Annotated in this window: 107 protein-coding genes and 1 tRNA gene (1 of these 108 only partly in view); 46 read left to right on the top strand and 62 right to left on the bottom strand. The window is 70.9% G+C overall.

What is annotated here, in order from left to right; all coding sequences use genetic code 11:
* Window positions 1–608: 608 nt before the first annotated feature.
* Window positions 609–1,646: a tryptophan--tRNA ligase gene (gene trpS / locus ACWCRD_RS03890; protein ID WP_450964377.1), complete on the top strand. Its 1,038-nt coding sequence runs from the start codon at window positions 609–611 to the stop codon at window positions 1,644–1,646.
* Here trpS and ACWCRD_RS03895 read toward each other — a convergent pair.
* Complete coding sequence (locus tag ACWCRD_RS03895) at window positions 1,574–2,602, bottom strand: GlxA family transcriptional regulator (RefSeq protein ID WP_450964378.1); 1,029 nt, start codon at window positions 2,600–2,602, stop codon at window positions 1,574–1,576. The genes trpS and ACWCRD_RS03895 overlap by 73 nt on opposite strands.
* A 75-nt stretch (window positions 2,603–2,677) precedes the next feature.
* On the opposite strand from ACWCRD_RS03895, the gene ACWCRD_RS03900 reads away from it, so the two are divergent.
* Window positions 2,678–3,265 (top strand): cysteine hydrolase family protein, encoded by a 588-nt coding sequence (locus ACWCRD_RS03900; RefSeq protein ID WP_450964379.1) that lies wholly within the window; start codon window positions 2,678–2,680, stop codon window positions 3,263–3,265.
* Window positions 3,266–3,281: 16 nt separating this feature from the next.
* On the opposite strand, the gene proC is transcribed toward ACWCRD_RS03900, so the two are convergent.
* The 3 genes from proC to ACWCRD_RS03915 all read right to left on the bottom strand — a co-directional run bounded on the left by proC (window position 3,282) and on the right by ACWCRD_RS03915 (window position 5,954).
* Window positions 3,282–4,094 (bottom strand): pyrroline-5-carboxylate reductase, encoded by an 813-nt coding sequence (gene proC, locus ACWCRD_RS03905; protein WP_450964380.1) that lies wholly within the window; start codon window positions 4,092–4,094, stop codon window positions 3,282–3,284.
* A 271-nt stretch (window positions 4,095–4,365) separates the two neighbouring features.
* On the bottom strand, window positions 4,366–5,160 hold the full coding sequence (locus tag ACWCRD_RS03910; RefSeq protein WP_450964381.1) for an ABC transporter permease: 795 nt from the start codon (window positions 5,158–5,160) through the stop codon (window positions 4,366–4,368).
* Window positions 5,157–5,954 carry an ABC transporter ATP-binding protein gene (locus ACWCRD_RS03915; protein ID WP_450964382.1) on the bottom strand — a complete coding sequence of 266 codons (798 nt, stop codon included), beginning with the start codon at window positions 5,952–5,954 and terminating at the stop codon, window positions 5,157–5,159. Before ACWCRD_RS03915 ends, ACWCRD_RS03910 begins: the two co-directional genes overlap by 4 nt.
* A 251-nt stretch (window positions 5,955–6,205) precedes the next feature.
* On the opposite strand from ACWCRD_RS03915, the gene ACWCRD_RS03920 reads away from it, so the two are divergent.
* Window positions 6,206–7,639 (top strand): SulP family inorganic anion transporter, encoded by a 1,434-nt coding sequence (locus ACWCRD_RS03920; protein WP_450964383.1) that lies wholly within the window; start codon window positions 6,206–6,208, stop codon window positions 7,637–7,639.
* Here the strand turns inward: ACWCRD_RS03920 and ACWCRD_RS03925 are convergent.
* From ACWCRD_RS03925 to ACWCRD_RS03940, 4 genes are all read right to left on the bottom strand, one after another.
* Window positions 7,603–8,370 carry a class I SAM-dependent methyltransferase gene (locus ACWCRD_RS03925; RefSeq protein ID WP_450964384.1) on the bottom strand — a complete coding sequence of 256 codons (768 nt, stop codon included), beginning with the start codon at window positions 8,368–8,370 and terminating at the stop codon, window positions 7,603–7,605. The genes ACWCRD_RS03920 and ACWCRD_RS03925 overlap by 37 nt on opposite strands.
* A 564-nt stretch (window positions 8,371–8,934) precedes the next feature.
* Complete coding sequence (locus tag ACWCRD_RS03930; RefSeq protein WP_450964385.1) at window positions 8,935–9,438, bottom strand: EamA/RhaT family transporter; 504 nt, start codon at window positions 9,436–9,438, stop codon at window positions 8,935–8,937.
* Between the two features lie 43 nt (window positions 9,439–9,481).
* Window positions 9,482–9,826, bottom strand: coding sequence for an SH3 domain-containing protein (locus ACWCRD_RS03935; RefSeq protein WP_450964386.1), 345 nt, complete (start codon window positions 9,824–9,826; stop codon window positions 9,482–9,484).
* 21 nt (window positions 9,827–9,847) lie between these two features.
* The gene (locus ACWCRD_RS03940; RefSeq protein WP_450964387.1) at window positions 9,848–10,171 is read right to left on the bottom strand and encodes an SH3 domain-containing protein; all 324 of its coding nucleotides are present in this window, start codon (window positions 10,169–10,171) and stop codon (window positions 9,848–9,850) included.
* 180 nt (window positions 10,172–10,351) lie between these two features.
* Between ACWCRD_RS03940 and ACWCRD_RS03945 the strand changes: the two genes are divergently transcribed.
* Complete coding sequence (locus ACWCRD_RS03945) at window positions 10,352–12,478, top strand: serine/threonine-protein kinase (RefSeq protein ID WP_450964388.1); 2,127 nt, start codon at window positions 10,352–10,354, stop codon at window positions 12,476–12,478.
* A gap of 50 nt (window positions 12,479–12,528) precedes the next feature.
* Here the strand turns inward: ACWCRD_RS03945 and ilvD are convergent, their stop codons facing one another.
* From ilvD to ACWCRD_RS03965, 4 genes are all read right to left on the bottom strand, one after another.
* Entirely contained in the window at window positions 12,529–14,382 is a 1,854-nt protein-coding gene (gene ilvD / locus ACWCRD_RS03950) for a dihydroxy-acid dehydratase (protein ID WP_450964389.1), read from the bottom strand.
* Between the two features lie 129 nt (window positions 14,383–14,511).
* Window positions 14,512–15,126, bottom strand: a complete 615-nt coding sequence (locus ACWCRD_RS03955; RefSeq protein ID WP_450964390.1) for a TetR/AcrR family transcriptional regulator — start codon at window positions 15,124–15,126, stop codon at window positions 14,512–14,514.
* A complete protein-coding gene (locus ACWCRD_RS03960) occupies window positions 15,123–15,944 on the bottom strand; it encodes a sugar phosphate isomerase/epimerase family protein (RefSeq protein WP_344406202.1) in 822 nt (273 codons plus the stop codon). Before ACWCRD_RS03960 ends, ACWCRD_RS03955 begins: the two co-directional genes overlap by 4 nt.
* A 147-nt stretch (window positions 15,945–16,091) precedes the next feature.
* Window positions 16,092–17,024: a Ppx/GppA phosphatase family protein gene (locus ACWCRD_RS03965; RefSeq protein ID WP_450964391.1), complete on the bottom strand. Its 933-nt coding sequence runs from the start codon at window positions 17,022–17,024 to the stop codon at window positions 16,092–16,094.
* 71 nt (window positions 17,025–17,095) lie between these two features.
* On the opposite strand from ACWCRD_RS03965, the gene ACWCRD_RS03970 reads away from it, so the two are divergent.
* Window positions 17,096–17,971: a hypothetical protein gene (locus ACWCRD_RS03970; RefSeq protein ID WP_450964392.1), complete on the top strand. Its 876-nt coding sequence runs from the start codon at window positions 17,096–17,098 to the stop codon at window positions 17,969–17,971.
* A 12-nt stretch (window positions 17,972–17,983) separates the two neighbouring features.
* On the opposite strand, the gene ACWCRD_RS03975 is transcribed toward ACWCRD_RS03970, so the two are convergent.
* Complete coding sequence (locus ACWCRD_RS03975; protein WP_450964393.1) at window positions 17,984–19,666, bottom strand: BACON domain-containing protein; 1,683 nt, start codon at window positions 19,664–19,666, stop codon at window positions 17,984–17,986.
* Window positions 19,667–19,897: 231 nt separating this feature from the next.
* Between ACWCRD_RS03975 and radA the strand changes: the two genes are divergently transcribed.
* A complete protein-coding gene (radA, locus tag ACWCRD_RS03980) occupies window positions 19,898–21,307 on the top strand; it encodes a DNA repair protein RadA (protein ID WP_344406207.1) in 1,410 nt (469 codons plus the stop codon).
* An 81-nt stretch (window positions 21,308–21,388) separates the two neighbouring features.
* Entirely contained in the window at window positions 21,389–22,513 is a 1,125-nt protein-coding gene (disA, locus tag ACWCRD_RS03985) for a DNA integrity scanning diadenylate cyclase DisA (protein WP_450964394.1), read from the top strand.
* Between the two features lie 99 nt (window positions 22,514–22,612).
* Here the strand turns inward: disA and ACWCRD_RS03990 are convergent, their stop codons facing one another.
* A complete protein-coding gene (locus ACWCRD_RS03990) occupies window positions 22,613–23,419 on the bottom strand; it encodes a hypothetical protein (protein ID WP_450964395.1) in 807 nt (268 codons plus the stop codon).
* Between the two features lie 150 nt (window positions 23,420–23,569).
* Between ACWCRD_RS03990 and ACWCRD_RS03995 the strand changes: the two genes are divergently transcribed.
* The 5 genes from ACWCRD_RS03995 to cseC all read left to right on the top strand — a co-directional run bounded on the left by ACWCRD_RS03995 (window position 23,570) and on the right by cseC (window position 28,087).
* On the top strand, window positions 23,570–24,526 hold the full coding sequence (locus tag ACWCRD_RS03995; RefSeq protein ID WP_450964396.1) for an A/G-specific adenine glycosylase: 957 nt from the start codon (window positions 23,570–23,572) through the stop codon (window positions 24,524–24,526).
* 261 nt (window positions 24,527–24,787) lie between these two features.
* On the top strand, window positions 24,788–25,327 hold the full coding sequence (locus ACWCRD_RS04000; RefSeq protein ID WP_030942678.1) for a SigE family RNA polymerase sigma factor: 540 nt from the start codon (window positions 24,788–24,790) through the stop codon (window positions 25,325–25,327).
* Window positions 25,315–25,947 (top strand): hypothetical protein, encoded by a 633-nt coding sequence (locus tag ACWCRD_RS04005; protein WP_450964397.1) that lies wholly within the window; start codon window positions 25,315–25,317, stop codon window positions 25,945–25,947. The genes ACWCRD_RS04000 and ACWCRD_RS04005 overlap by 13 nt, the downstream gene beginning before the upstream one ends.
* 77 nt (window positions 25,948–26,024) lie before the next feature.
* Entirely contained in the window at window positions 26,025–26,729 is a 705-nt protein-coding gene (gene cseB, locus ACWCRD_RS04010; RefSeq protein WP_450964398.1) for a two-component system response regulator CseB, read from the top strand.
* A complete protein-coding gene (cseC, locus tag ACWCRD_RS04015) occupies window positions 26,618–28,087 on the top strand; it encodes a two-component system sensor histidine kinase CseC (RefSeq protein ID WP_450964933.1) in 1,470 nt (489 codons plus the stop codon). Before cseB ends, cseC begins: the two co-directional genes overlap by 112 nt.
* 425 nt (window positions 28,088–28,512) lie before the next feature.
* On the opposite strand, the gene ACWCRD_RS04020 is transcribed toward cseC, so the two are convergent.
* On the bottom strand, window positions 28,513–30,090 hold the full coding sequence (locus ACWCRD_RS04020; RefSeq protein WP_450964399.1) for an MDR family MFS transporter: 1,578 nt from the start codon (window positions 30,088–30,090) through the stop codon (window positions 28,513–28,515).
* 125 nt (window positions 30,091–30,215) lie between these two features.
* On the opposite strand from ACWCRD_RS04020, the gene ACWCRD_RS04025 reads away from it, so the two are divergent.
* Window positions 30,216–30,812, top strand: coding sequence for a TetR/AcrR family transcriptional regulator (locus ACWCRD_RS04025; RefSeq protein WP_450964400.1), 597 nt, complete (start codon window positions 30,216–30,218; stop codon window positions 30,810–30,812).
* Between the two features lie 14 nt (window positions 30,813–30,826).
* Here ACWCRD_RS04025 and ACWCRD_RS04030 read toward each other — a convergent pair whose 3' ends face one another.
* The gene (locus ACWCRD_RS04030; protein WP_450964401.1) at window positions 30,827–31,522 is read right to left on the bottom strand and encodes a M23 family metallopeptidase; all 696 of its coding nucleotides are present in this window, start codon (window positions 31,520–31,522) and stop codon (window positions 30,827–30,829) included.
* A 457-nt stretch (window positions 31,523–31,979) separates the two neighbouring features.
* Here ACWCRD_RS04030 and ACWCRD_RS04035 point away from each other — a divergent pair, with 457 nt between their 5' ends.
* Window positions 31,980–32,579: an HAD family acid phosphatase gene (locus ACWCRD_RS04035; protein WP_450964402.1), complete on the top strand. Its 600-nt coding sequence runs from the start codon at window positions 31,980–31,982 to the stop codon at window positions 32,577–32,579.
* 68 nt (window positions 32,580–32,647) lie between these two features.
* Here the strand turns inward: ACWCRD_RS04035 and ACWCRD_RS04040 are convergent, their stop codons facing one another.
* Window positions 32,648–35,173, bottom strand: a complete 2,526-nt coding sequence (locus ACWCRD_RS04040) for an AAA family ATPase (RefSeq protein ID WP_115906674.1) — start codon at window positions 35,171–35,173, stop codon at window positions 32,648–32,650.
* A gap of 430 nt (window positions 35,174–35,603) precedes the next feature.
* Between ACWCRD_RS04040 and ACWCRD_RS04045 the strand changes: the two genes are divergently transcribed.
* On the top strand, window positions 35,604–36,215 hold the full coding sequence (locus tag ACWCRD_RS04045) for an SCO3374 family protein (protein WP_450964403.1): 612 nt from the start codon (window positions 35,604–35,606) through the stop codon (window positions 36,213–36,215).
* A gap of 8 nt (window positions 36,216–36,223) precedes the next feature.
* Here the strand turns inward: ACWCRD_RS04045 and ACWCRD_RS04050 are convergent, their stop codons facing one another.
* The 10 genes from ACWCRD_RS04050 to ACWCRD_RS04095 all read right to left on the bottom strand — a co-directional run bounded on the left by ACWCRD_RS04050 (window position 36,224) and on the right by ACWCRD_RS04095 (window position 44,470).
* A complete protein-coding gene (locus tag ACWCRD_RS04050; protein ID WP_007498879.1) occupies window positions 36,224–36,559 on the bottom strand; it encodes a histone-like nucleoid-structuring protein Lsr2 in 336 nt (111 codons plus the stop codon).
* 285 nt (window positions 36,560–36,844) lie between these two features.
* Window positions 36,845–37,396 (bottom strand): amino-acid N-acetyltransferase, encoded by a 552-nt coding sequence (locus ACWCRD_RS04055; protein ID WP_398955134.1) that lies wholly within the window; start codon window positions 37,394–37,396, stop codon window positions 36,845–36,847.
* A 9-nt stretch (window positions 37,397–37,405) separates the two neighbouring features.
* Entirely contained in the window at window positions 37,406–37,813 is a 408-nt protein-coding gene (locus ACWCRD_RS04060; RefSeq protein WP_450964934.1) for a BlaI/MecI/CopY family transcriptional regulator, read from the bottom strand.
* 180 nt (window positions 37,814–37,993) lie between these two features.
* Entirely contained in the window at window positions 37,994–38,173 is a 180-nt protein-coding gene (locus ACWCRD_RS04065) for a hypothetical protein (protein ID WP_450964404.1), read from the bottom strand.
* Between the two features lie 72 nt (window positions 38,174–38,245).
* A complete protein-coding gene (locus tag ACWCRD_RS04070; RefSeq protein WP_450964935.1) occupies window positions 38,246–38,905 on the bottom strand; it encodes a hypothetical protein in 660 nt (219 codons plus the stop codon).
* Window positions 38,906–39,034: 129 nt separating this feature from the next.
* On the bottom strand, window positions 39,035–39,832 hold the full coding sequence (locus ACWCRD_RS04075) for a type III pantothenate kinase (protein WP_030942637.1): 798 nt from the start codon (window positions 39,830–39,832) through the stop codon (window positions 39,035–39,037).
* Window positions 39,833–39,841: 9 nt separating this feature from the next.
* Entirely contained in the window at window positions 39,842–40,819 is a 978-nt protein-coding gene (nadC, locus tag ACWCRD_RS04080; RefSeq protein ID WP_398955129.1) for a carboxylating nicotinate-nucleotide diphosphorylase, read from the bottom strand.
* A gap of 5 nt (window positions 40,820–40,824) precedes the next feature.
* Entirely contained in the window at window positions 40,825–42,546 is a 1,722-nt protein-coding gene (locus tag ACWCRD_RS04085) for an L-aspartate oxidase (protein ID WP_450964405.1), read from the bottom strand.
* Window positions 42,543–43,544, bottom strand: a complete 1,002-nt coding sequence (panC, locus tag ACWCRD_RS04090; RefSeq protein ID WP_450964406.1) for a pantoate--beta-alanine ligase — start codon at window positions 43,542–43,544, stop codon at window positions 42,543–42,545. The genes ACWCRD_RS04085 and panC overlap by 4 nt, the downstream gene beginning before the upstream one ends.
* Window positions 43,541–44,470 (bottom strand): Rossmann-like and DUF2520 domain-containing protein, encoded by a 930-nt coding sequence (locus ACWCRD_RS04095; RefSeq protein WP_450964407.1) that lies wholly within the window; start codon window positions 44,468–44,470, stop codon window positions 43,541–43,543. The genes panC and ACWCRD_RS04095 overlap by 4 nt, the downstream gene beginning before the upstream one ends.
* 184 nt (window positions 44,471–44,654) lie before the next feature.
* On the opposite strand from ACWCRD_RS04095, the gene ACWCRD_RS04100 reads away from it, so the two are divergent.
* Both ACWCRD_RS04100 and ACWCRD_RS04105 read left to right on the top strand, forming a co-directional pair.
* Complete coding sequence (locus tag ACWCRD_RS04100) at window positions 44,655–45,905, top strand: threonine aldolase family protein (protein WP_450964408.1); 1,251 nt, start codon at window positions 44,655–44,657, stop codon at window positions 45,903–45,905.
* Between the two features lie 224 nt (window positions 45,906–46,129).
* Complete coding sequence (locus tag ACWCRD_RS04105; protein WP_450964409.1) at window positions 46,130–47,233, top strand: DUF5937 family protein; 1,104 nt, start codon at window positions 46,130–46,132, stop codon at window positions 47,231–47,233.
* Window positions 47,234–47,249: 16 nt separating this feature from the next.
* Here the strand turns inward: ACWCRD_RS04105 and ACWCRD_RS04110 are convergent, their stop codons facing one another.
* The gene (locus ACWCRD_RS04110) at window positions 47,250–47,921 is read right to left on the bottom strand and encodes a response regulator (protein WP_115906689.1); all 672 of its coding nucleotides are present in this window, start codon (window positions 47,919–47,921) and stop codon (window positions 47,250–47,252) included.
* Between the two features lie 150 nt (window positions 47,922–48,071).
* Entirely contained in the window at window positions 48,072–49,271 is a 1,200-nt protein-coding gene (locus ACWCRD_RS04115; protein WP_450964410.1) for a sensor histidine kinase, read from the bottom strand.
* Between the two features lie 118 nt (window positions 49,272–49,389).
* On the opposite strand from ACWCRD_RS04115, the gene ACWCRD_RS04120 reads away from it, so the two are divergent.
* Window positions 49,390–50,403, top strand: coding sequence for an SAM-dependent methyltransferase (locus tag ACWCRD_RS04120; RefSeq protein WP_450964411.1), 1,014 nt, complete (start codon window positions 49,390–49,392; stop codon window positions 50,401–50,403).
* Between the two features lie 25 nt (window positions 50,404–50,428).
* On the opposite strand, the gene ACWCRD_RS04125 is transcribed toward ACWCRD_RS04120, so the two are convergent.
* Window positions 50,429–51,580, bottom strand: coding sequence for an NADH-quinone oxidoreductase subunit D (locus ACWCRD_RS04125; RefSeq protein WP_450964412.1), 1,152 nt, complete (start codon window positions 51,578–51,580; stop codon window positions 50,429–50,431).
* Between the two features lie 31 nt (window positions 51,581–51,611).
* Here ACWCRD_RS04125 and ACWCRD_RS04130 point away from each other — a divergent pair, with 31 nt between their 5' ends.
* Both ACWCRD_RS04130 and ACWCRD_RS04135 read left to right on the top strand, forming a co-directional pair.
* Window positions 51,612–52,124 carry a PH domain-containing protein gene (locus tag ACWCRD_RS04130; RefSeq protein ID WP_450964413.1) on the top strand — a complete coding sequence of 171 codons (513 nt, stop codon included), beginning with the start codon at window positions 51,612–51,614 and terminating at the stop codon, window positions 52,122–52,124.
* Window positions 52,121–53,458: a PH domain-containing protein gene (locus tag ACWCRD_RS04135; protein WP_450964414.1), complete on the top strand. Its 1,338-nt coding sequence runs from the start codon at window positions 52,121–52,123 to the stop codon at window positions 53,456–53,458. Before ACWCRD_RS04130 ends, ACWCRD_RS04135 begins: the two co-directional genes overlap by 4 nt.
* Before the next feature lie 272 nt (window positions 53,459–53,730).
* Here the strand turns inward: ACWCRD_RS04135 and ACWCRD_RS04140 are convergent, their stop codons facing one another.
* Window positions 53,731–55,095: a hypothetical protein gene (locus ACWCRD_RS04140; RefSeq protein ID WP_450964415.1), complete on the bottom strand. Its 1,365-nt coding sequence runs from the start codon at window positions 55,093–55,095 to the stop codon at window positions 53,731–53,733.
* A 135-nt stretch (window positions 55,096–55,230) separates the two neighbouring features.
* Window positions 55,231–56,358, bottom strand: coding sequence for an alpha/beta hydrolase (locus ACWCRD_RS04145; RefSeq protein WP_450964416.1), 1,128 nt, complete (start codon window positions 56,356–56,358; stop codon window positions 55,231–55,233).
* A gap of 226 nt (window positions 56,359–56,584) precedes the next feature.
* Between ACWCRD_RS04145 and ACWCRD_RS04150 the strand changes: the two genes are divergently transcribed.
* The 6 genes from ACWCRD_RS04150 to ACWCRD_RS04175 all read left to right on the top strand — a co-directional run bounded on the left by ACWCRD_RS04150 (window position 56,585) and on the right by ACWCRD_RS04175 (window position 61,677).
* Entirely contained in the window at window positions 56,585–58,396 is a 1,812-nt protein-coding gene (locus ACWCRD_RS04150) for a phosphatidylglycerol lysyltransferase domain-containing protein (RefSeq protein ID WP_450964417.1), read from the top strand.
* 129 nt (window positions 58,397–58,525) lie between these two features.
* A complete protein-coding gene (gene folP / locus ACWCRD_RS04155) occupies window positions 58,526–59,404 on the top strand; it encodes a dihydropteroate synthase (protein WP_450964418.1) in 879 nt (292 codons plus the stop codon).
* Entirely contained in the window at window positions 59,401–59,904 is a 504-nt protein-coding gene (locus ACWCRD_RS04160) for a nuclear transport factor 2 family protein (RefSeq protein WP_450964419.1), read from the top strand. The genes folP and ACWCRD_RS04160 overlap by 4 nt, the downstream gene beginning before the upstream one ends.
* Window positions 59,905–60,152: 248 nt before the next feature.
* Window positions 60,153–60,512 carry a dihydroneopterin aldolase gene (gene folB / locus ACWCRD_RS04165; protein ID WP_115906700.1) on the top strand — a complete coding sequence of 120 codons (360 nt, stop codon included), beginning with the start codon at window positions 60,153–60,155 and terminating at the stop codon, window positions 60,510–60,512.
* Window positions 60,509–61,120: a 2-amino-4-hydroxy-6-hydroxymethyldihydropteridine diphosphokinase gene (gene folK / locus ACWCRD_RS04170; protein WP_450964420.1), complete on the top strand. Its 612-nt coding sequence runs from the start codon at window positions 60,509–60,511 to the stop codon at window positions 61,118–61,120. The genes folB and folK overlap by 4 nt, the downstream gene beginning before the upstream one ends.
* Before the next feature lie 68 nt (window positions 61,121–61,188).
* Complete coding sequence (locus ACWCRD_RS04175) at window positions 61,189–61,677, top strand: DUF3180 domain-containing protein (RefSeq protein WP_450964421.1); 489 nt, start codon at window positions 61,189–61,191, stop codon at window positions 61,675–61,677.
* A gap of 140 nt (window positions 61,678–61,817) precedes the next feature.
* Here ACWCRD_RS04175 and folE read toward each other — a convergent pair whose 3' ends face one another.
* From folE to dacB, 6 genes are all read right to left on the bottom strand, one after another.
* Window positions 61,818–62,423: a GTP cyclohydrolase I FolE gene (folE, locus tag ACWCRD_RS04180; RefSeq protein WP_450964422.1), complete on the bottom strand. Its 606-nt coding sequence runs from the start codon at window positions 62,421–62,423 to the stop codon at window positions 61,818–61,820.
* A 142-nt stretch (window positions 62,424–62,565) separates the two neighbouring features.
* Complete coding sequence (gene ftsH, locus ACWCRD_RS04185) at window positions 62,566–64,605, bottom strand: ATP-dependent zinc metalloprotease FtsH (protein WP_450964423.1); 2,040 nt, start codon at window positions 64,603–64,605, stop codon at window positions 62,566–62,568.
* A gap of 206 nt (window positions 64,606–64,811) precedes the next feature.
* Window positions 64,812–65,372: a hypoxanthine phosphoribosyltransferase gene (gene hpt, locus ACWCRD_RS04190; RefSeq protein ID WP_030942590.1), complete on the bottom strand. Its 561-nt coding sequence runs from the start codon at window positions 65,370–65,372 to the stop codon at window positions 64,812–64,814.
* Between the two features lie 53 nt (window positions 65,373–65,425).
* On the bottom strand, window positions 65,426–66,469 hold the full coding sequence (tilS, locus tag ACWCRD_RS04195) for a tRNA lysidine(34) synthetase TilS (protein ID WP_450964424.1): 1,044 nt from the start codon (window positions 66,467–66,469) through the stop codon (window positions 65,426–65,428).
* 193 nt (window positions 66,470–66,662) lie between these two features.
* Window positions 66,663–67,787: a zinc-dependent metalloprotease gene (locus tag ACWCRD_RS04200; protein ID WP_450964425.1), complete on the bottom strand. Its 1,125-nt coding sequence runs from the start codon at window positions 67,785–67,787 to the stop codon at window positions 66,663–66,665.
* Window positions 67,788–67,865: 78 nt separating this feature from the next.
* On the bottom strand, window positions 67,866–69,485 hold the full coding sequence (gene dacB, locus ACWCRD_RS04205; protein WP_450964426.1) for a D-alanyl-D-alanine carboxypeptidase/D-alanyl-D-alanine endopeptidase: 1,620 nt from the start codon (window positions 69,483–69,485) through the stop codon (window positions 67,866–67,868).
* A gap of 79 nt (window positions 69,486–69,564) precedes the next feature.
* Here dacB and ACWCRD_RS04210 point away from each other — a divergent pair, with 79 nt between their 5' ends.
* Window positions 69,565–70,056, top strand: a complete 492-nt coding sequence (locus ACWCRD_RS04210) for an inorganic diphosphatase (RefSeq protein WP_007383738.1) — start codon at window positions 69,565–69,567, stop codon at window positions 70,054–70,056.
* 104 nt (window positions 70,057–70,160) lie between these two features.
* The gene (locus tag ACWCRD_RS04215) at window positions 70,161–71,831 is read left to right on the top strand and encodes a threonine/serine ThrE exporter family protein (protein ID WP_450964427.1); all 1,671 of its coding nucleotides are present in this window, start codon (window positions 70,161–70,163) and stop codon (window positions 71,829–71,831) included.
* A 30-nt stretch (window positions 71,832–71,861) separates the two neighbouring features.
* On the opposite strand, the gene ACWCRD_RS04220 is transcribed toward ACWCRD_RS04215, so the two are convergent.
* Both ACWCRD_RS04220 and ACWCRD_RS04225 read right to left on the bottom strand, forming a co-directional pair.
* Window positions 71,862–72,731, bottom strand: a complete 870-nt coding sequence (locus ACWCRD_RS04220; RefSeq protein WP_450964428.1) for a DedA family protein — start codon at window positions 72,729–72,731, stop codon at window positions 71,862–71,864.
* Between the two features lie 176 nt (window positions 72,732–72,907).
* Window positions 72,908–73,690: a MerR family transcriptional regulator gene (locus ACWCRD_RS04225; RefSeq protein ID WP_450964429.1), complete on the bottom strand. Its 783-nt coding sequence runs from the start codon at window positions 73,688–73,690 to the stop codon at window positions 72,908–72,910.
* A gap of 278 nt (window positions 73,691–73,968) precedes the next feature.
* On the opposite strand from ACWCRD_RS04225, the gene ACWCRD_RS04230 reads away from it, so the two are divergent.
* Window positions 73,969–75,369: a glutamate decarboxylase gene (locus tag ACWCRD_RS04230; RefSeq protein WP_450964430.1), complete on the top strand. Its 1,401-nt coding sequence runs from the start codon at window positions 73,969–73,971 to the stop codon at window positions 75,367–75,369.
* 4 nt (window positions 75,370–75,373) lie between these two features.
* Here ACWCRD_RS04230 and ACWCRD_RS04235 read toward each other — a convergent pair whose 3' ends face one another.
* The 4 genes from ACWCRD_RS04235 to ACWCRD_RS04250 form a co-directional block, all read right to left on the bottom strand.
* Entirely contained in the window at window positions 75,374–76,135 is a 762-nt protein-coding gene (locus ACWCRD_RS04235; protein ID WP_450964431.1) for an ABC transporter permease, read from the bottom strand.
* A complete protein-coding gene (locus tag ACWCRD_RS04240; protein WP_450964432.1) occupies window positions 76,132–77,100 on the bottom strand; it encodes an ATP-binding cassette domain-containing protein in 969 nt (322 codons plus the stop codon). Before ACWCRD_RS04240 ends, ACWCRD_RS04235 begins: the two co-directional genes overlap by 4 nt.
* Window positions 77,101–77,172: 72 nt before the next feature.
* Window positions 77,173–77,814 (bottom strand): PadR family transcriptional regulator, encoded by a 642-nt coding sequence (locus ACWCRD_RS04245; RefSeq protein ID WP_450964433.1) that lies wholly within the window; start codon window positions 77,812–77,814, stop codon window positions 77,173–77,175.
* Between the two features lie 24 nt (window positions 77,815–77,838).
* The gene (locus ACWCRD_RS04250) at window positions 77,839–78,378 is read right to left on the bottom strand and encodes a DinB family protein (protein WP_450964434.1); all 540 of its coding nucleotides are present in this window, start codon (window positions 78,376–78,378) and stop codon (window positions 77,839–77,841) included.
* Between the two features lie 269 nt (window positions 78,379–78,647).
* Between ACWCRD_RS04250 and ACWCRD_RS04255 the strand changes: the two genes are divergently transcribed.
* Window positions 78,648–79,130, top strand: coding sequence for a hypothetical protein (locus tag ACWCRD_RS04255; protein WP_450964435.1), 483 nt, complete (start codon window positions 78,648–78,650; stop codon window positions 79,128–79,130).
* Between the two features lie 42 nt (window positions 79,131–79,172).
* On the opposite strand, the gene ACWCRD_RS04260 is transcribed toward ACWCRD_RS04255, so the two are convergent.
* Window positions 79,173–80,633, bottom strand: a complete 1,461-nt coding sequence (locus ACWCRD_RS04260; RefSeq protein WP_450964436.1) for an aldehyde dehydrogenase family protein — start codon at window positions 80,631–80,633, stop codon at window positions 79,173–79,175.
* 112 nt (window positions 80,634–80,745) lie between these two features.
* Window positions 80,746–81,570 carry a helix-turn-helix domain-containing protein gene (locus ACWCRD_RS04265; RefSeq protein ID WP_450964936.1) on the bottom strand — a complete coding sequence of 275 codons (825 nt, stop codon included), beginning with the start codon at window positions 81,568–81,570 and terminating at the stop codon, window positions 80,746–80,748.
* Window positions 81,571–81,904: 334 nt separating this feature from the next.
* On the opposite strand from ACWCRD_RS04265, the gene ACWCRD_RS04270 reads away from it, so the two are divergent.
* A complete protein-coding gene (locus ACWCRD_RS04270; RefSeq protein ID WP_450964437.1) occupies window positions 81,905–82,420 on the top strand; it encodes an ATP-binding protein in 516 nt (171 codons plus the stop codon).
* A gap of 94 nt (window positions 82,421–82,514) precedes the next feature.
* Here the strand turns inward: ACWCRD_RS04270 and ACWCRD_RS04275 are convergent, their stop codons facing one another.
* The 5 genes from ACWCRD_RS04275 to rpmG form a co-directional block, all read right to left on the bottom strand.
* Window positions 82,515–82,733 (bottom strand): DUF397 domain-containing protein, encoded by a 219-nt coding sequence (locus tag ACWCRD_RS04275; RefSeq protein WP_450964937.1) that lies wholly within the window; start codon window positions 82,731–82,733, stop codon window positions 82,515–82,517.
* A gap of 307 nt (window positions 82,734–83,040) precedes the next feature.
* The gene (gene rpsR / locus ACWCRD_RS04280; RefSeq protein WP_450964438.1) at window positions 83,041–83,274 is read right to left on the bottom strand and encodes a 30S ribosomal protein S18; all 234 of its coding nucleotides are present in this window, start codon (window positions 83,272–83,274) and stop codon (window positions 83,041–83,043) included.
* Window positions 83,275–83,279: 5 nt separating this feature from the next.
* Window positions 83,280–84,407 carry a CobW family GTP-binding protein gene (locus tag ACWCRD_RS04285; RefSeq protein WP_450964439.1) on the bottom strand — a complete coding sequence of 376 codons (1,128 nt, stop codon included), beginning with the start codon at window positions 84,405–84,407 and terminating at the stop codon, window positions 83,280–83,282.
* On the bottom strand, window positions 84,404–84,658 hold the full coding sequence (locus tag ACWCRD_RS04290) for a type B 50S ribosomal protein L31 (protein WP_450964440.1): 255 nt from the start codon (window positions 84,656–84,658) through the stop codon (window positions 84,404–84,406). Before ACWCRD_RS04290 ends, ACWCRD_RS04285 begins: the two co-directional genes overlap by 4 nt.
* A gap of 9 nt (window positions 84,659–84,667) precedes the next feature.
* Window positions 84,668–84,832 (bottom strand): 50S ribosomal protein L33, encoded by a 165-nt coding sequence (gene rpmG, locus ACWCRD_RS04295; protein ID WP_020141033.1) that lies wholly within the window; start codon window positions 84,830–84,832, stop codon window positions 84,668–84,670.
* 74 nt (window positions 84,833–84,906) lie between these two features.
* On the opposite strand from rpmG, the gene rpmB reads away from it, so the two are divergent.
* The 4 genes from rpmB to ACWCRD_RS04315 all read left to right on the top strand — a co-directional run bounded on the left by rpmB (window position 84,907) and on the right by ACWCRD_RS04315 (window position 86,781).
* Entirely contained in the window at window positions 84,907–85,143 is a 237-nt protein-coding gene (gene rpmB / locus ACWCRD_RS04300) for a 50S ribosomal protein L28 (protein WP_450964441.1), read from the top strand.
* Window positions 85,143–85,448, top strand: a complete 306-nt coding sequence (gene rpsN / locus ACWCRD_RS04305) for a 30S ribosomal protein S14 (protein WP_450964442.1) — start codon at window positions 85,143–85,145, stop codon at window positions 85,446–85,448. The genes rpmB and rpsN overlap by 1 nt, the downstream gene beginning before the upstream one ends.
* 173 nt (window positions 85,449–85,621) lie before the next feature.
* The gene (locus ACWCRD_RS04310) at window positions 85,622–86,152 is read left to right on the top strand and encodes a hypothetical protein (protein ID WP_450964443.1); all 531 of its coding nucleotides are present in this window, start codon (window positions 85,622–85,624) and stop codon (window positions 86,150–86,152) included.
* Window positions 86,153–86,256: 104 nt separating this feature from the next.
* Window positions 86,257–86,781, top strand: a complete 525-nt coding sequence (locus tag ACWCRD_RS04315; RefSeq protein WP_450964444.1) for a DUF4232 domain-containing protein — start codon at window positions 86,257–86,259, stop codon at window positions 86,779–86,781.
* Between the two features lie 76 nt (window positions 86,782–86,857).
* Here the strand turns inward: ACWCRD_RS04315 and ACWCRD_RS04320 are convergent, their stop codons facing one another.
* Window positions 86,858–88,015 carry a DUF2786 domain-containing protein gene (locus ACWCRD_RS04320; RefSeq protein WP_450964445.1) on the bottom strand — a complete coding sequence of 386 codons (1,158 nt, stop codon included), beginning with the start codon at window positions 88,013–88,015 and terminating at the stop codon, window positions 86,858–86,860.
* Window positions 88,016–88,049: 34 nt separating this feature from the next.
* Window positions 88,050–88,994 (bottom strand): S41 family peptidase, encoded by a 945-nt coding sequence (locus ACWCRD_RS04325; RefSeq protein ID WP_450964446.1) that lies wholly within the window; start codon window positions 88,992–88,994, stop codon window positions 88,050–88,052.
* Window positions 88,995–89,106: 112 nt separating this feature from the next.
* Between ACWCRD_RS04325 and ACWCRD_RS04330 the strand changes: the two genes are divergently transcribed.
* The 3 genes from ACWCRD_RS04330 (at window position 89,107) to ACWCRD_RS04340 (ending at window position 92,282) form a co-directional block, all read left to right on the top strand.
* On the top strand, window positions 89,107–89,733 hold the full coding sequence (locus ACWCRD_RS04330; protein ID WP_450964447.1) for a LysE family translocator: 627 nt from the start codon (window positions 89,107–89,109) through the stop codon (window positions 89,731–89,733).
* Between the two features lie 74 nt (window positions 89,734–89,807).
* Window positions 89,808–90,542 (top strand): Clp protease N-terminal domain-containing protein, encoded by a 735-nt coding sequence (locus ACWCRD_RS04335; protein ID WP_450964448.1) that lies wholly within the window; start codon window positions 89,808–89,810, stop codon window positions 90,540–90,542.
* A gap of 48 nt (window positions 90,543–90,590) precedes the next feature.
* On the top strand, window positions 90,591–92,282 hold the full coding sequence (locus ACWCRD_RS04340) for a bifunctional 3'-5' exonuclease/DNA polymerase (RefSeq protein ID WP_450964449.1): 1,692 nt from the start codon (window positions 90,591–90,593) through the stop codon (window positions 92,280–92,282).
* A 135-nt stretch (window positions 92,283–92,417) separates the two neighbouring features.
* Here ACWCRD_RS04340 and ACWCRD_RS04345 read toward each other — a convergent pair whose 3' ends face one another.
* The 3 genes from ACWCRD_RS04345 to ACWCRD_RS04355 all read right to left on the bottom strand — a co-directional run bounded on the left by ACWCRD_RS04345 (window position 92,418) and on the right by ACWCRD_RS04355 (window position 97,268).
* The gene (locus ACWCRD_RS04345; RefSeq protein WP_450964450.1) at window positions 92,418–95,447 is read right to left on the bottom strand and encodes a BTAD domain-containing putative transcriptional regulator; all 3,030 of its coding nucleotides are present in this window, start codon (window positions 95,445–95,447) and stop codon (window positions 92,418–92,420) included.
* A 356-nt stretch (window positions 95,448–95,803) separates the two neighbouring features.
* Window positions 95,804–96,706 carry a glycosyltransferase family 2 protein gene (locus tag ACWCRD_RS04350; protein WP_450964451.1) on the bottom strand — a complete coding sequence of 301 codons (903 nt, stop codon included), beginning with the start codon at window positions 96,704–96,706 and terminating at the stop codon, window positions 95,804–95,806.
* 115 nt (window positions 96,707–96,821) lie between these two features.
* On the bottom strand, window positions 96,822–97,268 hold the full coding sequence (locus tag ACWCRD_RS04355) for a DUF3052 domain-containing protein (protein WP_450964452.1): 447 nt from the start codon (window positions 97,266–97,268) through the stop codon (window positions 96,822–96,824).
* A gap of 131 nt (window positions 97,269–97,399) precedes the next feature.
* On the opposite strand from ACWCRD_RS04355, the gene ACWCRD_RS04360 reads away from it, so the two are divergent.
* From ACWCRD_RS04360 to ACWCRD_RS04395, 8 genes are all read left to right on the top strand, one after another.
* On the top strand, window positions 97,400–97,762 hold the full coding sequence (locus ACWCRD_RS04360) for a hypothetical protein (protein WP_450964453.1): 363 nt from the start codon (window positions 97,400–97,402) through the stop codon (window positions 97,760–97,762).
* Between the two features lie 274 nt (window positions 97,763–98,036).
* Window positions 98,037–98,714, top strand: a complete 678-nt coding sequence (locus ACWCRD_RS04365; RefSeq protein ID WP_450964454.1) for a WXG100-like domain-containing protein — start codon at window positions 98,037–98,039, stop codon at window positions 98,712–98,714.
* Window positions 98,715–98,721: 7 nt separating this feature from the next.
* Window positions 98,722–99,006, top strand: a complete 285-nt coding sequence (locus tag ACWCRD_RS04370) for a hypothetical protein (protein ID WP_450964455.1) — start codon at window positions 98,722–98,724, stop codon at window positions 99,004–99,006.
* Window positions 99,003–99,953, top strand: coding sequence for a nucleic acid/nucleotide deaminase domain-containing protein (locus ACWCRD_RS04375; protein ID WP_450964456.1), 951 nt, complete (start codon window positions 99,003–99,005; stop codon window positions 99,951–99,953). Before ACWCRD_RS04370 ends, ACWCRD_RS04375 begins: the two co-directional genes overlap by 4 nt.
* Window positions 99,954–100,018: 65 nt before the next feature.
* A complete protein-coding gene (locus ACWCRD_RS04380; protein WP_450964457.1) occupies window positions 100,019–100,591 on the top strand; it encodes an SUKH-4 family immunity protein in 573 nt (190 codons plus the stop codon).
* A 42-nt stretch (window positions 100,592–100,633) separates the two neighbouring features.
* Window positions 100,634–101,509 carry a nucleic acid/nucleotide deaminase domain-containing protein gene (locus ACWCRD_RS04385; protein WP_450964458.1) on the top strand — a complete coding sequence of 292 codons (876 nt, stop codon included), beginning with the start codon at window positions 100,634–100,636 and terminating at the stop codon, window positions 101,507–101,509.
* Window positions 101,506–103,299: a WD40 repeat domain-containing protein gene (locus tag ACWCRD_RS04390; protein ID WP_450964459.1), complete on the top strand. Its 1,794-nt coding sequence runs from the start codon at window positions 101,506–101,508 to the stop codon at window positions 103,297–103,299. Before ACWCRD_RS04385 ends, ACWCRD_RS04390 begins: the two co-directional genes overlap by 4 nt.
* A gap of 78 nt (window positions 103,300–103,377) precedes the next feature.
* Window positions 103,378–103,641: a hypothetical protein gene (locus ACWCRD_RS04395; protein ID WP_450964460.1), complete on the top strand. Its 264-nt coding sequence runs from the start codon at window positions 103,378–103,380 to the stop codon at window positions 103,639–103,641.
* 168 nt (window positions 103,642–103,809) lie between these two features.
* Here ACWCRD_RS04395 and ACWCRD_RS04400 read toward each other — a convergent pair whose 3' ends face one another.
* The 6 genes from ACWCRD_RS04400 to tmk all read right to left on the bottom strand — a co-directional run.
* On the bottom strand, window positions 103,810–104,232 hold the full coding sequence (locus ACWCRD_RS04400; protein ID WP_450964461.1) for an RHS repeat-associated core domain-containing protein: 423 nt from the start codon (window positions 104,230–104,232) through the stop codon (window positions 103,810–103,812).
* 220 nt (window positions 104,233–104,452) lie between these two features.
* Window positions 104,453–105,259, bottom strand: a complete 807-nt coding sequence (locus ACWCRD_RS04405) for a class I SAM-dependent methyltransferase (RefSeq protein WP_450964462.1) — start codon at window positions 105,257–105,259, stop codon at window positions 104,453–104,455.
* Between the two features lie 375 nt (window positions 105,260–105,634).
* Window positions 105,635–105,711: transfer RNA gene (locus ACWCRD_RS04410), tRNA-Thr, on the bottom strand.
* A gap of 107 nt (window positions 105,712–105,818) precedes the next feature.
* A complete protein-coding gene (locus ACWCRD_RS04415; protein WP_450964463.1) occupies window positions 105,819–107,402 on the bottom strand; it encodes an alpha/beta hydrolase in 1,584 nt (527 codons plus the stop codon).
* Window positions 107,403–107,508: 106 nt separating this feature from the next.
* Complete coding sequence (locus ACWCRD_RS04420) at window positions 107,509–108,714, bottom strand: DNA polymerase III subunit delta' (protein ID WP_450964464.1); 1,206 nt, start codon at window positions 108,712–108,714, stop codon at window positions 107,509–107,511.
* 273 nt (window positions 108,715–108,987) lie between these two features.
* Window positions 108,988–112,038, bottom strand: the 3' portion of a protein-coding gene (tmk, locus tag ACWCRD_RS04425; RefSeq protein WP_450964465.1) for a dTMP kinase. 207 nt of this gene lie beyond the right edge of the window; the window shows 3,051 of its 3,258 coding nt (coding positions 208–3,258); its start codon lies off the right edge, out of view — the gene reads right to left on this strand; the stop codon is at window positions 108,988–108,990.

The following is a 112,038-nucleotide window of genomic DNA, read 5'->3' on the forward strand; positions in this document are numbered from 1 at the left end:
TTCGGTCTTGCGTTTCCGACTCTATCAGACCGTTTCCCGATCCGATTTCCTCGGTGCTTTCCAGGTTCCCGCTTTCGCGTTTCCCTTTCCGGCGGTTCCGACTCTATCAGATCCTTTCGGGCCTGACTCCCAGTCAGAGGGGCTGTCCTCCCGGCCGTTGGGCCGTTCCGACGAGTGAGACTTTAGCGGATTCCCGGCCCCCGAGCTAATCGGGGTCCGCGTCCTTTCGAACGTGGATTCCTCATTTCGCAAATACGCATACCAATAAAGCGACGCCAGACAGATCGACTGGTCGTCGAGTAGCGGTTGGTACTTGCGAAGTGGTTGTCCGGGGACCGACCGCGGTCGGCGCTCACGTCGGACAACTCGGAGAACACTACGTAGCGCGCGGGGGTGTGTCAACTTGCCTCCGGGCGGCACCCAGGAGGCGTACGCTGAGCGACATGACTACGCGTACGTGTACCAAGCAGTGGTGGGCCGCCTGACGGCGGCCGTACTGACGTATGCGTTCAACGGCCGCCGCCTCGGCGGCCGTTCTCGTTTCTCCCTCCAGTGCTCCTGAGGGCCGGCCGCCGGGACGGCGGTCTCGACCAGGAGGTGGAGAAGAGATGACGCGGGTTTTCAGCGGGGTCAAGCCGACCGGGCACCTGACGCTGGGGAACTACCTGGGAGCCATGCGGCAGTGGGCCGCGGTGGACCAGCACCGGGCGGACGCGCTGTTCTGCATCGTCGATCTGCATGCGCTGACCGTGGACCACGATCCGGCGCGGGTGCGCAGGCTCAGTCGGCAGGCGGCGACGCTGTTGCTGGCCACGGGGCTGGATCCGGCGCTGTGCACCGTGTTCGTACAGAGTCATGTCGATGAGCACGCGCGGCTGTCGTACGTCCTCGAGTGTGTGGCGACCGACGGTGAGATGCGGCGGATGATCCAGTACAAGGAGAAGGCTGCGCGTGAGCGCGAGCGGGGTGGGAGTGTGCGGCTGTCCCTGCTGACGTATCCGGTGCTGATGGCGGCGGACATCCTGGTCTACGGGACGGACGAGGTGCCGGTGGGGGACGACCAGGCGCAGCACGTGGAGCTGACGCGGGATCTGGCTGTGCGGTTCAACCAGCGGTACGGGCATACGTTCGTGGTGCCGAAGGCCACGCTCCCGGCGGTGGCGGCGCGGGTCATGAATCTGCAGGAGCCGACGTCGAAGATGGGGAAGTCGGACGACTCCGGGCCGGGGATCGTCTATCTGCTCGACGAGCCGGATGTGGTGCGGAAGAAGATCATGCGGGCCGTGACCGACAGTGGGCGGGAGATCGTGTACGACCGGGAGGAGCGGCCCGGCGTGACGAATCTGCTGGAGATGCTGGCGGCCTGCACGGGTGGGAACCCGGAGGCCTTGAGCGGTGTATATGAGTCGTACGGGTCCTTGAAGAAGGACACCGCAGACGCCGTGGTCGAGCTCCTCAGGCCCGTACAGGAGAGGCACAGGGCGCTGTGCGCTGATCCGGGCTATGTGGAGGGGGTGCTGCGGGATGGTGCGGAGAGAGCGCGGGCGTTGGCCCGGCCGACCGTGGATGCCGCTTATCGCGCGATCGGGTTGCTGCCGGCTGCTTCGGATACCGGGGCCGGTGTGGTGCTGAACGCGGCGCGGTAGGCGCGCGGGCTGGTGGCGAGGCGCGATGCGAAGTGCTGGCGCATCGTGACCTCGCTGCCGAAGCCGGCGCGGCGGGCTACTTCGGGCATGGGCAGGTCGGTGCGTTCGAGGAGTCTCTGCGCTGCGGCGATGCGCTGGTCGAGGAGCCAGCGGAGCGGGGGCGTGCCGGTCTGCGCGGTGAAGTGGCGGGCGAAGCTGCGTGGGGACATGCCTGCGTAGGCGGCCAGGTCGGCGACGGTGAGCGGCTCGTGCAGGCGGCGCAGGGCGTGCTCGCGTACGGCGGCGAGGGTGTCGGCGTCGCGGTCGGCGCGGGGTGTGGGGTGCTCGATGAACTGTGCCTGCGTGCCGGTGCGGAAGGGGGCGGTGACCATCGAGCGGGCGATGGTGGCTGCGGCTTCGGCGCCGTGGGACCGGCGGACGAGGTGGAGGCAGAGGTCGATGCCGGCTGCGGTGCCGGCTGCGGTCCAGAGGTTGTCGTCCTCGATGAACAGGGCATCGGGGACGACGGTGACCCGGGGGTGGTGTGTGCGGAGGAGGCTGACGAGGTTCCAGTGGGTGATGGCGCGGCGGCCGTCGAGGAGGCCGGCCTGGGCGAGGGTGAAGGCGCCGCCGCAGAGGGCCGCGATGGCGGTGCCGCGGGCGTGTGCACGGCGGAGGGCGTCGAGGACGGGGGCGGGCGCGGCTGTGAGGTGGTCGTCGAGGCCGGGGATCACGATCAGGTCGGCGCGGGACAGCCAGCTGAGGGTGCGGTCCGGATGGAGGGACATACCTCCGCGCATGGGAATGGGGGTGGTGGTGGTGGTGTCGGCGGCGACTCGGCGCAGGTCGAAGGCGGGGGCGCCGCGGTCGGTGCGGTCGGTGCCCCAGACCTCGGTGATGACGGAGACGTCGAAGGCGCGGATGCCGGGGAAGGCGACGAGGGCGACGCGATAGGTGTCCGCTGCGGCGTTCTCCATGGCTGGCAGTAAATCATCGATCGCAGGCTTTTCACCTACTGGGGTGATGGTGCTCCCGGCGGCAGGATCGTGGGCATGGAGATCGCAGAGAACGCAGCGCTGGTGGTCGTGGACGTGCAGAAGGGCTTCGACGAGGCCGACTTCTGGGGGCCGCGGAACAACCCGGAGGCCGATGACAACATCGCTTCGCTCATCGACGTGTGGCAGGCGACGGGGCGGCCGGTCGTCTTCGTACGGCATGACTCGCCCAAGCCCCGGTCGCCGCTGCGGCCGGGGTACGAGGGAAACGGGTTCAAGGAGTACGTGGAGCAGCGGCGCGGCAAGGGCGCCGGCGGGGCCGAGCTGTTGATCACGAAGACCGTCAACTCGGCGTTCTATGGGACGCCGGATCTGGGGGCCTGGCTGAAGGCGGAGGGGATTTCGCAGATCGTGGTGGCCGGGATCCAGACCAATATGTGCGTGGAGACGACGGCTCGGATGGGCGGCAATCTGGGCTATGACGTGCTGGTCGCGTATGACGCGACGTACACCTTCGATCTGGAGGGGCCGTTCGGCTGGCGGCGCGGTGCCGACGAGGTTGCGCAGGCGTCGGCGGTGTCGCTGCACGGGGGCGGTTTTGCGCGTGTGGTGGCCACGAAGGAGGTGGTGGACGCGGCGAGGTGACCGCCCCCGGTGGGGGTTAGTCCTTCTTGCCGGAGGCGAGTTCGCGGCTGCGGTCGCGGGCGGCTTCGAGGGCGGCGATGAGGGCGGCTCGGACGCCGTGGTTCTCGAGTTCGCGGATGGCGTTGATGGTCGTGCCCGCGGGGGACGTGACGTTCTCGCGCAGCTTGACCGGGTGTTCGCCGCTGTCGCGGAGCATCGTCGCGGCGCCGATCGCGGACTGGACGATCAGGTCGTGGGCCTTGTCGCGGGGCAGGCCGAGCAGGATGCCAGCGTCCGTCATGGCTTCGACCAGGTAGAAGAAGTATGCCGGGCCGGAGCCGGAGAGGGCGGTGCAGGCGTCCTGCTGGGACTCGGGGACGCGCAGCGTCTTGCCGACGGCGCCGAAGATCTCCTCGGCGTGGGCGAGGTGGTCGGCGGTGGCGTGGCTGCCGGCGGAGATGACGGACATGGCCTCGTCGACGAGGGCGGGGGTGTTCGTCATGACGCGGACGACCGGGGTGCCGGTGGCGAGGCGGTCCTCGATGGAGGCGGTGGTGATGCCGGCGGCTCCGCTGATGACCAGGCGGTCGGCGGGGATGTGGGGGGCGAGTTCGTCGAGGAGGGTGCCCATGTCCTGCGGCTTGACCGTGAGGATCAGGGTGTCGGCGGTCTTGGCGGCTTCCGGGTTGGTTACCGGGGTGACGCCGTAGCGGGTGCGGAGTTCTTCGGCTCGCTCCGGGCGGCGGGCGGTGACCAGGAGGTCGGCGGGGGCCCAGCCGCCGCGGATCATTCCGCTGAGCAGGGCTTCGCCGATCTTGCCGGTGCCGAGGACTGCGACTTTCTGGGTCATGGCTGGGGTGCCCTCCGGGGGTGCGTCGTCCGGGGTACATCGTCGCACCGGGGGTGGGTGGGTGGCTTGGGTGTCCGGTGGGCGGGACGTCGGCGGGTGGGTTCCCGCCGGGTTTCTCGCCCCCGCCGCCCCTGCCCGTCCCGTCCCCAGGGGCGCTGCCCCTTCGACCCCGCCAGGGGGCTCCCCCCTGGACCCCCATCGGCCTGAACGGCCTCGTCCTCAAACGCCGGACGGGCTGAAAGGCGGACCGGCAGCCACGAGGCCGGCTCCGTCACGCTGTCCTGCGCCTCAGGGTTGCGGCGCCGAGGCCCAGTACCAGTAGGGCGCAGCCCGCCACGATCAGGGCGTCGCGGAGGAAGTTGGTGGTCATGTCGGTGTGTTTGAGGACCTCGTTCATGCCGTCCACGGCGTAGGACATGGGCAGGACGTCGGAGATCGCTTTCAGGGCCGGGTGCATGTTGTCGCGCGGGGTGAACAGGCCGCAGAGGAGGAGTTGGGGGAAGATCACGGCCGGCATGAACTGGACCGCCTGGAATTCGGAGGCCGCGAAGGCCGAGACGAAGAGGCCGAGGGCGGTGCCGAGGAGGGCGTCCAGGAGGGCGACCAGGAGGAGCAGCCAGGGGCTGCCCGTGACGTCCAGGCCGAGGAACCAGACCGCGAGGCCCGTGGCCAGGACGGACTGGATGATCGCGAGGCCGCCGAAGGCGAGGGCGTAGCCCGCGATCAGGTCGCCCTTGCCCAGCGGCATGGCGAGGAGGCGTTCGAGGGTGCCCGAGGTGCGTTCGCGCAGGGTGGCGATGGACGTGACCAGGAACATCGTGATGAGGGGGAAGATGCCGAGGAGTGATGCGCCGATGTTGTCGAAGGTGCGCGGGCTGCCGTCGAAGACATAGCGGAGCAGGAAGAGCATCACGCAGGGGATGAGGATCATCATCGCGATGGTGCGCGGGTCGTGGCGGAGCTGGCGCAGGACCCGGGCCGCGGTGGCGGCGGTGCGGGAGGCGTTCAGGGCGCCCGTCGGCGCGGGTGTCGTCGCCGTACCGGTCGTGGTCGTCGTCGTGCTCATCGGGTGGTCTCCTTCTCGCGGGCGGCGGCGGCCGCATCGTCGACCAGGTGCAGGAAGGCCGCCTCGACCGTTTCGGAGCCGGTGCGGGTGCGCAGGGCTTCGGGGGTGTCGTCGGCGAGGATCTCGCCCTCGCGCATCAGCAGGAGGCGGTGGCAGCGCTCGGCCTCGTCCATGACGTGGGAGGAGACGAGGAGGGTGGCGCCGCGGTCGGCGGCGATGGAGTGGAAGAGGGTCCACAGGTCGCGGCGGAGGACCGGGTCCAGGCCGACGGTGGGTTCGTCGAGGACCAGGAGTTCGGGGGTGCCCAGCAGGGCGACCGCCAGGGAGACGCGGTTGCGCTGGCCGCCGGAGAGGTTGCCGGCGAGGGCGTCGGCGTGGGAGGTGAGGTCGACTTCGGTGAGGACGCGGTCGATCTCGTGGCGGCGGTCGGAGGCGGTGCGCCCCGGGGCGAGGATCGCCGTGAAGTAGTCGAGGTTCTGGCGGACCGTCAGGTCGTCGTAGACGGAGGGGGCCTGGGTGACGTATCCGATGCGGGTGCGGAGGGTGGGGTGGCCGGCCGGGCTGCCCAGGACCTCCAGGGTGCCGGTGACCTTGGCCTGGGTGCCGACGATCGAGCGCATGAGGGTCGACTTGCCGCAGCCGGAGGGCCCGAGGAGGCCGGTGATCTGGCCGCGCGGCACGGTGAAGTCGAGGTCGCGCAGGACGGTGCGGGGGCCGCGGGTGACGGTGAGGCCTTCGGCTCGGACGGCGGGAGCAGGGGGATCCACGGTGCCACCTTCGAAGTAATTCATCATGTGATGAATAATGCTCCGGGCCGGCAGCGCCGTCAAGCGATTCCCTCAAGGGGGGCGCGTGCGGCGGCGCAGGCGCGTGGCGGCGCGATCGGAGGGGGAGAGTCCGGTCTGCATGCCTCCGCGTTCACCGGCCGCAAACGCGAACCGGATGCGGAACCAACTCCCGTTCCTGACAATGGATTTCACTTCGCCGTGCCCTCCCCCGGCCCGGCGCCCACGCATCTCCCCTCACCGACGGAGGTGCTGTTGTCATGCGCTGTCGCATACGCAAGGCCGATCTGTTCGCTTCGCTGGTCGTCTTCCTGGTCGCACTGCCGCTGTGTGTGGGCGTGGCCATCGCTTCCGGAGTCCCCGCCGAGCTGGGGCTGGTCACCGGGGTCGTCGGCGGGCTGGTCGCCGGGGCGCTGCCCGGCAGCAGCCTGCAGGTGAGCGGGCCGGCGGCGGGGCTGACGGTGCTCGTCTACGAGGCCGTCGACAGGTACGGCGTCCAGGCGCTCGGCGTGCTGGTGTTGGGGGCCGGGCTGGTGCAGCTGGGGCTCGGGGCGCTGCGGCTCGGGCGGTGGTTCCGGGCCGTGTCCGTGGCCGTGGTGCAGGGGATGCTCGCCGGGATCGGGCTGCTGCTGGTCGCCGGGCAGGTGTATGCGATGGGCGATACGGCCGCGCCGGCGAGCGGGCTCGGGAAGATCGCCGGGCTGGTGTGGCTGCCCGGGCGGGTGGATCCGGGGGCGTTGTCAGTGGCGGGTGCCACTATGGCCGTACTGCTGCTGTGGCCGCGTTGGCGCAGGGGTGCGCGGGTGGTGCCTGCGCCGTTGGTCGCGGTGGCGGTGGTGTCGGCGGTGACCGGGGTGTTCGGCCTGGGTGTGCGGCGGGTCGAGGTGCGGGGGCTCGTCGATGCGGTGCGGGTGCCGGGGGCGGAGGACTTCGGGCGGCTTACGGAAGTGGGGGTGATCGGGACCGTTGTGGCGTTCGCGTTGATCGCGTCGGCGGAGTCGTTGTTCAGCGCGGCGGCGGTGGACCGGCTGCACCGGGGGACGCGGACGGACTTCGACCGGGAGCTGATGGCGCAGGGCGCGGGGAACGCGGTGTGCGGGGTGCTGGGGGCCTTGCCGATGACCGCGGTGATCGTGCGCAGCGCGGCCAACGTTCAGGCGGGGGCGCGGACCAAGGCCTCGCGGGTGCTGCACGGCGGGTGGCTGCTGCTGTTCACGGTGGTGCTGCCCGGGGTGCTCGGGCTGATTCCGGTGGCGGCGCTGGCCGCGCTGCTGGTGCACGCCGGGTGCAGGCTCGTGCCGGTGCGGGAGGCGCGGGTGCTGTGGCGCGAGCACCGCGGGGAGGTCGTCGTGCTGGCGGTGACGGCGGGGGTGATCGTGCTGGGGAATCTGCTGGACGGGGTGTTGGTGGGGCTGACGCTGGCCGTGGCGAAGACGGCGTGGGACATCAGCCATGTGCATGTGGAGACCGAGGACCGGGGCGAGGCGGGGATCGTCGTACGGGTGCTGGGGCATGCGACGTTCCTGCGGCTGCCGAAGCTGCTGGACGCGTTGGAGGCGCTGCCGCACGACCGGGAGGTGCGGCTGGAGTTGGGCGGGCTGCGGCATGTGGACCATGCGTGTGCGGCGGCCCTGGAGGGGTGGGCCGCCGCGCGGGGTCATGAGTTGGTGGCCACGAGCAGGTCGACGACGTAGGCCTCCTCGACCATCCCGCCCGGGAAGGCGGCGAGGAGATGGTCGCGCTCGTCGCCGAGGATGGCCGCCCGGCGTTCCTCGCTCTGCACGAGGAACATCGAATGGCTGCCGATGTTGGCGAGGTGCGTGTCGATGGTGACCGGGCGGCTCCAGCGGACATGACGGCGGGTGAAACGGAGGGCGCCCGTCGGGTCGGCGAGAGCGGTGGGGGCTCCGTTGCCGGTCCTGTCGACCTCGCGCCTGATGCCGAAGTGGCGCTCCAGGCGGCCGGCTTGCGCAGCCTGCCACGGGACGTCGAGGTCGGTGGTGTTCCACCACAGGGCCAGCGCTCCGCCCGGCCGCAGCACACGCAGGGCCTCCGGGACCGAGCGGGCGGGCTCGGTCCAGTGCCAGGCCTGGGCGTAGGTGAGGAGGTCGGCGGAGGCGGTGGCGAGCGGGAGCTCGTTGCCGTTGCCCCGGACGATCGGGAGACCGGGGTGGGCGCGGCGGAACTCGACCGCCATGCCCTCGCCGGGCTCCACGGCGACGACGTCCGCGCCGCGGGCGGCCAGAAGCGCGGTCGCGATGCCCGTACCGGCGCCGATGTCCGCGACGCGTGCGCCCTGGAGGGGCCGGCCGGTCAGGTCCTCGATGGCGTCGAAGAGGGCCGGTGGGTAGGAGGGGCGGTTGGCGGCGTACTGGGCTGCGGCGGCGTTGAAGGAGTGGGCGCGGGTGGGCTGTGAGGCGGTCATGAGGCCATGGTGGCTCGGGTTGGGTGCAGGGGGCAGGGAGTTTTCGGTGAGAGAGCCACCTTCTCCGGCGGGCGGGTCTGTCCTGCGCGCCGAGTTGTGCGGCGCCTGGCTGGGGCCGCGGGCCGGACTGCACCGCGGGGCGGCCGATGCAGCCGTAGCTTCGACGATCCGGCAACCTTGTGCGCGTGCCGAGGACGCTGCTTGTGGCCCTGCGGCGCATGCCGGACCGGACCGGGCGGAGCCCGGCAGCGCCTGGCGAATCGCCCTGGCCGAGCCGAGTCCAGCGCCCCCCGGCTGACGGTTCCCCAGCCGGCCCGAGCTCAGCACCACCCAGCCGACCGCCCCAGGCTTTTCGTCGCAAAATGAGCCGAACTCGGCAGCGCCCGGCCGATCAGCCCCGGCCGAACCGAGCCCGGGAGCTCCCGGCCAACCCGAGGAAGCGGAGTGCCCTCCTAATCAGCCCCCGCCCGAGCAAGCGCGGCAGCCCCCGTCAATCAACCCCCCAGCCAAACGAAGCCCGTCACTCCCCACCGTTTCGACGCCGGCCGATCGGAGGGGCACCGCTCAAGAACGTCGGCGTTTCTTCGACGGGTTGCCCGTGCGGCGGGTGGTGCGGTTCTTGTGTCGGGTGAGGGCTGCCTCGTACTCCTCGCGGTGGAGTTTTTCGCCGGGGGCCTCTGTGAGAGAGCGGAAGAAGTAGGCGAGGAGGGAGCCGACGAAGCCGATGGCCAGGAGGCCGCGGAGGGAGGCCTGGCGGGCGGGATCGGGGCGCTTGCCGAAGCCGTCCCAGGTGTTGCGGAAGGCGAGGGCGCTGCAGATCGCGAACATGGCGACGATGAGGACGGTCACGAAGGCGCCGCTGTCGGCGAGTTGGAGTCCCTGGTAGGCGAGGCGCAGGACCACGCAGGAGGCGGCGGCGGTCATGAGGGAACCGGCGGCCACTCCGATGCGGCGGGAGGTGTAGCCGTTGTCGTGGTTCACCCAGGTGGTGCCGAAGAACCGCAGGGGTTCTGGGCGGGGGCCGCCGGTGGAGCCCGCGGTGCCGTCGGTGCCGGTTTCGTCGCTCACGGGACGATTATGGCTCCGGGGCGGGCGCGGGCTCCCTTCGGGATCAGCCGCAGCGGGAGGCTACGTAGCCGTCGCTGCCGGTGTTGACGTAGGTGTCGGAGACGTATTCGCCGCTGTCGATGTTGTCCCAGATGTTCGACGTGCCGTAGTAGCCGGAGACCGTTGTGCCCGTGGTCTGGCAGAAGATCGGGACCCTCGTGTCCGCGGGCAGGACCCGCACGATGGTGTAGTTCGTGCCGGGCCCGCTGCGAACGTTCAGCCGGACCCCTGGAGCGGTCGGGTAGGTGGGTACGGTCGTCGCGTCCGCCGTGGCTGCCGAACCCACCACCATGAGAAGGGCACCGGCGGCGCCCCCGAAAAGTGCGGATCTACGTCTCCGGGAAGTCATCAGGACCCCTCAGGTTGTGCGTCAGCCGCAGCGCGGTGCCACGTAGCCGTCGCTGCCGGTGAGGACGTAGGCGTCCGAGACGAACTGGCTGTCGTCGATGTTGTCCCAGATGTTCGAGGTGCCGTACGGACCCGACACCGATGTCCCCGGGGTCTGGCAGTAGATCGGGACCTTCGCGCCCTCGGGCAGGATCCGGACGATGCTGTACTGGGTCCCCGGGCCACTGCGGACATTGAGGCGGACGCCCGGTGCCACCGAGTAGTAGCGCACGGAGGCCGTCACGGCGGCGGCCGCTGTGACGGCCTCCTCGTCTCTCGCGGCCTCGTCGATGCGGTCAACAGACATGAAAACCCTCCCCCGTTGTGCCCCATGAAAGCCATGGGGTCCCGTTCATTCCCCTAAAACACGCCATGAAACACAGGTACGTAACTGGCATGCGAACGCTAGCAAGCCGCCTCCGTATCGCACGAGTCATCGACTAGGCTCCGTGCGTCGCGCGCGGACGAACAGTACGGGGGTGGTTCCATGGCGCCGCAGCAGAACACCGGAGCGGGCGCGGAAGCGGAACTTCCCGAGTACGCCGGTCACTATCGCCTCGAGTCGTGTCTGGGTTCGGGCGGCATGGGTGTAGTGCACCTGGCACGGAGCACCTCCGGCATGAAGCTCGCGGTGAAGGTCGTGCATGCCGAGTTCGCCAAGGACCCCGAGTTCAGAGGGCGTTTCCGGCAGGAGGTGGCGGCGGCTCGACGGGTGAGCGGTGCCTTCACGGCGTCCGTCGTCGACGCCGATCCCGAAGCGGAACGGCCGTGGATGGCCACGCTGTTCATTCCGGGACCGACCCTCTCCGACCATGTGAAGCGGAACGGGCCGATGCCCCCCGCACAGCTGCGCCGGCTGATGGCGGGACTGGCCGAGGCACTGCGCGACATCCATCGGGTCGGCGTGGTGCACCGGGACCTGAAACCGAGCAATGTGCTGCTCGCCGAGGACGGTCCCAAGGTCATCGACTTCGGTATTTCTCGGCCAAAGGACAGCGAACTGCGAACCGAGACCGGGAAATTGATCGGTACTCCGCCGTTCATGGCGCCCGAGCAGTTCCGGCGGCCCCGGGAGGTCGGGCCCGCCGCCGACGTCTTCGCGCTCGGGTCCGTGCTGGTGCATGCGGCGACGGGCCGCGGCCCCTTCGACTCCGACAGTCCGTACGTGGTCGCCTACCAGGTCGTGCACGACGAGCCGGACCTGACCGGCGTGGCAGAGGACCTCTCCCCGCTGGTGCTGCGCTGCCTCGCCAAGGAGCCGGAGGACCGGCCCACCCCGGACGAGCTGATGCGTGAACTGCGGTCGGTTGCGGCCTCGTACGACACACAGGCGTTCATACCGGCGCAACGGCGGACGGTCGAGGCCCCGCCGTCTCCGGAACCCCGTGTCGAGGAGCCGGAGTCGGAGCCGCAGCCGCAGCCGCAGCGGCCGGCAAAGGGGCGGCTGCGCAAGAAGGTGCTGATGGCGGCCGGGGCGCTCGTGCTCGTGGCGGGCGGGCTCCTCGCCGCGGTTCAACTGCTCGGTGACACACCCGCCCCCTCGCACGGCACGACGCCCACCGCGTCCCCCGCGCGGTTCCGAACGTGGACGGCGAAGCCCGTGTCCGGGAGCGAGGGGCCTGTCCGGTGTTCGTACGGAGCGGGAAAGCTGCTCTGCGCCCAGCCCGGTCTGGTGTTCGCCCTCGACCCCTCGGACGGCGGTCTGCTGTGGCGGCACCGCACCGACACCGCCCGTTGGATCGCTCCGCCGGTCCTGTCGGGTGGTCTCGTGCAGCTGCCCCTGGCCGACCGGGGCCGGCAACTGGAAGCGCTCGATCCTGCCTCGGGCAAGGCGCGCTGGGAGCGGAAGGTGCCGGCGTACGACTCGGTGCAGCCGGCCGGGAGCATGCTTCTGCTGGTCCGAGCGGACGGCACGGTCACCGGCGTGGACAGCGCGTCCGGCGCCACCAGATGGTCCCGGTCGATACCGGGGCACAAGGCGCTGGCCTTCTCCTCCTTCGCCGGTGATCCGCTGGCGTACCTGGCGAGCGTCTCCGACGACGGTTCGAGCACGCGCGTCACCGCCGTCGATCCCGCTACAGGTGAGGTGCGGTGGGACGCCCGGCTGAAGGGCGCTCTGCAGCCCTGCGGCTCGGCGGGCGGCTCCGTCTTCCTCATGGCCGTCGACAGGGTCTACGGCGATACGCACGCGGTGGTCCGCTACGATCCCCGGTCCAGGTCGGCGCGGAGAACGGCGCTGCCCCTCCCCCTGCAGAGCGCCCGTGCGGGGGTGCGCAAGGACGTGGTCCAGCTGCTGGCCACCGGCGGCTCCCTGGAGGCCGTGGACACGGGCACGGGCCGGCAGCTGTGGACCATCGAGACCTCGGTGAGCCGGGGTTCGGCACCGGTCTCCGACGGCCGTCATGTCTACGTCAGTGCCGCCGACGGACGGCTGCTCGCGGTGGACGGCCACAAGGGGATCCTGGAAGGGCAGACTCCAGCCCGTCTGGGCAGGAACCAGGACCAGGTGATGGACACCATCCCCGCACCCGTCCTCGCTCACGGCCACGTCTACGCCACCGCGCCCGACGGGACCGTCTTCGCCGTGGACGCCCGCGATCCGGCGGCCTGGTAACACGCGAAAGGGGCCGCCCGAAGAGACGGCCCCTCACCGCATGAACAACCTCAGCCCAGCTTCGAGACGTCCCGCACCGCGCCCTTGTCCGCGCTGGTCGCCATTGCCGCGTAGGCCCGCAGGGCCGCCGACACCTTGCGCTCGCGGTTCTTGGGCGCGTACACGCCGCCCAGGGCCTGCTCGCGGCGGGCGAGCTCGGACTCGTCGACCAGGAGCTCGATCGTGCGGTTCGGGATGTCGATGCGGATGCGGTCGCCGTCCTCGACGAGCGCGATCGTGCCGCCGGAGGCCGCCTCGGGCGAGGCGTGGCCGATGGACAGACCCGAGGTGCCGCCGGAGAAGCGGCCGTCGGTGATCAGGGCGCAGGTCTTGCCGAGGCCGCGGCCCTTGAGGAAGGACGTCGGGTAGAGCATCTCCTGCATGCCCGGGCCGCCCTTGGGGCCCTCGTAGCGGATGACCACGACATCCCCGTCGGTCACCTGCTTGTTGAGGATCTTCTCGACGGCCTCCTCCTGCGACTCGCAGACGACCGCCGGGCCCTCGAAGGTCCAGATCGACTCGTCGACGCCGGCCGTCTTGACCACGCAGCCGTCGACGGCGAGGTTGCCCTTGAGGACCGCGAGGCCGCCGTCCTTGGAGTACGCGTGCTCGGCGGAGCGGATGCAGCCCTCCGCCGCGTCCTCGTCCAGCGCCTCCCAGCGCTCGGACTGGGAGAAGGCCTCGGCGGAGCGGACGCAGCCGGGGGCCGCGTGCCACAGTTCCACCGCCTCGGGGGACGGGGAGCCGCCGCGCACGTCCCAGGTCTTCAGCCAGTCCGCCAGGGAGGGGCTGTGGACCGAGTGCACGTTCTCGTTCAGCAGGCCGGCGCGGTGCAGTTCACCCAGCAGGGCGGGGATGCCGCCGGCGCGGTGCACGTCCTCCATGTAGTAGGTGCGGTTCTTCGCGACGTTCGGAGCGACCTTCGCGAGGCACGGCACGCGCCGCGAGACCTCGTTGATCTCCTCCAGGCCGAACGGGACGCCCGCCTCCTGGGCCGCGGCCAGCAGGTGCAGGATCGTGTTCGTCGAGCCTCCCATCGCGATGTCGAGGGCCATCGCGTTCTCGAAGGCGGAGAAGCTCGCGATCGAGCGCGGCAGGACCGCGTCGTCGTCCTGCTCGTAGTAGCGGCGAGTGATGTCCATGACGGTGCGGGCGGCGTCGACGTAGAGCTGCTTGCGGGCCGTGTGGGTGGCCAGCACCGAGCCGTTGCCGGGCAGGGAGAGGCCGATGGCCTCGGTCAGGCAGTTCATCGAGTTGGCGGTGAACATGCCGGAGCAGGAGCCGCAGGTCGGACAGGCGTTCTCCTCGATACGGAGGATGTCCTCGTCCGAGATCTTGTCGTTCACGGCGTCCGAGATCGCGTCGACCAGGTCGAGCGTGCGGACCGTGCCGTCGACGAGGGTGGCGCGGCCGGACTCCATCGGGCCGCCGGAGACGAAGACCGTCGGGATGTTCAGGCGCAGGGCCGCGTTCAGCATGCCCGGTGTGATCTTGTCGCAGTTGGAGATGCAGATCAGGGCGTCGGCGCAGTGCGCCTCGACCATGTACTCCACGCTGTCCGCGATCAGGTCGCGGGAGGGCAGGGAGTACAGCATGCCGCCGTGGCCCATCGCGATGCCGTCGTCCACGGCGATCGTGTTGAACTCGCGCGGGATGCCGCCCGCCTCGGTGATCGCCTCGCTGACGATCCGGCCGACCGGCTGCAGATGGGTGTGGCCCGGCACGAACTCCGTGAAGGAGTTGGCGACCGCGATGATCGGCTTGCGGCCGATGTCCGCGCCGGGTACACCGGAGGCGCGCATAAGGGCGCGGGCGCCCGCCATGTTGCGGCCGTGGGTGACTGTGCGGGACCTCAGCTCGGGCATCGTCGCTCGCTCCTTCGGAGAGTTCTGACTGAGTCGAGCGTACGCCCGTTGCTCCAAGGGATGGACACCGTGTCCGGAATGCGGGACGTGCATCTCGTTCAGAGGGCAGGGACCTCGCATCGGGGGGGGTCAGGGCCCGGTCAGATGCCCCTGCACCACCGGCGCCACCCGCGCGATGATCTGCTCCACGTCCGCCGACGCCAGCGGGTCCACCTTGATCACGTAGCGCAGCATCGCGCACCCCACCAGCTGCGCGGCCGCCAGCTCGGCGCGCAGCTCCGCGTCCGGCCGGTCCACCTGGGCGGCGACGCGGCGCAGCAACTGGGAGGCGACCAGCCGGCGGAAGACGGCGGCGGCGGCCTCGTTGTTGACGGCGGAGCGCACGATCGCCAGCAGCGGCGTACGGGTGGTGGGGTTCTCCCAGATGCCGAAGATGAAGCGGGTGAGCCGCTCGCCGACGCCGTCCGCCGGACCGTCGGCGAGGGCCTCCGGGGCGTTCAGCGCGGGCGCGAAGGCGACCTCGATCGCGGCCTCGAATACCTGCTCCTTGGTGCCGAAGTAGTGGTGCACCAGCGCCGAGTCCACGCCGGCGGCCTTGGCGATACCGCGTACGGACGTCTTCTCGTACCCGCGCTCGGAGAACTCCTCGCGGGCCACGGTCAGGATGCGGTCGCGGGTGTCGGCGGACTCCTTACGGGGGCGCCGGCCACGGCGGCGCGCGGTCGGGTCGGGGGCCTCGGTCACGGTCTGGGCACCCGCACCGCGGAGGCGAGGTGGAGGCGGGTGAAGGCCAGCGCCTCCGCCAGATCGGCCTCGCGTTCGGCGCCGGACATGGCGCGCCTGGTGTTGACCTCAATCACGACGTGGCCGTCGAAACCGGTCAGGGCGAGACGTTCCAGCAGCTCGGCGCAGGGCTGGTTGCCGCGGCCGGGGACGAGGTGCTCGTCCTTGGCCGATCCCCTGCCGTCGGCGAGGTGGACATGGCCGAGGCGGTCTCCCATGCGGTCGACCATGTGCAGCGCGTCGGAGCGGGCCGTGGCGCTGTGACTGAGGTCGATCGTGAAGTGACGGTAGTCCTCCTTCGTCACGTCCCAGTCGGGGGCGTACGCGAGCATCTCGCGGTCGCGGTAGCGCCAGGGGTACATGTTCTCGACGGCGAACCGCACGTCCGTCTCGTTCGCCATGCGCCAGATTCCGGTGACGAAGTCACGGGCGTACTGGCGCTGCCAGCGGAACGGGGGGTGGACGACGACCGTGGTCGCCCCGAGCTTCTCGGCGGCCGCCTGGGCGCGCTGGAGCTTGGTCCACGGGTCGGTGGACCACACCCGCTGCGTGATGAGCAGACAGGGGGCGTGCACGGCGAGGATCGGGATGCGGTGGTAGTCGCTGAGTCTGCGCAGCGCCTCGATGTCCTGGCTGACCGGGTCGGTCCACACCATGACCTCGACGCCGTCGTACCCGAGGCGCGCGGCGATCTCGAAGGCCGTCGCCGTGGACTCCGGGTACACCGAGGCCGTGGACAGCGCGACCTTCGCATCCGGGATGCAGACTGGCTCCGCCATGCCGACAGGTTACGGGGTGCGGTTCCGTTGGGCCGCGCGCCTATTCGCCGTTGTGGGAATCGCCACGGGCGGGTGCGGGTGTGTTGTGGTTGTTCGCGCCCCGCGACGGAGTCGCTGATGTCACAGCCCCGCGCCCTACAGGGGCGCTCACACCGAGCCCATGTGGTCCAGACGACGCAGGATCACGCCTTCCCTCAGCGCCCACGGGCAGATCTCCAGGCTCTCCACCCCGAACAGGTCCATCGCGCCCTCCGCCACCAGGGCGCCCGCCAGTATCTGGCCCGCTCGGCCCTCGCTCACGCCTGGGAGTTCCGCGCGCTGGGCCGCCGACATGCCGGCGAGCTGGGGGACCCAGGCCTCCAGGGACTCGCGTTTCAGGTCGCGCTGGACGTAGAGGCCCTCCGTGGAGCGGGCCGCGCCCGCGATGCGAGCGAGCTGCTTGAAGGTCTTGGAGGTGGCCACGACGTGGTCCGGGGCGCCGAAGCGGGCGAACTCGCCGACCGTGCGGGCGATCTGGGCCCTCACGTGGCGGCGCAGGGCCCTTACGGACTCCGGATCCGGCGGGTCGCCGGGGAGCCAGGCGGCGGTGAGGCGGCCGGCGCCCAGCGGGAGGGAGACGGCCGCGTCGGGCTCCTCGTCGATGCCGTAGGCGATCTCCAGGGAGCCGCCGCCGATGTCGAGGACGAGCAGCTTGCCCGCGGACCAGCCGAACCAGCGGCGGGCGGCGAGGAAGGTGAGCCGGGCCTCCTCCGCGCCGGTGAGGACCTGCAGCTCGACGCCGGTCTCGGCCTGCACGCGCGCGAGGACGTCGTCGGCGTTGCTGGCCTCGCGCACGGCGGAGGTCGCGAAGGGGAGCACGTCCTCGACGCCCTTGTCCTCGGCGGCCTGCAGGCACTCGTGGACGACGGCGATCAGTTTGTCGACCCCTTCGGGGCCGATCGCTCCGCTCTCGTCGAGCAGTTGGGCAAGGCGCAGCTCCGCCTTGTGCGAGTGCGCGGGCAGCGGGCGCGCGCCCGGGTGCGCATCCACCACCAGCAGATGCACCGTGTTCGATCCCACGTCGAGGACACCGAGTCTCATGTACGGAACGCTACTGCCACCTGGGCGGTCCTCCGTATGGGATGGCGCTTCGAGACCCGTACGCTGGTCCTGTGCCAAAGACGAAAAGGGCGAAGGACGACAAGGCTGCCAAGGCAGCCAAGGCTGCCGAGTCCGCCAAGGGTTCTTCGCAGGTGAAGCCACCGCAGTCGGCGAAGCTGTCGAAGAAGGCCAGGGAAGCGGACGAGAAGGGCCTCGACTTCGCGCGCGCGTGGGTGGAGTTCCCTGATCCGGCGGACGACGAGCAGGTCTTCCGCTGCGATCTGACATGGCTCACCTCTCGCTGGAACTGCATCTTCGGCAGCGGCTGCCAGGGCATCCAGGCGGGCCGCGCGGACGACGGGTGCTGCACGCTGGGCGCCCACTTCTCCGACGAGGACGACGAGAAGCGCGTCGCCGGGCATGTGGCGAGGCTCACGCCCGACATCTGGCAGCACCATGACGAGGGCACCAAGCACGGCTGGGTGTCCGAGGACGAGGACGGCGACCGTCAGACCCGTCCCTTCCAGGGCTCGTGCATCTTCCAGAACCGGCCCGGGTTCGCGGGTGGCGCGGGCTGCTCGCTGCACATCCTGGCGCTGAAGGAGGGCCGCGAGCCGCTGGAGACCAAGCCGGACGTGTGCTGGCAGCTGCCGGTGCGGCGGACGTACGACTGGATCGACCGGCCCGACGACACCCGGGTGCTGCAGGTGTCGATCGGTGAGTACGACCGCCGGGGCTGGGGCCCGGGCGGCCACGACCTGCACTGGTGGTGCACGTCGGCGACCTCGGCGCACGGCGCGGGCGACCCGGTGTACGTGTCCTACCGGCCGGAGCTGACCGAGCTGATGGGCAAGGCCGGCTACGACCGCCTCGTGGAGCTGTGCGAGCAGCGCCTGGCCGCGCAGCTGCCGCTGGTCGCGCCGCATCCGGCGGACCCGGTCGGCTGACGCGCGCTGCGCTCACGACGCCGTAGGGCTCGGGTTCCCGCTGTCGGCGGGCGGGGCTGTCGGGCCGGACGGGGCGGTGTCGGTGGGGGTGGGGTCAGGGCCGGGGGACGAGGGCGGGGCGCTCGGGGTGGGGTCCGAGGCGGTCGGGGTCGGTGCCGGGTCCGAGGAGGGCGGCGGGGTGCCGGGGCTGCTCGGACCGGGGGCGGTCGGGCTGGGTGCGGCGCCGTAGCCCTCGATGGAGACGACGGCCCCGGACGGTGAGAGGGCCACGTGTGCGCTCCACGGGCCGGACGGCTCGCGCAGATGGTCGACGTACACCTTGATCGTCAACGATTCGCCGGGTGCGAGCGTTCCCGAGGACTGGCTGAGGTAGAGCCAGGCGGCTCCGGTCGACGCGGACCAGTGCACGGGCGCGGGGCCGGTCGCGGTGAGAGTCACGAGCGTGGTGTCGCCGTCGTGGCCTGCCGACACCTGGAGGTGTCCGGCGCTCTTCCCGCTGAGGCCGGTGACGCTGATGACCTCCACGGAGATGTCGGGCCGTCTGTGGCCTCTGCCGAAGTCGCCGCCGGGCCGGAGGCTGGCGTTGCCGGCGTTCTCGTAGCCGCCGCCGGACACCTCGCCGCCCAGGCTGACCGGGCCGTGCGCCTCGCTGGCGGTGGCGGAGCGGCCGTCGGCGCCCTCGGCCGGTGAGCCCCGGTAGGCGGCCCACAGGGCGAACACGGGGGCGGCCACCACGGTGGCGACGACCGTCGTCGTGACGGCACGCGCGCGTAGGCGGTCGCGGCGGGCGGCGCGGTCCTTGGGGTCCATCGGGAAGCCGCGCCGGTCGAACCGGGGAAGAGCGCCGCCACGCGCGCGTGGCTGATGGGTGACCGCCATGTGCAGGGCCGCGCGGGGTGCCTCGAGGACGGGCAGCTCGGCGGGTGTGATCGTCGCGCCGGGCCAGCGGCCGGGGATGGCACGCTCGGCGCTGCGGCGACATCGCGGGCAGTCGTCGACGTGCCGGACGAGCTCCTTGCGCAGGGCCGAGCTGAGCACCAGCTGGTTGTCGCCGGTGAGCCGGGCGACGTCCGGGCAGCCGCCGGTCTCGACGACGGCGAGGGCCGCGCGCGTGCGCTCCACCTCGCAGGCGGCGGAGGCCAGCAGTTCGCGGGCGGTGGCGAGGCCGAGGCCCAGTACGGCGGCGACCTCGTGGGCGGCGAGGTGGTGGCGTACGGCGAGTTCGAGTGCCTCGCGCTGCTCCGGGCTGGTGCCGGCGGCCTCCGGCCAGGCCAGCAGGGCGAGTTCGCGGCGGCGCTCCTCCTGGATCTCGTCGGCGACGGGGTGCTCTGCCGGCCGCTGCTTCTCGGTGCCGTGCCGGCCCGCCGCGTGCGTGCCCTGACGTTTCTGCTTGGCCTCCGCGAGCTTGCGCAGACAGGCCCAGCGGGCCAGTGCGTACAGCCAGGCGCGGCGGTCCCCCGGCGCCTGGGGGCCACGGCGTTTCTCGGCGAGCGCTAGGGCCTCGCCCAGGGCGGCGGTCGCCGCGTCGTGGTCGCACAGCACCGACAGGCAGTAGGTGAACAGCCCGTCGAGATACGGCTCGTAACGCCCCGGCGGCCGCTGCGCGAGCGTGCGCGCAGCGGCACGGTCACGTGCCTCCCGGCGCGCCTGGTCTGCGCCGGTGATGCGGGGCGAGGTCTCCGGGCTGCTGCTCATCCGTGGACCGTAGGCGGCGCGGGATGAACCCTTCTTCCTCCTTGAGCACTTTTAATCCATACGGGTGAAACGATCCCTCAATCGGGTACAGGAACCGCCTGTTCCGTGGCTGGTTACCGACGGTGATGGCCGGTTCGCGGAGTGTCGGATCATGTGCTCGGCCCGACCCGCGGCGAGCGTCCGCACCCGGACCGTCCGGCGTTGTCAGTGGGCTCGGTTACGGTTCTCGGCATGGCTGCCCGTACCAAGTCCACCAAGGACCGCCCGTCCTACCGCTGCACCGAGTGCGGCTGGCAGACGGCCAAGTGGCTCGGTCGCTGCCCCGAGTGCCAGGCGTGGGGGACGATCGAGGAGTACGGCGCGCCCGCCGTCCGTACGACGACACCGGGGCGCGTCACCACCTCCGCGGTGCCCATCGGCCAGGTCGACGGGCGCCAGGCCACCGCCCGCTCGACCGGCGTGCCCGAGCTGGACCGGGTGCTCGGCGGTGGGCTCGTGCCGGGCGCGGTGGTGCTGCTCGCGGGCGAGCCGGGCGTCGGCAAGTCGACCCTGCTGCTGGACGTGGCGGCGAAGTCGGCGAGCGACGAGCACCGCACGCTGTATGTCACGGGTGAGGAGTCGGCGAGCCAGGTGCGGCTGCGCGCCGACCGCATCAAGGCCATCGACGACCATCTGTATCTCGCCGCCGAGACCGATCTGGCCGCCGTCCTCGGCCACTTGGACGCGGTGAAGCCGTCGCTGCTGATCCTCGACTCCGTGCAGACCGTGGCCTCCCCGGAGATCGACGGCGCCCCCGGCGGCATGGCGCAGGTGCGCGAGGTGGCCGGCGCGCTCATCCGCGCCTCCAAGGAGCGCGGGATGTCCACCCTGCTTGTGGGCCATGTCACCAAGGACGGGGCCATCGCCGGGCCCCGGCTCCTGGAACACCTCGTGGACGTCGTCCTCAGCTTCGAGGGCGACCGGCACGCGCGCCTGCGGCTCGTCCGGGGCGTCAAGAACCGCTACGGCGCCACGGACGAGGTCGGCTGCTTCGAACTGCACGACGAGGGCATCACGGGCCTCGCCGACCCGAGCGGACTCTTCCTGACCAGACGCGACGAACCGGTCCCCGGCACCTGTCTGACGGTCACCCTGGAGGGCCGCCGCCCCCTGGTCGCCGAGGTCCAGGCGCTCACCGTCGACTCGCAGATCCCCTCGCCGCGCCGTACGACCTCGGGCCTGGAGACCTCCCGGGTCTCGATGATGCTCGCCGTCCTGGAGCAGCGCGGCCGGATCAGCGCGCTCGGCAAGCGGGACATCTACTCCGCGACGGTCGGCGGGGTGAAGCTCTCCGAGCCCGCGGCCGACCTCGCCGTCGCCCTCGCGCTGGCCTCGGCGGCCAGCGACACCCCGCTGCCCAAGAACCTGGTCGCGATCGGCGAGGTCGGCCTCGCGGGCGAGGTCAGACGGGTCACGGGCGTCCAGCGGCGACTCGCCGAAGCACACCGTCTGGGCTTCACACACGCGCTCGTTCCGGGCGACCCGGGCAAGATCCCTGCCGGGATGAAGGTCCTGGAAGTCGCCGACATAGGGGACGCTCTGAGAGTCCTTCCACGCTCCCGTCGCCGAGAGGCCCCACGGGACGAGGAGGACCGCCGGTAGACTTTGCCCTGGTCTCGCCCGTCCGTACGAACAGAATGTGCGACACGGGGGCGCCCCAGAACCTGCGACCGGAGGAGTGCAGTGGCAGCCAACGACCGGGCGGCAGCTCCCGGAAAGTCCGGCGGGAGCTCCGGTGCCGATGGCCTGATGCGCGCCTCACTGAGCGCCGTGGCTCCCGGCACCGGCATGCGCGACGGCCTTGAGCGGGTACTCCGTGGCAACACGGGTGGTCTCATCGTGCTCGGCTTCGACAAGTCCGTCGAAACCATGTGCACCGGCGGTTTCGTGCTGGACGTCGAGTTCACGGCCACGCGCCTGCGCGAGCTGTGCAAGCTCGACGGCGGCATCGTGCTCTCCTCCGACCTCTCGAAGATCCTCCGGGCGGGCGTCCAGTTCGTGCCCGACGCCACGATCCCGACCGAGGAGACGGGCACCCGGCACCGCACCGCGGACCGCATCTCCAAGCAGGTCGGCTTCCCGGTCGTCTCGGTCTCCCAGTCGATGCGCCTGATCGCCCTGTACGTCGACGGGCAGCGCCGTGTCCTGGAGGACTCGGCGGCGATCCTGTCCCGCGCCAACCAGGCCCTCGCGACCCTGGAGCGCTACAAGCTCCGCCTGGACGAGGTCGCGGGCACGCTGTCGGCGCTGGAGATCGAGGACCTGGTGACGGTCCGCGATGTGTCAGCGGTCGCCCAGCGCCTGGAGATGGTGCGCCGCATCGCCACCGAAATCGCCGAATACGTGGTCGAACTGGGCACCGACGGGCGTCTCCTCGCCCTGCAGCTCGACGAGTTGATCGCGGGCGTGGAGCCCGAGCGCGAACTGGTCGTCCGGGACTACGTCCCCGAGCCCACCGCCAAGCGCTCCCGCACGGTCGACGAGGCCCTCCACGAGCTGGACGCCCTCACCCACGCCGAGCTCCTCGAAATGCCCACGGTGGCAAGGGCGCTGGGCTACACGGGCTCACCGGAGGCGCTCGACTCGGCGGTCTCGCCCCGCGGCTTCCGCCTCCTGGCCAAGGTGCCGCGGCTCCCGGGCGCCATCATCGACCGTCTCGTGGAGCACTTCGGAGGCCTGCAGAAACTGCTCGCCGCAAGCGTCGACGACCTGCAGACGGTCGACGGCGTGGGCGAGGCCCGCGCCCGCAGCGTACGCGAGGGCCTGTCCCGACTGGCGGAGTCGTCGATCCTGGAGCGGTACGTCTAAGTCAGCCGCGCCCCCGAAGGGGCGCGGGGAACTGCGCGACCAGCCACGACGAAGCCGCAGACGAACAACGGCCCATCACGGCGCACCCCAGCGGAGCCTCTAATCGTCCTTGAGCATGAACGAAATCTTCGATTTGGCGAACCCCGGCGCCGCCGCCTCCACCAGATACGTACCCGCCCCGGCCGACCCCGCCGGCGGCGTCGCGCACTGGGGAGCGCTCGGCCTGCGGTCCCACTTCACGGTGTAAGTGATGCTGCTGCGGTTGGGCACCCGGAACACCAGGCTGCCCGGGCCCTGGGGGCAGTCGGCGGACGACCAGTAGTTGTTGTCGCTGCCCGCCTCGGTGATCGTCAGCACCGCACTCTTCGGCCCGAGGTCGATCTTGCAGTCGAGGCCCGAGGTGTTCGTCGCGGTCAGCAGCAGAGTCGGCGTCTGACCGGGCGAGTACGTGTTGTGCAGGCTCCGCACCGTCAACGTCACTGCGCTCGTGGTGCAGTTGGGGATGGAGGAACTCGCCGGAATCGTGTCGCCGCGGCCGACCCCGATACCGGAGCCGACACCGGCCGTACCGCCGTCGGCCGACCCGTCGGCGCCCCCGGCCCCGGAGCCGGAGCCGGAGCCCGAACTGCCCCCGGAATCCGACCCGCTGGAGCCCCCGCCGCTCGACTCGTCACGCCCGCCCGGCGCTTGGCTGATCGCGGGACCCGAACTCGACGGCCCCGCAGTGATCGTGGGCGCGGGGGTGTGGCCGTTCGCCCCGTCGTCCTTCTTGCCGCCGCCACCGCCCGACAGGACGATCCACGTGATCAGCAGCGCCAACAAGGCAACCACAGACACGAGTACGGCCCTCCGGCGCCAGTAGATGGAGGAGGGGAGCGGCCCGACAGGATTGCGCAGAGATCCCACGGCGCAAACTGTACGAGAGATCGGGCGGTTCGCTGGCCCCACCCGCCGCCGGTTCGTCAACTTTTCCGGATCATCATTCCGGTCCGCACGACGCACCGCGCGCGGGACGGCGGCCCAACCGGCCGGGGCCATGGCAGGATCGGAAGCGCCATGACTGCGCCCACGAAGCCCCCGCACAGCAGCCCCGCCGACGGCCCGGCCGACACCCTCGCCGGCTCCCCCCTCGGCGAGGACCACGAGAACCTCCATGCCTGCGTCATCGACTGGTTCGACGAACACGCCCGCGACCTGCCGTGGCGGCTCCCGGAAGCCGGCCCCTGGGGCGTGATGGTCAGCGAGTTCATGCTGCAGCAGACGCCGGTCAGCCGTGTGCTGCCCGTCTACGAGCAGTGGCTGGCCCGCTGGCCGCGCCCCGCCGACCTGGCCCGGGAGGCACCCGGCGAGGCCGTCCGCGCCTGGGGCCGGCTCGGCTACCCGCGCCGCGCCCTCAGGCTGCACGGCGCCGCCGTGGCCATAACGGAACGGCACGGCGGGGACGTACCCACCGACCACGCCCAGCTCCTCGCGCTGCCCGGCATCGGCGAGTACACGGCCGCGGCCGTCGCCTCCTTCGCGTACGGGCAGCGGCACGCGGTGCTCGACACCAACGTCCGCCGGGTCTTCGCGCGTGCCGTCACCGGCGTCCAGTACCCGCCGAACGCGACCACCGCCGCCGAACGCAAGCTCGCCCGCGCGCTGTTGCCCGAGGACGAGCGGACCGCGGCGCGCTGGGCGGCCGCGTCCATGGAGCTCGGGGCGCTCGTCTGCACCGCCAAGAACGAGACCTGCCACCGCTGCCCCATCGCCGCGCAGTGCGCCTGGCGGCTCGCGGGCAAGCCCGAGCACGACGGGCCGCCGCGGCGCGGCCAGACATACGCGGGGACCGACCGGCAGGTGCGCGGCAAGCTGCTCGCCGTACTGCGTGAGGCCCACGCGCCCGTGCCGCAGTCGGCCCTCGACCGGGTGTGGCACGAGCCGGTGCAGCGCGCGCGGGCGCTCGACGGGCTCGTGGCGGACGGTCTCGTGGAGCCGCTCTCCGGTGGTTTGTACCGGCTGCCGTTGACGTAACCCCTCGTAACGTCACGCCGCATCACAGCCGCCGACCCGCCAAATCGCCCCATAGCGCCGCGATTCGGTACACCTGCTTACCCCGTTCCTACGTCCGTTACACAACCGACGTACAGCCGATTGCTAGCCGAGCGTTGTCTCGGACAGCGCCGTGACAACACCTCCGTAGCTTCATTTGCGTGCCCGGCAGAAGCGGGCTGTTACGGAACAGGCCGACGGCGATCAAGCCGGCGGGCAACGGGGATCGGGAGGCGGTTCGACATGGCGCAGGGCGAGGTGCTCGAGTTCGAGGAGTATGTCCGCACGCGGCAGGACGCGCTGCTGCGCAGCGCCCGCCGGCTGGTCCCGGACCCCGTGGACGCACAGGACCTGCTCCAGACCGCGCTGGTGCGGACCTACGGCCGCTGGGAGGGCATCGCGGACAAGCGTCTCGCGGACGCCTACCTGCGACGCGTGATGATCAACACGCGGACCGAGTGGTGGCGGGCCCGGAAACTGGAGGAGGTCCCCACCGAGCAGCTGCCGGACGCCTCGGTCGACGACTCCACCGAGCAGCACGCGGACCGCGCCCTCCTGATGGACATCATGAAGGTGCTGGCTCCCAAGCAGCGAAGCGTCGTGGTCCTGCGACACTGGGAACAGATGTCGACGGAGGAGACGGCCGCGGCCCTGGGCATGTCGGCCGGAACGGTCAAGAGCACGCTGCACCGGGCGCTCGCCCGGCTCCGCGAGGAGCTGGAGAGCCGCGACCTGGACGCACGCGCGCTGGAGCGTGGGGAGCAGGAGCGTTGCGCGGTCTGACCGACTCGGGCCGAGGGACCTTGCAGGCGGCGTACACGGCGATGGCCGTGCTCGCCGCCCTCGCCCTTTTCGTCTCCGCCTGCGGTACCGGCGGCACCGGCGCCCGTGACGAGGGCCCGGCGCACGCCGACTCGGTGGTGGGCGCCGCCGCCTCACCCACACCCAGCCCCTCCAAGACCACGCATGTGGACGCGGTCAAGCTCGTCAAGGACGACCCGATGGTCTCGGCGGCGGTCAAGCGCGGCCTCAAGCCGTGCGTCGCCGACGAGTACCCGATCGACGTGTCGTACGGCGAGCTGACCGGCGGATACTCCGACGACATCGTGGTGAACGTGCTGACCTGCGGGGACGCGGTCGGTGTCGGCTCATACGTGTACCGCGACCAAGGCGGTCGGTACGAGAATGTCTTCCGGACCGAGGAACCCCCGGTCTACGCGGAGATAGACCGCGGCGACCTGGTGGTGACGAAGCAGGTGTACGAGAAGAATGACCCGATGTCGAGTCCGTCCGGTGAGATCGTGACCACGTACATCTGGGCATCGGGCCACTTCGTCAAGCGGTACAACACGCGCAACGACTACAGCAAGGCCGTCGGGGGCGAGGCGTCGCCGCGTTCGTGAACCGTTCGGGCCGCTCGGACCGATCACCCGGCAGCAGTGCGCACGCCACGACCGACACGAGAACTGAGAGCAGCGGGATGGCAGACCAGACCCACGTCCTGTTCGTCGAGGACGACGACGTCATCCGCGAGGCCACCCAGCTCGCCCTGGAGCGGGACGGCTTCGCGGTCACCGCGATGCCCGACGGGCTGTCCGGCCTGGAGGCGTTCCGGGCGAACCGCCCCGACATCGCCCTGCTCGACGTCATGGTGCCCGGACTGGACGGCGTCAGCCTGTGCCGCCGTATCCGCGACGAGTCGACCGTGCCGGTGATCATGCTGTCGGCGCGGGCCGACTCGATCGACGTCGTGCTGGGCCTGGAGGCGGGCGCCGACGACTATGTGACCAAGCCGTTCGACGGTGCCGTGCTGGTCGCGCGCATCCGGGCGGTGCTGCGGCGCTTCGGGCACGCCAGCGGCGGCGACCGGGCGGACGAGGGGCCTGCCGAGGTGGCCGGCGGGGTGCTGAGCTTCGGCGAGCTGGAGATCGACACCGAGGGCATGGAGGTGCGCCGGGCCGGGCAGCCGGTGGGGCTGACGCCGACCGAGATGCGGCTCCTGTTGGAGTTCTCCTCCGCGCCGGGCACGGTCCTGTCGCGCGACAAACTGCTGGAGCGGGTGTGGGACTACGGCTGGGGCGGGGACACGCGCGTGGTGGACGTGCACGTGCAGCGACTGCGTACGAAGATCGGCCAGGACCGGATCGAGACGGTCCGCGGCTTCGGCTACAAGTTGAAGGCCTGAGCGGGGACACCAGGGACATGCGGGGGATCTTCCGGAGCCCGGCCACTGCGAACGCCGCAGAAGGTACGGGCATGCGCACGGGGCTCAGATGGAAACTCAGCGCGGCCATCGCGCTGGTCGGCGCGCTGGTGGCCATCGCACTGAGCCTGGTCGTGCACAACGCGGCCCGGGTCTCGATGCTGGACAGTGCGCGCGACCTCGCGGACGAGCGCATCCTGATCGCGCAGCGCAACTACGAGATCCCCAGCCGCACCCTCTTCCCCAACATCAAGATCGACGACCCGCGGCTGCCCGCGGCGCTGCGGGAGAAGGTCGAGGAGGGCCGGCGGGCGACGTATGTGACCGACCGGCCGGGCGGCTCTCCGGACATCTGGGCGGCCGTGCCGGTCAAGGACGGGCATGTGCTGTCGCTGCACACCGGGTTCACCGACCGCAGCACCCTCAAGGACCTCGACCAGGCCCTGGTGATCGGCTCCATCGCGGTGGTCCTCGGCGGCAGCGCGCTGGGCGTGCTCATCGGCGGTCAGCTCTCGCGCCGGCTGCGCAAGGCGGCGGCCGCCGCGAACCAGGTCGCCAGGGGCGAGTCGGACGTACGGGTGCGGGACGCCATCGGCGGGGTCGTGCGGGACGAGACCGACGACCTGGCGCGCGCGGTGGACGCCATGGCGGACACCCTGCAGCAGCGCCTGGAGGCCGAGCGCCGGGTCACCGCGGACATCGCGCACGAGCTGCGCACCCCGGTGACCGGGCTGCTGACGGCCGCCGAACTGCTCCCGCCGGGCCGCCCGACGGAGCTGGTCCTGGACCGCGCGAAGGCCATGCGGACCCTGGTCGAGGACGTCCTGGAGGTGGCCCGTCTCGACAGCGCCTCCGAGCGGGCCGAGCTGCAGGAAATCCTGCTCGGCGAGTTCGTCACCCGGCGGGTGGCGGCGAAGGACCCGGCCGTCGAGGTGCGGGTGGTGCACGAGTCGATGGTCACGACCGATCCGCGCCGCCTGGAGCGCGTGCTGTTCAACCTGCTCGCCAACGCCGCCCGGCACGGCAAGCCGCCGATCCAGGTCACCGTCGAGGGCCGGGTCATCCGGGTCCGCGACCACGGGCCCGGCTTCCCCTCCGACCTCCTCGCCGAGGGCCCGAGCCGCTTCCGCACGGGCAGCGCCGACCGGGCGGGCCACGGCCACGGCCTCGGCCTCACGATCGCCGCCGGCCAGGCCCGCGTGCTGGGCGCCCGCCTGACCTTCCGCAACGTACGCCCGGTCGGCGCACCGGATCACGTACCGGCGGAAGGCGCGGTGGCGGTGCTGTGGCTACCGGAACACGCGCCGACGAACACGGGCAGTCACCCGCTGCTGCCGTAGGGCTTTCGGGGCCGTAGGCCCCGCCGGGCGCAGGGGCGGAGCTCCCCGGGGCAGGGGGCGCCGCCCCCCCCCGAACCGAGGCCGCCAGAGCGCAACCCGCCGGAACACGGCGGCAAAGCCCCCGTCGGGGGTCGAGGACGCAGCCCCGCGCAGCGCGGCAGCAAAGCCCCGCCGGATGTCGAGGACGCAGCCCCGCCGCAGCGCGGCGGCAGCTCCGGCGGGTGCAGACGACGCAGTCCCCGCCGGGGTGCTGCGACAGAGCCCCGCGAAGGCGCGCAGGCCGAGGCCGCGAGGGCACAGCCCGGCCGGGGTCGAGGGGGCGGAGCCCCTGGGGAGGGGACGGGTAGGGGCGGCGGGGGCGACGAAGCATGGCGAAGGCCCCCCGGGGCGGACACCGGCCGGGGGGCCTTCAGTTCACTTGCGGGTCAGACCGCCTCGACGATCGGCGCCTGCGCCACCGCCTCGTCGTCGGACTTGGGCGCGGCCGGCCCCGTCCCCCGCAGCGCGACCTCCTTCACGAAGACCGCTGCCACCAGCGCGAACACGGCCACCGCAGACCCCAGCAGGAAGGCGGAGTGCGTACCCGCGGACACCGCGTGCTGGTACGCCTCCCGCACCACGGCCGGCAGCTTCGCCAGGCTCTTGGCGTCCAGCGCCGCGGACTTCTCGGTGATCTTCGCCCCCAGCGACCCCGCCCGCTCGGCCATGACGTGCTGCACCCGGTTGTTGAACAGCGCGCCCATGATCGCGACGCCGAAGGACGAACCGAGCGTACGGAACAGGGTGGTGGAGGAGGACGCGACACCCATGTCCTTCATCTCCACGCTGTTCTGCGCGACGAGCATGGTGATCTGCATCAGACAGCCCATGCCCAGCCCCACGACCGCCATGAACACACCGGACGTGAACCGCGAGGTGCCGGTGTCCATCGTGGACAGCAGGTAGAGCCCCACGGTCATCAGGACACTTCCGACGACCGGGAAGACCTTGTAGCGGCCGGTGTTGGTGGTCACCCGTCCCGCCACCATCGAGGTCACCAGCATCGCGCCGAGCATCGGCAGCAGCAGCAACCCGGAGTTGGTCGCGGACGCACCCTGCACGGACTGCTGGTACAGCGGCAGGTACAGCGTCGCACCGAACATCACGAACCCGGTGATGAAGCCGATGAGCGACATCAGCGTGAAGTTGCGGCTGCGGAAGATGTGCAGCGGCACGATCGGCTCCGCGGCCTTCGTCTGCCAGAACACGAACCCGATGAGCGCGGCCACGCCGATCCCGATGAGCTCCATGATCCGCGCGGACGTCCATGCGTACTGCGTACCGCCCCAGGTGGTGACGAGCACGATCGAGGTGATGCCGATGGTCAGCAGCGCGACGCCGAGGTAGTCGATACCCGCCTTGGACCGCTTCTTGGGCAGATGCAGGACGGCACTGATCAGACCGAGCGACACCACGCCGAGCGGCAGGTTGATGTAGAACGACCAGCGCCAGCCCCAGTTGTCGGTGATGGTGCCGCCGACCAGCGGACCACCGATCATCGCGAGCGCCATGACGCCGGCCATCATGCCCTGGTACTTGCCCCGCTCCCGCGGCGGTATGAGGTCACCGATGATCGCCATGACACCGACCATCAGACCACCCGCGCCAAGCCCCTGGATCGCGCGGAAACCGATCAGCTCGCCCATGTTCTGCGCCATGCCGCTGAGCGCGGAGCCGATCAGGAAGATCACGATCGACGTCATGAAGGCGCCCTTGCGCCCGTACATGTCGCCGAGCTTGCCCCAGATCGGGGTGGAGGCCGCGGTCGCCAGCGTGTATGCCGTGACCACCCAGGACAGATGCTCGAGTCCCCCGAGCTCGCCCACGATGGTCGGCATCGCGGTGCCCACGATCATGTTGTCGAGCATCGCGAGCATCATGGTGATCATGAGCGCGAGCAGCACGACCCGTATGCTCTTCGGCTGTTTGTCCGGCTTCGTCTCGGCCGTCTGTGTGTCCGCCATCGTCCCCACTCCCCTGAGCATCTCCCCCCGGTCGGCCACTTACTTGCCGCCCGGCTAGTTGACTACACTGGGAAGGTAGCCCCGCAACTAGCCGGGCGTCAAGTAAGTTTCCCTGGAGTGCGAGGATGGGCGGCACCATGGACGGCACCAAGCAGCAGCGCCGCGGAGACACCCGCCAGCGCATTCAGGACGTGGCGCTCGAACTCTTCGCAGAGCAGGGCTACGAGAAGACCTCATTGCGTGAGATCGCCGAGAGCCTGGACGTCACCAAGGCGGCGCTCTACTACCACTTCAAGACGAAGGAAGAGATCCTCGTCAGCATCTTCGACGATCTCTCGCAGCCGATCGTGGAACTGATCGAGTGGGGCAGGCGACAGCCGCAGTCACTGGAGACCAAGCACGAGATCATCCGCCGTTACAGCGACACCCTGGCCGGCGCGGCCCCGCTCTTCCGCTTCATGCAGGAGAACCAGAGCACGGTCAAGGAACTGCGCATCGGCGAGATCTTCCGCAACCGCATGATGGGCATGCGCGACATCCTCATCGATCCGGACGCCGAGCTGATCGACCAGGTGCGCTGCGTCAGCGCGATGTTCACGCTGCATGCCGGGATGTTCGCGCTGGGCGACATCGAGGCCGACCCCGAGGACAAGCGCAAGGCGGTCCTGGAGGTCGCCACCGACCTGGTGACGCGGGCGCACCAGGCCTCACACCCGTCCTAGGCGGCCGGCCCGCCTCAGACGGTCACACCCTTGGCGCGCAGGAACGCGACCGGGTCGACGGCCGACCCGTAGTTCGGGGTCGTACGGATCTCGAAGTGCAGGTGCGGGCCGCTGGAGTTACCGGTGTTCCCGGACCGGGCTATGTGCTGTCCGGTGGCGACGACCTGACCGACCCTGACGTCGATCCGCGACAGATGGGCGTACTGCGAGTAGGTCCCGTTGCCGTGCCTGATCACGATGGCGTTGCCGTACGCGGGCCCGTCACCGGCGCCGTTGCCGCCGGCCTTGACGACGGTGCCGCCGTGCGCGGCCACGACGTCCGTGCCGCTCGGCACCGCGAAGTCCTGCCCGCTGTGGGTGGACTGCCACATACCGCCGGCCTGGTTGAAGCTGGCGGAGAGCCGGTACTTCTCCACCGGGTGCATCCAGGAGGCGGCCTTCCTGGCGGCAGCGGCCTTGGCGGCCTTCTCGGCGGCCGCCTTCTTGGCCGCGGCTGCCTGGGCGGCCTTCTTCGCGCTCGCGGCGGCCTTGGCCTGCGCGGTGGCCTGCGCCTTCACGGCACTCGCCGCACTGGACGCGGAAGTGGCATCGGCGGCGGCCGCGACCCCCGCCCCCAGCACGACCGACATTCCGAGGCCGGCGGCCAGGACTGCCGCGCGGCTGCGCAGCAGGGACGTACGGGAGGAGCGGGACGTGACACGCGAAGACATGGAAACCTCGGAAAGACGGGGGCAGAGAAAACCACCCGGCGCACAAGCGGCTGCCGGATGGACCATCCCTTGGTAACCCCGAGACCCGCCAAGCCCAAAACGTGTGATGTACGACGGGCTCTAGTACTTCACCCAAAACTTCTCTCTTCTTGACACAGCCCCAATAACGGACGAATCAGTCCTCGACGGCAGAATCACCCCTCGGGTTCCGGAAAATACAGAAAAGCGACCTCTTTTCCCTCCTATACAGACCGCCCACTATCCGTCCTAGTACCGGCCCGATCGCCTGTGCGCCATGTCACCGCCCGGCAAGATCCACCGTCCTGCAAAACAAGTCGTCATGTGACGCACATCTCTGGCCACTTACCGCCCAGTAACCCTACGGTTCCCCTCACGCCACCCTCGGCGCCGAACATGCACAGGACAACGGCATACGGACGTGAGAGGACCCCCCACCATGACGAGCAGACGCCCCTGGGCGCTCCGCGCAGTGGTCACCGCAGTCTCCGCATCTGCCCTCGTGGCCCTGGCCACTCCCGCCAACGCAGCGACGAGCGCCTCGGGCGTCGACTACGGGACCTGGCAGAAGGACTGCCAGACGGTGATGGACCAGGCGCTGCCTTATCTGAAGGAGCGGATCGCCGCGGCCCAGCCGGGCGAGAAGCAGGCGATCGTCTTCGACATCGACAACACCACGCTGGAGACGGACTTCGGCTTCAGCTTCCCGCAGCCGGCCAACAAGCCGGTCCTGAACGTCGCTCAGTACGCCCAGGAGCACGGCGTCTCCCTGTTCTTCGTCACGGCCCGCCCGGGCATCATCGAAGAGCCCACCGAGTGGAACCTCGAGCACGACGGCTACGACGTCTCCGGCCTGTACGTCCGCGGTTTCTTCGACCTGTTCAAGGACGTCGCCGCCTACAAGACGGCCCAGCGCGTCGACATCGAGAACAAGGGCTACGACATCATCGCGAACATCGGCAACAGCGCCACCGACCTCTCGGGTGGCCACGCCGACAAGACGTTCAAACTCCCGGACTACAACGGGCAGTTGTCGTAACCGCAGGCAGGCGTGACGAAGGGGCCGGTGCTCGAAAGCACCGGCCCCTTCTGGCGTCGCCGTGAGGCCTACGCCTCCTTGCTCAGGTTCGGCCCGGCACCGCCGGCCGCCTGCTCGATCGGCGGGACGTCGGGCAGCGCCGACTTCTCCTCGCCGCGGAAGGTGAAGGTCTGGCTGTCGCCCTCGCCCTCGGTGTCCACGACCACGATGTGACCGGGACGCAGCTCACCGAAGAGGATCTTCTCGGAGAGCGTGTCCTCGATCTCGCGCTGGATGGTGCGGCGCAGCGGCCGCGCACCCAGCACCGGGTCGTAACCCTTCTTGGACAGCAGTTCCTTGCTGGACTGGGAGAGCTCGATGCCCATGTCCCGGTCCTTGAGGCGCTCGTCCACCTTGCTGATCATCAGGTCGACGATCGCGAGGATGTCGGCCTGGGTCAGCTGCGGGAAGACGACCACGTCGTCGACGCGGTTGAGGAACTCGGGGCGGAAGTGCTGCTTGAGCTCGTCCGAGACCTTGTTCTTCATTCGCTCGTAGTTGGACTTGGTGTCACCCTGGGCCGCGAAGCCCAGGTTGAAGCCCTTGGAGATGTCCCGGGTGCCGAGGTTGGTCGTCATGATGATGACCGTGTTCTTGAAGTCCACGACCCGGCCCTGGGAGTCGGTCAGCCGACCGTCCTCCAGGATCTGCAGCAGCGAGTTGAAGATGTCCGGGTGGGCCTTCTCGACCTCGTCGAAGAGGACGACGGAGAACGGCTTGCGGCGGACCTTCTCGGTCAGCTGGCCGCCCTCTTCGTAGCCCACGTAACCGGGGGGCGAACCGAAGAGACGCGACACCGTGTGCTTCTCGCTGAACTCCGACATGTCGAGGGAGATCAGCGCGTCCTCGTCACCGAAGAGGAACTCGGCGAGGGCCTTGGAGAGTTCGGTCTTACCGACACCGGACGGGCCGGCGAAGATGAACGAACCACCGGGACGCTTCGGGTCCTTGAGGCCCGCGCGCGTACGACGGATCGCCTTCGACAGCGCCTTGACGGCGTCGACCTGGCCGATGACCCGCTTGTGGAGCTCGTCCTCCATGCGCAGCAGACGCGAGGACTCCTCCTCGGTCAGCTTGAAGACCGGGATGCCGGTGGCGGTCGCGAGGACCTCGGCGATCAGCTCGCCGTCGACCTCGGCGACGACGTCCATGTCGCCGGCCTTCCACTCCTTCTCCCGCTTGGCCTTGGCGGCCAGCAGCTGCTTCTCCTTGTCGCGCAGGGAAGCGGCCTTCTCGAAGTCCTGCGAGTCGATCGCGGACTCCTTGTCGCGGCGCACGCCCGCGATCTTCTCGTCGAACTCGCGCAGGTCCGGCGGAGCCGTCATCCGGCGGATGCGCATCCGGGAACCGGCCTCGTCGATCAGGTCGATCGCCTTGTCCGGCAGGAAGCGGTCCGAGATGTAGCGGTCGGCCAGGGTGGCCGCCTGGACCAGCGCCTCGTCGGTGATGGAGACGCGGTGGTGGGCCTCGTACCGGTCGCGCAGACCCTTGAGGATCTCGATCGTGTGCGGCAGGGACGGCTCGGCGACCTGGATCGGCTGGAAGCGGCGCTCGAGGGCCGCGTCCTTCTCCAGGTGCTTGCGGTACTCGTCCAGCGTGGTCGCACCGATGGTCTGCAGCTCACCACGGGCCAGCATCGGCTTCAGGATCGAAGCGGCGTCGATGGCGCCCTCGGCGGCACCCGCACCGACCAGCGTGTGCAGCTCGTCGATGAACAGGATGATGTCGCCGCGGGTGCGGATCTCCTTGAGGACCTTCTTCAGGCGCTCCTCGAAGTCACCGCGGTAGCGGGAGCCGGCGACCAGCGCGCCGAGGTCCAGGGTGTAGAGGTGCTTGTCCTTGAGGGTCTCGGGCACCTCGCCCTTGACGATGGCCTGGGCGAGACCCTCGACGACGGCGGTCTTGCCGACGCCGGGCTCACCGATCAGGACCGGGTTGTTCTTGGTGCGGCGGGACAGCACCTGCATGACCCGCTCGATCTCCTTCTCGCGCCCGATGACCGGGTCGAGCTTGGACTCACGAGCGGCCTGGGTGAGGTTCCGGCCGAACTGGTCGAGGACCAGGGACGTCGAGGGGGTGCCCTCGGCAGGCCCGCCGGCGGCGGCGGTCTCCTTGCCCTGGTAACCGGAGAGCAGCTGGATGACCTGCTGCCGCACCCGGTTGAGATCTGCGCCCAGCTTGACCAGGACCTGGGCGGCGACGCCCTCGCCCTCACGGATCAGGCCGAGCAGGATGTGCTCCGTGCCGATGTAGTTGTGGCCCAGCTGAAGGGCCTCGCGGAGCGACAGCTCCAGGACCTTCTTGGCACGAGGGGTGAAGGGGATGTGCCCGGACGGGGCCTGCTGGCCCTGGCCGATGATCTCCTCCACCTGCTGGCGGACCGCCTCGAGCGAAATCCCGAGGCTCTCAAGGGCCTTGGCGGCGACACCCTCACCCTCGTGGATCAGGCCCAGGAGGATGTGCTCGGTGCCGATGTAGTTGTGGTTGAGCATCCGGGCTTCTTCCTGAGCCAGGACGACAACCCGCCGCGCGCGGTCGGTGAACCTCTCGAACATCGTTAATCGCTCCTCAGAGCGGTCAGGCAGTGGGGGGAACTTCCCCTCCCTGTCCTTCCGCAGCTTAGTCCCGCAAGCGGGGACCGCTCATTCCAACTGCCGACACCGTCGATGGCCTCCTGACCCGTGACGCCGACATCTGCTCCAACCCGATGGTGCGAGACGATGTTCCCGCAGGCCAGGTGGTTACCCTCACCATCAGTACGCCGATGGCGAACGTGAGACCACCTTGCCTGCGTGTCGCCCCCTCCCACTAGGGATGTCTTACCCGCTGGGACTGACACTCCATGCCGCGCGCACCGGTTCCCTCCGCTATGGGCGAACAACCTTGCGCTACCCCGCACCCCCGCACGCCCCCTTTTTCGGCACTCTACGCATCTACCAGTGCACCCAGCGTAACTTGCAAGCTCTTAGGGCGGTTGCCCTTGGCATGGTTGGCAGCCTCCCCACGGTCCCGCTCCCCCGTCGGCCGCTCGATCCGGGCGACCGGGTCAGCCGCTTCTACGAGAACGAACTGGGCTGGGCGACCGTGCTCCCGCGCGCGGGAAGCCCCGCGTCCCCGGTACGGCTCCGCGTGGGCGACCGCTTCGACGTCCTGGACGTCCCGGCCGAGGCGGGCCGGGCGGGCCTGCGCCATCTCGCGCCAGCTTCTCCGGTCGCCCTGCAGGGGGGCCGGATGCGGCTGCTGGTGGCCGCAGGCAGCGCGGAGGAGCTGCCGGGGCTGCTGGACTGGCTGGAGTGGGGGGCGCTGCCGCTCGACCTGAGGGCGCTCGGCGCGGGCTGCGTCATGGACGCGCCGCTGCCGCCCGGGATGCAGCCGGCGGGCGTACGGCCGGTGGGCCGCTCGGGCGTGCAGGGGGCCGCCGTATGGCTGCGGCCCCCCGAGCCGGGGTGCGCGGTCGAGGCCTCGCTGCCGACACTGTCGGCTGTGAGGGGCGGTGGGGGCGCCCCCGATCTCGTGCGACTTGTGGACACGGTGGCAACGCACTGCCACCGGCTGCGGCTGCGGCGCGCGTGCGCCCAGCCGTTGGCCCTGCCGTAGGCCAGCGATCAGGCGTTGGCCTTCTCGTAGGCCTCGCGGATGGAGGCCGGGACACGGCCGCGGTCGTTGACCTCGTAACCGTTCTCCTTCGCCCAGGCGCGGATCTGCGCGGTGTCCTGGCTGCCACCGGAAGCGGCGCGTGCCTTTCCGCGTCCGCCCGAAGCGCGGCCTCCGGTACGACGACCACCCTTCACGTAAGGCTCGAGAAGGCCACGGAGCTTGTCCGCATTGGCGGTCGTGAGATCGATCTCGTAAGTCTTGCCGTCCAACGCGAACGTGACGGTCTCGTCCGCCTCGCCGCCGTCGAGGTCATCGACAAGAAGGACCTGAACCTTCTGTGCCACCGGATTTCCTTTCATCCATAACTTGAGGGCCGGGGGCCTGCGGCGTCCGCCGTTTCGCCGTCCCCTGTTATATGCAGTACTGCAGTACGTCGGAAAGCAAACCGCTTTTGCCGGAAAAACACAAACCCCTTGGAGAGACCGATCGAGAGACTGAGCGAGAGAGCGAGCCCGAGACCCGGTGCGGGCCGACTCCCGGGCAGAGACCCACTCCGTCCGGAAACATACGCGTTTCGGACATAGGGAACCAGGGCATGGGTGCGCGGAATACGTCTCGGTGATCGGCGATCACAGATGCAGAAGCATCCGGCTGTTGCCCAAGGTGTTCGGTTTCACCCGTTCGAGACCCAGGAACTCTGCTACGCCTTCGTCATAGGAACGCAGTAGCTCCGCGTAGACATCGGTGTCGACGGGTGTCTCCCCGATCTCGACGAAGCCGTGCTTGGCGAAGAAGTCCACTTCGAAGGTCAGACAGAAAACGCGACGAACGCCCAGCCAGCGCGCGGTGTGCAGCAACTTCTCCAGCAACCGGTGTCCGACACCGGCGCCCTTCAGGCCGGGCTTCACCGCGAGAGTGCGGACTTCCGCGAGGTCTTCCCACATCACATGCAGCGCGCCGCAGCCGACCACCTCGGCGTTGTCGTCCCGTTCGGCGACCCAGAACTCCTGGATGTCCTCGTAAAGGGTGACCGTCGCTTTGTCGAGCAGGATGCGGCCGCGTACGTAGGTGTCAAGGAGACGGCGCACTGCCGCGACATCGCTGGTGCGGGCCCGCCGGACAGTGATGGCTTTAGCGCTGACTTCGGGGCCTTCGGGACCTTCGGGACTGACTGCTGACATGAGCGGACGCTATCGCCCGTCGTCCCCCTGTGCCGACCCGGGGTTCTCGCCGGCGGTATCGCTGCCGGTATCCGGGGCTGCTTCGGGTGTTTCCGGCCCTTGGACGATGCGTACGGCGTCACTGAGGGCCCCTCGCTGTTCCTCGCTCATCATCCCGAAGAAGGCGACGAGAGCGGCTGCGGGGTTGTCGCTCTGCGACCAGGCATCGTTCATCAGAGCGGCCGCGTAGGCGGCCCTGGTGGAGACGGCCTCATATCGATAGGCGCGGCCTTCCGCCTCCCGGCGCACCCAGCCCTTCTGATGGAGATTGTCCAAAACGGTCATCACCGTGGTGTACGCGATGGACCGTTCCTGCTGAAGGTCTTCCAGGACTTCTCGAACGGTCACCGGGCGGTTCCACTTCCACACCCGCGTCATGACCGCGTCTTCGAGTTCTCCCAATGGGCGAGGCACACCTCAGCACAATAGTGGGAGAACTCCCCATTGGCGCCCCGGACGGGCACTTTCACCGTCATACGGGAACAAAAAGGGCGTACGACTCGAAGCCGCGAGCATGCGCGGGAGCCGTACGCCGAGGGGGCGCCGCCCGGGAGGGACTCAGCCGTCGGTGTCGGCGGGGCCCTGCCGGACCCCTTCCACGCGCGCGATGGCGGCGTCGACGGCCGCGTCCTCCTTGGCCTTGTTGGCCCCGCCCTGGGTCTTCACGATCACCCTGATCACGCCGATGAAGAACACGGCCATCACGACCGGGGGCACAAGCGCGGAGACGTAGTCCATGCGTCCAGGGTAGCCACGGGGTGGCGGGGCGGACGGAGCGGGGTTGGGGTGGTTTCGACGGTTCGGGCCGGGTCAGCCGGCGGCGAGGTGCCGGGGCGGGTTGGAGCCGGACGGCGGAGTCGGTTTGCGGCGGGGGAAGACCTCGCCCGGGGTCGGGATGGGACGGGCCGGTTTCGGGGCGGCTGGGGCGGGGGCCGGCTTGGGAGCCGCCGGCTTCTCGGCGGGCTTCTTCTCGGGCTTCCTGGCGGGGTCCCGGTCGACGTCCGGCCCGAGGTGCCCCTCGGTGCCCTTGAGGCCGCCCTGGAGGGCCGTGAGGCGATTGCGGGCGGCGGGGACGGTCGGGGCTGCCGAGCGGCCCGGATCGCGTGCGAGGCGGGCGCGTACGTCCTGCTCGGCGAGCATCCGGCAGCGCCCCAGGAGGACGGAGGCGGCCGGGTTGCCGCGCAGCGCCCGCAGGGCGGCGAGGTCGTCGGGGTCCGGGCGGTACCCGGCGCCCAGCGCCTCCTCGAGGAGGACGAGGTAGTCGGCGCCGGCTGCAGGGAGGGCGGCGCGGTAGCGCGCGAGGTCGGCCACCAGGAAGGCACGCAGTCTGGCGCCCTCGCGCATCGCCTCGTCGAGCGACTCGGCGAGACGGAGGCAGTCCTGGACGTCCCCGGCAGGAGTGGGGCCTGGCTGAAGGGCGAGGGCGAGGGCGCGGCGGAGCACACGCAGCTCCTCCACGCCGAACGCCATGCCGCCGCGTGATCCGTATGGCGTGGGCATGCGGCGACGATACGCGCTAATCAGACAAATTCGACATATTTCGCTACTGGGGATGGGTGTGGCGCGGCCGAGCCACCCGGTTGCTCCGCGGGACGGGCCTCACATGCGCGCGACGTTCCGCTCGTACACCAGCCGCAGCCCGACCAGGGTCAGCCACGGCTCGTGCTCGTCGATCACCGAGGACTCGCCCAGCACCATCGGTGCCAGTCCGCCGGTCGCGATCACCGTCACGTCGTCCGGGTCCTCCGCCAGCTCCCGGGCCATGCGGCTGACGACCCCGTCGACCTGGCCGGCGAACCCGTAGATGATCCCGGACTGCATCGCCTCGACCGTGTTCTTGCCGATCACGCTCCGCGGCCGGGCCACCTCGATCTTCCGCAGCTGTGCGCCGCGGACGCCGAGCGCCTCGACGGAGATCTCGATACCGGGCGCGATGACGCCGCCGATGTACTCCCCGCGCGCGGAGACGGCGTCGAACGTCGTCGCCGTACCGAAGTCCACGACGATCGCGGGCCCTCCGTACAGCTCGACCGCCGCCACCGCGTTGATGATGCGGTCGGCGCCGACCTCCTTGGGGTTGTCGGTCAGGATCGGCACGCCCGTCTTCACGCCCGGCTCCACCAGCACCGCGGGCACGTCGCCGTAGTACCGGCGCGTCACCTCTCGCAGCTCGTGCAGCACGGACGGCACGGTCGCGCAGATCGCGATCCCGTCGATGCCGTCGCCCAGCTCGTCGCCGAGCAGCGGGTGCATGCCCATCAGGCCCTGCAGCAGCACCGCCAGTTCGTCCGCCGTGCGGCGCGCATCGGTGGAGATGCGCCAGTGCTCGACGATGTCGTCCCCGTCGAAGAGGCCCAGGACGGTGTGCGTGTTCCCTACGTCGATCGTCAGCAGCATCGCCGGTACCTACTCCGCCGCTCGCAGGTCGAGGCCGATGTCGAGGATCGGCGAGGAGTGGGTCAGGGCTCCTACGGCGAGGTAGTCGACGCCGGTGTCGGCGTACGCCTTCGCGTTCTCCAGGGTGAGCCGGCCCGAGGCCTCCAGGGCTGCGCGGCCGTGCACGAGCGCCACCGCCTCCTCGCACTCGCCGGGCGTGAAGTTGTCCAGGAGGATCAGGTCGGCGCCGGCGTCCACGACCTCGCGCAGCTGGTGCAGCGTGTCGACCTCGACCTCGATCGGGACGTCCGGGAAGGCCTCCCGTACGGCCTTGAAGGCCTGTGCGACCCCGCCCGCGGCGACGACGTGGTTGTCCTTGACCAGTGCCGCGTCCGAAAGCGACATGCGGTGGTTGACGCCGCCGCCGCAGCGGACCGCGTACTTCTCCAGGGAGCGCAGGCCCGGGGTCGTCTTCCGGGTGTCACGCACGCGTGCCTTCGTGCCCTCGAGAACGTCCGCCCACGCGCGTGTGGCGGTCGCGATGCCCGACAGGCGGCACAGGATGTTGAGCGCGCTGCGCTCGGCGGTGAGCAGGTCACGCGTGCGCGTGGTGACCGACAGGAGCTTCTGCCCGGCCGCCACCCGGTCGCCGTCCTCGACGTGGCGCTCGACCTCGAACTCGTCCGTGCAGACCACCGAGAGCACTGCCTCGGCGACCCTGAGGCCGGCCACGACGCCCGCCTCGCGGGCGGTGAAGTCGGCGGTGGCGACGGCCTCCTCGGGAATGGTGGCGACGGTCGTCACGTCCACCCCGTGGTCGAGGTCCTCCTGGATGGCGACATTGGCGATGTCCTCGACCTCCACGGGGTCGAGTCCGGCGTCGGCCAGCAGCTGCGCGAGCGCGGGGTCGAGCCCGCACTCCAGGTACTCCGCGTCGGCGTCCGCGCCGCAGGCACAGCCGTCGCCGCAGCCTGAGGACGAGGCGAGGGGAAGGTCGGGGGTGCTCACTTCTGTCACTGCTCCTGGGGACGATGCTGCTGCCGGGTCGGGGGGAAGTCTGGGGTGTCCGTGGTGTGTACGGCCAGCGTCCGGTCGGGATTCAGCCGTACGACGATGTGGCGCCGCCACGCGGTGTCGTCGCGCTCGGCGCGGTCCTCGCGCCAGTGGCAGCCGCGGGTCTCCTCGCGCAGCAGGGCGGCGGCGACCAGGACACGGGCCACGCACAGGAGGTTGGTGGCCTCCCACGTGTCGACGCCGGGCTCGGACGTCTTGCCGTTCTCGTCGAGGGCGTCGCGGGCCTCCGCGTGCAGCTGCTGGAGCTGTTCGGCGGCCTTGGCGAGGGAGTCCGCGGAGCGCAGGACACCCGCGCCGTCCGTCATGATCCGCTGGATCGCGAAACGGTCCTCGGGGGCGAGGAGGGGGTGCGCGGGCACTTCGGGGTGCTCGACCGGTTCGGGCACGCGCGCGTGGAGGCCGTTCTCCGCGTGCGCGGCGGCGATGTCCTCCGCGATGCGCTCGGCGTAGACGAGGCCTTCGAGGAGGGAGTTGGAGGCAAGACGGTTGGCGCCGTGCACGCCGGTGCAGGCGACCTCTCCGCACGCATACAGGCCGGGGACGGTCGTGCGGCCCTGGGAGTCCGTGCGGACGCCCCCGGAGGCGTAGTGGGCCGCCGGGGCGATCGGGATGGGGTCGGTGACCGGGTCGATGCCGTGGGCGCGGCAGGCGGCGAGGATCGTCGGGAAGCGGTGCTCCCACATGTCGGCGCCGAAGTGCCGGGCGTCCAGGAACATGTGCTCGGCGTCCCGCTCCAGCATGCGGCGCAGGATGCCCTTGGCGACGACGTCCCGGGGCGCCAGCTCGGCCAGTTCGTGCTGCCCCAGCATGAAGCGCACGCCGTCGGCGTCGACCAGATGCGCGCCCTCGCCCCGCACGGCCTCGGAGACCAGCGGCTGCTGGCCCTCCGCGTCGGCGCCCAGGAACAGCACCGTGGGGTGGAACTGCACGAACTCCAGGTCGGAGACCTCCGCCCCGGCGCGCAGGGCGAGCGCCACGCCGTCGCCGGTGGACACCGAGGGGTTGGTGGTCGCGGAGAACACCTGGCCCATGCCGCCGGTCGCGAGGACGACCGCGGGGGCGTGCACGGCGCCCACGCCGTCGTGCTGGCCCTCGCCCATGACGTGCAGGCTCACGCCGGCCGTGCGGCCCTCCACGTCGGTGAGCAGGTCCAGCACCAGCGCGTTCTCGATGGTGCGCAGCCCACGCGCGTGTACGGCCTCCACGAGCGCCCGGGAGACCTCCGCGCCGGTCGCGTCGCCACCCGCGTGCGCGATGCGGCGGCGGTGGTGGCCGCCCTCGCGGGTGAGCTGCAGGTCGCCCTCTTCGGACTCGTCGAAGTGCGCACCGGTCTCGATGAGGCGGCGCACGGCGTCCGGCCCCTCCGTGACGAGGATGCGTACGGCGTTCTCGTCGCACAGGCCGACGCCCGCCACCAGGGTGTCGTCCAGGTGCTGTTCGGGGGTGTCGCCCTCGCCGAGGGCGGCGGCGATGCCGCCCTGCGCCCAGCGGGTGGAGCCGTCGTCGAGGCGGGCCTTGGTGACCACGACCGTCTTCAGGCCGGCGGCATCGCAGCGCAGGGCGGCGGTGAGGCCAGCGACGCCGGAGCCGACGACCACGACGTCCGCGGCGATGGACCACCCGGGGGCGGGGGCGTGCAGTCGTATGCCTGTGCTGGTCACGAGGCGGCTCCGGGGGTTCCGAATACGAGTGGGATGTTGTCGATCAGCCTGGTCGTCCCGACCCGGGCGGCGACGGCGAGGACGGCCTCGCCGGTGAAGCCGTCGTCGATCTCGGTGAAGTCCGAGGGGTCGACGAGGGCCAGGTAGTCCAGTTCGAGCGGCGGCGACAGCCGCGCTGCGTCGTCGAGGATCAGCCGGGCGGCCGCGCGGACCGCCGTCGGGGCGCCCGGGAGGGCCTTTGCGACGGCGTGCGCGTCGGCGGCCGCGCGGGACTCCCCTATGGCGCTGAGCGCCTCGGCACGCGCGTGCGTGGCGGGCACCTCGCGGGCCCGTGCGCGCAGCGCCTCCTGGGCCGCGTGCCGGTCGCTGCCCGCGAACAGCGCCCGGGAGAGGCTGAGCGCCGTGCGCCGCTGCTCGGGCGAGAGGTAGCGGTTGCGGCTGGAGAGGGCGAGGCCGTCCTCCTCGCGCACGGTGGGCACGCCGACGATCTCGACGCCGAAGTTCAGGTCCCGCACCATGCGGCGGATCAGGGCGAGCTGCTGGGCGTCCTTCTGGCCGTACAGGGCGAGGTCGGGGCGGGTGAGGTGCAGCAGCTTGGCGACGACGGTGAGCATGCCGTCGAAGTGGCCGGGGCGCGAGGCGCCCTCCAGGCGCGTCCCCATGGGGCCCGCGGTGATGCGGACCTGGGGCTCGCCCCCCGGGTACACCTCGTCCACCGAGGGCGCGAACACCACGTCCGCGCCGGACAGTTCGGCGAGCTCGAGGTCGGCGTCCAGGGTGCGCGGATAGCGGTCGAGGTCCTCGCCCGCGCCGAACTGCAGGGGGTTCACGAAGACGGTGACGACGACCTCGCCGTCCCGCCCGGCGAGCTCGCGCGCGGTGCGGATCAGCGTGGCGTGGCCCTCGTGCAGGGCGCCCATGGTCATCACCACGGCGCGGCGACCGGCACGCGTGCGTGCGTGCAGTTCGTCGGCGGTGCGCAGCAGGGTGGTGGTCATCGGGCGTCCCCCTCGGCGCCGTTGGTCCCGGTGGCGAGTACCCCGAGGAGGTCCTCGGCGAGCTCCGGCTTCAGCAGCCCGTGGGCGAGCGCGCGGTCGGCGGTCGCGCGGGCCATCGCCAGGTAGCCGGCGACGGTCTGCGGGGCGTGCTTGCGCAGCTCCGCGACGTGCGCGGCGACCGTGCCGGCGTCCCCGCGCGCGACGGGGCCGGTCAGGGCCGCGTCGCCGGAGCGAAGGGCGTTGTCGAGGGCGGCGCCGAGCAGCGGGCCGAGCATCCGGTCGGGGGCCGCGACGCCCGCCTCGCGCAGCAGCTCCATGGACTGGGCGACCAGCGTGACCAGGTGGTTCGCGCCGAGGGCGAGCGCCGCGTGGTAGAGCGGGCGCATCTCCTCGGCGATCCACTCCGGCTCGCCGCCCATCTCGATCACGAGCGCCTCGGCGGCCAGCCGCAGCTCCTCGGGCGCCGTGACCCCGAAGGAGCACCCGGCGAGGCGCTGGATGTCCACGGGAGTGCCCGTGAAGGTCATCGCCGGATGCAGGGCCAGCGGCAGCGCGCCCGCGCGCAGGGCGGGGTCCAGGACCTTGGCGCCGTACCGCCCGGAGGTGTGCACGAGCAGCTGCCCCGGCCGTACGGCACCGGTCTCGGCGAGCCCCTCCACCAGGCCGGGCAAGGTGTCGTCCGGGACGGTCAGCAGGACCAGGTCGGCGCGCTCCAGAACCTCGGCGGGCGGCACCAGCGGCACATCGGGGAGCATCTCCGCCGCACGCCTCCTGGAGGCGTCGGAGACTCCGGAGACGGCTACCGGACGGTGCCCGGCGAGCTGCAGGGACGCGGCCAGCGCGGGACCCACACGACCGGCGCCGACGACGCCTACGGTGAGCCGCGCGGGACGGTCCCTGGGGTCTGGCTGTTGGCTTGTACTCACGCGACGGCGGCCTTCCCGTTCCAGTCCGCTCCGGGTACCGGACGATTTCTCGTCATGTTAACGCGATCGGTTCGAAGGGCGTCCGGTTGTCCACAGGCTGTGGGTTACGCCACGGCACCGCCACCGGGCAAGCCTGTGGAAATCTGGGTGCTCGTCCGTACCCGCGCCAGGCATGATCCTGGGTATGAGCGATGCGGCGCAGCAGGTCGAGCGGCACTCCGACCCGACATCGAACAAAGATCAGATATCAGACGAAGAGCGGCGCAAGCGACGCCGTAAGCGGCGCATCGGCGCGCACCGGAGCGCTAAGCGCGTCCTCGCGCGCCCCGGTTTCCTGGGCACGCTCCGGGAGCGCCTGGCGCTGCTGGACGGCGTGCAGGACGTGTACGACCTGGACGAGCCGGCGGACATCTACGGCAACGGCGTCGTCGAGGCCCTGGAGGAGAAGGTCGCGGGGCTGCTCGGCAAGGAGGCCGCCACGTTCTTCCCGACGGGCACCATGGCCCAGCAGGTGGCGCTGCGCTGCTGGGCAGGCCGCACCGGCAGCCCCACCGTCGCCCTGCACGCACTGGCCCACCCCGAGGTACACGAGCGGAACGCGTTCAGCCAGGTCAGCGGGTTGCGCCCGGTACGGGTGACGGGCGGGCCCCAGCTGCCGACCGCCGACGAGGTGCGCGACTTCGAGGAGCCCTTCGGGGCGCTGATGCTCGAACTGCCCCTCAGGGACGCCGGTTTCGTGCTGCCGTCCTGGGAGGAACTCACCGAGGTCGTGGCGGCCGCCCGCGAAAGGGACGCCGTCGTGCACTTCGACGGCGCACGCCTGTGGGAGTCCACCGTCCACTTCGGCCGCCCCCTGGACGAGATCGCGGACCTCGCGGACAGCGTCTACGTGTCCTTCTACAAGTCCCTCGACGGCTTCGGCGGTGCCGCGCTCGCGGGCTCGAAGAGCCTGATCGAGGAGGCGAAGACCTGGCGGCACCGGTACGGCGGCCAGATCTTCCAGCAGTTCCCGACGGTGCTGTCGGCCCTCGCCGGGCTGGAGCGTGAGCTGCCCCGGCTGCCCGAGTACGTCGCCCACGCGCGCGTGGTGGCCGATGCGCTGCGCGAGGGGTTCGCGGCGGCCGGGGTGCCCTGGTCGCGCGTCCACCCCGAGGTGCCGCACACCAACGAGTTCCAGGTCTGGCTGCCGTACGACCCCGACGTCCTCGCGGAGGCCGCCATCCGGCACGGGGAGGAGACGGGCACCCTCCTGTTCGCGGACGCCTGGGACCCGAAGGGCCCGGGCCTGGCGTTCACCGAGGTGTCCGTCCGGGCCGCGGGCCTGGAGTGGACGGCCGAGGACGTGAAGTCGGCGGTCGCCGAGTTCGTGTCCCGGCTCGAAGAGGAGGCCGGCAAGGCGGAAGCCGTCGGCGCGGCGAGGGCGGTCAGCAGGTAGAGCGCGGCCGCAGGTGCGGCCACCGGCCCAGGGCCTGCCGTATCCGCCCGTGGGCCGGACGCCCGGCAAGGACCGCGCGGGTCCGGTTCGAGGGGGAGGGGATTCGTGGGCTCCGCGGCCGCCCCGGTGCTCCCAGCTGCGCCGCCACTGACAACGCCGGTGTCGATTGACAGCCGCCGTCAATCGACACCGGCGTTGTCAGTGGCGGGGTGCACCATGAGGTCATGAGCGTGCACATCGACATCGCGGGGCTGCGGCCGGAGAGGGTCGCCGTCGTCCCCTCACCCCTGGCCGAGCTCGGCATGGCGCTGCACGCGCTGTCCGAGCCGGGGCACCATCCCGGTCTGCAGGGCTGGGTGACGGGGGTGACGGCCCGGCTCGACTCCCATCTCGCCGACCGGATGTGCGAGGCGGACTTCCTGTGGGGGTCGACGTTCTCGGACCTGTTCATGCCCTGTGCGGGCATCCCGGGCGGCGCGGCACTCCCCGGGGCCACGCTCGCCGAGGAGCTGGACCTGCTGGACAAGCTGACGGACGAACAGTTCGTGGACGCGGCCCTGGAGTTCGGCTGCGCGATGCCCTACGGCGACGGGCCGAGCCCCCTCGTCGACGCCGGGCTGCGCCGCCGCGCGCTTGAGCTGGCCGCCGCGCGGGGCCCGGGGCAGGTGCGGTTCAGCGAGCTGCTGCTGACCGACCCGCCCAGGATCCGGCGCTGGCTGCGCCAGTTCCTCCAGGACTGCGAGGAGGCGTTCTTCGCGGAGGCATGGTCCCGGCTGCGCCACCAACTGACGGCGGACGCCCGTCACAAGACCGACCTCCTGCGCCACAAGGGCCTCGCGGAGGCGCTGGCCGCCGTGTCCCCCGTGGTCACGCTCGACGAGGCCGCCGAAAGGATCACGGTCGACAAGCTGAGCGTGGGCCGTACGGCGACGCGGGACGGCGGTCTCCTCCTCGTCCCGACCAGCCTCGGCTGGCCCCACCTGTCCGTCCTGTACCGGCACGGCTGGCAGCCGGTGCTGCACTACCCGATCGGCTCCCCCGAACTCGCCGCTCCGCCCTCCGTCGAGCAGCTGGCGCTGCGCATGACAGCCCTGTCCCACCCCGTCCGGATGCGCCTGTGCCGCTATCTGGCCCGCAGCGCCCACACCACGAGCGAGCTGGCGCGGACGCAGGGCATGACGGCCCCGGAGATATCCCGGCACCTCAGCGTCCTGAAGAAGGCGGGCCTGATCACCACGCGCCGACGTGGCCGGTACGTCCGGCACCAGCTGGACATAGCGGCCGTGGCCCGACTCGGCAGCGACTTCCTGGAAGGGATACTCCGCTAGGGGACTCCGCGGGCCGTCAGCCGTGCCCGCCCGCGCGCACCAGACCCGTCTCGTACGCCAGGACCACCACCTGCACCCGGTCCCGGAGCCCCAACTTGGTCAGGATGCGGCCCACATGGGTCTTCACGGTCGCCTCGGACAGCACCAGCCGGGCCGCGATCTCGCCGTTGGACAGGCCCTGCGCGACCAGGATCATGACCTCGCGCTCGCGTTCGGTGAGCCGCTCCAGCTCCTTGTGCTGGGGCTCCTGCCCGACGCTCGGCAGCATCGGCGCGAACCGGTCGAGCAGTCGGCGTGTGGTCGACGGGGCCACCACCGCGTCGCCGCTGTGCACGGCGCGGATGGCGGCGAGCAGTTCACCGGGCGGCACGTCCTTGAGCATGAACCCGGAGGCGCCCGCCTTCAGCCCGGAGAAGGCGTACTCGTCGAGGTCGAAGGTGGTCAGGATCAGCACCTTGGGCGGGTCCGGCTCCGAGCAGATGCGCCGGGTGGCCTCCACGCCGTCCAGCTTCGGCATGCGCACGTCCATCAGCACCACGTCGACGGCGGTCGCGCGCAGCACCTGGAGGGCCTCGACGCCGTCCCCCGCCTCCGCGACGACCTCCATGTCCGGCTGGGCGGCGAGCACCATCCGGAACCCGGTGCGCAGCAGCACCTGGTCGTCGACGAGCATCACGCGGATCGTCATCGGGACCTCTTCCGTTCTCTTCCGTTACGGCGGTTTCCGTATTGCGGTCGTTTCCGTATTGCGGTCGTTTCCGTATTGCGGTGGTTTCCGTTTGCGGCAGTTGCTGTCCGCAGGGTCGTTACAGGTGTCAACGAGGGACGTACGCAGGCGTCAGTGTGCGGGTTTCAGCGGGAGCAGCGCACTGATCCGGAATCCGCCGCCGGGCCGCGGCCCCGCGTCCAGGGTGCCGCCGACCATACCCACCCGTTCGCGCATGCCGATCAGGCCGTGGCCCTGCCCGTCGGCGCCGCCCTCCTCGTACAGCTCGTGCGGGGCGCCCTTGCCGTCGTCCTCGACGAGCAGGCCGAGGCCGTCGTCGAAGTAGACCAGGCGCACGCTGGCGCCCGCGTTCGGACCGCCGTGCTTGCGCGTGTTGGTCAGCGCCTCCTGCACGATGCGGTACGCGGTCAGTTCGACGCCGCTGGGCAGCGGGCGCGGGGTGCCCTCGACCTTGAAGTCGACGGGCAGACCGGAGGTGCGGCACTGCTCGATCAGCTCGTCGATCTGGTCGACGTCGGGCTGCGGAACGTACTCGCCGACCTCCTGGTGCTCGCCGGTGCGCAGTACGCCGAGCAGGCGGCGCATCTCGGCGAGGGCCTGGCGGCCGGTGGAGGAGATCGTCTCCAGGGCCTTCTTGGCCTGGTCGGGGGCGGCGTCCAGGACATAGGCGGCGCCGTCGGCCTGCACCACCATCACCGACACGTTGTGCGCGACGACATCGTGCAACTCCCGGGCGATCCGGGCGCGTTCCGCCGCGACCGCGACCTTCGACTGCGCCTCCCGCTCCTTCTCCAGCCGGGCGGCACGCTCCTCCAACTGCGCAAAGTAGGCGCGGCGGGTGCGGATGGAGTCGCCGAGCACCCAGGCGAGCGCGAACGGCACGGTCAGGAAGACCGCCTTGGCGACATTGCCCAGCGCGCTTCCGTCCAGCGGCCAGCGCGTCTGCGCCATCGGGGCCGCGCACAGCCCCACGGCCAGCGCGAGCCTGGAGGCCCATCGGTTGCCCGTCGTGGCCACCGTGTAGACGATCACCAGCATCGCGAAGTCGGCGGCCATCGTCTGGACGTTCAGCGCCAACTGCGCCACACCGAGGCCGATCGTCAGCAGCAGCATCTTCTCCGGCATGCGCCGGCGCAGCGCGATCACCAGGCACAGCAGAAACGCGATCGGAACGATCAACGCCGGTGAGTCGGTGCCCCGGACCGCCGAACTGGCGGTTCCGCTCAGCAGCGAGATCCCGAACAGGAAGACGGCCCAGAGGGTGTCGACCCCTGTCGGGTGTCTGCGGAGGAAGTCATAGAGGCGCTGCACGTAACCCAGCGTAGGGAAGCGAGATGCGTGCAGGGGTCAACCGGAGGACCGATCCACACCCGGCGCACATACTCCCCAAGGTGGAGGCCCCCCTGTCCTGCGCGCTTAGCCTGGCCCGGTGACGGAAGAGACATCGAGCCCGTGGCAGGGCTGGCGGGTGGCGGCGGAGGGTGCGCTGTACGGGCCGGGCGGCTTCTATCGCAGGCCGGAGGGGCCGGCCGGGCACTTCCGTACGTCTGTGCATGCGTCCCCGTTGTTCGCCGAGGCGGTGGCACGGCTGCTGTGCCGGGTCGACGAGGCCCTGGGGCGGCCCGCCGCGCTGGCCTTCGTCGACATGGCGGCGGGCCGGGGTGAGCTGGCCGGCGGTGTGCTGACCGCGCTGCCCGCCGAGGTGGCGGCACGCACGCGTGCGTACGCCGTCGAGATCGCCGAGCGCCCGGCGGGCCTCGACGACCGGATCGAATGGCTCAGCGAAGCGCCCCAGCAGGTCACCGGGCTGCTGTTCGCCAACGAGTGGCTGGACAACGTGCCGCTGGACGTCGCCGAGGTGGACGCGGCGGGCGTTGCGCGGCACGTGCTCGTACGCCAGGACGGGGCCGAGCGGCTCGGGGCGCCGGTCGGCAGTGCGGAAGCGGAGTGGCTCGCCCGGTGGTGGCCGCTGCCGGCCGAGGAGGGGCTGCGGGCCGAGATCGGGCTCCCCCGGGACGAGGCCTGGGCGGCCGCGGTCTCCTCGCTCGACCGGGGGCTCGCGGTCGCCGTCGACTATGCGCACACCCTGGGCGCGCGCCCCCCGTTCGGCACGCTCACCGGCTTCCGCGCCGGGCGCGAGACGGCGCCCGTGCCGGACGGGTCGTGCGACATCACGGCGCATGTCGCCCTAGACGCGTGCGCGGCGCACGGGTCGGCGCGGACGCTCTCCGGCGCGCGCCTTCTGCCGCAGCGCGAGGCCTTGCGCGCCCTAGGCATCACCGGCGCACGCCCCCCGCTCGCACTGGCGTCCACCCGGCCCGCCGCATACGTACGAGCCCTCGCGAGCGCCGGCGAAGCCGCCGAGCTCACCGCACCGGGCGGCCTCGGCGACTTCGGCTGGCTGCTGCAGCCGGTGGGAATTGCGGACGCACTCCTCGGCTGACCGCGCCCGCCCCTGGCCCGCCGCGCTACTTGTCGATGTCCCCGACCACGAAGAACAGCGACCCCAGGATCGCCACCATGTCCGCGACCAGCGTCCCCGGCAGGAGTTCCACGAGCGCCTGGATGTTGTTGTACGAGGCCGAGCGCAGCTTCAGCCGGTACGGGGTCTTCTCGCCCTTGCTGACGAGGTAGTAGCCGTTGATGCCGAGCGGGTTCTCGGTCCACGCGTAGGTGTGCCCCTCGGGCGCCTTCAGGACCTTGGGGAGCCGCTGGTTGATCGGCCCCGGCTCCAGCTCCGCGAGCCGGTCGAGGCAGGCGTCGGCGAGGTCGAGGGCGACGTGGGTCTGCTCCAGGAGCACCTCGAAGCGGGCGAGGCAGTCGCCCTCCTGCCGGGTGACGACCTTCAGGGTGTCCTGCAGTTCGCCGTACGCGAGATAGGGCTCGTCGCGGCGCAGGTCGAAGTCGACGCCCGAGGCGCGCGCGATCGGCCCGCTCACGCCGTAGGCGTGCACCGTCTCGGGCGCCAGCGCGCCCACGCCCCGCGTGCGCCCCCGGAAGATCTCGTTGCCGAGCACCAGGTCGTCGTAGACGTCCATGCGCGAGCGCACGGCGGCGACGGCGGCACGCGCGCGTGTGGCCCAGCCGGCCGGCAGGTCCTCCTTGAGGCCGCCGACGCGGTTGAACATGTAGTGCATACGGCCGCCGGAGACCTCCTCCATGACGTTCTGGAGGACCTCGCGCTCCCGGAAGGCGTAGAAGACCGGCGTGATGCCGCCGAGCTCCAGCGGGTACGAGCCCAGGAACATCAGGTGGTTGAGCACCCGGTTGAGCTCCGCGAGCAGCGTGCGCGTCCACACCGCGCGCGTGGGGACCTCCATGCCCAGCATGCGCTCCACCGCGAGGACCACACCGAGCTCGTTAGAGAAGGCCGACAGCCAGTCGTGGCGGTTGGCGAGCATGATGATCTGGCGGTAGTCGCGCGCCTCGAAGAGCTTCTCCGCGCCGCGGTGCATGTACCCGATGACCGGCTCCGCGCGCGTGATGCGCTCACCGTCCAGCAGCAGGCGCAGCCGGAGCACGCCGTGCGTGGACGGGTGCTGCGGCCCGATGTTGAGCACCATGTCGGTGCTCTCCGCGGCGCCGCCGATACCGACCATGGTCTCCGTCGTAGGAGTCATGGACTCAGTCTCTCCTACGTACGCTGGCCGCATGGAGACGGGGAGCCCGCAGAAGACGGGAACGACGGGGGACGGGTCGACGGAGCCGGTGTGGATCGGGCTGCCGCCCGGGCTGCTGCGGATGCGCCGGCTGCTGCTGGTGGTGTGGCTGGGGCTGCTGGCCCTCGCCGTGGGCCTGCTGCTCGGGCTGCTCGCCGGGCCCGGCTGGGCCGCCTTCGCGCTGCTGCCGCTGGCGCCGGCGGCCTGGGGCTGGGTGCTGCTCGGCCGCAACTGGCGCTCCTGGCGGTACGCCGAGCGGGCCGACGACCTGCTGATCAGCCGGGGCGTGCTGTGGCGCGAGGAGACCGTCGTGCCGTACGGGCGGATGCAACTGGTCGAGGTGACCTCGGGGCCCGTCGAGCGGCACTTCGGGCTGGCCAGCGTGCAGCTGCACACCGCGGCCGCGGCGACCGACGCGACCATCCCGGGCCTGGACCCGGCCGAGGCGGAGCGGCTGCGCGACCGGCTCACCGAGCTCGGCGAGGCCCGATCGGCGGGTCTGTGACCGCGCCGGGCGTCGAGGACGCCGTAGCCGCGAAGGAACCCGTCGTCGAGCGGCGTCTGCATCCCGTGACCCCCCTGAGGCGGGCATGGGCGCCGGTCGCCGTGGTCATCGGGTGGGCCCTGCACGACCCCGACCAGGCGCAGCAGCAACTGACCCGGCTGACGACCACGACCCTCCTGATCGCGCTCGCCGTCCTGGTCCCGGCCGCCTCCCTGTACGGCTTTTTGACCTGGTGGTTCACGCACTTCGCGGTGACCGAGACGGAGCTGCGGATACGGACCGGTCTGCTGTTCCGGCGCACCGCGCACATCCGGCTGGAACGCATCCAGGCCGTCGACGTCACCCAGCCGCTCCTCGCGCGCGTGGCGGGCGTCGCCAAGCTCAAACTCGACGTTGTCGGGACCGACAAGAAGGACGAGCTCTCCTTCCTGGGGGAGCGTGAGGCGCGTGCGCTGCGCGCGGAACTGCTCGCGCGCGCCGCGGGTTTCGCGCCCGAGACGGCGCGCGAAGTCGGCGAGGCGCCCGTGCGCGAGCTGTTGCGCACGCCGCCGCGCGATCTCGCGATCTCCGTTCTGCTGACGGGCGCCACCTGGTGCTCCCTGGCGGCCGCGCTCGTCGTCCCGCCGGTGCTCTGGCTGGCCACCCACAGCGTGTGGACGGTCCTCGCGACCGGCCTGCCGCTGCTGGGCGCGGCGGGTGCGAGCAGCGCGGGGCGGTTCGTCGGCGAGTACGACTGGACGGTGGGCGAGTCACCGGACGGGCTGCGCATCGACCACGGGCTCCTCGACCGTACGCACGAGACGGTGCCGCCCGGCCGGGTGCAGACCGTGCGGATCGTGGAGCCGCTGCTGTGGCGGCGGCTCGGCTGGGTGCGGGTGGAACTGGATGTGGCCGGTTCGTCCAACTCCGTGCTGGTGCCGGTCGCTCCGCGGGCGGTGGCCGAGACGGTCGTCGCGCGCGTGCTGCCCGGGGTGACGGTGCCGTCGTCCGAGGCGCTGTCACGGCCGCCTCGGCGTGCGGGCTGGTGTCTGCCGGTGTGGTGGCGGGGCAGGGCAATCGCCGTCACCGACACGGTATTCGCCGCCCGGCACGGCCTGCTGCGCCGGAACCTGGCCCTCGTGCCGCACGCGAAGGTGCAGAGCGTGCGGCTGGTCCAGGGCCCCTGGAAGCGGCTGTGGCGGCTCGCCGACCTCCATGTGGACACGGGAGCCGACAAGACCGTGACGGCCCGGCTGAGGGACGCCCAGGAGGCGGCGGAGTTGCTGCAGGGACAGGCCGAGCGGTCAAGAACCGGGCGACGGGACGCACCGCCGGACCGGTGGATGACGCCATAGGGCCACGACGCCGCCGGCCAGGCACCCTGAAAACGACTGCGGCGGCCCACCGAACCACAAGACCGTGACAGCCCGGGAGAGGAACGCCCAAGAGGCGGCAGACCTGCCGCAGGGACAGGCCGAGCGGTCAAGAACCGGGCGACGGGACGCACCGCCGGACCGGTGGATGGCGCCGTAGCGCAATGACCCGGCGGCGCGCGAAAGCCGGATCCCGGGCAAGCGAAAGCCCCGGGCCGTCAGTGACCGCCCGGGGCCGTCAGGGGCCGAAGGTTTCAGGAAACCGCGCTCCGCAGCCCCTGCACGTCGATCTGCTCGGTCTCGTCGTGGGCCGTCAGGTCGATGACCTGGCCGACAGCGGGGGCCTCCTTGTCGGCCGGCTTGAACTCCGCCTCCGCCTCGGCCTTGTGGACGGCGAGCGCCTCCTGGCCGACGACATCGGCGAGGTCCTCGTTCTGCACGGCCTCCAGGGCGTCCCGCGCCCCCTCGCTCTTCGTACCGAAGAAGTCGAATCCGCCCTCGACCGCCGGACGCCGCACGGGGGCGGCCGGTACGACGGCCACCGCGGTCGGTGCGACGAAGTGGCCGGCGGGCTGCTGCACGGGCTGGGCGGCCGGGAGGTGCCTGGCCGGAGTGGTGGCGGCCGCGCGCTCGTGCCCGTCGACCGCCTGGGGCTGCCCCTGCGACTCATCCTCCTGGGCCGCGGCCTCGGCCTCACCGGTGGTGGCGGGCTCGGCGGCGACGGTCCCGGTCGCGGCCGCCCGAGCCGCCGCGGAGTCCGAACCGGCCTTCACCGTCACCGGCTCCCCCTTCGGGGAGACGTCCTTCGACGGCTCGTCACCCTTGGGGGAGCCGCCGCCCTTCGGGGAATCGTCGTCCTCGGGGTCGGTTCCGTCCGCGGCCTCGGTGCTCGCGGCGTCCTGCGAGTCCGCCGCACCGTCCGCGCCGCCGTCGTCCTTCGGAGAACCGTCACCGTCCTCGTCGAACTTCTTCAACGCCGCGTTCGCCCGCAGGAACAGCTTGGAACCCTCCGGCGAGAAGATCGCCGGCGCCGCCGGTTCGTCGGCAATGCCCTCGGAGACGCCCGCCGAGGCAGCCACAGCCTCGGTCTCCTCCGCCACGGGAGCCGTCTTCGCGGGCACCGTGTCGGCCGCCGGCACGGGCGGCAGCGCGCGGGCCGGGGCCCCGGTCTCTATCTCGAGCAGTCGGCGGCCCTCCAGGGCGCTCGCACGCTCGGTCTCGGCGGTGGCGTACCGCCGCAGCAGCGCCGCGTGTTCGTTGCGCAGTCCCGCCAGTTCGGCGCGCTTGGCCCGCAGCCGCTGCTCCAGCTTGGCGCGCAGCTCGCGCGACTCCTCGAGGTCGGTCTCCAGTTCGGCGACCCGCTCCTCGTGCCGCCACTCGTCGCTCGCCCGCGCGCGCGTGAGGTCGGCGACCTGCTTGCCGGCCTGGGTGTCCCAACGGCGCATGACGGCCGCACCGACGACCGCCGTCGCCGCGGCGCCCGCGGCTATGACACGGAGCACGGCCTGTTGCGAGAACACCCACGGACCGAAGGCGCAGACGAAAGAGACGCCTGCGATCGCCGACGGTGGCAGCAGTCTGTGCAAGGGCGGGGAATGGCGGTGACGTCCACGTGGCATGGCCAGAAACTTACCGCGCGTAGGGGAGCGTTGGTGCCCCGCCCCGCAAAAACACAGCCATACCGAAACGTTCACAGGGCATCAGGAATAGGCCTTTGCCGAATTCAGCAAGATCATCACCTGTGGCAACCCTGGTCACCGCTCGCTCAGCCGTCCGCTGATCCACTGCAGAGTCGCGGGGATCTCCCGCCGCCAGGTGTTGAAGTTGTGGCCGCCGCTGTCAAGGATGATCGACGAGATCCGCGTCCGCTTCGTGGCCTGCACGGCCTCTATGAACTTCAGCGTCGACTTGTAGTTGGATTCCCCGATCTTGCTGCTGGTGACGAGCAGTGAAGTGTCCGGACCGGGCAGGTGCTTGAGGCACCACCACAGGCTGGCGCGGTTGCGCAGCCCCTTGTCGCCGTGGAAGAGATCGCCCGTGGTGGGGTCGGTCGGCGCCTTGTAGTACGGCGACAGACCCGCCGCTGCGGCATATACATCGGGATGGTGCATGGCGAGCTTCAGCGCACAGTAGCCACCCGTGGAATCGCCGATGATGCCCCAGCTGCCCGGCTTTTTGCCCACTCTGTAGTGCGCGAGTACGGCATCGGGCAGGTCCTTGGCGAAGAACGTCTCCGTCTGCGGGCCGCCCGGGATGTCCACGCATTCCGTGTCCCTCGGCGGCGCCACCGTCGGCCGCAGCATCACCAGGATCATCGGCTGCATACGGCCGTTCTTCGCAAGGCCCTGTGCCGTACTCGGATAGTGCAGCTTGTCCACGAGCGCCTGGGCGGTGCCCGGATATCCGGTGAGGACGACCGCCGCGGGGAAGGTGCGGGTGCGGTACTGCGGCTGGAAGTACTCCGGCGGCAGATACACATACGCGGGTGTGGCGATGTTCGTCGTACGGCCGACGATGTCGACCTTCTGGATCTGACCGCCGGTCTTCGGCTCGGGACCGCCGACTCCATGCACGTGTGCCGTGTCGATCACCTGCAGCGGGCCGCCGGCGGCGCCGGACGCCGTGTGGTTGACGACCACCCCCTGGGCCTTCTCCTGGCCGAAGAGGTCCGCCCAGCTGGCGTAGAAACCGAAGGCCTGGTTCGCGGCGAGGCCGACCGACAGGAAGAGGGCGAGCTGGGTGCCGAACAGCAGCCCGACGCGTCCGCTCACGGCACGCCAGTTGCGCCGTGCCAGTCGCGGCCACACCCACACCGTGCCCACGAACAGCAGTACGGCGAACATCACTGCCAGCAGCAGCACTTTGTTGCTCGTAAGACCCATGACCTGCTTCCTGCCTGCGGTTTCCCACCCGGATCCCGCGCACCTTCGCGAGAGCTTGTCCGGAACTTTCCTCGGCCTTTGGACCGGCTTTTGAGGAGAGATTGGAACCTCGCTCCCCGAGACACCGTCCTAGAGGGCGCAATGTCGCCGGATGCCCGAATCGGGCCCGGATCCAAGGTCTCTCGCAGAACTACGGGATGCGATGTCTGTCAGGACAGATGAGGAAATGTCGGGTGGGGTTCCCACCCCATCACGCAGCGCGCGGCGCGTATTCCGTGGTCCGCGCCCCGAGGCCGTCCCCGTCCTCGTCGCCAGAGCCTGCACCCTCGTGGGCGTTCTGGACATCGCCGCGGGCGTCTTCCCGCGCTTCAGGCACAGCCGTATGCACACGATCGCCGAGGTGCTGCCCGGGTCGTTCGGCCCGTTCGCGGCCGCGCTCTCGCTCAGCGCCGGCATCCTGCTGCTGCTGCTCGCGCACGGTCTGAGGCGCGGCAAACGCCGGGCGTGGCGCGCCGCGGTGGCGCTGCTGCCGGCAGGCGCTGTGGCACAGTTCACATACCGCCACTCCGTCCTCGGCGTGATCATCTCGCTGGCGCTGCTCGCACCGCTGCTGCGCCACCGCGACCAGTTCGCGGCGCTGCCCGACCCGCGCAGCAGGTGGCGGGCCCTCGCCAACTTCGTCCTCATGGGCGCAGGGTCCCTCGCCCTCGGACTGGTCATCGTCAGTGCCCACGGGAACCGCATGGTCGGCGACCCGAGCCTGGCCGATCGCATCACGCACGTCCTGTACGGCCTGTTCGGCTTCGAGGGCCCGGTCGACTACCAGGGCGACACCTCCTGGACCGTCGGCTTCTCACTGGGCGCCCTCGGCCTGCTGACGGCGGTCACGACGATCTACCTCGCCTTCCGGCCCGAACACCCCGCGGCCCGGCTGACGGAGGAGGACGAGACCCGCCTGCGCGCCCTGCTGGAGAAGCACGGCCGCCGCGACTCCCTCGGCCACTTCGCGCTGCGCCGCGACAAGGCGGTCGTCTTCTCGCCCAGCGGCAAGGCGGCGGTCACCTACCGGGTCGTCTCCGGCGTGATGCTCGCCAGTGGTGACCCCATCGGCGACGTCGAGGCCTGGCCGGGCGCCATCGAGCGGTTCATGGACGAGGCCAGGGCCCACTCCTGGACGCCTGCCGTCATGGGCTGCTCGGAGACGGGCGGCGAGGTGTGGACCCGCGAGACCGGCCTCGACGCCCTGGAACTGGGCGACGAGGCGGTGGTGGACGTAGCGGATTTCTCCCTCGCCGGCCGAGCGATGCGCAACGTGCGTCAGATGGTCAAGCGCATCGAGCGCGCCGGTTACGAAACCCGGGTACGACGTGTACGTGACCTCGGTGATGCCGAGCTGGAGCGGATCCGCAACGCCGCCGAGGACTGGCGCGGCACCGACACCGAGCGCGGGTTCTCCATGGCGCTTGGCCGCGTCGGCGACGCCGCCGACGGCGACTGCCTGATCGCCACCGCGCACAAGGCGGACGACCGGCCCGGTGAGTACGGCGACCTGAAGGCGATCCTGCACTTCGTCCCGTGGGGCACCGACGGCGCCTCCCTGGACCTGATGCGCCGCGACCGTTCGGCCGACCCCGGCATGAACGAACTGCTCATCGTCGCGGCCCTCCAGGCGGCGCCGAAATTCGGCATCACGCGCGTGTCGCTCAACTTCGCGATGTTCCGCTCGGCACTCGCGCGTGGCGAGAAGATCGGCGCGGGCCCGGTGCTGCGCGCCTGGCGCGGACTGCTGGTCTTCCTGTCCCGCTGGTTCCAGATCGAGTCCCTGTACAAGTTCAACGCGAAGTTCCAGCCGCGCTGGGAGCCCCGCTTCGTCGTCTACCGCGCATCGGCCGACCTGCCGCGCATCGGCTTCGCCGCCATGCAGGCTGAGGGCTTCGTCAACTTCGCCCTGCCGCTGCCGCGCTTCCTGCGCCGCCGCAGGACCGCCCCGCGCGTGTGCACGCACACCGTCGCCGAGCGCGACGTACGCGCGGCATGACCGTCTGACCGGGACACCGGACGCCGGACACTGCGCAGAACGGGCCCGGACGGAAACTCCCCTCCCACCGGGGGGCTTCCGTCCGGGCCGTGGCGTCTTGCGGCCGCGGCAGGGGCCTACGCTGAACGTATGAGCAAGCAGAGCGGACGCGGGCGCGTCGCGGGCCTTCCGGAGTGGGACCGCTGCGCGGTCATGGGAGTGGTGAACGTCACGCCCGATTCCTTCTCCGACGGCGGCCGCTTCTTCGACACGACGAACGCCGTCAAGCACGGCCTCGACCTGGTCGCCGAGGGCGCGGACCTGGTCGACGTCGGCGGCGAGTCCACCCGGCCGGGCGCCACCCGCGTCGACGAGGCCGAGGAGCTCAGGCGGGTCATCCCCGTCGTCCGCGGTCTCGCCTCGGAAGGCGTCAGCGTCTCCGTCGACACCATGCGCGCCTCCGTCGCCGAACGGGCCCTCGCCGCCGGCGCCGCCCTCGTCAACGACGTCAGCGGCGGCGTCGCCGACCCCGCGATGATCCCGGTGGTGGCAGCCGCCGGCGCCCCCTTCGTCGTCATGCACTGGCGCGGCTTCCTGGAGGGCGGCAACGTCAAGGGCATGTACGGCGACGTCGTCTCCGAAGTCGCCGGCGAACTGCACGCACGCGTGGAGGCCGTCCTGGCCGGCGGCATCGCTCCCGACCGCATCGTCGTCGACCCCGGTCTCGGCTTCTCCAAGGACGCCGAGCACGACCTGGTCCTGCTCGCCCACCTGGACCGGCTGCTCGGCCTCGGCCATCCCCTGCTCGTCGCCGCCTCCCGCAAGCGGTTCCTCGGCCGGGTCCTCGCCGGGCCGGAGGGCGCGCCCCCGCCCGCGCGCGAGCGCGACGCCGCCACGGCCGCCGTCTCCGCACTCGCCGCGCACGCCGGCGCATGGGCGGTGCGCGTGCACGAGGTGCGCGCGACGGCGGACGCCGTGCGGGTCGCGCGCGCCGTGGAGGGCGCGCGCGCTGCCGAGGGAGACCGGTGAGCGCCCCCCACACCGACGTCGAGCAGGTGGAAGCCGCCAACACCGCCTTCTACGAGGCCATGGAGCGCGGCGACTTCGAGGATCTGTCCGCGCTCTGGCTCGCGCCGTCCGACCTGGGGGTCGACGAGGAGTACCACGACCCGGCCGACACCGGTGTGATCTCGTGCGTGCACCCCGGCTGGCCCGCGCTCACCGGCCGCGGCGAGGTCCTCAGGTCGTATGCGCTGATCATGGCGAACACCGACTACATCCAGTTCTTCCTCACCGATGTGCATGTCTCCGTGACCGGCGACACCGCCCTGGTGACCTGCACCGAGAACATCCTCAGCGGCGGCCCCGCCCCCAAGGGCAGCGAGGAACTCGGCCCGCTCGTCGGGCAGCTGGTGGTCGCCACGAACGTCTTCCACCGCACCCCGGCAGGCTGGAAACTCTGGTCCCACCACGCCTCCCCGGTGCTGACCGAAAACGACGAGGACGAGGACGAGGGCACACCCTCCTGAGTGGGTAGGCGCCCCCTTGAGGACCAAGAAGTGGTTGGAATCACGGACCCCTGGGTAGGGGCGGCTACCAGCCCATGAGCCGCCGGGTTCCCCAGGGGAAACACGCGATGAACCCTCCTGGTCCCGGCACGGGCCACGCCCCAGTGGCCCGGTCCTGTCAGTGCCCGCAGGTAGATTCGTTCGAGGCCGGTGTGCCGCCCGCACACGGCATCGACCGGCCGTCACCGACGATTGCAGGAGTGATTCGCGTGGATCGTGTCGCGCTGCGCGGCCTCAAGGCCCGTGGGCACCACGGGGTGTTCCCCAAGGAGCGCGAGGAGGGGCAGACCTTCATCGTGGACCTCGTCCTCGGCCTGGACACCCGCCCGGCCGCCGCCGACGACGACCTGGCGAAGACGGTGCACTACGGCATCGTGGCGGAGGAGGTCGTGGCCGTCGTCGAGGGCGAGCCCGTCAACCTCATCGAGACGCTCGCCGAGCGCATCGCCCAGGCCTGTCTGAAGCACGACGGGGTCCAGGAGGTCGAGGTCTGCGTCCACAAACCGGACGCCCCGATCACGGTCCCCTTCGACGACGTGACCGTCACCATCACCCGGAGCCGAGTATGACCGCGTCCTTCGCCACGGGTTCGAGCGACCCGACCGTACAGCCGGTACCCGCCTCCGTCGTGGCGCAGGTGGACGCCGCCGACACGACGCTCCACAACCCGAAACGGGCGGTGATCTCCCTCGGCGCGAACCTGGGCAACCGCCTGGAGACCCTCCAGGGCGCCATCGACGCCCTGGAGGACACCCCGGGCGTCCGCATCAAGGCCGTCTCCCCGGTGTACGAGACGGAGCCGTGGGGCGTCGAGCCCGGCAGCCAGCCCTCGTACTTCAACGCGGTCGTCGTCCTGAAGACCACCCTGCCGCCGTCCTCGCTGCTTGAGCGGGCACACGCGGTCGAGGAGGCCTTCCACCGGGTACGGGACGAGCGCTGGGGCGCGCGCACCCTCGACGTCGACATCGTCGCGTACGCCGATGTCATCGACGACGACCCGCACCTCACGCTCCCCCACCCGCGCGCCCACGAGCGTGCCTTCGTCCTCGCCCCCTGGCACGACATGGAGCCGGAGGCGCAGCTGCCCGGCCACGGCCCGGTCGCCGCTCTCCTCGACGCCGTCACACGCGAGGGCGTGACCCCGCGCAAGGACCTGGAACTCCACCTGCCCGAGTAGTCGTTAAGGTCAGGACGACCATTGTCCGCGGGACGGTCCGCAGGACCCGGGGGAGCTGAAGGGACACCGTGAGAGAGCTGCGCATCAGGGTGCTGGCCGGAGTTTTCGTCGTGGCCGGAATCCTGTCCTGGGCGGGCGCCCGCCTCTGGAACTCGATCGGGACCCTCCCCAGCGTCCCCCTCGCCGCCCCCGTCGTCCTCGCCCTGATCGCGGTGGTCCTGACGGCCACGGCGCTCTCCCTGCGCGGCCGATTCAAGGCCCAGCGCGAGCGCCGCCCCGAGGCCAAGGGGGTCGACCCGCTGATGGCGGCCCGCGCGGTCGTCTTCGGTCAGGCCAGCGCCTTGGTCGCCGCCCTGGTCGCCGGCATGTACGGCGGCACGGGCGTCTTCCTGCTGGAGCTCCTCGACATCCCGGCCCGCCGCGACCAGGCCATCTACGCCGGCTTCTCGGTCGTGGCGGGCATCGCGGTGATAGTGGCGGCCATCTTCCTGGAGCGCGTGTGCCGGCTCCCGGAGGACGACGACGAGCACAACAACGGGGCGGCATCGGCGGCCTGACCCTGACGTGGGAGGCGGTGGCTGTAAAGGGTGAACGACTTCGTTCCAGCTTCCGTTGGACGCCGCACTTCGCGCGCCTTGAGAGCCGCCACCTCAGTGACTGTCGTCCGCATCGTGCGTGTGCCGTCCAGGCAATCGGGTTATCGCGCCATGATCAGGCTCATCGCCTCATTGCGGGTAGCAGGATCGCGCAGCTGACCACGCACGGCTGACGTTATGGTCTTCGCCCCGGGCTTCCGGACACCTCGCATCGACATACACATGTGCTCGCACTCCACGACGACGATGACCCCGCGCGGCTCCAGGATCTGCATGAGCGAGTCGGCGATCTGCGTGGTGAGTCGTTCCTGCACCTGAGGCCGACGAGCGTAGACGTCCACGAGCCGGGCCAGCTTCGAGAGACCCGTGATCTTGCCGTCAACGGACGGAATGTACCCGACATGGGCAACTCCGACGAATGGCACGAGATGGTGTTCACAGCTGCTGAGGACTTCGATGTCCTTCACGAGCACCATCTCGTCGTGCCCCAGGTCGAACGTCGTCGTCAGCACGTCCTCGGGCTTCTGCCACAGCCCCGCGAAGATCTCCCGGTACGCCCGCGCCACCCGCGCCGGTGTCTCCCTGAGGCCCTCCCGGTCGGGGTCCTCGCCGACCGCGATCAGCAGTTCGCGTACGGCGTTCTCGGCGCGCTTCTCGTCGAACTCGCCGATCGAGCCCTCGCCGTTCAGCGTGACGGGGTCGGTCATGTGGTGCCTCGTTCCTGTGCGGGTCACGCGTGTGGGCCACGCGGCTCGTCTGCAATCTGGCTGAAATGCCGCACCCCCCAGGCTAGAACCTGGGGGGTGCGGCGTTCATTCCGGGCCGACGTGGCCGCAGGAAGAGCGGTGGTCAGCTCTCCGGGCGGTCCTCGGGGGCCGTCTCGATCGCCGGGGCGGACTCCGTCGACGTCGACTTGGCGGTGCTGATCGCCGGGGTCGCGCCGTTGGCGCCGTTCGTCAGTGCGAGCTCCTTCGGGGAGAGCACCGGCGGGCGGGTGGACGGCGTGCGGCGGGAGGAGCCGGTCCAGGCGGGCCTGGCCGGGCGCTTGACGATGGCGGAGAAGATCTCGGCGATCTCCTCCTTGCCCAGCGTCTCCTTCTCCAGCAGCTGCAGGACGAGGTTGTCGAGGACGTCGCGGTTCTCGACCAGGATCTCCCAGGCCTCGTTGTGCGCGTTCTCGATGAGCTTCTTGACTTCCTCGTCCACCAGCGCGGCGACCTCTTCCGAGTAGTCGCGCTGGTGAGCCATCTCACGTCCGAGGAACGGCTCGGTGTTGTCGCCGCCGAACTTGATGGCGCCGAGCCGCTCGGTCATGCCGTACTGCGTGACCATCGCGCGGGCCGTGGCGGTGGCCTTCTCGATGTCGTTCGCGGCGCCCGTGGTCGGGTCGTGGAAGACGAGCTCCTCGGCCGCGCGGCCGCCCAGCATGTAGGCCAGCTGGTCCAGCATCTCGTTGCGGGTCGTGGAGTACTTGTCCTCGTCCGGCAGGACCATCGTGTAGCCGAGGGCACGGCCTCTCGACAGGATCGTGATCTTGTGGACCGGGTCGGAGTTCGGGGAGGCCGCCGCGACCAGGGCGTGACCGCCCTCGTGGTACGCGGTGATCTTCTTCTCCTTGTCCGACATGATCCGGGTCCGCTTCTGCGGGCCCGCCACCACGCGGTCGATCGCCTCGTCCAGCATGGAGTTGTCGATCAGCTTCTTGTCGCTGCGGGCGGTGAGCAGCGCGGCCTCGTTGAGGACGTTGCTCAGGTCCGCACCGGTGAAGCCCGGCGTACGGCGGGCGACGGCCGCGAGGTCGACGTCCGGAGCAACCGGCTTGCCCTTCTGGTGGACCTTGAGGATCTCCAGGCGGCCCTGCAGGTCCGGCGGGTCGACCGCGATCTGGCGGTCGAAGCGCCCGGGACGCAGCAGCGCCGGGTCGAGGATGTCCGGGCGGTTCGTCGCGGCGATGAGAATCACACCGCCCTTGACGTCGAAGCCGTCCATCTCGACGAGCAGCTGGTTCAGCGTCTGCTCGCGCTCGTCGTGACCGCCGCCGAGGCCGGCGCCGCGGTGGCGGCCGACCGCGTCGATCTCGTCGACGAAGACGATCGCCGGGGCGTTCGCCTTGGCCTGTTCGAACAGGTCACGGACCCGGGAGGCACCGACACCGACGAACATCTCGACGAAGTCGGAACCGGAGATCGAGTAGAAGGGGACCCCCGCCTCACCGGCGACGGCACGCGCGAGCAGCGTCTTGCCGGTACCGGGACGGCCGTAGAGCAGCACGCCCTTGGGGATCTTGGCGCCGACGGCCTGGAACTTCGCCGGCTCCTGCAGGAACTCCTTGATCTCGTGGAGCTCCTCGACGGCCTCGTCACAGCCCGCGACGTCCGAGAACGTCGTCTTGGGGGTGTCCTTGGTGATGAGCTTGGCCTTGGACTTGCCGAAGTTCATGACCCGGGAGCCGCCGCCCTGCATCTGATTCATCAGGAACAGGAAGACGACCACGATCAGGACGAAGGGGAGCAGGGAGAGCAGGATGCCCAGGAAGGGGTTCTGCTTGGACGGCGAAACCGTGTAGCCGTCCGGGATCTGCTTGTCCTGGTACTTGGTCTGCAGCGTGTTGGCGAGGTTCACGCCCTGGTCGCCGATGTAGCTCGCCTGGATCTTCGAGCTGCCCTCGACCTTGAAACCATCTTTGAGCTGAGCCTTGACGGTCTGCTCGTCACCGGTGGTGAGCTTGACGCTCTCCACCTTGTTGTCGTTGATCGCTGCCACGACCTGGCCGGTGTCCACCGTCTTGTAGCCGCCGGACGAGCCGACGACCTGCATCAACACGACCACGGCAAGGACGGCCAGCACGATCCACATGACCGGCCCACGGAAGTATCGCTTCACGTCCATCCATACGGAGCGGTGTCGCCCCGTCCCTCCTGCCATAGTGAGTTTGATAAGACAGTTCTTCTGACGGTACCCCAGCATTGTGGCCCGAAGCCGCACGGAGCCGCTCGGACGGCTGTCGTTCCCGTCTCTGCATGCTCCAACGGCGCGAGACCCGCTGGGGTTCCCGATCGTCCTACAAAGACGGCTCTGTTGGCCCCAGGGCCTTCTCAGCCGCCGTAGACGTGGGGCGCGAGCGTACCGACGAACGGGAGGTTGCGGTACTTCTCGGCGTAGTCGAGGCCGTAGCCCACGACGAACTCGTTCGGGATGTCGAAGCCGACCCATTCGACGTCGATGGCGACCTTGGCGGCGTCCGGCTTGCGCAGCAGTGTGCACACCTTGAGCGACTCGGGCTCGCGGGAGCCGAGGTTGGACAGCAGCCAGGACAGGGTCAGGCCGGAGTCGATGATGTCCTCGACGATGAGGACGTGCTTGCCCTTGATGTCGGTGTCGAGGTCCTTGAGGATCCGCACCACACCGGAGGACTGGGTGCCCGCGCCGTACGACGACACGGCCATCCAGTCCATGGTGACGGGGGTGGACAGCGCCCGGGCGAGGTCGGCCATGACCATCACCGCGCCCTTGAGGACGCCGACGATGAGCAGGTCCTTGCCCGCGTACTCCGCGTCGATCTTCGCGGCCAGCTCCACCAGCTTCGCGTCGATCTCTTCCTTGGTGATGAGCACCTGCTTGAGGTCGGTGCCCATGTCTTTCGCGTCCACCCGCATCACTTTCGGTCGTCCCACCGGCCGCCCATCACCCCCCAAAGGGGGGCAAGGTTTCAGCCTTGCCGAATCACCAGTCTGCCACCCTGGCGCTGGGCGACGACTTTGCCCGGGAGATTGATGGCTCCCTGGCCTCGCCAGCCGGTGATCAACCGGTCGACTTCCTCGATGTGGCGGGCGAACAGCGAACCGGCGGGGGCCCCGGCCTCGATGGCCGCGCGGCGCAGCACGCGGCGGCGCACGGCGGGCGGCAGGGCGTAGAGCTTGGCGCACTCCAGGAGGCCCGCCGCGTCGCGTACGGAGGCCTCGGCCTGGCCGGCCCAGGCGTCGAGGGCGTCGGCGTCGTCGCGGGAGAGCTGGGCGGTGCGGGCGAGGGCCTCGACGACGCCCTTGCCGAGCGCTTTCTCGAGGGCGGGCAGGCCTTCGTGGCGCAGCCGGGAGCGGGTGTACGCGGGATCCGCGTTGTGGGGGTCGTCCCAGACGGGGAGCGACTGGACCATGCAGGCCTTGCGGGCGGTCTGCCGGTCGAGCTGGAGGAAGGGGCGGCGGTAACGGCCGCCGGCCCCCGAGACCGCGGCCATTCCGGACAGGGAGCGGATACCCGAGCCGCGGGCGAGGCCGAGCAGTACGGTTTCGGCCTGGTCGTCGCGGGTGTGGCCGAGCAGGATCGCGGTGGCGCCGTGGCGGACGGCTGCGGCATCGAGTGCGGCGTACCTGGCGTCGCGGGCGGCGGCTTCGGGGCCGCCCTCGCGGCCCACGGTCACGGCGACGGAATCCACCGGATCGAGGCCCAGTTCGCGCAGCCGCAGGGCGACTTCGTCGGCGCGCAGATCGGAGCCGGGCTGCAGCCCGTGGTCGACGGTGACGCCGCCGGCCCGGATGCCGAGTTTGGGGGCCTCGAAGGCGAGGGCGGAGGCGAGGGCCATGGAGTCGGCGCCGCCGGAGCACGCCACGAGCACGAGCGGCGAGGAGGGGCGCTCGTGCGGAGCCTGCGCCGAGAGCCCGGGGGCCTCGGCGGTGGCCCGATGGCCGTTGAGGATGTCGTGGAGGACGTGGCGGACCGCCAGGCGTATCGCCGCGACCGCAGGATGGGGACCCATGTCCGGTTCCCTTCATGAAGTTTTCGGGGGGTGAGCCCGGGGTCGGTCACTCAGAGTGTGTAGATGGTGACAGAACCGGGCCGTTCCCCGAGCATCGCACGCCTACCCATGGCTCACGGTCCCTCGGACGGGTGATTGGAGGGGCGTTCGCCTGCCGTTCGGCCGGATTCGTTTCACGACCTTCCCACGGGGTTCACGACTCACTCTTGCGGTGCACCCGCGCGACCCAGTCCGCCGGTTTGGCGATCTCCGCCTTGGTGGGCAGGGTGTTGGGGGACGTCCACACACGGTTGAAGCCGTCCATGCCGACCTGGTCCACGACGGCCCGCACGAAGCGTTCGCCGTCGCGGTACTGCCTGAGTTTGGCATCCAGACCCAGCAGCTTGCGCAGGGCCATGTCCAGCCGGGAGGCGCCCTTCGCACGGCGCTGCTGGAACTTCTCGCGGATCTCGGAGACGGACGGCACGACGTCCGGACCCACCCCGTCCATCACGAAGTCGGCGTGGCCCTCCAGGAGCGACATCACGGCGGTGAGGCGGCCGAGGATCTCCCGCTGCGCCGGGGTCTGCACGATCTCGACGAAGGACCGCCCGCCGTCGTCCTCCTCGCCCTCGGGGCGCCCGCCGGCGAGCGACTGGGCGGCCTCGCGGATGCGTTCCAGCACGGTCATGGGGTCGACGTCGGTCTCCCCCAAGAAAGACTGGATTTCACCCTCGAGGTGGTCACGCAGCCAGGGCACCGCGCTGAACTGGGTGCGGTGCGTCTCCTCGTGCAGACAGACCCAGAGGCGGAAGTCGTGGGGCTGTACGTCGAGTTCGCGCTCCACGTGCACGATGTTCGGGGCGACGAGCAGGAGCCGGCCGCCGCCGTTCTCCCCCGCGGGAAGTTCGCGGGTGGCCGGGGCGAAGGTCTCGTACTGGCCCAGCACTCGGGAGGCCAGGAACGACAGCAGCATGCCCAGCTCGACGCCGGTGACCTTGCCGCCCACCGCGCCGAGGACCGCGCCGCCGGGACTGTTGCCGCGCCGCTCCTGCATCTTCTCCAGCAGCGGCTTGAGGATCTCCCGGAAGCCCGCGACGTTCGCCCGGACCCAGCCGGGGCGGTCGACGACCAGGATCGGGGTGTCGTGGGTCTCCTCCGTGCCCATACGAGTGAAGCCCCGGACGTGTTCCTCCGAGGCCTTGGCATGCCGGCGCAGTTCCGCGACGACGGCCCGGGCCTCGTCGCGGCTCACGTCGGGGCCCGGCCGCACGAGCCGGGTCGCGGTCGCCACCGCGAGATTCCAGTCGACCATCTCGGCACCACCGATGCTCGTCATGCGTCAACGGTACGTGAGCGTTCCCACTTGGGGCAGGCCGCGGAGGCGGGCACCCGTGCCCACAGCGGTGCGGAACAGCTAGCTGCAGCCGCACGCCGCCAGTGCCGTGGCCGTGCGGTCCAGTGCGGACTGGGCCTCCAGGGCGTTGGTCGTGTTCGAGGCCAGGAAGGCGAACGCCAGGAGGCGGCCGTCCTGGTCCACGACCGTGCCGGCCAGGGTGTTCACGCCGGTCAGGGTGCCTGTCTTCGCTCGTACGACTCCTGCCGCGCCGCCCGTGTAGCGGCTGGTCAGGGTGCCGGTGAAACCGGCCACCGGAAGGCCCGTCAGGACCGGGCGGAGTTCGGGGTGGGCGGGGTCGCCGGCCTTCACCAGCAGGGCGGTGAGCAGGTCGGCCGTGAGCCGGTCGTCCCGGTCCAGGCCGCTGCCGTCGTGGAACTCGGCGCCCTTGAGGGGCAGTTCGAGCTTCCTCAGTGCGCCGGCGATCGCGGATGCGCCGCCGTCGAAGCTCGCGGGCTGTCCCGAGGCGGCGGCCGTCTGGCGGGCCAGGGCCTCCGCGATGTCGTTGTCGCTGTTGGTCAGCATGCGCTCGACCAGGGACGAGAGCGGGGGCGACGAGACGGCGGCGAGGTTCTCGGCGCGGGTCGTCGCCTTGGACGGGCCGGGCGAGGTGGTCCGGATGCCGTGGCCGGCGAGGAACGAGCCGAACGTGCGGGCCGCCTCCGCCGCCGGATCCGTCACGCGTTCGACGGGGCCGCTGGTCGAGTCGTCCGTGCGGCCCTCGTCGGCCATCAGGGCGCTCACCGGGGCGAGGTTGACGTTGACGCCGATGGGGTGGAGTGCGGGCCCGGCGTACAGCGTGGTGTCGTACGAGAGCGTGACCTCCTTGATGCCGCGCTTCTTGAGGGCCGTGGCCGTCCGCTCGGCCAGGTCCCGCAGGCTCGCCCAGCCCTGGGCGTCCTGGTGCGCCGTCAGGGTCGGGTCACCGCCGCCGACCAGGACGAGTTCCTTGGTGTCGGGTTCCAGGGCGGCGCGGGTGGTCAGGCGGTGGTCGGCGCCCAGCGTCGACAGGGCGGCGACCGCCGTGGCGATCTTCGTCACGGAGGCGGGGGTCATGGCGGTGTCGGCGCCGGTGCCGTAGAGGCGCCTGCCGGTGGCGACGTCGACGACCGCGGCGGTGTGCCGGGTGCCGAGCGCCGCGTCCGCCAGCAGGGGCCCCAGGACGCCCGAGAGGGCCGGACCGGTCGGGGCCGACTTCACGGTGCTCGTGGCGCCGCCAAGACCGATCAGGACGGAAGCGGCGCTGGGGGCGGGGCGCGGGCCCCCGGCCGCCGAATCGGACGTATCGGGATTACGTCCGTGATCTGCGCCACCCGTACGGTCCAGGGCGGCTGCGCGGTCCGCCTCGGCCGTACGCTGACCGGTGGAGTCCCAGGGGCCGGCGGCGGTCGCCACGGCGACGGCCAGCGTCACACCGACGGTGGCGGCGCCCGCGGTGTACTGCCAGGTCCTGACGGTCTTCGGCCAACTGATGCGGGTGGGCCGTACCCGTGCGAGCTGCGGTTTCGTAGCTGCCGCGGCTCGTTCGAGCTTCGGGCGCACGGCCTGGGCGGCCTGTGCCAGACGCGGTCGTACGGCGTTCGCGGCCCGCACCACACGCGGCCTCGCGGCCCGCCACGGCCTCAGCTCTGGCACGAACACCAGCCCCTTTCGCGATCACACACCTGCGTGAGGGACACTTAACCACCAGAACTATGTGTTGATCATGGAGGAGCCACCGGTGGAGTTCGACGTCACGATCGAGATCCCGAAGGGTTCGCGGAACAAGTACGAGGTGGACCACGAGACCGGTCGGATCCGCCTGGACCGTCGACTCTTCACCTCGACCGCCTACCCGACCGACTACGGCTTCGTCGAGAACACCCTCGGCGAGGACGGCGACCCGCTGGACGCGCTGGTCATTCTTGACGAGCCGACCTTCCCGGGCTGCCTGATCAAGTGCCGTGCGATCGGCATGTTCCGGATGACGGACGAGGCCGGCGGCGACGACAAGCTGCTGTGCGTGCCGGCGACGGACCCCCGCGTCGAGCACCTGCGTGACATCCACCACGTGTCGGAGTTCGACCGCCTGGAGATCCAGCACTTCTTCGAGGTCTACAAGGACCTGGAGCCCGGCAAGTCCGTCGAGGGCGCCGACTGGGTCGGCCGCGTCGACGCCGAGGCCGAGATCGAGCGGTCCTACAAGCGCTTCAAGGACCAGGGCGGCCACTGAGCCCTGAGTCGTCCAACGGGCCGTACGCGCACGCGTGCGGCCCGTTCGTGTTTGTGTGCGCATACTGGCGTAGCCGCACGCGTCGTACAGGGAGCGTTACTCAAGTGACGGAGGCGGAGGACCGCAAGCCGCAGTCGGACGAGGCCAGGGGCACGTTCGATCCCGAGATCACCTCGGAGTTCGCCATTCCGGCGGGCTTCGCCGCCCCCAGAGTCGCCGTCGAACCGGAGACCACGTCCGAGTTCGCCGTCCCCGACGGCCTGGACGTCCCGCAGCCGCCCGGCGCCGAGCCCGAGGGGTCGGCGTTCAGCCCGCCGAGCACCTACAGCGCCCACCACGCCCCTGCCGCCTTCACACCGGCGACCGGCATACCCGTGGTCAGCCTCACCAAGGACGTGCCCTGGCAGGACCGGATGCGCACGATGCTGCGGATGCCGGTGGCCGAGCGGCCCGCTCCGGAGCCGGGGCCGAAGGCGGAGGAGGGCGGTCCGGCCGTCCCGCGCGTCCTCGACCTGACCCTGCGCATCGGCGAGCTGCTGCTGGCGGGCGGTGAGGGCGCGGAGGACGTGGAGGCGGCGATGTTCGCGGTCTGCCGGTCCTACGGCCTCGACCGCTGCGAGCCGAACGTCACCTTCACCCTGCTGTCGATCTCGTACCAGCCGTCCCTGGTCGACGACCCGGTGACGGCCTCGCGGACGGTGCGCCGCCGGGCCACCGACTACACACGGCTGGCGGCCGTGTTCCATCTGGTGGACGACCTCAGCGACCCGGAGACCACCATCTCGCTGGAGGAGGCCTACCGGCGGCTCGCCGAGATCCGCCGCAACCGGCACCCCTATCCGGGGTGGGTGCTGACCGGGGCGAGCGGACTGCTCGCCGGGGCGGCCTCCGTGCTGGTCGGCGGTGACTGGATCGTCTTCATCGCGGCCATGCTCGGCGCGATGCTCGGCGACCGGCTGGCCTGGCTGTGCGCGGGGCGCGGACTGCCGGAGTTCTACCAGTTCACGGTCGCCGCGATGCCTCCGGCCGCCATCGGGATCGCGCTGACCGTTGCGGGCGTCGACGTGAAGGCGTCCGCGGTCATCACCGGTGGGCTGTTCGCGCTGCTGCCGGGGCGGGCGCTGGTGGCGGGCGTGCAGGACGGGCTGACCGGGTTCTACATCACCGCGTCGGCGCGGCTGCTCGAGGTCATGTATCTGTTCGTCGGCATCGTCGTGGGTGTGCTGGTGGTGCTGTATTTCGGGGTGAACCTGGGCGCCAAGCTCAACCCCGACGCGGCATTGAGCATCGCCGAACGGCCCGGATGGCAGATCGGGGCGTCGATGCTGCTTTCGCTGACCTTCGCCGTGTTGTTGCAGCAGGAGCGGTCGACCGTGCTGTGGGTGACGCTGAACGGGGGCGTCGCGTGGTGTGTGTACGGCGCGCTGCACTATCCCGGCAAGTTGTCGCCGGTTGCCTCCACGGCTGTTGCGGCGGGGTTGGTGGGCTTGTTCGGGCAGTTGTTGTCGCGGTACCGGTTCGCTTCGGCGTTGCCCTACACGACGGCGGCGATCGGGCCGCTGCTGCCGGGGTCTTCGACGTACTTCGGGTTGCTGTCGATCGCCCAGAACAACGTCGACAAGGGGCTGGTGTCGCTGGCCACGGCCGCGTCCTTGGCCATGGCGATTGCCATCGGGGTCAATCTGGGGTCGGAGATCTCGCGGTTGTTCCTGCGGGTTCCCGGCGGGGCTTCTGCCGCGGGGCGGCGGGCGGCGAAACGGACCCGGGGGTTCTGAGCGCCGGATGGCTCGCGCCTTGAGGGGCGCTCAGTACCCCTGGTTGTACGGATACTGCTGGTTCTGCTGATCGCCGTACTGGTCCTGCTGGTACGGATACTGCTGGGCGTACTGCTGGTCCGGGTAGTACGGCTGCTGCTGTGGCTGCTGCTGGTACTGCTGCTGGTGGTGGTAGCCCTGGTCGTCGGCCGGCGGGATGCGGCGGAGCTGGGTCGTCGCGTCGTCCATGACGGGGGCCGCTTGCTGGTGCTGGGCCGGAGCCGGCGCCTCGGGGGTCTTCTTCTCCTTGGAGCGGGCGCGCAGGAACTCGATGATGATCGGGATCACCGAGACGAGGACGATCAGGATGAGGATCGCTTCGATGTTCTTGTTGACGAAGTCGATCTTGCCGAGCCAGGAGCCGAGCAGGGTGACGCCGGCGCCCCACAGGACGCCGCCGATGACGTTGAAGAGCACGAACGAGCGGTACTTCATGCCGCTGACGCCCGCGATGATCGGCGTGAACGTGCGCACGACGGGCACGAAACGGGCCAGGACCAGGGACTTCGGGCCGTACTTCTCGAAGAACTCGTGGGCCTTGACCACGTTCTCCTGCTTGAAGAGGCGGGAGTCGGGGCGGTTGAAGAGCGACGGGCCGACCTTCTTGCCGAACATGTAGCCCGCCTGATCGCCCAGGACCGCGGCGACGCAGATCAGGGCGATGGCCGCCCAGAGCGGGAAGTTCAGCTGGTTGGTCGTGATCAGCAGGCCGGTGGTGAACAGCAGCGAGTCGCCCGGCAGGAAGAAGCCGATGAGCAGGCCGGACTCCGCGAAGACGATGAGGAGCAGGCCCCAGATGCCGAACGTGTCGAGGAGGTAGTTCGGATCCAGCCAGCTCGGGCCGAGGGCAAGCGTCGTCACGGTTCCGGGCTCCTGAGGGGGTGGAGGAAGGTACGGCGTCCTTGTGCGGGCGCCCAAAGCTATCAACGCAAGGTGTCCGCCCCAGGTTCCACCGGTGTCTCCAGGATGCACTGTGCGCGCACCGGCACAAAGCTGTGAGGCCTCCCGGCCCGGGAGCGGTGCCCGGGCCGGGACGGCTACGCGGTGTGGCGGGACGCGTTCGCCTCGATGGCGTCCCTGAGGTGTTCCGCGAGGCCAGGGCGCATGGAGTCGTAGAACGCCTTGAACCGCTCGTCGGAGACGTACATCTGCCCGAAGCACCGGTGCATCTCGTAGTCGACCTCGAAGAAGTACCGGGTGACGTGCTGCCGGTGCTCCTCGGCCAGGTCCATGGCGGCCTCGCCGGTGGGCTGCTCTCCGGCGGCCACCAGGTCGGCGTACCGGCGGCCCCAGTCGTCGACCTCGGCCTGGATGCGCTTCCAGTCCTCCTTGGTGTAGGTGGCCGCGCGGCGCTGTGACTCGGCGTACGCCTCCGTGTTGCCCCAGCGCGCCTCCGTCTCCTCGCGGTACTGCTCGGGGTCCTTGTCCCCGAACACCTCGAACCGCTCCTCGGGGGTGAGATTGATGCCCATCTTGCGTGCCTCCATGGCGTGCTCCACGGCCGCCGCCATCTTCTGCAGCTTCTCGATCCGGGCGGTCAGCAGCTCGTGCTGGCGGCGCAGGTGCGCGCGCGGGTCCGCGGCCGGGTCGTCGAGCAGGGCGGCGACCTCGTCGAGCGGGAAGCCGAGCTCCCGGTAGAACAGGATCTGCTGCAGCCGGTCGAGGTCGGCCTCGCTGTAGCGCCGGTGGCCCGCGTGGCTGCGCTCGCTCGGGACGAGCAGGCCGATGTCGTCGTAGTGGTGCAGCGTGCGCACCGTGACGCCGGCGAAGCCCGCGACCTGTCCCACGGAGTAGCCGTCCTGTCCTGCCGAATGGCTCACTTCGTCCGCTCCCTTCTCGGTACGCACTCCACGGTGAGCCCTCACGCCACGTGAGGTGCAAGCCGGATTCCTGGGCGGATCCCTCCGGATGTTGCATCCCTTATGCCCGCTTATGGTGGGCCTGTGGCGCGGGCGCGGGGTGCTGTTCTCCCTCTTACCGGCCGTTCACCCGGTGCCCGGTGTCACCGTAGGCGTCCTGGGCATTCCGGATGCGACTGCGCGGCGGTGGAACTCCGGTCCGCCGGCACCCGTTCTCGAGATGACACGAGGAGACGTCCATGCCGCTCCACAAAGGTTCCCGGAAGGCCGACGAGCGCCCGGTTTCGGTCAACCCCTTCTTCGGAGAGGCCAATCCGGTCGGCGGCATGACCGAGGCGCCGCCCAAGCACCGGCTGCCGGACGCCCCCCTGCCGCCGATGACGGCGTACCAGCTGGTGCACGACGAGCTGATGCTGGACGGCAACTCACGGCTGAATCTCGCCACTTTCGTCACCACCTGGATGGAGCCGCAGGCCGGCGTCCTGATGGCGGAGTGCCGGGACAAGAACATGATCGACAAGGACGAGTACCCGCGCACCGCCGAGCTGGAGCGGCGCTGTGTGGCGATGCTCGCCGACCTGTGGAACGCGCCGGATCCGTCGGCGGCGGTGGGCTGTTCGACGACCGGTTCCAGCGAGGCGTGCATGCTCGCCGGGATGGCGCTCAAGCGCCGCTGGAGCAAGCGGAACCCCGCCCCGGGGGCCCGCCCCAACCTCGTCATGGGCGTCAACGTCCAGGTCTGCTGGGACAAGTTCTGCAACTTCTGGGAGGTGGAGGCGCGCCAGGTCCCCATGGAGGGCGACCGTTACCACCTCGATCCTCAGGCCGCGGCCGACCTCTGCGACGAGAACACCATCGGGGTCGTCGGCATCCTCGGCTCCACCTTCGACGGCTCGTACGAGCCCATCGCGGACCTGTGCGCGGCGCTCGACGCCCTCCAGGAGCGCACGGGCCTGGACATCCCGGTCCACGTGGACGGGGCGTCCGGCGGCATGGTCGCGCCCTTCCTCGACGAGGACCTGGTGTGGGACTTCCGCCTCCCGCGCGTGGCGTCCATCAACACCTCGGGGCACAAGTACGGGCTGGTCTACCCGGGCGTCGGCTGGGCGCTGTGGCGCGACAAGGAGGCGCTGCCCGAGGAGCTCGTCTTCCGCGTCAACTACCTGGGCGGCGACATGCCGACCTTCGCCCTCAACTTCTCGCGTCCGGGCGCACAGGTGGTCGCGCAGTACTACACGTTCCTGCGGCTCGGCCGCGAGGGCTACCGAGCCGTGCAGCAGACCACCCGTGACGTGGCCATGGGCATCGCCGAGCGGGTGGCGGCGCTCGACGACTTCCGGCTTCTGACCAGGGGCGACGAGCTGCCGGTGTTCGCCTTCACTACCGCGCCGGGCGTGGAGTCGTACGACGTCTTCGACGTGTCCCGGCGGATGCGCGAGAGCGGCTGGCTGCTGCCCGCGTACACCTTCCCGCCGAACCGCCAGGACCTGTCCGTGCTGCGGGTGGTGTGCCGCAACGGCTTCTCCGCCGACCTCGCCGACCTGTTCGTGGAGGACCTGACCCGCCTGCTGCCGGAACTGCGCCGCCAGCCGCACCCCCTGACCAGGGACAAGGAGGCGGCCACCGGCTTCCATCACTAGCCCGCTAGCTGCTCAGGCGCGCGAACCTCCGCACCGCCGGCGGAAAGAACACCGCCAGCAGCCCCAACGGCCATACGACGGCCGCCCATACGTGCCCCGGCTCCCCGCCGGGGCCGCCCAGCAGGTCCCGTACGGCCGTCGCGGTCTGCGACATCGGGTTCCACTCGACGACCGTGCCCAGCCAGCCGGGCATGGACCTCGGGGTGGCGAGGGCGTTGGACAGGAAGCCGACCGGCCAGACCAGGATCTGCACGGCCTGCACCAGCTCCGGCTTCCCGGCGACCATCGCCAGGTGGATGCCGATCCACAGCATGGCGAAGCGGAGCAGCAGCAACAGGCCGACGGCGCCCAGGAACTGCGCCGGGGACCCGTGGACACGCCAGCCGAGCGCGTACCCGACGCCGATCAGGATCGCCAGCCCCAGCGCCGACTGGAGCATGTCGGCCGCCGAACGGCCCACCAGGACCGCTGCGTCGGCCATCGGCAGCGAACGGAAGCGGTCGATCACGCCCTTCTCCAGGTCCCGGGTGACGGCGAGCATCGTGCCCTCCAGACCGAAGGCCATGGTGAGCGCGAGCATGCCGGGCACCAGGTAGTCGCGGTACTGGCCGCTCACCCCCCGGCCGCCGCCGATCAGGTAGGCGAACATCAGCAGCAGCATCACTGGGAAGACCAGCCCGACGAGGAGGCGGCCCGGCTGTCGTGCCCAGTGGGCGAGTTCGCGGCGGGTCATGGTCCAGGAGTCGGTCAGGGCATAGGCGCTCACGCGGCCTCCTTCACTCGGGGGTCGCCGGTGAGATGCAGAAACACCTCGTCCAGCGTCGGGCGGCGCAGGACCACGTCCTCCGCCTCGATGCCGGCCTCCTCCAGGGCGCGTACGACGGCGGAGAGCGCCGCCATGCGGTCGGTCACCGGGGCGCTGAACAGACGGCGGTCGGGGTCGACCGAGATCGCGGCCCTGGGGACGGGCAACAGGTCGACCGCGGCGCCCAGTTGGCCGGCGTCGCGCAGGACGACGTCGATGCGGTCGCCGCCCGTCTCCGTCTTGAGCTGGTCCGCCGTGCCCTCCGCGATCACGCGGCCGGTGTCGACGACCGAGATGCGGTCGGCGAGCTGGTCGGCCTCCTCCAGGTACTGGGTGGTGAGCAGGACCGTCGTACCGCCGCCGACCAGGGAGCGGACCGCGGCCCACACCTCGGCACGGCCGCGGGGGTCGAGGCCGGTCGTCGGCTCGTCCAGGAACAGCACCTCCGGGCCCCGGCCGTGCCGGTCACCGATCAGGGCGGCGGCCAGGTCGAGGCGGCGACGCATGCCGCCGCTGTAGGCGCGCACCGGCTTACGGCCGGCATCGGCGAGACCGAAGCGCTCCAGGAGTTCGTCGGCACGCACGCGCGCGTGGCGGGCGCCCAGGTGGTGCAGGCGGCCGAACGTCTCCAGGTTCTGGCGGCCGCCCAGTTCCTCGTCGAGGGCCGCGTGCTGGCCGAGCAGGCCGATGCGCCGGCGCACGGCCCGGGCCTCGGTCACGACATCGTGCCCGGCCACCTCGATCCGGCCGGCGTCGGGCCGCAGCAGGGTGGACAGGATCCGGACCAGGGTCGTCTTGCCCGCGCCGTTCGGGCCCAGGACGGCATGCACGGTGCCGCGGGCGACCGTGAGGCCGAGCCCGTCCAGTGCGTGTTTTCCGCCGTACTTCTTGCGTGCTCCGTCGACGGTGATCGCCGCGTCAGCCACTACAGCTCCCTCGTTAGTCAAACTTGACTACTTTGGGAAAGTAACCCCTCCTGGCGCATTGGTCAAACTTGATCAGCCGTCGTCCTCCGGGTGCCGCTCCCCGGTCGCGTATGGGTTCTCCTCCCCCTCGGCGAGGACGCCGACGAACGGCGCGCCCTCCCCCGCGAACGTGTACGCCCCGCTCTCGATGCGCCCGATCAGCCCCTGGGTCCACTCGGCCTCGGCGTCGGCCGTGTGGACCCAGAGGTTCATGATCTCGCCGATGTGGCCGAGCTGTCCGGGGCCGTCCTCAGGGATGTAGTGCTCGGTGACGGCCCCCCGCCACTCCTCGATCCGCCGGATCCGCTCCTTCAGGAGCGCCACCGCCTCGGCGCGCGGCAGCTCGACGATGAAGCCGATGGACGCCGACTTGACGTCCATCTTCTGGTCGTACGAGGTCAGCGCCTCGCGCAGCAGCCGGAAGAACTCCTCGGTGCCCCAGCCGGTGATCTCGTACTCCGTGCGCGGCGGGCCGCCGGCCGTGGACGGTGCGATCTCATGCGCGTGCAGCAGCCCCTGCTTCGCCATCTGTTTGAGCGCGTGGTAGATCGAGCCGGGCTTGGCGTTGGACCACTCGTGCGCGCCCCAGTACTCCAGGTCGTTGCGTACCTGGTAGCCGTGGGCCCGCCCGTGCTGGCGGACCGCTCCGAGCACGAGAAGACGGATCGCGGACATGCCGCCCAGCTTATTGTCAAGGGCTCAGCCCGCTTGCTCCAGGGCGACCAGTTCGAACGCCGTCTTCCCGTCGAGGGACTCGCGAATGATGTCGGCGTGACCCGCGTGCCGGGCCGTCTCGCGGATCAGGTGCAGACAGACCCAGCGCACCGAGACCCGGCCCTCCGGCGGGAACCAGGGCTGGTCGGGGAGCGGGAAGGTGTCGTCGAGGCTCGGTACGGAGCGGATGTACGCCTCCGTCTCGGCGGCCACCTTCTCCCAGTAGGCGAGCTGGGACTCGACGCTCTCGCCGTCGACGAGCTGGAAGGTCTCGTGCCAGTTGGTCTCGTCCCGCTTGATGGCCGGCGGCTCCTGCTTGGCGCGGGCGATCCATCCCTGCTCGACCTCGACGACATGCTTGAGCAGGCCCGACAGGGACAGCTCGCTGGCACTCGGCCTGCTCGCGGCCTGCTCCTCGGTCAGCCCGAGCAGCGCGCGCCGGATGCCGCCGCGCTGTTCCTCGATGAACGAGAGCAGCGCCCCGCGCTCGTCGCCCTGCGCCTCTGCCGGTACGTGCATGACCATGACCGTCGCCTTTCGATGGATCGGGGCCTCGGGAGGCCTCCTGACACCGATGAAGTTACGAGGCCTTTAGGTCAGGTTCTGTCCTAGACCGGAGGGCGACGCTAAGGAAGTTCCGCCCGGGGAGGATCATGACAGCAGGAAGTCAGGGGGAGGGCGCAGTGGGCAGGGGATCCAGGAAACGGCGGGCACGCAGGAAGCGGGACGGCAAGCGGCCGGCGCGACCGAGACCGCCGTTGAACCCCACACGGCCCGTCAAGAAGGCGTCGCCCGTGAAGGCCGCACTGGCCAGGACGGTCTTCGTCCTGCTCTTCGGTCTGGCGCCGCTGCTCGGAAGCGGCTACATGCTGGCGGGAGCGCTCGGCCTCGTGGGGCATCGGGGCGTCTTCACCGCTCTGTACTGCCACATGACCGGGTCCGGCAAGAACCGCCACAACATCTGTGAGGGCGAACTGGTCGCCGCCCACCCGCCGCAGCGGTACGCCTCCATCGACGCGGAGGTGCCGCTGCGGCGGGCAACACGCGTCCAGGTGCTCCCCAGCGGCGCCCTGGAGACCGTCGGACCGGCCGCGGTCACCGGCTGGTCGACGCTGGGCCTCGGCGGCCTCACGGTCCTGAGCGCCGGTGCGCACACCGCGCTGCGGGGGCGTCTGGAGCCGCGGGCCCGCAGCCACGGGCGCCGACTGTGCCTCGCCCTGGCCTCGCTGACCGGGGCCGGACTCGTCGTCTACGTCGTCGTCCGGGTCGTCACCTGACGACGCACCGCCCGGGCGGCCGGCGCCCGCCCCGGCGTGACGTCAGAACGGGAACCCGCTCCGCCCGTGCTGCACCGAGATCCACTTCAGCGTGGTGAAGGAGTCGATGGTCGTCTCGCCGTTGAGGCGCCCGACGCCGGAGCTCTTCTCACCGCCGAAGGGGACGAGGGGCTCGTCGTGGACGGTGCCGTCGTTCACATGGAACATGCCGGTGTCGATCTGCTTGGCGAAGGAGACGCCCCGCTCGATGTCACCGGTGTGCACGGCGCCGCTCAGGCCGTAGGGAGTGTCGTTGACGAGGCGAACGGCCTCCTCCTCGCCGTCGAAGGGGATGAGGAAGGCGACCGGGCCGAAGACCTCCTGCCGCAGCAGGGCCGAGTCCGCGGGCACGCCGGTGAGCACGGAGGGCTCGACCAGGTTGTCGGTGGTCGTGCCGTGCAGCAGCGCGGTCGCGCCCTCGGCGATGGCCTGCTCGACGGTGGCCGCAAGGGAGTCCGCCTGCGAGGAGTTGATGACCGGGCCGATGACGGTCTCGGGGTCGCTCGGGTCGCCGACCTTCAGGGTCCTGACCTTGGCGACGAACTTCTCGGTGAACTCCTGCGCGATCGAACGGTCCACCAGCACCCGGTTCGCGGCCATGCAGACCTGGCCCTGGTGGACGTAGCGGCTGAAGACGGCCGCGTCGACCGCGTAGTCGATGTCGGCGTCGTCGAGGACCACGATCGCGCTGTTGCCGCCGAGTTCGAGGACCGAGCGCTTGAAGTGCGAGGCGCAGACGGTGGCCACATGGCGGCCGACCTTGTCGGAGCCGGTGAAGGAGATGACCTTGGGGACCGGGTGCTCGATGAAGGCGTCGCCGATCTCCGCGATGTCCGTGATGACGACGTTGAGGAGGCCGCCCGGAAGACCCGCGTCCTCGAAGATCTTCGCGACCAGGGAGCCGCCGGTGATCGGGGTGTTCTGGTGCGGCTTCAGCACCACGCCGTTGCCGAGCGCGAGGGCCGGGGCGACCGACTTGATCGACAGCAGGAAGGGGAAGTTGAAGGGGCTGATGACGCCCACGACGCCCACCGGCACGCGGTAGAGGCGGTTCTCCTTGCCGTCCACCGGCGACGGGAGGATCTTGCCCTCGGGGCGCAGCGCCCACTGGAGGGACTCGCGCAGGAACTCCTTGGCGAGGTGCAGCTCGAAGCCGGCCTTCAGACGGGTGCCGCCGAGCTCGGCGATGATCACCTCGGCGATCTCCTGCTCGCGCTCCTCGATCACTCTGAGGGCCTTCTCCAGGACCGCCCGGCGCGCGTACGGGTTGGTCGCGGCCCACTGCTTCTGGGCGCGGGCCGCCGCCCGGTACGCCTCGTCGACCTCGTCGACCGTGGCTATGGTGATCGACGCCAGCTTCTCGCCGTCGTACGGGTTGAAGTCGATGATGTCCCAGGAGCCGGTACCCGGGCGCCATTCACCGTCGATGTACTGCTGGGCCAGGTCGGTGAAGTAGGACGACATGTGATCCCCAAATCACTAGCAGACACACGATCGATGTCACGGTCTGATCACGCGTCATCGTACTTGCGTCCCAAGTGAGTTGGGGACTCTGAGCGAACTTATGGGGAGAACCCTAGGAGAGCTGGAGAAGACCCCGTAGAAGATCGCGGCTTTCGTCCGGCCCGGGACTGTCCTGCTGGAGTTCCTTGAGCGCCCTCTCGTACTCGACGACGTCCTCGTGCTTGTCCAGGTAGAGCGCGCTGGTGAGCTGCTCCAGATAGACGACGTCCGACAGGTCGGACTCGGAGAAGCTGAGGATGGTGAACGCGCCGCTCTCGCCCGAGTGGCCGCCGAAGCTGAACGGCATGATCTGCAGCCGCACGTTGGGGCGTTCGGACACCTCGATCAGATGCTGGAGCTGGCCCCGCATCACCTCGCGGTCGCCGTACGGGCGGCGCAGCGCGGCCTCGTCCAGGACGATGTGGAAGTCGGGGCCGCCCGCGGAGACCAGGTGTTTCTGCCGCTCCAGGCGCAGCGCCACCCGCTTGTCGATGTCGGCCTTGCTCGCGCCCTTCATCCCGCGTCGTACGACTGCACGTGCATACGCCTCGGTCTGCAGCAGACCGTGCACGAACTGCACCTCGTACGCCCGGATCAGGTGCGCCGCGCCCTCCAGGCCCACATAGGTGGGGAACCAGCTCGGCAGGACGTCCGAGTAACTGTGCCACCAGCCGGCGACGTTGGCCTCCCGGGCGAGGGAGAGCAGCGAGGTGCGCTCCTGCTCGTCCGTGATGCCGTACAGCGTCAACAGGTCTTCCACATCACGTGTCTTGAAGCTCACCCGGCCCAACTCCATCCGGCTGATCTTCGATTCGGAGGCGCGGATCGAGTAGCCCGCCGCCTCGCGCGTGATGCCGCGTGCCTCACGCAGTCGCCTGAGTTGCGAGCCGAGCAGCATGCGCCGCACCACCGATCCGGGCTCTCCCACGCTCACGTTCGCCAGCCTCCCCAACGCCTCCAGGAGCCGAAGTCTGCCACTAAATCACTCCGAGCAGTACTCGTCCGATTACAGAGAAGCAAAGAACCCAAAGATTCTGCACAGGAAGGAGGAAGGAGTTGGCAAGCAGTGGGAGAGAAGATGGCGGAAAAAATGGCCAACAAGCGGTACGGGAGGGTCCAATTCGGTCGCGTGCACGTGCATCTGCACCTTGCATCTGCACCGCGCATCCAAGACCATGGTCTCGCGCAACCGCTGCATCGCAACGACCGCGAATTCCTCGGGAGTGCCTCGCATGGGGACGAATGGATCGACCATGCTCGAGCCGTTACGGCAGGGCCTTCCGCCGCTGGATCCCGCGGCCGTGTCCAACGCCGCCTCCTGCGCTCTGCCCGCCCGCTACGAAGCGGTGCGCGAGGCAAGGCTGTTCACCCGCAGAACACTCGACCAGTGGGACATAGGCGACCGCTTCGACGACGTCTGTCTGGTGGTTTCCGAGCTGGTCACCAACTCGCTGCGGCACGGCCTGCCGGCCGGCACCCTGTGCACCGCCGACCAGAGCCCGCCCGTGCGGCTGCATCTGATGCGCTGGACGGAGCGGCTGGTGTGCGCGGTGCGCGACCCGAGCCAGGCGACCCCGGCGCCGCGCGAGGCGGACGACTTCTCGGCGGAGTCGGGCCGCGGACTGTTCCTGGTCGACTCCTTCGCCGACAGCTGGGGCTGGCACCCGATGGCGGGCACGCTCGGCGGCAAGGTCGTCTGGGCGCTGTTCCAGCTGCCGCACGCGCCCCAGCCGCTGCCCGCCGAATAGGGAACCCCGGCGCCGTCCGACGCCGGGGTTCTACGCGCGTTACTGCACGTAAGGCGCCGATTGTCCCGAGTTGCACCCAGGGTGGGGGCGGCCGTCAGCCCGCTATCAGGTGGTCGAACTCGCCGTCCTTGATGCCCAGGAGCATCGCCTCGATCTCCGCGCGCGTGTAGACGAGCGCCGGACCATCGGGGAAGCGGGAGTTGCGCACGGCCACGTCCCCGCCGGGCAGCCGGGCGAACTCCACGCAGGAGCCCTGCGAGTTGCTGTGTTGGCTCTTCTGCCAGGCCACACCGTTCAGCTCCGTGGCAGCCATGCCGTTGTACACGTCGTGGTCCACAGGTCGCTCCCGGTGGTGCGGTGGCTTTGGGGCCAGTGATGCAGTGGTCAACTGGTCCGGATCATAGCCGTGTTCACGTGCGGATGCATGAGCAGATGCACGTGCACGCGGGGTGGTTCTGTGGTTACGGCTGTGACGTACGGGGTGCTACATCCGTTCCAGCGCATGCCCCGGACTCCGAACGGCATGCGAAGTGTCGAACCCTCGTGCACTGGAAGAGACGCGTACCGCGGCCTTGTTGTTCCAACCTCCGACCAATAGAGCCGACCTGCGGCCGAAAGCGTCAGCGCCTCGCGTACGGCAGGAGTGCCATCTCTCGGGCGTTCTTGACCGCGCGGGCGAGCAGACGCTGCTGCTGGGACGTGACCCGGGTGACGCGGCGGCTGCGGATCTTGCCGCGGTCGGAGATGAACTTCCGCAGCAGCTCGGTGTCCTTGTAGTCGATGTACGTGACTCCGGCCGCGTCCAGGGGGTTCGGGCGGGACTTGGCGGGGGTGCGGTCGGGCTTGCGGGGCATGCGGGTCAGACCTCCAGGAGGTTGTCGAAGGCGGGCGGCAGCCGCTTCCAGGCGGCCCGCCCGGCGGCGTACTCGGCGTCGGTCAGAAGGCAGGACTCCAGCAGGTGTTGGAGTCCGCCGCGGTCGAGGCCGGGCGAGGTGAAGACGAGGTGCTGGCAGCAGTCGCCGTGCTCGGGATGCCAGTCCAGCGCGGCGGCGGCCCGGCGCACGGGCGGGACCATGTCCCAGGCGGCGTCGGGGAGCGAGGCCAGCCACGGCCCCGCGCTCTCCACGCACAGGGCCCCGCCCGCCGCGTCCCAGTGCAGCAGGGTGTCCGGCTTGTCGGCCAGCCAGAACCGGCCCCGGCTGCGGGCGGCGGCGCAGGTCAGATCCTCCAGGGCGGCGTACAGCCGCTCCGGGTGGAAGGGGCGGCTGCGGTGCCAGACGAGAGTGGAGACGCCGTGCGCGTCGGCCTCGGCGGGCAGGAGCGCGCAGGCCGGGTGCTGGGCGGCGGCCGCCGCCTCGACGTCGAAGCCCGCGAGGGCGGCCACCGCCAGGTCGCCGTGGCCGATGACGACCTGACGGGCCGTCGGGTGGAGCTGGGCGAGCAGCTCGCGGTCCTCCTCGTCGGCCTCCTCGGAGTCGGTGACGGCGAGGACGGGGGCGTACTCCAGCTGGCGCGCGAACGTGTCCGCGACCGTCCGCTGGTCCGTGGCCGCCGCGGCGAGGCCGCCGTCCGCGAGGTCGTCGCCGTTGCCGAGGTAGGGCAGGACGAGGGCCGGGTCCACGGCGGTGATCACGCCGGTGACGGTCAGGCCTGCGGCCACGACCACCTCGGCCATGGCCTTGGGCTCCACGGAGTCCCACAGCTCGACGACGGCGAGACGGGTGTCCCCCGCGTCCGCGAGCCGGCGCAGCTCGGGAACCAGGTCCTCCCTCAGTGCACAGCACGCGCAGTCGTTGACCAGGGGCGCCTCACCGGCCGACACGAGGCCGCTCGCGTCGCGGATCGTCCGTACGACCGTGCCCGCCGCGGCCGTGGCGAGGTCGTGGTGGAGCACCACGCTGCCGGGAACATCGGCCAGCAGCCGGGCGACAGCCGCCTTGCGGGCGTCGGCGTGCAGCCCGCCGACGATCACCACCGACAGGCTCACGCTCCGCCCCGCTTCCCGAACCGGCGCTCGAAGCGCTCCACACGGCCGGCAGTGTCCAGGACACGGGCGGTGCCGGTGTAGAAGGGGTGGCTGATGTCCGAGATCTCGACGTCCACAACCGGGTACGTGTGGCCGTCCTCCCACTCGATCGTCTTGTCGCTGCTCATCGTGGAGCGGGTGAGGAAGGCGTGGTTCGCGGCACGGTCCCGGAAGACGACGGGACCGTAGGCCGGGTGGATTTCACTGCGCATGGCGGTGGTTCAGCGCTCCTCTCGGAAGTCGACATGACGGCCGGCGACCGGGTCGTACTTGCGCAGGGTCATGCGGTCGGGGTCGTTGCGGCGGTTCTTGCGGGTCACATAGGTGAAGCCGGTCCCTGCCGTGGACCGGAGCCTGATGACCGGGCGGAGTTCGTTGCGAGCCATGGTGGTACCTTACTGAAAATGAATTCCATTAGCGACTTCGCTTCGGGGATCACTTCACGAGAGGTACGTCACCCATGTCCGCGCACTGCATGCTGACCGGCGCCCGGCCGGGTTTCGGCAACCGCATCTCCCACTCCCACCGGCGGACCTCCCGCCGTTTCGACCCCAACATCCAGAGCAAGCGGTACTGGCTGCCGAGCGACGGCCGACACGTGCGGCTGCGGCTGAGCGCCAAGGGGATCAAGACCGTCGACGCGATCGGCGTCGAGGCGGCCGTGGCACGGATCCGTGCGCGGGGGGTGCGGGTCTGATGGCCAAGAAGAGCAAGATCGCGAAGAACGGGCGGCGGCAGGAGATCGTCGCCCGGTACGCCGAGCGGCGCGCCGAGCTGAAGGAGATCATCCGGCGGCCGTCGTCGACTGAGTCGGAACGGCTCGCCGCCCAGCGTGAGCTGCGGCGCCAGCCGCGCGACGCCAGCGCGACCCGGGTACGCAACCGGGACCAGGTGGACGGGCGGCCACGGGGGTACTTCCGGGCGTTCGGGCTGTCACGGGTGTCGTTGCGGGGGCAGGCGCATGCCGGGTATCTGCCGGGGGTGCGCAAGTCGTCCTGGTGAGGGCGGGCGGCCGCGGTCGGTCAGCGGTGGCGGGTGGGTCCGGTGAATCTCACAGCCGCTCCTCATGGGCCGGGCGGCCGTCCCTGGTAGCTTGCTGCGGGCGCTCGGGCCTGCGGGCCCGGCCCACCGGCTACGGCTTGCCCCTGCTCGTTGCTACTGCTTGGGAGCTACCAGTGACTTCGGCGACCTTCACGCGTCCTGCCCGCACGGTGTCGCGCCGGCAGCTGCGGACCGCGGCCGCCGCCGCGGGGCTGGCGGGTGCGCTCATGCTCACCGCGTGCAGCAGCGGCGGCGGCTCCAAGGACGACTCCTCGTCCAGCCCCTCCGCCTCCGCCCCCTCCGCCTCCACGGCGGACACGGGCGGCACCGGTGGGACGACGGGTGCGTCCGACAGCCTGCAGGGCAGCTGGCTCGCCACGACCGGCGGCAAGGCCGTCGCCCTGGTGATCACCGGCAAGCAGGCCGGGCTCTTCTCGACCGGCGGCTCCGTGTGCAGCGGGACCGCGGGCAAGGAGGCCGGTATGCAGATGATCCACCTCACCTGCACGAAGGGCGGCAAGGAACGCGCGACGGGGATGGTCGACTCCGTGTCCAAGAGCTCGCTGAAGATCACCTGGTCGGGCAGCGTGGGCAAGGAGACGTACACCAAGACCGAGGGCGGGACCCTGCCTTCGGGGCTGCCGACGGCGAACCTCGGCCAGTAGTCCGGCAGGGCGGGCAACCGCTGCAGCGGATCGTGCGTGATGATCCATGCACGCGATCAACGGCATCGCGCCGCCGAGCACCAGCAGAGCACCAGAGGATCCACATGCGCGCCACCCCCATCACCGTCGCCGCTCTCGCCGCGGCGCTCCTTCTGACCGCCTGTGACAGCAGCGGTGGTGACAGCGGCTCCAGCAACAAGAACAAGGCCGGCGGCGCCTGCACGCTCGACGCCGTCGGCGTGCAGGTCGCGGCGAGCGCCGCCCCGTCCGCCGGGGACTCCGGCAATGTCACCGTCACGCTCACCAACCGCGGCTCCAAGTGCACCCTGAACGGCTTCCCGGCCGTCGATCTCCAGGGCGGCAAGGCGACGGGTGCCGTCCCCGCCGACAAGGCCGCGAAGGCGCAGAAGCTGACGCTCGCCAAGGGCGCGACCGCGTCCTTCACGATCACGTACGTGCGAGGTGAGGCGGGCGGAGCCAAGAGCCTCCCGGTGAAGACGGCGAAGTTCACGCTGCCCGGTTCCAGCGCCGCTCACAGCTTCGAGTGGACGTACGGCGAGGTCGCCGTCACGGGTGCCGCGGGTGCGGCGAACGCTTCGGTGAGTCCGTTCCAGCAAGCTGGGGACTGACGCTCGTCGGGACGTGCGCGGGGGGCGTTGATCGTCTGCAGCGCCGTCGTGGCTTGTCGCGCAGTTCCCCGCGCCCCTAATGCGGCGCTCCCCGGGCCGCCACGTGAGCCTGGTCCGCTGCCTGGGCGCCCTCCGTCCAGCCCGCCTCGTCGTTCACCCCTCGTAGGCGGGTCGTGGTCGTCTCGGGGAACATGCGGTCCGTGTGGGTCGTGACTGCGACCTCGCGGGAGGCCAGTACCGGGAGCAGGTCGTCGGTCACCTGCGTCTCGGCGGCCGCCGCGAGGCGGGTGCCTATGCGGTGGGCGTAGGCCGCGAGGAAGGACTGCCGGAAGGTCTTGGTGCGTTTGCGGCCGCCCGCTCGCTGGGCGGTCTCCGCCTTCGTCATCGCCGTCATGGCCTGGACGAGGAGCGAGGTGTAGAGGAGCTCGACGGCCTCCAGGTCGGCTTCGAAGCCGACGACGGTGGAGAATCCCAGCGGCTCGTTCCACACGGCCCGGCAGTGGTTCGCCGTGGCGACCGCGTCCAGCAGCACCGCCTTGGCCTGCTCGTACGGCGCCTCGACGCCGATACGGCAGGCGCCGGGGGCGTCCGGGGACGGCGCCCGGGCGGCGAGCAGCGCCTCGTCGATGCTGTGCCGGGCCATCAGCTCCTGCGCCTTGGCGGACAGCGCCTCCGCCTCGTCCGGGAAGCCGGTCGCCTCCGCCTTGGCGAGCAGCGCGCGGATGCGGGTGAGCATGCGGGACTCGGTTGCCGGACCGGCCCCGCGGGCGGAATCGGGCCGCCGCCTGGGCTCGTCGAGGGGTTCGAGGGCCGGCAGGCGCAGCAGCAGGCGGTATACCTCCAGGACGATGGTCGCGTGCGAGAAGCGGTCGGTGCGGGGCGGGGTGCCGGTGGCCTCGGCGGTTTCGGCCGCTTCGGCGGTGAGCTCGTCCAGTTGCGCGGTCCAGCGGGGGCCGCGCGGGCCGTCGTACGGCGTCTGCGCCCGGATCAGCGCCGAAGCCAGGCGTACGTGTGTGTCGTCCAGCTCGCGTCGTACGATCCGGACGACGTCGGCGGGCTGCCAGCCGCGTCGCCAGGCCGCCGCCACGAACTCCCGGCCGCGGCGGGCGAGTTCGTCGTCCGCCGCCGGGTCCGCGGCCAGCAGGGAGGCGCCCGTGTCGAGGGCGGCGTCGGTCTCGGCGTACAGGGCGGCCTTGAAGGCGCGTTCGACGGTGCTGGACGGAGTGCTGGTCACTCGTCGATCGTGCCACGCGGCACTGACAGCCGGGTCAGCCGCCGATGAGGGCCAGGGCCCGGTCGAGGGCGTCCGGGGCCGGGCACGGGACGTCGGGGAGGACGCCGGTGCCTTCCCAGTTGGTGCCGGAGACCGGGTTGACCGCACGGGCGACCGGGATGGTGGCCTCCAGGTTCGGGTGGACCGTCCAGCCCTCCCGCGGGTGGGCGCCGCCTCGGGTGCTCTCCCCCACGACGGTCGCGCGGCCCAGCTGCTGGAGGTCGTAGGCCAGTTCCTCGGCAGCGGAGAAGGTGTGGGGCCCGGTGAGGACATGGACCGGCTTGGTGCCGCCGAAGCGGGCGCCGGGGACGTGCGGCAGGGTCCAGGACTGGTCGTAGCGGTCGCCCACGCGCGCGTACATGGTGTTGAGGTGGGTGCGCTCGTCCAGGAGGTAGCTGCAGACGAAGGCGACGGTGTCCGGGTCGCCGCCGCCGTTGCCCCGCAGGTCCAGGACGAGCGCCTCGGCGCGGGCGACCAGGGTGAGCGCGGCGGCGAGCGGCTCGGCGGACCAGGACAGCGGGAAGAGGAAGGGGGCCAGTTCGAGCAGGGCGGTGCCGCCCGTCAGCAGTTCGACCCGGGGCACGCCGCCCAGGGAGGCGTCGAAGTCGCGGCGCATCGCGGCCTCCGCTGCCTCGCCCTGGCCCGTCGGCACCTGCTCGGGGTGGTACTTGAGGCGCAGATGCAGATCGCCGTTGACGGACTGCAGATCCGTGGTGACCAGTCCGCTCAGCTCCTCGGCGCTCTCCACGTCGTACGCCCCCTCCGCCAGGCGCCGGCGCAGCAGCACGGCCAGTTGCTCGGCGGCCTGCGGGAAGACGTAGTGCTCGGTGAGGATCCGGGCCGTCTCGTCGACGACCGCGGGAACGTCGGTGACGGGGGCGGGAGTCGGGGCGGGAGCAGGGCCCGGGGAGGAGCTCGTCGTCAGTGTGGTCGTGGTCATGGCAGATGAGTCAATCACCGTCACCGTGTCCCTCACATGGCGTTTCCCAGCACTTGTCTCACCCATCGAAATTCATTCGCCCCCTCTCCCGCGCCGGTTCAAGCATGGACACATGGTGGACATGTCTTCGTACGCGGCATTCCTGGTCGCCGCCCTGGTCCTCTGCGTCACTCCCGGCCCCGACATGATGTTCATCGTGGCGATGGGCGGACGGGGCGGGCCCAGAACCGGAGTGCTGGCCGCGTTCGGCGTGGCCTGCGCGATGTTCGTGCACACGGTCGCCGCGGCGCTCGGTCTGTCGGCGCTGTTCCTGGCCCTGCCGACGCTCTATCACGTGCTGCGCTGGGCGGGTGCGGCCTATCTGCTCCACCTCGCGGTCAAGGCCTTCCGGGACCGTGCGGTGCCGGCCGAGGAGGGTGCGGCGGCGGGGCCCGGGCGGCGCCGGGCCTTCTGGCAGGGAGCGGTCACCAACCTGCTCAACCCCAAGGTGATCCTCTTCAACGTCGCCTTCCTGCCGCAGTTCGTGAACCCCGGCCTGGGGCACGTGCGCGAGCAGTTCCTGGTCTTCGGGCTGACGATCACGGTCATGGGGGTCGTCGTGGACGGCTCGATCGGACTGCTCTCCGGGAAGCTCTCCTCGCTGCTGCGCCGCAGCCGGCGGGTGGCGCGCGGGCTGAACATCTTCAGCGGGACGGTGTTCACGGGGCTGGCGGTGCGGCTGGCGGCCTCGCCGAAGTAGCACGCGCGCGCACAGCGGCCCTCAAGTGTCAACTCGGGGTTGACGCCCCCCTCGCGTCAACCTACGGTTGACACATGTCGACGAACCCGAATTTCACGCCATCCGTGCGTCTCGACGAACTCATCGCGGCCATCAAGAAGGTCCACGCCGAACCCCTCGAGCAGCTCCAGGACGCGGTGATCGCGGCCGACCACCTCGGCGAGGTGGCGGACCATCTGATCGGTCACTTCGTGGACCAGGCGCGCCGCTCGGGCGCCTCCTGGACGGACATCGGCAAGAGCATGGGGGTCACCCGGCAGGCGGCGCAGAAGCGCTTCGTGCCCAAGGAGTCCACCGACCTGGACCCGAACCAGGGCTTCGGCCGCTACACCCCGCGCGCCCGCAACGTGGTGATGGCCGCCCACAACGAGGCGATCGCGGCGCACAACACCGAGGGCCGCCCCGAGCACCTGATCCTCGGACTGCTGGCCGAGCCGGACGGCCTCGCGGCCAAGGCCATCACCGCTCAGGGCGTCCCGCTCGACGCCGTGCGCCAGGCGGCGACCGCCGCCCTCCCGCCCGCGGCCGAGGAGGTCCCGGAGCTCGTCCCCTACGGCTCCGACGCCAAGAAGGTCCTCGAACTCACCTTCCGCGAGGCCCTCCGGCTCGGCCACAACTACATCGGCACCGAGCACATCCTGCTGGCCCTGCTGGAGTTCGAGAACGGCGAGGGGGTGCTGGCCGGCCTCGGCCTCGACAAGGCGACGGTGGAGGCCGAGCTCGCCAAGGCGCTCGCGCAGTACCTGCAGGTCCCCGGCGAGGAGAGCTGACGGCCCGCCGGGAGGCCGCTGTCAGACCCCCCTGCGACACTCGCAACCATGACCGACCGCTGGGCGCTCGCCCCGGCCGAGGACGGTGGCGTGGAGCTCGCCCCCCTCGGTCCGGACGGGCTGCTCGCCGGGCCGGTCCGGTGGGAGCCCGACCTCGCGACGGCCGTGCGGGGGCGGCCGGAGGTCGTGCGGTGGGTGTGGCGTTCCACGGCGGAGGTGTATCCGCGTCTGCTCGCCGCGGGGGTGCGAGTGGAGCGGTGCTACGACATCGAGGACGCCGAGACCCTCCTGCTGGGCCACGAGGGGCGGTACGGCGAGCCACACTCGGCGGCCGCCGCTCTGGCCCGGCTCCGCGGCGGCCCCGTACCGCCCGACCCGCCCCTGCGCTCCGCCGAACCGGGCGCCCAGTCCCCGCTCTTCGAACCGCAGAGCGTCCCTGTGCCGCTGCCCGACCTCGTCGAGGTGTACGCCGGGCAGCAGCGCCGGCACGACGCCACCGCGCACCCCGACCGGATGCGGCTGCTCACCGCCGCCGAGTCGGCGGGGATGCTGGTGGCCGCCGAGATGAACCGCGCCGGGCTGCCCTGGAGCGCCGAGGTGCACCGCCGGGTGCTGCACGAACTGCTCGGCGAGCGGTACACGGGCGGTGGCGAGCCCCGCCGCCTCGCCGAACTCGCGGACGAGGTGTCCGCCGCCTTCGGGCGCCGCGTGCGGCCGGATCTGCCCGCGGACGTCATCAAGGCGTTCGCGCAGGCCGGGATCAAGGTGAAGTCGACCCGCCGCTGGGAGATCGAGTCCGTCGACCACCCGGCGGTGAAACCGCTGGTCGAGTACAAGAAGCTGTACCGCATCTGGGTCGCCCACGGCTGGTCCTGGCTGCAGGACTGGGTGCGGGACGGGCGGTTCAGGCCCGAGTTCCTCGCGGGCGGGACCGTCACCGGCAGATGGGTCACCAACGGCGGCGGCGCCCTCCAGATCCCCAAGGTCATCCGGCGCGCGGTGGTCGCCGACCCCGGCTGGCGGCTGGTCGTCGCGGACGCCGACCAGATGGAGCCGCGGGTGCTGGCCGCCATCTCCCGCGACCCGGGGCTGATGGAGGTGGCCGGGCGGGAGACCGACCTCTACCAGTCGGTCTCCGACCGGGCGTTCTCCGGCGACCGCGCCCAGGCCAAGCTCGCCGTCCTCGGTGCGGTCTACGGCCAGACCTCCGGCGACGGCCTGAAGAACCTCGCCGCCCTCAGACGCCGCTTCCCCAAGGCGGTCGCATACGTCGACGACGCGGCGCGGGCGGGCGAGGAGGGGCGGCTCGTGCGGACCTGGCTGGGGCGGACCTGCCCGCCGGCCGCCGGGGCGGGCGAGGGCGCCGCGGAGGAGGCGGGCATCCCGCAGGACGAACCGCCCGAGGCCCCCGCCGGGGCCGAGTGGGTGCCGGGGTACGCCTCCACCAACTCCCGCGCCCGGGGCCGCTTCGCCCGTAACTTCGTCGTCCAGGGGAGCGCCGCAGACTGGGCGCTGCTGGTGCTTGCCGCGCTGCGGCAGAGCTGTGCGGGCATGGAGGCCGAGCTGGTCTTCTTCCAGCACGACGAGGTGATCGTGCACTGTCCCGAGCGGGAGGCGGAAGCGGTGGTGGCGGCGATCCGGGAGGCGGCGGAGCTGGCGGGGCGGCTGACGTTCGGTCAGACGCCGGTGCGGTTTCCGTTCACTACGGCGGTGGTGGAGTGCTATGCGGATGCGAAGTGAGCGGTGCCCGGTGCGGGTGCCGGCCGGGGGTCGGTTTGCTTGCCCGCGCCTGCGGGGTGCCGCTGCGCCCACCCGTGCCGCCCCAGCGGCGCGACTGCCCGCAGCTACGACGGGTCCAGCCGCACACGTCCGTAGCTACGGCAGCGTCTCGCCGAGCAGTTGCCTCAGCTCGGTCAGCACCGCCTTCTCGTCCGTGCCGTCCAGGGCGTCAAGTGCCGCGTGCCACTGTTCGTACGCCTGCTCCGTGCTCCCCCGCTCGCGGAGCAGAAGCCCGTGCTGGTGGCGGGCGAGTCCGCTCGTGTAGCGGTCGGCGCGGGCGTCGGCTCGGTGGAGCAGTTCGGCGCACTCGGCGGCGGCCCGTTCCGTGCGGCCGAGCAGCCGCAGGGCGCGCACCAGCCCGAGCCGGGTCTGGGACTCGCCGTGCCAGTCGCCGTGGCCGCCGAGGATGCGCAGGCTCTCCTCGAAGTGGGGTACGGCGGCGGCCGGTTCGCCCAGGGTGAGGTGGGCGTAGCCGATGTTGCAGTGCGCGGAGTGCTGCACGATCACGGCGCCGATCTCCTTCCCGATGGCGAGCGACAGCCGGTGCTGCTCGATCGCGGCCCGCGGGTCGGTGTGCTCGTACAGATTGCCGAGGTGGCTGTGGGTCACGGCCTCGCCGTGCGGGTCCTTCAACTGACGTGAGTACTCCAGGCTCTGGCGCAGGGCCCGGCCCGACTCCTCGTAGCGGCCGAGGCCTTCGAGCAGCAGGCCGCGGTTGTTGAGGCAGCGGCGCATCCAGGAGACGTGGTCGAGCCGCCGCCAGATCGTCAGCGCCCGGTCGTTGAGGTCGAGGGCCTCGCTCTGCCGCCCGGTCAGGAAGTGCAGCCCGGCGAGGTCGCCCAGCGCGTACGCCTCGGCGGCCTCGTCACCGAGCCGCCGGGCCACGCGCAGGGCGGCCCGGCCGAGCACCTCCATCTCGGCGACCCGGCCACTGCGCAGCACGTACGGGAAGAAGAGGCGGATCAGTGTCGAGATGCGGGCGGCCCTGAGGGTCTGTATGTCGGAGTCGGCACCGGCGTCCTCGGCGTGGCGCTCGACCAGCGTGACGATGTTCACCAGCTCCGTGTCGCCCCAGGCGAAGGCCTGTCCGGCGGATTCGAAGGTGGGGAGTGCGGCGACATGTGCCGCGTGGTCCGGCGGCTGGGCCGCGGTCGGGCGGCGGCGGTCGTCCTGGTCGAGGCCCGGTTCGACGATCGCGGTGAGGGCGCGCTCGGCGACGGCGGCGTACCAGGGCAGGGCGGCATCCACGTCGCCGGCGCCCCCGGCCAGTTCGCGGGCGAAGTCGCGGACCAGGTCGTGCGGGGCGTAGCGGCCGTACGCCGTCTCCTCCAGGAGGGCCACGTCGACGAGCCGGTCCAGGGCGGCCTCGGTGCGGCGCTCGTCGATACCGACCAGGTGGGCGAGGAGCGGGGCGCCGTACGCGGGCAGGTCGAGCGCGCCGATCCCGCGCAGCACGAGGGCGGCGTCCCGGTCGGCCTCCCGCTCCGAGGCGGCGAGCGCGTCATGGGCGACGGCCAGGGAGCGGCGGACGCTCAGGTCGTCGTACTCCAGGTGGTGCAACCTGCCTTCGGTGGCGGCGAGTTGACCGGCCAGCACCTCGGGGGTGAGCGCCCGGCGCGCGGCGAGGCGGGCGGCGACGACGCGCAGCGCGAGCGGGAGTCGGCCGGTGAGTTCGACGAGGGGATGGGCCGCGTCCAGGGCGTCGCGGCCGGAGACCGCCCGCAGCAGCTCGGCGCTCTCCTCACCGCTCAGCGGGGTGAGCGGGAAGCGGCGGGCGCCGTCGAGGGCGGTCAGCGGCGAACGGCTGGTGACGATCACGGCGCAGCCCGCGCCGGCCGGCAGCAGCGGTCGTACCTGAGCGGCGTGCGCGGCGTCGTCCAGGAGCAGGAGGGTGCGGGTCGGGGCGAGCAGGGAGCGCAGCAACGCGGCGGCGGCGTCCGGGTGTTCGGGGATGCGGCGGGGTTCGGTGCCCAGGTCACGCAGCAGGGCGGCGAGGGCCTGGGTGGGTGGGAGGGGGGTCATGCCGGGGGTGGCGCCGTGCAGGTTGATGTACAGCTGACCGTCGGGGAAACGTTCCCTCAGGGTGTGGGCGATCTGTAGGGCGAGGGCGCTCTTGCCCACGCCTGCCATGCCGCTGATGACCGCCACGGCAGGGGTCCGACCGGGCTCGAGGGCGCTGCGGAGGTCGGCGAGAGCAGGGGTGCGGCCCGTGAAGTGGGCGGGGGGAGGCGGCAGTTGGGCGGGCCGGGGCGGCTGCGGGAGGGACGGTGCGGGATCGTCCGTGGCGCCGGATGCGGTGTCGTCCTCGCGCGGGGCACCGGGGCTCCCGGTGGTGGCGAGCACCTCGATGTGCGCCTCCTGCATCGCCGGGCCCGGTTCCACGCCCAGTTCCTCCACCAGGCGGGCACGCAGATCCCGGTGGACGGCCAGGGCCTCGGCCTGGCGGCCGGTGCGGTGCAGGACGAGCATCAGCTGACGGTGGTACGCCTCCCGGAGCGGATACTCGGCGGCCAGTGCGGCCAACTCCGGTACGAGACCGTCCAGTCGGGCACCGTCGACGGCCAGCTCGGCGTCGTAACGCCACTCCAGGAGCAGCAGCCGCGCCTCCTTCAGGCGCTGGACGAAGGCGTAGCCGCCCAGCTCGGCGGGGAGCCCGTTCAGTGGGGTGCCGCGCCACAGGGCGAGCGCGGACGTGCACTCGCGCACCACCCGCTCCCAGTTGCGGGCCGCGTACGCGCCGCGTGCCGTGGCGAGATGACGCTCGAAGACATGCACGTCCAGTTCGCCCTGCTCGACGCGCAGCACATAGCCGGGCGGCACCGCCCGCAGCCGCTCGGGGTCGTCGAGCAGCCTGCGCAGCCGGGCCACATGGTTGTGCAGCGAGGCCTGCGCGGACGCGGGCGGCGCCCCGCCCCACAGCGCGTCCTTGAGCGACTCGACGGAGACGACTCGGCCGGCTTCGAGGAGCAGGGCGGCGAGCAGGGTACGGACCTTGGGGCTGCCGACGGCCTTGACGTCGGCCTCGCCGGAGGCATCCGTGGCGTCACCGCAGGCGCCGGCCTCGCCGTGGACGTCGTAGAGAACCGGCGGCCCCAGCAGTCCGAACCGCAGCTGGCCCCGCCTCACGCCCCCCACTGCCTTCCCGCGTCCTTGGCGGATTCCCGCCCTCGTCACGGCGGTTTCCCGCCACCTGTGCCACGGCGGTCGCCGTTGGAATCCGTACGGCTGCGGCCGTCCGGCGTCGTCGGCCGACGGCTTCGCGCCAGTCGGCCGAGGCCGGAACGGAGAACCGTTGGCCACATGTTAGCGATCCGTTGGCGCAACCTGATGTGATCACTTCATCGGATCTGGCCCGGGGGTGCGCGCGTAGAACGCGCAACTCGGGGGAGTGACGCCGCCGTGGCCGGATCCGTGGGACGCCAGAGGGTCCCGGTCGGCGGAGGTGAACGCCCGGGACCCTCGTCCCCTCCACCCGTTTCCCGTCAGATGACGGGCGGCCGCCCCAGCCGCGCCAGCCGCCACACGGTCCGCCACCGCATGGGCCGCCGCTCGCCCGCCGGTTCCCTGAAGCCCTCCACGAACCCGCCGAACCAGGCGCGCAGCCCCGCCCCCGACCGGGTCCGTGCGAGGGTGAGCAGCATCCAGATCCCCAGATGTACGGGGATGAGCGGCCACGGCAGCCGACGGCGGACGAGCCAGACCCGGTTCCGTGCGTTCACCCGGTAGTAGATGGCGTGCCGGGCCGGTGAGGTCTTCGGGTGCTGGAGCAGCAGTTCGGGTGCGTACAGGATCCGCCAGCCGGCGTCGGCGGCCCGCCAGGCCAGGTCGGTCTCCTCGTGGGCGAAGAAGAACTCGGCGGGCCAGTCCCCGATCTCGTCGAGCATGGCGGTCCTCAGGCCGTGGCCGCCGCCGAGGAACCCGGTGACGTAACCGCCCCGCATCGGGTCGGAGGCGCCGACCCGGGGCACATGCCGCTGCTGTGTCTCGCCCTGCTCGTCGGCGATGCGGAAGCCGACGATGCCGAGCTCGGGGTCGGCCGCGAACAGGTCCCGTACCCGCCGCAGCACATCGGCGTCGACGAGCAGCCCGTCGTCATCCAGTTCCACGACGACGTCGACGTCCCCGAAATCCCGCAGCCGGGCCAGCGCCTGGTTCCGGCCGCCCGGGCAGCCGAGGTTCTCGTCGAGTTCCAGGAGGGTGACCTCGCCGGGAAGCGCAAGCCGCTCGGCGAAGTCCGGCAGCGGGCAGCCGTTGCCGACGATCACGATCCGCGTGGGCGCCAGGTCCTGCTTGGCCACGGACTCCAGCAGGGCGTCGACCTCGGCGGGCCTGTTTCCCATGGTCACCACGGCGACCGCGATCCGCAGTGCTCCCAGGTCCTGCATGCCCTTCACCCCATCACGGCCGCCGGCAATCCCGGCCGCGATGCTAGCCGTTCACGGTAAGGACTTTCTGAGTACGCCGACTCTTGGGTCGGGCGTGGCGGTTCTCATTCCTGGATCAGGGGTGCCGGTTCGTTCGGTTCGTACGACGGTTCTCCCTGCGCCGTACGAACTTCAGCCCCGACCAGTCCTCCCCCAGCGCGGCGACCTTCACGTCGACCACGCCGAGCGGGAGGAAGAGGTCCCGCAGATCGTTCTCGGCGATGTCGCTGACGTGGCCGGCGGCCTTGCGGGGCCAGGCGATCCACAGCATGGCGTGGTCGGCGAGCGCGGCGGCCAGTGCGGGGGCCTCGGCGGCCAGGGCGGCGTGGGTCCGGTAGAAGGCGAGGGTGATGTCGGCGCCGCGGGGGCCGACCGCCGTGAACTCCGCCCCGTCGGGCAGGCCGGGGATGTCGAACGGGTCCGGAGCGTGCAGAAGTGCCACCCGGTGCCCCGCCTTGATGCCGATCTTCCTGGCGAGCGGGGTACCGGAGTACCCACCGCCCGCAACACCGGACCCACCCATCGCCCGCCTCCGTGGTCGCCTGCCGCCTCGGCCGGCTTCCATCGTGCCGGAGGGCGCCGTCAGCCGGCCTGTGCCGCGGCCTGGGTCGTGACCAGTTCCCGGTACGGGACGCAGCGGGCCATGAGCTCCGGGTGGGTGGCCGCGTCGACGCCGCGGCGGGCTCCCTCGTCTCCCGCGCGGAGGACGTGTCCTCGGCGGTCATGCCGGTACTCATGGCCGCCTTGATCCCCTTCGCCGTGGCCATCACCGCAGTACAGGACCTGAACGCCGGCTGGGTCGAGGCCATCGGACACTTCCCCCCGTTCTCCATGCTGATCATGCCGCTCCAGGTCAGCGTGAACGAGGCAGGCCGGCTCCCCGACCTCCTGGCAGCCCTTCTGATGCTCATGGCTTCGGCCGCCCTGGCGACCCTCTCCGCCCGCGTCCATCAGCGCTCGATCCTGCGGATCGGGCCGCCGGTGCGCCGGCGGGACGCGCCGACCTCGACGACGTAGCCGGCCCAGCCCGCACTTCGCCCGCTCGTAGGCGTCCGAAAGCATCAACCTCCGTGACGGCATCACGGGACCTGGCGAGGCCCCCCGAAGGCCCCGCCGCGCCTGTCCGCGCGGGGACACTGCACCGGACTTTTGGCGTCTCCAAGGGCATCTCATTACTCGTTCTCTCCAGTGCGGCACTTACGTTCGATGAAACTGGTGTCTGCTGTTGCCTACGGGGGCGTAATGGCGATCGAGCTGCCTGGTGAGGTGGTGTCGTTCCTTCAGTTCATCGGTGAACTGGCCGGCGGTGAACGAGGACAAGGTCCGCGAATTCGCCGGCCATGTACGGGAGTTCGCCGACAAGTTGGAGGAGACACACCAGGACTCCACCGCGACAGTGAAGAAGCTGGCCGAGGTGTACCAGGGGGCGTCCTACGAGGCCCTGCCGGCGAAGTGGGCGCAGCTCTCCAACGGCCACATGACCGAGCTGCTGGAGGCCTGTCACGTCACGGCCACCGCGCTGGACGTGGCGGCCGATGTCATCGTGGCGATGAAGCTCGAGACGATCGCGGAACTGGCGCTGCTGGCGGCCGCGTTCGTGGCGGACCAGGCGGCGGCGGTGGCCACCCTGGGGCTCGCCGAGGCGGCCGAGGTGCTGGTCGTGGAGGCCGCGGAAAAACTGGTGGACTTCCTGGTCCAGCAGTTGGAGCAGTACATCATCGGGCAGGTGATCGAGGCCGCCATCGACCCGCTGGTGGAGGTGGTGGGGCGGGCGGCGAGCGGCCTGATGTTCCGGACCGCGCAGTCGGCCCTCGGGGTCTCGGCCGATGGCCCCTCTGCGGGCACCGGCTTCGAGATGAACCCCGAACTGCTGCACCAGCGCGCCGAGTTGTTTCACGGCCATGCCGAGACGGTGGCCGGCCACGCGGAGATGTTCCGGGTGAAGGCGGCGGGGATGAGCTTCGAATGAGCAACCCGTGTCGGCCAGGCAGGCGCAGCTGCTGACCAGTCACATGGACGAGTTGGTTGTGATGCCTGGCGTGCCGTGGCGATCGACCGAGCAGCTGCCGAGGACGAAGGATGAGGTCATGGAGGAAGCCGGTGGTGCCGACCTCGACATGTGCGGCGGATCAGGCCGCGGCGATGACGATGTTCGTTCTGGCGGAGGTGGCGATCGTGCGACCATGCACGACCACGCCAGGACGGTAACCGCCCACGCGGTGGCGTTCGAGTTCAACCTCGCGGGGGTGAGTGTCGGGTGACCAATCAAATCGTCAAGGCGCTGGAGCACGGGGCCCAGAAACTGGGAAAAACGCTCGGTGAGGACGCCGGAAAGGCAGTGAAGGACCTCTATCACTCGACGGGGAAGAACCTGAAGAAGGTCGCCGACAACACCGTCGAGGCCGATACGAAACACGCTGCAGAATTCCACAGGATCCACCGCCGCGAGCCCAGCCGGGATGAGCTTCGGGAGCAACTGGGAGACAAGCCCGTCTATCTCTTGGGCGACAAGGGGAAGGTCCAACGGCTCACCGCCAAGGGTCCAGCCGATCTGACCGAGGCGGACCGGGAGCTGCTGGGCGTGCCGCTGAAGCTGAACGGGGCGAACAAAGACACCGTTCCACGTCGGCCTAGAAATCCGAACAACCCCTATGCCTGGGGGGAGAGCACCAATGAGGAGAAGGCCGCGCGACCCCGGAAGCACTCGACCGAGGTCCCGTTCTATGAGGATGACCTGTCCCGGGCGACCGCACTGGCACGGCACGAGCAGGGAAGCTACGGAAACTACACGCCCCACAAACAGACCGGTGAGCCGGTCTTCTCCAGTAACAACTACGCCGCCATGCGGGTCCGATACGATCACGAAGGGGGCGAACGGGAATTCATTCTGGTCGGCCGGAGCAACAATCCGATCCACTCCGAGAAGGTGCTCGGGATACCATTTCTCGAGAATGGCACTGGCGATCATGTGAAGGACCTTTACACCGAACGGGCACCGTGCAGTAACAGCAGCGACTGCTCGGCCTGGGTGCAGAAATGGATGCCCCATGTCAACGTCACGCACAGCATCGAGTACGGGCCGTCCCCGGAATCAGTGGAACGCGGCAACCGCGAGATCGAGGACCGGCTCAATAGAATGTATCCGGGCGAGCGCCCGGAGAAAAGAAGCCCTTGGACGAACTTCCAAGGGCTGCATAATCATGAATAATAGCTCCCCCGAATGCTACGATATGGGTCGCCCGATGACCGTCCCGACCGAAAGTGCGGAATTCCATGAGCCCTCTGATCGACCGGACTCGGATGGAGTCGGTCTTCAGCGCCGACGATCTGGTGGCTCTGGACGACGGTGTGCTGGCCGCCATCGCGCATGAGCCGACCCGGGTCTTCCTGCGCGAGGTCGGTCTCCCGGACCAGGTGGGCTGGTTCGAGATGGACCAGCTCCTTCTCGACGGTGACCTGCGGATCGGCGGTGAGGCGTGGCAGGCCGTCGCGGAGAAGTACCCGAACTGCTCATTCGACATGTCGGCCTGGCTGACGCTCGGCGGGATCGCCCTTGACGACGTCATCGTGGATACCGCCACCGGCATCGTGTACTGCATCCCGGAGGACGGTGCTCCGCACCTGCTCAACAGCAGCATCGACGCCCTGGCGTATTTCCTGCACGCACTGGAGGAGGAACGGCCGGAGTACGACGCCGAGGCCAGCACCGACGAGGGGGTCGACCCCGAGGGCGCCGCGGACAGGCTTTTGCATCGGATGCGCCAAGCCGACCCTGTCGCCATGGAGAATCCCGAATCGTCCTGGTTCACGGTTCTGCGGCATGTGCGCAACCTTCTACGGGACTAGCACCGCGCGCGGACCTGGCCACCACCCGTTGAGGAGAATGACGTGACAAGCTCCGGCGAGCGTTTCGCCGTCCGGTTCGGCGAGACCGGGGTCCGGCGGTTCCAGGGCCTGCACACCGTGCCGACCCAGCCCGAAGCCGCCGTGTTGGCGCGGATCGACGGGCTGGTCCTGCCACTTCGGGTGAATCCGTACTTCCACACCCTGCAGGAGGAGTCCGCCTCGCTCCGTGAGTACGCGGATTCCATCGGCAAGGACTTGGACGAGGCCGGCCACCTGTCCTGGGCCAGGCTCGGCTCGGACCGCGCGTTCGAGCTGTGCGTCACCCCGGAGGGAACCGTCCGGGGCATCCTCATCGGATACGACGAGCCCGAGCGCTTCGTGAATTCCACCCCGGAGGCGTTCGCCGAGGGCCTGCTGCAGCTCGACACCCTCCTGGAAGCCATCGCCGCCACCGAAGACCCCGAGGAGGCCGCCACCGCCTTTCACGCCACGGAACGGGCGCTGCGGGCCGCCGACCCGCAGGCCTTCGCCGATACGGAGAACTGGTGGCCCCTGGTACTGGAAGACATCCGCACCACCAGCAGCGTCGAGGCCTACGCGACATTCGAGTTCGTCACCCCGGACGGCGACAAGCACCGGGTGACCGAGTCGGGGTCCATCTGCGTGCATCCCGAGGAGCGGACCTGGTCGGCCATGTACGCGGCCGGCATCGAACCCGAACAGGTCACCCGCATCCACACCGAGCTGCAAGCGTGCTTCATACCGGGCCACTACTGCGCGCTGTGGCTACAGCTGATGTTCCCGGACGCCTCACTGACCCACAACGTCGCCTACGGCGACAGCGCCGCCGACCGGGCACGCGGAATCCGGCGACTGCAGGAGGCCGTCGCCCAGGACACCGGACCGGCCCAGCCATGACGGCATCCGACATCGCGGCCGGACTCCCCGTGGACGCCCCGGCGGCCCGCGTCGCCCCGACCCTGCTCGCCTGGGCCGCCGGCCGCCGGCACGACCAGCCCCAGACCGTCTGGGTCACCGGCCCCCGCGGGGCCGGCAAGACCCGCCTGCTGGCCTGGTTGGTGGCCGCGTCAGGTGAGCTTCCCGACATCACCGTCCACGCGGTGGGCTTCGCCGAGGGACAGATCGCCCAGACGCTCGCCTGGCAACTGAGCCGGCACCTCGGCTACGGCCCCCTCGGACCGGCCCGCCTGGCCCAACGCCTCGCGGCCGACCCGCGGCCCGTGCTTCTCGTCGTCACCGACCTGCACCGGGCCGGCAGGGGCCCAGCGCATCTGCCGGCCTCCTCGCCGGGCGCGATCATGAGCGACCTGATCACACCGCTGCTGCAACTCCCCAACGTCCGCATGGTCATCGAAGCCGACACCGCCGCCCTGGCAGGTGACGAGGAAGTGCTGACCCTGGACCTTGGCCACACCGCCGCACGCGACGAGCCGGGCACCCCCCTGCCCGAGCAAGGCAACGAGGGCCGGCGCCCTGCCACCCGGCCCGCCACCGCAGGGCGGCCGGACTGGCGCACTGCCACGCCCGACGACCGCGAGCACGCCCTCGACCGGGCGCTCATCACCGGCACGGCCGGCGAGCTGCTCACAGACCCCGGCTACCTGGCGCTCGGCTCAGTGCCGGCCATCACGGCCACGCTCGCCGATCGCACCGTACCCGCGCCCAAAAGTCTGCGGGCCATCTGGGCACAGGCCGCCCCCATGCTGTCCGCCCCCGGCCTTACGGACACCGAACGGGCCGCGCTGCTGCACACGGCCGCGGTCGGCCGGGACCCCGCTCTCGCCGAGTATCTGCGGCCACTGGCCGAGTCAGGCTCCTGGACCACCCGCTGGTCACTGCCGCACCGCAAGGCGGACGCCCTCGCCCTCCTGCCCGGCGACGCCGCATCAGCGGACACCGCCGTGACCGCGGACGCACTGGGCCGGCTGACCCAGCATGCGCTCACCGACGGACACACCATCACCACGCCCGACTCCGGGGCACTCTGGACGCCCGCGGCGCTGACCGCGCTGTCCCCGGACTGTCTGCTGGCCCTTGACCGTTCAGGAATCCTGCACCCGGTCCGCTTGACGACCACGACAACAGTTCCTGTCGGTGCCGACCGCCTCGCCCTGCACCACAACGCCGCCTCGCTGGTCTCCCCCGCAAACCGGCCGACCGCCGTCGCGGCCACCGGCCGGCATGTCGCGGTGGCCGACAGCCACGGCCGCATCCACATCTGGCCACTCCACGACCCAACCGTGGACCCGCGCACGATCCAGTTGCACCACACCTCCGTGACCGCCGTAGCCTGCCTGGCACCTGCCGAAACCGGCGGCGTCCTGGTGATCAGCGGCGGCCTCGACGGCACCGTCAGGCTCTGGGACTTCACAACCGGAGAAGCCATGCCCGGCCCGGTGGAGCGCCGCGACGCCCTGCCGACCGCCATGGCCGCGGCCGGCACGGACGCCGGCCCGGTGCTCGCCGTCGCCTGGTCCGACCAGCGACTCCATCTCTGGCACCTGCTCAGCGGACGGATGGCCGACCTGCCTGACCCGCACCACAGCCAAGCCCTGGCGGTCACCAGGGATGGCCATCTGATGACCGCCGGGCGAGACGGCGTCCACAGCACCGGGCTTGAACTCGCCGCACTATGGGCTTCACCCTCAGCAGACCACCCATCCAGGCCGATGAGCCGGGCCGGCTGATGGGCGCTTCCAGGATGCCTCGTCCGGCCACAGGCGAGCGCGGCTGATGGGGAGCCTCAGGGCTCTGGCCGCAGTTCCATGGACGGTGTTTATCCGGAGGCCGCTCGGCGCCACGACCTGCCGGAGGCCGAGCAACTCCAGAACTGGCTCGTTCGGGCAGGCCAGAGCGCCGATGAATGGACGGTCATGGTCAACGAAGCCCGCGGCGACCGCTGGGAGAACTACTCGATGAACTGCACCGAGTTCGTCGTCGCCGCGCTGGCGGGAGACGTGCACTCCAACGTGCTCTCCTCGCGCTTCCCGCTCGCCGAGCACGAATTTCGGCAGCTGGTGGCTGTCTGAGCGGTTCATGCGGCGGAGCGGAACGCAGGCATCTGGTGTGCCGGGTCGTGACGTGGCTGCCACGGGCGGAAGGCAATCGCCGAGTTCCCGTGCGAGACGTGCCCTCTTGCCCGCCGGCGGCCTTGCGCCCTCTGGTCCGCCCCGCCCTGGACCACCGCAAGAACAAGGTCAAGCCCGATCACCCGGCCCGCCCTCGGCCTGGTCGTCGAGGCCACTGTGTAACTCCATCTCCCCCACCGGACCGCAGGCACGGTCCTGGGAACTACGGATGGCAGGCTTCCCCGCGACGTCGCATGGCCTGACGACGGCACTCGCCGGGGCTGGACTCCGGCACCACGCGGTTTCGCCGCAGTCCCGCCGCCCGGTGGGGTCACTTCCGGTGGTGGGGTTGTCGTCGGCGTAGGTGTAGCCGTTCAGGGATGGTGCGTCGCTCGTGTCCAGGAGAGGGTCGCCCTTGAGGAAGCGGCCGGTGGTGGGGGCGTATTCGCGCGCGCCGACATAGACATCGGTCACCACTCGTTCCGGAATGCGGCGCAGGGTGCCGCCCCACACGCCTGTGTCCGGGAGGAACACGCCGATGTCCGCCTCCACCGCAATCTGCTGATCACCGAAACGATGAGCTTGCCGTCAACGCACCGAAAGGGACCTGCCACATCCTCAGCCTCCACCCCGACCAATGGTCCGCGAAGACTGACATCGCCAAGGGCGGCGACGCCTGGTGGGCTGGCGACTTGATGAACACGGGGCATCCCGCGACGCGTCCCGTCGACGTCGACTCGTGCCCGTCCTCGAGGCCGGGCACGTCCTGCGTTCAGGCCGCGGCGCGGAAGACGTACGCGGTCATCAAAGCGGTGATCGGCCCCGGGCCCAGACGGGCCGTCATCTCCTCGACGACGGTGGCCCGGACGGCTGGTCCGTCGCCGCGCTCCTCGACGGCCGCGCGCACCGGTGTCCCAGTGAGGTAGCCGGTGGCAAGATCGGCGGTCGACGCGGCCCGGCCCTGAAGCGTCAGCTCCCGCTCCTCCTCGACGGCGAACCCGGCGGCCGCCAGATCGGCGACCACGACAGCGGGGTCGGCGTAGCCATGCGGAACCGTCGGGAAGAACCGCGGCGGGTCGACCGGAAAGGCTCGCTCCAGCCCTGCCTGCAGCGCGACTTCGAAGCCGTGCGTCCCGAGCGGGCCCCAGGTGTTGAACAAGAACCGACCGCCCGCGGCCAGCACCCGCCGTACCTCGGTGAAGGCCGCAACCCGGTCGGGAAAGAACATCACGCCGAACTGGCAGACCACCAGGTCGAAGCCTCCGTCCGGGAACGGCAGCCGCTGCGCGTCGGCCTGCCGCCACTCCGCGCCCGGGGCTCGGGCCGACCCGAAGGCGACCATGGTCTCGTTGAGGTCGGTGGCCGTCACTTCGGCCGACGGTGCCGCGGCGAGCAGGTTCGATGTCAACACGCCTGTCCCTGCAGCGAGTTCGAGGATGCGCCGAGGGTGGAGTGCCGCCGCCCTCGCGGTCAGGTCCTCGGCGAAAGGCCGGAAGACCACCGGCACGAGGTACTGCTCATAGGCAGCCGGCATGGACTCGGACCACCGCTGGTCGGCATTGATTCCCGTCACCCTCATGACGGTAGTGCCGCACCCGGAGACCTCTCCCCCGCCGCGCCGCCCTGCACCATGCCCAGTCCGAGGGCGCGGGGCAGCTGTCCCCGGCTTCGCACCAGCGCTCTCGGGCGCCAGCTCGCGAGCGGGAGCGCCGAACCCATGGCGTTCAGCACGGTGAGGACCGGCGTGGAGCGGGCGGAGAGTACCCATTCCGTGGAGGGCGAGTTCCATCGTCACGCGCAGCGAGACGGGGCCCCCTCATACGCGCGCGCTTCCGCCCCTGCACTGAGCCTCCCGACCTGGCCGTCGGCACACCCGACTTTCCAACCATGTCGCCGACGGAAACGTCCCCAACAACAAAAGACCAGGTCAGAGGGCATCTGACCTGGTCCAGGGTGGAGCCGCCTTCGGGATTCGAACCCGAGACCTACGCATTACGAGTGCGTTGCTCTGGCCATCTGAGCTAAGGCGGCGCGCCGTCCGCACCATGGTGCGATCAGCAACGTCGGTAAGTCTACACAGTTTCGAGGGGTGCTCCGTACCAGCCCCGGGCGGTGGCTCCGCGAGGCTGGTCGCAGGGCTATGAGCAGCGCTTTCCCCTGGTCGGAGGGGTTCCGCGGAGCAGGTAGGCGTCGATCGTGGAGTCGATGCAGGTGCTGCCGCGGCCGAAGGCGGTGTGGCCGTCGCCCTCGTAGGTGAGCAGGCGGGCCGAGGTGAGCTGGCGGGACAGGGACTGGGCCCAGCGGTAGGGGGTCGCCGGGTCGCGGGTGGTGCCGACCACGACGATCGGGGCGGCGCCCTTCGCCTTGATGCGGTGCGGGGCGCCGGTCGGCTGCACCGGCCAGTACGCGCAGTTCAGGGAGGCCCAGGCGAGGCCCCTACCGAAGACCGGGGACGCCTTCTCGAAGGACGGGAGCGCTTTCTCCACCTGTTCGGGGGTGGCGAAGGCGCCCGGGAGGTCCAGGCAGTTCACGGCGGCGTTGGCGGACATCAGGTTCGTGTAGCGACCCTTGGCGTCGCGCTCGTAGTAGCTGTCGGAGAGGACGAGCAGGCCCGCGCCGTCCTTCTCCTTGATTGCTGAGGTCAGCGCCTCGCGCAGCTGTGCCCACGTGCCCTGGTCGTACATCGCCGCGATCACACCGGTGGTGGCGAGGGCCTCGCCGAGCTTGCGGCCGTCGGCGTCGCCGGTGGGGATGGGGTGCGCGTCCAGTTCCTTGAAGAAGGCGCTGAGGTTGTCGCCGACCTGGGCGGGCGTGGTGCCCTTGCGGCCGAGCGGGCAGTCAGGCTGCTGCACGCAGTCCTTCGCGAAGGACTGGAACGCCGTCTCGAATCCCGCGGTTTGGTCCAGATTGAGTTCGCGGCTGCTCAGCGAGGGGTCCATCGCGCCGTCCAGCACCATCCGGCCCACCCGTTCCGGGAAGAGTCCGGCGTACGTCGCCCCGAGGAACGTCCCGTACGAGGCCCCCACATAGGTCAGCTTCGAGTCCCCCAGCGCCGCCCGCAGGATGTCCATGTCGCGGGCCGCCTCGACGGTGGAGACATGCCGCAGCAACTGGGCCGAGTGCTGCCCGCAGCTCTCCGCGAACTTCCGGTACGCGCGGACGAGTTCGTTCGTCTCATGGACGGAGTCGGGGGTGGTGTCCGTCTGTGTGTACGCGTCCATCTGCCGGCCGTCGAGGCATTCGACGGGCTCGCTGTGGGCGACGCCGCGCGGATCGACGGCGACCATGTCGTAGCGGGCGCGGACCTGGGCGGGGTAGCCGACGCCGGCGTACTGCTGCAGGTAGCCGATCGCCGAGCCGCCCGGGCCGCCCGGGTTCACCAGCAGGGAGCCGAGCGGCTTGCCCTTGCCGGTGGCCTTCTTGCGGGCGACCGCGAGCTGTACGTCCCCGGCGTCCGGCCTGGCGTAGTCGAGCGGTGCCTTCACCGTGGCGCACTCGAAGCCCGCGGCACCGCAGGTGCGCCAGCTCAGCTTCTGCCCGTAGTACGGCGAAAGGGCTGACGGTGTCGACCGCGGCAGCGCGGCCAGCACGGCATCCGCCGCATTGCCGCCGGTGCTCGCGGTGCCTCCGGTGGAGCAGGCGGAGACGAGCAGTGCGGCCGCGGCGAGGAGGCCGGCTGCTGTTCTGGGACGGCAGGGACTGGAGCTGCGCCTGATGTACATCAGGAGAGGGTAACTCTGCGCAGCCATTCAGATGCTCTCCGTGCGCACCGTGGCTCGTACGAATTACCTCGTCAACTTCCCGTTGATCACGGGCCTTCGCGGGCGGTCAGCCGGCTCTGAGTGCCATCGTCATCGCCTCCACCGCCAGCAGGGGAGCCACATTGCGGTCGAGCGCCTCGCGGCAGGCGGCGATGGCCTCGATGCGGCGGAGGGTGGACTCGGGGGAGCCGGCGCGGGCGAGGCGCTCCAGGGTGTCCTCGGCGTCCGCGTTGGCGAGGGCGACGCGGGTACCGAGCTGGAGAGCCAGGACGTCGCGGTAGAAGCCGGTGAGGTCGGTCAGGGCGAGGTCGAGGCTGTCGCGCTGCGTGCGCGTTCTGCGCCGCTTCTGCTTGTCCTCCAGGTCCTTCATCACGCCCGCCGTGCCACGTGGCATCCGGCCGCCCTGGCCCCCGCCCAGCGCTGCCTTCAGCTCCTCGGTCTCCTTGCCGTCCCGCTCCTCGGCGAGCTGTTTGGCGTCCTCGGCGGCCGCGTCGACGAGTTCCTGGGCGGCTTTGAGGCAGCCGCCGACGTCCTCGACGCGCAGCGGGAGCTTCAGGACGGCGGCGCGGCGCTCGCGGGCGGCCGGGTCGGTGGCCAGGCGGCGGGCCCGGTCGACGTGCCCCTGCGTGGCACGGGCCGCCGCGGCGGCCACGGGCGGTTCGATGCCTTCTCGCCGTACGAGCATGTCGGCGACGGCGTCCACCGAAGGCGTGAGCAGGTTCAGGTGGCGGCAGCGGGAGCGGATGGTGGGCAGGACGTCCTCGATGGAGGGAGCGCACAGCAGCCAGACCGTACGCGGGGCGGGCTCCTCCACTGCTTTCAGGACGGCGTTGGCGGACTTCTCGTTGAGCCGCTCGGCGTCCTCGACGAGGATGACCTGCCAGCGGCCGTTGGCAGGCGAGGTGAACGACTTGCGGACGGTGTCGCGCATGTCGTCGGCGAGGATCTGCGTGCCGACGGCGGCGACGGTGGTGACGTCCGCGTGCGTGCCGACCAGGGCGGTGTGGCATCCGTCGCAGAACCCGCAGCCCGGGGCTCCGCCGAGGGCGCGGTCGGGACTGACGCACTGCAGGGCGGCGGCGAACGCCCGCGCCGCCTGGGTCCGCCCGGCGCCCGGCGGCCCCGTGAACAGCCATGCGTGCGTCATCTTCGACGCCTCGGGCGGCGGTGCGTCGGAGGCGGCCGCGGTGACCAGCGCATCGGCGTCCCGGGCAGCGGCGCCGAGCTGCTCGGCCACCTTCTCCTGGCCGACGAGGTCGTCCCAGACGGTCATGCGCTCACCCCGCCCTTTCGTCACGTTTCACGTTGCGGGATCCATTGTGCGACCCGCCACTGACAACGGCGGTCGAGCGCCCGGTTTCACCCGGGCGGCAAGTCCGGACGGGCCGGCTCCGCGCCGGGGCCCGGGCCCCGAGCACAGGGCAACACGTCGGCAACCCGGCAGCGCAACGAATCAGCCGGCCCCGACCCACCCCGATACCGACGCCGACACCGAGCGAGGCCATCCCAGGCACCCGCAGCCCCTCCCGGCCACGGGCCCGCCGCCTCAGCCCCGACGCCCCCGGCCGCGCCGCCCGCGGCCCGCGCCGTCGTCGTCGTGCTCGTCATCGCGCGGGCCGAGCAGTTCGTCCGCCAGCGTCGGCAGGTCGTCCAGGGGGGTCTCCTCGGCCCAGTCGGAGCGTGCCCGGCGCCGGGGCTCGCCCTCCGGGTCGATCTGAGGCATCTCCCGCGTACGGTCCTCGGCGCCGTCCGGCCGCGCCCCGGTGCGCTCGTCCCGGAAGAGCCCCGGCGGCACGCGATGCGCGGGGTCCTCGCCCCGCACGGGAGGCAGCACAGCCGTCTCGTCGGCCGCTCCCGGCACGACCGGCGGCAGCACCGCCGTCTCGTCCGCTGCTCCCGGCACGACCGGCGGCAGCACCGCCGTCTCGTCCGCTGCTCCCGGCACGACCGGCGGCAGCACCGCCGTCTCGTCCGTCGCTCCCGTCGGAGCCGGCGGCTGCGGCAGCTGTGCCGTCACCTCGGACTCGGACTCACCGGTTCGCGCAGCGCCCGGCTTCTCCTCCCGCACCGGCCGCAGCACCGCGGTCTCCTCCACCGGGCCGCCCGACGCGTTCGTCGGTGTCACCACCGGCGTCGGCACCGTCGACGCCTCCGGCGGCGCCGCGGGCGCCGCAGGCCGCCTGGGGCCGGCCTGCGCGGCGGCCGCGGCCTGCTCGGCGAGCCGCCTGGCCTCCTCGGCCCGCAGCAGCGCCTCCTCGGCCTTGCGCTGCTTCTCCAGCCGCCGTGCCTCGGCCTCGGCGTGCAGCCGGGCCTCTTCCTCGGCCTGCTTGCGCCGCCGCTCCTCCTCGGCCTTGCGGCGGGCCTCCTCCTCGGCGCGGGCCTTCTCCTCCGCGAGGAGACGGGCCTGCTCCTCCTCGGCACGGCGGCGCGCTTCCTCGGCGCGCTGCCGGGCCTCCTCCGCCTGCCGCTCGGCCTCGCGGCGCTGCGCCTCCTCCAGCTCGCGCCGCTTGCGCTCCTCCTCCTCGGCGCGCAGCTTGGCAAGCTGCTCCTGGCGCTCGCGCTCCAGCCGCTCCTCCTCGGCCTTGCGCGCGGCCTCCTCCTCGGCCTTGCGGCGGGCCTCCTCCTCGGCCTTCTTCCGCGCCTCTTCCTGGGCCTTCACCTCGGCCTCGGACAGCGGCAGCAGCTGGTCGAGCCGGTGCCGTACGACGGTGGTGACGGCCTCGGGCTCCTGGCCCGCGTCCACCACCAGATACCGCCCGGGGTCGGCCGCGGCCAGCGTGAGGAAACCGGACCGCACCCGCGCGTGGAACTCCGCCGGCTCCGACTCCAGCCGGTCCGGCGCCTCCGTGAACCGCTCGCGCGCGATGTCCGGCGAGACGTCGAGGAGCACGGTCAGATGCGGTACGAGTCCGTTCGTCGCCCAGCGGTTGATGCGGGCGATCTCGGTCGGCGACAGGTCACGGCCCGCCCCCTGGTAGGCCACCGAGGAGTCGATGTAGCGGTCGGAGATCACCACCGCGCCGCGCTCCAGCGCGGGCCTGACCACGGTGTCCACGTGTTCCGCCCGGTCCGCCGCGTACAGCAGGGCCTCCGCCCGGTGGGACAGTCCCGCGCTCGACACGTCCAACAGGATCGACCGCAGTCGCTTGCCCACCGGTGTCGCCCCCGGCTCACGGGTCAGCACGACCTCGTGGCCCTTGCCGCGGATCCACTCTGCGAGGGCCTCGGCCTGCGTGGACTTGCCGGCTCCGTCGCCGCCCTCCAGGGCGATGAAGAAACCGTTCGAGGCCGGTACGGTCACCGGGTCGTCGCCGCCCAGCAGCGCGTCCCGCAGGTCGTGCCGCAGCGGCACGCCCGAGCGGTCGTCGACCTTGGCCAGCACCAGCGCGGCCACCGGCAGCAGCAGCGCCCCCACCAGCATCAGGGTGAACGCGGCGCCGCCGTGTGCAAACACGAACTTGCCGTTCTCCAGCCGGTGCGGGCCGATCCCCGCCGCGACCACGGGCGCGATCACGGCGCCGAGCGCCACGCACACGCGTACCACCGCGTGCAGGTGCTCCGTCGTACGCGCGCGCCGGTAGTCCTCGGCCTCCTGGTCGAGCAGCGTGTGCCCCGTGTTGGCGGCCACACCCGCGCCGATGCCGGCCAGCGCCACGATCAGCATGACGGTGGTGACGTCCGGGACGAGCCCGGCGGCCAGCAACGCGACCCCGGTGAAGGCGATCGCCAGCGCGAGCAGCCGGCGCCGCGACAGGGTGGGCAGCACGGAAGGCGCCGTACGGATGCCGACGACGACGCCGCCTGTCAGCGCGAACACCAGCAGCCCGTACGTCACCGGGCCGCCGCTCAGGTCCTTGGCGTGCAGCACGCAGACGGCGACGGCCGCGGAGACCGCGCCCGCGACGGCGGCGGCCGAGAGCACCAGCAGCGGGATGGCGCCCGTGCGTCCCTTGTCCACGCCCGTGCCCGTCTTGGGGCGGCGCAGCCCCTCCAGCGGCGAACGCGCGCGCGGGGTACGCGTGTCGGGCAGCTCCAGGAAGGTCACCACGGACAGCGACGCGGCGAACAGTCCGGCCGCCACGTACGAGGCGAGGGCAGCCTGGTGCTGGTCGAACCAGTCGAGCCCGGTGCCGAGCAGGTTGTTGAGCAGCCCCGCGACGACGAGCGCGGCAGCCGCCAGCGGGATCGCCACGAAACTCGTACGCAGCGACAGGCGGCGCAGAGCGTCCATGTGGTCCGGCAGCGGTCGTACCGTCGCGCCCTCCGGGGGCGGGGCCGGCAGCAGGGCGGGCGCCGCGCTCTCGCGGCACACCGTCCAAAAGCGCTCGGCGACTCCGGTGACGAAGGCCGTGACCAGCAACGCGGCGAGCGCGTTGTCCGGCGTCCAGTCGATCCACAGGGGCGCGACGATCATCGCGGCGACCCGGACGCCGTCGGCGCCGACCATGGTCCAGCGGCGGTCGAGCGGGCCCTCCTGAGAGGTGAGCGAGGTCAGCGGCCCCAGCAGGACGGCTCCGAAGAGCAGCGTCGCCAGGATGCGCACTGCGAAAACGGTCGCCACTGCGAACGCCACGCCCCGGTACCCACCGCCGAACGA

It is taken from the genome of Streptomyces sp. NPDC002092, assembly GCF_053593775.1.

What these genes read in the sequence shown, in the direction of transcription:
- trpS (WP_450964377.1), top strand. Translation starts at nt 609, where the DNA reads ATGACGCGGGTTTTCAGCGGGGTCAAGCCGACCGGGCACCTGACGCTG.
- ACWCRD_RS03895 (WP_450964378.1), bottom strand. Translation starts at nt 2,602, where the DNA reads ATGGAGAACGCCGCAGCGGACACCTATCGCGTCGCCCTCGTCGCCTTC.
- ACWCRD_RS03900 (WP_450964379.1), top strand. Translation starts at nt 2,678, where the DNA reads ATGGAGATCGCAGAGAACGCAGCGCTGGTGGTCGTGGACGTGCAGAAG.
- proC (WP_450964380.1), bottom strand. Translation starts at nt 4,094, where the DNA reads ATGACCCAGAAAGTCGCAGTCCTCGGCACCGGCAAGATCGGCGAAGCC.
- ACWCRD_RS03910 (WP_450964381.1), bottom strand. Translation starts at nt 5,160, where the DNA reads ATGAGCACGACGACGACCACGACCGGTACGGCGACGACACCCGCGCCG.
- ACWCRD_RS03915 (WP_450964382.1), bottom strand. Translation starts at nt 5,954, where the DNA reads ATGATGAATTACTTCGAAGGTGGCACCGTGGATCCCCCTGCTCCCGCC.
- ACWCRD_RS03920 (WP_450964383.1), top strand. Translation starts at nt 6,206, where the DNA reads ATGCGCTGTCGCATACGCAAGGCCGATCTGTTCGCTTCGCTGGTCGTC.
- ACWCRD_RS03925 (WP_450964384.1), bottom strand. Translation starts at nt 8,370, where the DNA reads ATGACCGCCTCACAGCCCACCCGCGCCCACTCCTTCAACGCCGCCGCA.
- ACWCRD_RS03935 (WP_450964386.1), bottom strand. Translation starts at nt 9,826, where the DNA reads ATGACTTCCCGGAGACGTAGATCCGCACTTTTCGGGGGCGCCGCCGGT.
- ACWCRD_RS03940 (WP_450964387.1), bottom strand. Translation starts at nt 10,171, where the DNA reads ATGTCTGTTGACCGCATCGACGAGGCCGCGAGAGACGAGGAGGCCGTC.
- ACWCRD_RS03945 (WP_450964388.1), top strand. Translation starts at nt 10,352, where the DNA reads ATGGCGCCGCAGCAGAACACCGGAGCGGGCGCGGAAGCGGAACTTCCC.
- ilvD (WP_450964389.1), bottom strand. Translation starts at nt 14,382, where the DNA reads ATGCCCGAGCTGAGGTCCCGCACAGTCACCCACGGCCGCAACATGGCG.
- ACWCRD_RS03960 (WP_344406202.1), bottom strand. Translation starts at nt 15,944, where the DNA reads ATGGCGGAGCCAGTCTGCATCCCGGATGCGAAGGTCGCGCTGTCCACG.
- ACWCRD_RS03965 (WP_450964391.1), bottom strand. Translation starts at nt 17,024, where the DNA reads ATGAGACTCGGTGTCCTCGACGTGGGATCGAACACGGTGCATCTGCTG.
- ACWCRD_RS03975 (WP_450964393.1), bottom strand. Translation starts at nt 19,666, where the DNA reads ATGAGCAGCAGCCCGGAGACCTCGCCCCGCATCACCGGCGCAGACCAG.
- radA (WP_344406207.1), top strand. Translation starts at nt 19,898, where the DNA reads ATGGCTGCCCGTACCAAGTCCACCAAGGACCGCCCGTCCTACCGCTGC.
- ACWCRD_RS03995 (WP_450964396.1), top strand. Translation starts at nt 23,570, where the DNA reads ATGACTGCGCCCACGAAGCCCCCGCACAGCAGCCCCGCCGACGGCCCG.
- ACWCRD_RS04000 (WP_030942678.1), top strand. Translation starts at nt 24,788, where the DNA reads ATGGCGCAGGGCGAGGTGCTCGAGTTCGAGGAGTATGTCCGCACGCGG.
- cseB (WP_450964398.1), top strand. Translation starts at nt 26,025, where the DNA reads ATGGCAGACCAGACCCACGTCCTGTTCGTCGAGGACGACGACGTCATC.
- ACWCRD_RS04020 (WP_450964399.1), bottom strand. Translation starts at nt 30,090, where the DNA reads ATGGCGGACACACAGACGGCCGAGACGAAGCCGGACAAACAGCCGAAG.
- ACWCRD_RS04025 (WP_450964400.1), top strand. Translation starts at nt 30,216, where the DNA reads ATGGGCGGCACCATGGACGGCACCAAGCAGCAGCGCCGCGGAGACACC.
- ACWCRD_RS04030 (WP_450964401.1), bottom strand. Translation starts at nt 31,522, where the DNA reads ATGTCTTCGCGTGTCACGTCCCGCTCCTCCCGTACGTCCCTGCTGCGC.
- ACWCRD_RS04035 (WP_450964402.1), top strand. Translation starts at nt 31,980, where the DNA reads ATGACGAGCAGACGCCCCTGGGCGCTCCGCGCAGTGGTCACCGCAGTC.
- ACWCRD_RS04040 (WP_115906674.1), bottom strand. Translation starts at nt 35,173, where the DNA reads ATGTTCGAGAGGTTCACCGACCGCGCGCGGCGGGTTGTCGTCCTGGCT.
- ACWCRD_RS04045 (WP_450964403.1), top strand. Translation starts at nt 35,604, where the DNA reads ATGGTTGGCAGCCTCCCCACGGTCCCGCTCCCCCGTCGGCCGCTCGAT.
- ACWCRD_RS04055 (WP_398955134.1), bottom strand. Translation starts at nt 37,396, where the DNA reads ATGTCAGCAGTCAGTCCCGAAGGTCCCGAAGGCCCCGAAGTCAGCGCT.
- ACWCRD_RS04060 (WP_450964934.1), bottom strand. Translation starts at nt 37,813, where the DNA reads ATGACGCGGGTGTGGAAGTGGAACCGCCCGGTGACCGTTCGAGAAGTC.
- ACWCRD_RS04065 (WP_450964404.1), bottom strand. Translation starts at nt 38,173, where the DNA reads ATGGACTACGTCTCCGCGCTTGTGCCCCCGGTCGTGATGGCCGTGTTC.
- ACWCRD_RS04070 (WP_450964935.1), bottom strand. Translation starts at nt 38,905, where the DNA reads ATGGCGTTCGGCGTGGAGGAGCTGCGTGTGCTCCGCCGCGCCCTCGCC.
- ACWCRD_RS04075 (WP_030942637.1), bottom strand. Translation starts at nt 39,832, where the DNA reads ATGCTGCTGACGATCGACGTAGGGAACACGCACACCGTCCTGGGCCTC.
- panC (WP_450964406.1), bottom strand. Translation starts at nt 43,544, where the DNA reads ATGACCACCACCCTGCTGCGCACCGCCGACGAACTGCACGCACGCACG.
- ACWCRD_RS04100 (WP_450964408.1), top strand. Translation starts at nt 44,655, where the DNA reads ATGAGCGATGCGGCGCAGCAGGTCGAGCGGCACTCCGACCCGACATCG.
- ACWCRD_RS04105 (WP_450964409.1), top strand. Translation starts at nt 46,130, where the DNA reads ATGAGCGTGCACATCGACATCGCGGGGCTGCGGCCGGAGAGGGTCGCC.
- ACWCRD_RS04110 (WP_115906689.1), bottom strand. Translation starts at nt 47,921, where the DNA reads ATGACGATCCGCGTGATGCTCGTCGACGACCAGGTGCTGCTGCGCACC.
- ACWCRD_RS04125 (WP_450964412.1), bottom strand. Translation starts at nt 51,580, where the DNA reads ATGACTCCTACGACGGAGACCATGGTCGGTATCGGCGGCGCCGCGGAG.
- ACWCRD_RS04130 (WP_450964413.1), top strand. Translation starts at nt 51,612, where the DNA reads ATGGAGACGGGGAGCCCGCAGAAGACGGGAACGACGGGGGACGGGTCG.
- ACWCRD_RS04140 (WP_450964415.1), bottom strand. Translation starts at nt 55,095, where the DNA reads ATGCCACGTGGACGTCACCGCCATTCCCCGCCCTTGCACAGACTGCTG.
- ACWCRD_RS04145 (WP_450964416.1), bottom strand. Translation starts at nt 56,358, where the DNA reads ATGGGTCTTACGAGCAACAAAGTGCTGCTGCTGGCAGTGATGTTCGCC.
- ACWCRD_RS04150 (WP_450964417.1), top strand. Translation starts at nt 56,585, where the DNA reads ATGTCGGGTGGGGTTCCCACCCCATCACGCAGCGCGCGGCGCGTATTC.
- folP (WP_450964418.1), top strand. Translation starts at nt 58,526, where the DNA reads ATGAGCAAGCAGAGCGGACGCGGGCGCGTCGCGGGCCTTCCGGAGTGG.
- folK (WP_450964420.1), top strand. Translation starts at nt 60,509, where the DNA reads ATGACCGCGTCCTTCGCCACGGGTTCGAGCGACCCGACCGTACAGCCG.
- folE (WP_450964422.1), bottom strand. Translation starts at nt 62,423, where the DNA reads ATGACCGACCCCGTCACGCTGAACGGCGAGGGCTCGATCGGCGAGTTC.
- ftsH (WP_450964423.1), bottom strand. Translation starts at nt 64,605, where the DNA reads ATGGACGTGAAGCGATACTTCCGTGGGCCGGTCATGTGGATCGTGCTG.
- hpt (WP_030942590.1), bottom strand. Translation starts at nt 65,372, where the DNA reads ATGCGGGTGGACGCGAAAGACATGGGCACCGACCTCAAGCAGGTGCTC.
- tilS (WP_450964424.1), bottom strand. Translation starts at nt 66,469, where the DNA reads ATGGGTCCCCATCCTGCGGTCGCGGCGATACGCCTGGCGGTCCGCCAC.
- ACWCRD_RS04200 (WP_450964425.1), bottom strand. Translation starts at nt 67,787, where the DNA reads ATGACGAGCATCGGTGGTGCCGAGATGGTCGACTGGAATCTCGCGGTG.
- ACWCRD_RS04230 (WP_450964430.1), top strand. Translation starts at nt 73,969, where the DNA reads ATGCCGCTCCACAAAGGTTCCCGGAAGGCCGACGAGCGCCCGGTTTCG.
- ACWCRD_RS04245 (WP_450964433.1), bottom strand. Translation starts at nt 77,814, where the DNA reads ATGTCCGCGATCCGTCTTCTCGTGCTCGGAGCGGTCCGCCAGCACGGG.
- ACWCRD_RS04250 (WP_450964434.1), bottom strand. Translation starts at nt 78,378, where the DNA reads ATGGTCATGCACGTACCGGCAGAGGCGCAGGGCGACGAGCGCGGGGCG.
- ACWCRD_RS04260 (WP_450964436.1), bottom strand. Translation starts at nt 80,633, where the DNA reads ATGTCGTCCTACTTCACCGACCTGGCCCAGCAGTACATCGACGGTGAA.
- ACWCRD_RS04265 (WP_450964936.1), bottom strand. Translation starts at nt 81,570, where the DNA reads ATGCTGCTCGGCTCGCAACTCAGGCGACTGCGTGAGGCACGCGGCATC.
- ACWCRD_RS04270 (WP_450964437.1), top strand. Translation starts at nt 81,905, where the DNA reads ATGGGGACGAATGGATCGACCATGCTCGAGCCGTTACGGCAGGGCCTT.
- ACWCRD_RS04275 (WP_450964937.1), bottom strand. Translation starts at nt 82,733, where the DNA reads ATGGCTGCCACGGAGCTGAACGGTGTGGCCTGGCAGAAGAGCCAACAC.
- rpsR (WP_450964438.1), bottom strand. Translation starts at nt 83,274, where the DNA reads ATGCCCCGCAAGCCCGACCGCACCCCCGCCAAGTCCCGCCCGAACCCC.
- ACWCRD_RS04290 (WP_450964440.1), bottom strand. Translation starts at nt 84,658, where the DNA reads ATGCGCAGTGAAATCCACCCGGCCTACGGTCCCGTCGTCTTCCGGGAC.
- rpmG (WP_020141033.1), bottom strand. Translation starts at nt 84,832, where the DNA reads ATGGCTCGCAACGAACTCCGCCCGGTCATCAGGCTCCGGTCCACGGCA.
- rpmB (WP_450964441.1), top strand. Translation starts at nt 84,907, where the DNA reads ATGTCCGCGCACTGCATGCTGACCGGCGCCCGGCCGGGTTTCGGCAAC.
- rpsN (WP_450964442.1), top strand. Translation starts at nt 85,143, where the DNA reads ATGGCCAAGAAGAGCAAGATCGCGAAGAACGGGCGGCGGCAGGAGATC.
- ACWCRD_RS04315 (WP_450964444.1), top strand. Translation starts at nt 86,257, where the DNA reads ATGCGCGCCACCCCCATCACCGTCGCCGCTCTCGCCGCGGCGCTCCTT.
- ACWCRD_RS04325 (WP_450964446.1), bottom strand. Translation starts at nt 88,994, where the DNA reads ATGACCACGACCACACTGACGACGAGCTCCTCCCCGGGCCCTGCTCCC.
- ACWCRD_RS04330 (WP_450964447.1), top strand. Translation starts at nt 89,107, where the DNA reads ATGGTGGACATGTCTTCGTACGCGGCATTCCTGGTCGCCGCCCTGGTC.
- ACWCRD_RS04335 (WP_450964448.1), top strand. Translation starts at nt 89,808, where the DNA reads ATGTCGACGAACCCGAATTTCACGCCATCCGTGCGTCTCGACGAACTC.
- ACWCRD_RS04340 (WP_450964449.1), top strand. Translation starts at nt 90,591, where the DNA reads ATGACCGACCGCTGGGCGCTCGCCCCGGCCGAGGACGGTGGCGTGGAG.
- ACWCRD_RS04350 (WP_450964451.1), bottom strand. Translation starts at nt 96,706, where the DNA reads ATGCAGGACCTGGGAGCACTGCGGATCGCGGTCGCCGTGGTGACCATG.
- ACWCRD_RS04355 (WP_450964452.1), bottom strand. Translation starts at nt 97,268, where the DNA reads ATGGGTGGGTCCGGTGTTGCGGGCGGTGGGTACTCCGGTACCCCGCTC.
- ACWCRD_RS04380 (WP_450964457.1), top strand. Translation starts at nt 100,019, where the DNA reads ATGAGCCCTCTGATCGACCGGACTCGGATGGAGTCGGTCTTCAGCGCC.
- ACWCRD_RS04390 (WP_450964459.1), top strand. Translation starts at nt 101,506, where the DNA reads ATGACGGCATCCGACATCGCGGCCGGACTCCCCGTGGACGCCCCGGCG.
- ACWCRD_RS04395 (WP_450964460.1), top strand. Translation starts at nt 103,378, where the DNA reads ATGGACGGTGTTTATCCGGAGGCCGCTCGGCGCCACGACCTGCCGGAG.
- ACWCRD_RS04405 (WP_450964462.1), bottom strand. Translation starts at nt 105,259, where the DNA reads ATGAGGGTGACGGGAATCAATGCCGACCAGCGGTGGTCCGAGTCCATG.
- ACWCRD_RS04415 (WP_450964463.1), bottom strand. Translation starts at nt 107,402, where the DNA reads ATGTACATCAGGCGCAGCTCCAGTCCCTGCCGTCCCAGAACAGCAGCC.
- ACWCRD_RS04420 (WP_450964464.1), bottom strand. Translation starts at nt 108,714, where the DNA reads ATGACCGTCTGGGACGACCTCGTCGGCCAGGAGAAGGTGGCCGAGCAG.